Annotated in this window: 116 protein-coding genes and 2 tRNA genes (2 of these 118 cut by a window edge); 69 read left to right on the top strand and 49 right to left on the bottom strand. The window is 70.3% G+C overall.

Annotated features, from left to right (window positions below):
- The 3 genes from ALI22I_RS37695 to ALI22I_RS37685 form a co-directional block, all read right to left on the bottom strand.
- Positions 1–681: the 5' portion of a hypothetical protein gene (locus ALI22I_RS37695; protein ID WP_077010378.1), read on the bottom strand. The gene continues 324 nt to the left of window position 1, outside the view; the window shows 681 of its 1005 coding nt (coding positions 1–681); it begins with the start codon at positions 679–681; its stop codon lies beyond the left edge, outside the window.
- Entirely contained in the window at positions 671–1189 is a 519-nt protein-coding gene (locus tag ALI22I_RS37690; RefSeq protein ID WP_238598761.1) for a SigE family RNA polymerase sigma factor, read from the bottom strand. Before ALI22I_RS37690 ends, ALI22I_RS37695 begins: the two co-directional genes overlap by 11 nt.
- Positions 1190–1916: 727 nt before the next feature.
- Complete coding sequence (locus tag ALI22I_RS37685; protein ID WP_077010376.1) at positions 1917–2522, bottom strand: M50 family metallopeptidase; 606 nt, start codon at positions 2520–2522, stop codon at positions 1917–1919.
- Positions 2523–2818: 296 nt separating this feature from the next.
- On the opposite strand from ALI22I_RS37685, the gene ALI22I_RS37680 reads away from it, so the two are divergent.
- Positions 2819–3040, top strand: coding sequence for a type II toxin-antitoxin system HicB family antitoxin (locus tag ALI22I_RS37680; RefSeq protein ID WP_077010375.1), 222 nt, complete (start codon positions 2819–2821; stop codon positions 3038–3040).
- Positions 3041–3082: 42 nt separating this feature from the next.
- Complete coding sequence (locus tag ALI22I_RS37675) at positions 3083–3259, top strand: type II toxin-antitoxin system HicA family toxin (RefSeq protein ID WP_083752303.1); 177 nt, start codon at positions 3083–3085, stop codon at positions 3257–3259.
- Between the two features lie 619 nt (positions 3260–3878).
- Here ALI22I_RS37675 and ALI22I_RS37665 read toward each other — a convergent pair.
- Both ALI22I_RS37665 and ALI22I_RS37660 read right to left on the bottom strand, forming a co-directional pair.
- Positions 3879–3952, bottom strand: a tRNA-Pro gene (locus ALI22I_RS37665).
- Between the two features lie 24 nt (positions 3953–3976).
- Positions 3977–4936: a metallophosphoesterase gene (locus ALI22I_RS37660; RefSeq protein WP_077010373.1), complete on the bottom strand. Its 960-nt coding sequence runs from the start codon at positions 4934–4936 to the stop codon at positions 3977–3979.
- A gap of 64 nt (positions 4937–5000) precedes the next feature.
- Between ALI22I_RS37660 and ALI22I_RS37655 the strand changes: the two genes are divergently transcribed.
- Positions 5001–5468: a GatB/YqeY domain-containing protein gene (locus ALI22I_RS37655; RefSeq protein ID WP_077010372.1), complete on the top strand. Its 468-nt coding sequence runs from the start codon at positions 5001–5003 to the stop codon at positions 5466–5468.
- A 777-nt stretch (positions 5469–6245) separates the two neighbouring features.
- Here ALI22I_RS37655 and ALI22I_RS37650 read toward each other — a convergent pair.
- Complete coding sequence (locus tag ALI22I_RS37650) at positions 6246–8723, bottom strand: penicillin-binding protein (RefSeq protein ID WP_077010371.1); 2478 nt, start codon at positions 8721–8723, stop codon at positions 6246–6248.
- A 255-nt stretch (positions 8724–8978) separates the two neighbouring features.
- Here ALI22I_RS37650 and ALI22I_RS37645 point away from each other — a divergent pair, with 255 nt between their 5' ends.
- Positions 8979–9269, top strand: a complete 291-nt coding sequence (locus tag ALI22I_RS37645; protein ID WP_077010370.1) for a WhiB family transcriptional regulator — start codon at positions 8979–8981, stop codon at positions 9267–9269.
- 16 nt (positions 9270–9285) lie between these two features.
- Here ALI22I_RS37645 and ALI22I_RS37640 read toward each other — a convergent pair whose 3' ends face one another.
- The 4 genes from ALI22I_RS37640 to ALI22I_RS37625 all read right to left on the bottom strand — a co-directional run bounded on the left by ALI22I_RS37640 (position 9286) and on the right by ALI22I_RS37625 (position 12012).
- Complete coding sequence (locus ALI22I_RS37640) at positions 9286–10401, bottom strand: ArsA family ATPase (RefSeq protein ID WP_077010369.1); 1116 nt, start codon at positions 10399–10401, stop codon at positions 9286–9288.
- Entirely contained in the window at positions 10398–11390 is a 993-nt protein-coding gene (locus ALI22I_RS37635) for an ArsA-related P-loop ATPase (RefSeq protein WP_179118493.1), read from the bottom strand. Before ALI22I_RS37635 ends, ALI22I_RS37640 begins: the two co-directional genes overlap by 4 nt.
- 83 nt (positions 11391–11473) lie before the next feature.
- Positions 11474–11725 (bottom strand): hypothetical protein, encoded by a 252-nt coding sequence (locus tag ALI22I_RS37630; protein ID WP_077010367.1) that lies wholly within the window; start codon positions 11723–11725, stop codon positions 11474–11476.
- 32 nt (positions 11726–11757) lie between these two features.
- Positions 11758–12012: a hypothetical protein gene (locus ALI22I_RS37625; RefSeq protein ID WP_077010366.1), complete on the bottom strand. Its 255-nt coding sequence runs from the start codon at positions 12010–12012 to the stop codon at positions 11758–11760.
- Between the two features lie 95 nt (positions 12013–12107).
- Here ALI22I_RS37625 and ALI22I_RS37620 point away from each other — a divergent pair, with 95 nt between their 5' ends.
- From ALI22I_RS37620 to ALI22I_RS37600, 6 genes are read left to right on the top strand one after another with little or no spacing between them, the layout of a single operon-like run.
- The gene (locus tag ALI22I_RS37620) at positions 12108–12965 is read left to right on the top strand and encodes a helix-turn-helix domain-containing protein (RefSeq protein WP_077010365.1); all 858 of its coding nucleotides are present in this window, start codon (positions 12108–12110) and stop codon (positions 12963–12965) included.
- Positions 12962–13144, top strand: a complete 183-nt coding sequence (locus ALI22I_RS37615) for a DUF397 domain-containing protein (RefSeq protein ID WP_077010364.1) — start codon at positions 12962–12964, stop codon at positions 13142–13144. Before ALI22I_RS37620 ends, ALI22I_RS37615 begins: the two co-directional genes overlap by 4 nt.
- A gap of 58 nt (positions 13145–13202) precedes the next feature.
- On the top strand, positions 13203–13358 hold the full coding sequence (locus ALI22I_RS49930; RefSeq protein WP_106616451.1) for a hypothetical protein: 156 nt from the start codon (positions 13203–13205) through the stop codon (positions 13356–13358).
- Complete coding sequence (locus ALI22I_RS37610) at positions 13355–13813, top strand: RidA family protein (RefSeq protein ID WP_077010363.1); 459 nt, start codon at positions 13355–13357, stop codon at positions 13811–13813. Before ALI22I_RS49930 ends, ALI22I_RS37610 begins: the two co-directional genes overlap by 4 nt.
- A 1-nt stretch (position 13814) precedes the next feature.
- A complete protein-coding gene (locus ALI22I_RS37605) occupies positions 13815–14417 on the top strand; it encodes a hypothetical protein (protein ID WP_077010362.1) in 603 nt (200 codons plus the stop codon).
- A gap of 38 nt (positions 14418–14455) precedes the next feature.
- Positions 14456–15835, top strand: coding sequence for a hypothetical protein (locus ALI22I_RS37600; RefSeq protein ID WP_077010361.1), 1380 nt, complete (start codon positions 14456–14458; stop codon positions 15833–15835).
- Here the strand turns inward: ALI22I_RS37600 and ALI22I_RS54890 are convergent.
- From ALI22I_RS54890 to ALI22I_RS37590, 3 genes are read right to left on the bottom strand one after another with little or no spacing between them, the layout of a single operon-like run.
- Positions 15832–15960: a hypothetical protein gene (locus ALI22I_RS54890; RefSeq protein ID WP_274523032.1), complete on the bottom strand. Its 129-nt coding sequence runs from the start codon at positions 15958–15960 to the stop codon at positions 15832–15834. The genes ALI22I_RS37600 and ALI22I_RS54890 overlap by 4 nt on opposite strands.
- Complete coding sequence (locus ALI22I_RS37595) at positions 15957–16856, bottom strand: Gfo/Idh/MocA family protein (RefSeq protein WP_077010360.1); 900 nt, start codon at positions 16854–16856, stop codon at positions 15957–15959. The genes ALI22I_RS54890 and ALI22I_RS37595 overlap by 4 nt, the downstream gene beginning before the upstream one ends.
- Positions 16857–16864: 8 nt before the next feature.
- Positions 16865–17257, bottom strand: coding sequence for a hypothetical protein (locus ALI22I_RS37590; RefSeq protein WP_143532642.1), 393 nt, complete (start codon positions 17255–17257; stop codon positions 16865–16867).
- 30 nt (positions 17258–17287) lie between these two features.
- Here ALI22I_RS37590 and ALI22I_RS37585 point away from each other — a divergent pair, with 30 nt between their 5' ends.
- Positions 17288–18091 (top strand): NUDIX hydrolase, encoded by an 804-nt coding sequence (locus tag ALI22I_RS37585; RefSeq protein WP_077010358.1) that lies wholly within the window; start codon positions 17288–17290, stop codon positions 18089–18091.
- A complete protein-coding gene (locus ALI22I_RS37580; RefSeq protein ID WP_077010357.1) occupies positions 18088–18861 on the top strand; it encodes an MBL fold metallo-hydrolase in 774 nt (257 codons plus the stop codon). The genes ALI22I_RS37585 and ALI22I_RS37580 overlap by 4 nt, the downstream gene beginning before the upstream one ends.
- A gap of 45 nt (positions 18862–18906) precedes the next feature.
- Here ALI22I_RS37580 and dnaN read toward each other — a convergent pair whose 3' ends face one another.
- From dnaN to ALI22I_RS37560, 4 genes are all read right to left on the bottom strand, one after another.
- A complete protein-coding gene (dnaN, locus tag ALI22I_RS37575) occupies positions 18907–20013 on the bottom strand; it encodes a DNA polymerase III subunit beta (protein WP_077010356.1) in 1107 nt (368 codons plus the stop codon).
- A gap of 69 nt (positions 20014–20082) precedes the next feature.
- A complete protein-coding gene (locus tag ALI22I_RS37570; protein ID WP_077010355.1) occupies positions 20083–21321 on the bottom strand; it encodes an MFS transporter in 1239 nt (412 codons plus the stop codon).
- A 494-nt stretch (positions 21322–21815) separates the two neighbouring features.
- Positions 21816–22490: a Crp/Fnr family transcriptional regulator gene (locus ALI22I_RS37565; protein ID WP_033441932.1), complete on the bottom strand. Its 675-nt coding sequence runs from the start codon at positions 22488–22490 to the stop codon at positions 21816–21818.
- Between the two features lie 201 nt (positions 22491–22691).
- Positions 22692–22943: a hypothetical protein gene (locus tag ALI22I_RS37560; RefSeq protein ID WP_015097743.1), complete on the bottom strand. Its 252-nt coding sequence runs from the start codon at positions 22941–22943 to the stop codon at positions 22692–22694.
- A gap of 221 nt (positions 22944–23164) precedes the next feature.
- On the opposite strand from ALI22I_RS37560, the gene nth reads away from it, so the two are divergent.
- The 4 genes from nth to ALI22I_RS37540 are packed head-to-tail and all read left to right on the top strand — an operon-like array spanning position 23165 to position 26395.
- Entirely contained in the window at positions 23165–23932 is a 768-nt protein-coding gene (gene nth / locus ALI22I_RS37555) for an endonuclease III (RefSeq protein WP_077010354.1), read from the top strand.
- Complete coding sequence (locus tag ALI22I_RS37550; protein WP_077010353.1) at positions 23929–24543, top strand: TlpA family protein disulfide reductase; 615 nt, start codon at positions 23929–23931, stop codon at positions 24541–24543. The genes nth and ALI22I_RS37550 overlap by 4 nt, the downstream gene beginning before the upstream one ends.
- Complete coding sequence (locus tag ALI22I_RS37545) at positions 24540–25211, top strand: NUDIX hydrolase (protein ID WP_077010352.1); 672 nt, start codon at positions 24540–24542, stop codon at positions 25209–25211. The genes ALI22I_RS37550 and ALI22I_RS37545 overlap by 4 nt, the downstream gene beginning before the upstream one ends.
- Positions 25208–26395: a MarP family serine protease gene (locus ALI22I_RS37540; protein ID WP_077010351.1), complete on the top strand. Its 1188-nt coding sequence runs from the start codon at positions 25208–25210 to the stop codon at positions 26393–26395. Before ALI22I_RS37545 ends, ALI22I_RS37540 begins: the two co-directional genes overlap by 4 nt.
- A 39-nt stretch (positions 26396–26434) precedes the next feature.
- Here the strand turns inward: ALI22I_RS37540 and ALI22I_RS37535 are convergent, their stop codons facing one another.
- The 5 genes from ALI22I_RS37535 to ALI22I_RS37515 form a co-directional block, all read right to left on the bottom strand.
- Positions 26435–27361 (bottom strand): alpha/beta fold hydrolase, encoded by a 927-nt coding sequence (locus ALI22I_RS37535; RefSeq protein WP_077010350.1) that lies wholly within the window; start codon positions 27359–27361, stop codon positions 26435–26437.
- An 8-nt stretch (positions 27362–27369) separates the two neighbouring features.
- Complete coding sequence (locus ALI22I_RS37530; RefSeq protein ID WP_077010349.1) at positions 27370–27840, bottom strand: phage holin family protein; 471 nt, start codon at positions 27838–27840, stop codon at positions 27370–27372.
- A 69-nt stretch (positions 27841–27909) separates the two neighbouring features.
- Positions 27910–29106, bottom strand: a complete 1197-nt coding sequence (gene nhaA / locus ALI22I_RS37525) for a Na+/H+ antiporter NhaA (RefSeq protein ID WP_083752300.1) — start codon at positions 29104–29106, stop codon at positions 27910–27912.
- Positions 29107–29236: 130 nt separating this feature from the next.
- On the bottom strand, positions 29237–31213 hold the full coding sequence (gene acs, locus ALI22I_RS37520) for an acetate--CoA ligase (protein ID WP_077010347.1): 1977 nt from the start codon (positions 31211–31213) through the stop codon (positions 29237–29239).
- Between the two features lie 204 nt (positions 31214–31417).
- Entirely contained in the window at positions 31418–31987 is a 570-nt protein-coding gene (locus ALI22I_RS37515) for a GNAT family N-acetyltransferase (protein WP_077010346.1), read from the bottom strand.
- A gap of 92 nt (positions 31988–32079) precedes the next feature.
- On the opposite strand from ALI22I_RS37515, the gene ALI22I_RS37510 reads away from it, so the two are divergent.
- Positions 32080–32805 (top strand): oxidoreductase, encoded by a 726-nt coding sequence (locus ALI22I_RS37510; protein WP_077011124.1) that lies wholly within the window; start codon positions 32080–32082, stop codon positions 32803–32805.
- A gap of 237 nt (positions 32806–33042) precedes the next feature.
- Here ALI22I_RS37510 and kynU read toward each other — a convergent pair whose 3' ends face one another.
- Positions 33043–34173, bottom strand: a complete 1131-nt coding sequence (kynU, locus tag ALI22I_RS37505) for a kynureninase (RefSeq protein WP_077010345.1) — start codon at positions 34171–34173, stop codon at positions 33043–33045.
- Positions 34170–34985: a tryptophan 2,3-dioxygenase gene (locus ALI22I_RS37500; protein WP_077010344.1), complete on the bottom strand. Its 816-nt coding sequence runs from the start codon at positions 34983–34985 to the stop codon at positions 34170–34172. Before ALI22I_RS37500 ends, kynU begins: the two co-directional genes overlap by 4 nt.
- Positions 34986–35091: 106 nt before the next feature.
- Between ALI22I_RS37500 and ALI22I_RS37495 the strand changes: the two genes are divergently transcribed.
- Entirely contained in the window at positions 35092–35541 is a 450-nt protein-coding gene (locus ALI22I_RS37495; protein ID WP_201438208.1) for an Lrp/AsnC family transcriptional regulator, read from the top strand.
- Here the strand turns inward: ALI22I_RS37495 and ALI22I_RS37490 are convergent.
- The 6 genes from ALI22I_RS37490 to ALI22I_RS37465 all read right to left on the bottom strand — a co-directional run bounded on the left by ALI22I_RS37490 (position 35510) and on the right by ALI22I_RS37465 (position 43524).
- Positions 35510–36445: an N-acetylmuramic acid 6-phosphate etherase gene (locus ALI22I_RS37490; protein ID WP_077010343.1), complete on the bottom strand. Its 936-nt coding sequence runs from the start codon at positions 36443–36445 to the stop codon at positions 35510–35512. The two genes, ALI22I_RS37495 and ALI22I_RS37490, sit on opposite strands and share 32 nt — an antisense overlap.
- Positions 36442–37359, bottom strand: coding sequence for a MurR/RpiR family transcriptional regulator (locus ALI22I_RS37485; RefSeq protein WP_143532641.1), 918 nt, complete (start codon positions 37357–37359; stop codon positions 36442–36444). The genes ALI22I_RS37490 and ALI22I_RS37485 overlap by 4 nt, the downstream gene beginning before the upstream one ends.
- Before the next feature lie 108 nt (positions 37360–37467).
- On the bottom strand, positions 37468–39123 hold the full coding sequence (locus ALI22I_RS37480) for a serine hydrolase domain-containing protein (protein WP_077010342.1): 1656 nt from the start codon (positions 39121–39123) through the stop codon (positions 37468–37470).
- A 12-nt stretch (positions 39124–39135) separates the two neighbouring features.
- Positions 39136–40389 (bottom strand): exo-beta-N-acetylmuramidase NamZ family protein, encoded by a 1254-nt coding sequence (locus tag ALI22I_RS37475; protein WP_077010341.1) that lies wholly within the window; start codon positions 40387–40389, stop codon positions 39136–39138.
- 4 nt (positions 40390–40393) lie between these two features.
- Positions 40394–42136 carry a glycoside hydrolase family 3 protein gene (locus tag ALI22I_RS37470; RefSeq protein WP_077011121.1) on the bottom strand — a complete coding sequence of 581 codons (1743 nt, stop codon included), beginning with the start codon at positions 42134–42136 and terminating at the stop codon, positions 40394–40396.
- 575 nt (positions 42137–42711) lie between these two features.
- Complete coding sequence (locus ALI22I_RS37465) at positions 42712–43524, bottom strand: HAD-IB family hydrolase (RefSeq protein WP_077010340.1); 813 nt, start codon at positions 43522–43524, stop codon at positions 42712–42714.
- 467 nt (positions 43525–43991) lie between these two features.
- Between ALI22I_RS37465 and ssd the strand changes: the two genes are divergently transcribed.
- From ssd to ALI22I_RS37425, 8 genes are all read left to right on the top strand, one after another.
- Entirely contained in the window at positions 43992–45050 is a 1059-nt protein-coding gene (gene ssd / locus ALI22I_RS37460; RefSeq protein ID WP_077010339.1) for a septum site-determining protein Ssd, read from the top strand.
- Between the two features lie 298 nt (positions 45051–45348).
- On the top strand, positions 45349–46479 hold the full coding sequence (locus tag ALI22I_RS37455; RefSeq protein ID WP_077010338.1) for a TadA family conjugal transfer-associated ATPase: 1131 nt from the start codon (positions 45349–45351) through the stop codon (positions 46477–46479).
- Positions 46476–47243 (top strand): type II secretion system F family protein, encoded by a 768-nt coding sequence (locus ALI22I_RS37450; protein WP_077011120.1) that lies wholly within the window; start codon positions 46476–46478, stop codon positions 47241–47243. The genes ALI22I_RS37455 and ALI22I_RS37450 overlap by 4 nt, the downstream gene beginning before the upstream one ends.
- Entirely contained in the window at positions 47240–47794 is a 555-nt protein-coding gene (locus tag ALI22I_RS37445) for a type II secretion system F family protein (RefSeq protein ID WP_077010337.1), read from the top strand. Before ALI22I_RS37450 ends, ALI22I_RS37445 begins: the two co-directional genes overlap by 4 nt.
- A gap of 27 nt (positions 47795–47821) precedes the next feature.
- Entirely contained in the window at positions 47822–47998 is a 177-nt protein-coding gene (locus tag ALI22I_RS37440; RefSeq protein WP_077010336.1) for a DUF4244 domain-containing protein, read from the top strand.
- The gene (locus tag ALI22I_RS37435) at positions 47995–48354 is read left to right on the top strand and encodes a TadE family type IV pilus minor pilin (protein ID WP_238598760.1); all 360 of its coding nucleotides are present in this window, start codon (positions 47995–47997) and stop codon (positions 48352–48354) included. The genes ALI22I_RS37440 and ALI22I_RS37435 overlap by 4 nt, the downstream gene beginning before the upstream one ends.
- Positions 48347–48679, top strand: coding sequence for an Rv3654c family TadE-like protein (locus ALI22I_RS37430; protein ID WP_077010335.1), 333 nt, complete (start codon positions 48347–48349; stop codon positions 48677–48679). The genes ALI22I_RS37435 and ALI22I_RS37430 overlap by 8 nt, the downstream gene beginning before the upstream one ends.
- Positions 48680–48947: 268 nt before the next feature.
- Positions 48948–49550, top strand: a complete 603-nt coding sequence (locus ALI22I_RS37425) for a bifunctional DNA primase/polymerase (RefSeq protein ID WP_077010334.1) — start codon at positions 48948–48950, stop codon at positions 49548–49550.
- Here the strand turns inward: ALI22I_RS37425 and ALI22I_RS37420 are convergent.
- Positions 49520–51916: a DEAD/DEAH box helicase gene (locus ALI22I_RS37420; protein ID WP_077010333.1), complete on the bottom strand. Its 2397-nt coding sequence runs from the start codon at positions 51914–51916 to the stop codon at positions 49520–49522. The two genes, ALI22I_RS37425 and ALI22I_RS37420, sit on opposite strands and share 31 nt — an antisense overlap.
- Before the next feature lie 225 nt (positions 51917–52141).
- Here ALI22I_RS37420 and ALI22I_RS37415 point away from each other — a divergent pair, with 225 nt between their 5' ends.
- From ALI22I_RS37415 to ALI22I_RS49925, 9 genes are all read left to right on the top strand, one after another.
- Positions 52142–54436, top strand: a complete 2295-nt coding sequence (locus tag ALI22I_RS37415; protein ID WP_077010332.1) for a sodium-translocating pyrophosphatase — start codon at positions 52142–52144, stop codon at positions 54434–54436.
- A gap of 126 nt (positions 54437–54562) precedes the next feature.
- Positions 54563–55144: a hypothetical protein gene (locus ALI22I_RS37410; RefSeq protein WP_077010331.1), complete on the top strand. Its 582-nt coding sequence runs from the start codon at positions 54563–54565 to the stop codon at positions 55142–55144.
- A gap of 39 nt (positions 55145–55183) precedes the next feature.
- The gene (locus tag ALI22I_RS37405) at positions 55184–55810 is read left to right on the top strand and encodes a hypothetical protein (protein WP_077010330.1); all 627 of its coding nucleotides are present in this window, start codon (positions 55184–55186) and stop codon (positions 55808–55810) included.
- A 110-nt stretch (positions 55811–55920) separates the two neighbouring features.
- On the top strand, positions 55921–56502 hold the full coding sequence (locus ALI22I_RS37400) for a hypothetical protein (protein ID WP_077010329.1): 582 nt from the start codon (positions 55921–55923) through the stop codon (positions 56500–56502).
- Positions 56503–56628: 126 nt separating this feature from the next.
- Complete coding sequence (gene topA / locus ALI22I_RS37395) at positions 56629–59391, top strand: type I DNA topoisomerase (RefSeq protein ID WP_077010328.1); 2763 nt, start codon at positions 56629–56631, stop codon at positions 59389–59391.
- Positions 59392–59407: 16 nt separating this feature from the next.
- Positions 59408–59854 (top strand): hypothetical protein, encoded by a 447-nt coding sequence (locus ALI22I_RS37390; protein ID WP_077010327.1) that lies wholly within the window; start codon positions 59408–59410, stop codon positions 59852–59854.
- Between the two features lie 83 nt (positions 59855–59937).
- On the top strand, positions 59938–61974 hold the full coding sequence (locus ALI22I_RS37385; protein WP_077010326.1) for a bifunctional MFS transporter/dTMP kinase: 2037 nt from the start codon (positions 59938–59940) through the stop codon (positions 61972–61974).
- Positions 61975–61994: 20 nt separating this feature from the next.
- Positions 61995–63194, top strand: coding sequence for a DNA polymerase III subunit delta' (locus ALI22I_RS37380; protein ID WP_077011118.1), 1200 nt, complete (start codon positions 61995–61997; stop codon positions 63192–63194).
- 93 nt (positions 63195–63287) lie between these two features.
- On the top strand, positions 63288–63635 hold the full coding sequence (locus ALI22I_RS49925; RefSeq protein WP_077010325.1) for a hypothetical protein: 348 nt from the start codon (positions 63288–63290) through the stop codon (positions 63633–63635).
- Here ALI22I_RS49925 and ALI22I_RS37370 read toward each other — a convergent pair.
- Entirely contained in the window at positions 63598–65190 is a 1593-nt protein-coding gene (locus ALI22I_RS37370; protein ID WP_077010324.1) for a hypothetical protein, read from the bottom strand. The two genes, ALI22I_RS49925 and ALI22I_RS37370, sit on opposite strands and share 38 nt — an antisense overlap.
- 124 nt (positions 65191–65314) lie before the next feature.
- On the opposite strand from ALI22I_RS37370, the gene ALI22I_RS37365 reads away from it, so the two are divergent.
- A tRNA-Thr gene (locus ALI22I_RS37365) sits at positions 65315–65388 on the top strand.
- A gap of 19 nt (positions 65389–65407) precedes the next feature.
- On the opposite strand, the gene ALI22I_RS52570 is transcribed toward ALI22I_RS37365, so the two are convergent.
- The 3 genes from ALI22I_RS52570 to ALI22I_RS37350 form a co-directional block, all read right to left on the bottom strand.
- The gene (locus tag ALI22I_RS52570) at positions 65408–65677 is read right to left on the bottom strand and encodes a hypothetical protein (protein WP_202971157.1); all 270 of its coding nucleotides are present in this window, start codon (positions 65675–65677) and stop codon (positions 65408–65410) included.
- Positions 65678–65780: 103 nt separating this feature from the next.
- On the bottom strand, positions 65781–66944 hold the full coding sequence (locus ALI22I_RS37355; protein ID WP_238598759.1) for a helix-turn-helix domain-containing protein: 1164 nt from the start codon (positions 66942–66944) through the stop codon (positions 65781–65783).
- 111 nt (positions 66945–67055) lie between these two features.
- A complete protein-coding gene (locus ALI22I_RS37350) occupies positions 67056–67478 on the bottom strand; it encodes an NUDIX hydrolase (RefSeq protein ID WP_077010322.1) in 423 nt (140 codons plus the stop codon).
- Between the two features lie 161 nt (positions 67479–67639).
- Here ALI22I_RS37350 and ALI22I_RS37345 point away from each other — a divergent pair, with 161 nt between their 5' ends.
- From ALI22I_RS37345 to ALI22I_RS51485, 5 genes are all read left to right on the top strand, one after another.
- Entirely contained in the window at positions 67640–68392 is a 753-nt protein-coding gene (locus tag ALI22I_RS37345; protein WP_077010321.1) for a TauD/TfdA family dioxygenase, read from the top strand.
- Positions 68389–68733 carry a hypothetical protein gene (locus ALI22I_RS37340; protein ID WP_077010320.1) on the top strand — a complete coding sequence of 115 codons (345 nt, stop codon included), beginning with the start codon at positions 68389–68391 and terminating at the stop codon, positions 68731–68733. The genes ALI22I_RS37345 and ALI22I_RS37340 overlap by 4 nt, the downstream gene beginning before the upstream one ends.
- Positions 68734–68991: 258 nt before the next feature.
- Positions 68992–70023 (top strand): radical SAM protein, encoded by a 1032-nt coding sequence (locus ALI22I_RS37335; RefSeq protein ID WP_238598758.1) that lies wholly within the window; start codon positions 68992–68994, stop codon positions 70021–70023.
- On the top strand, positions 70013–70612 hold the full coding sequence (locus ALI22I_RS37330; RefSeq protein WP_083752295.1) for a class IV adenylate cyclase: 600 nt from the start codon (positions 70013–70015) through the stop codon (positions 70610–70612). Before ALI22I_RS37335 ends, ALI22I_RS37330 begins: the two co-directional genes overlap by 11 nt.
- A gap of 411 nt (positions 70613–71023) precedes the next feature.
- On the top strand, positions 71024–71194 hold the full coding sequence (locus tag ALI22I_RS51485; RefSeq protein WP_179118492.1) for a hypothetical protein: 171 nt from the start codon (positions 71024–71026) through the stop codon (positions 71192–71194).
- Here ALI22I_RS51485 and ALI22I_RS37320 read toward each other — a convergent pair.
- Together ALI22I_RS37320 and ALI22I_RS37315 are read right to left on the bottom strand one after the other, a co-directional pair.
- Positions 71181–72131, bottom strand: a complete 951-nt coding sequence (locus ALI22I_RS37320; protein WP_083752294.1) for a TIGR03617 family F420-dependent LLM class oxidoreductase — start codon at positions 72129–72131, stop codon at positions 71181–71183. The two genes, ALI22I_RS51485 and ALI22I_RS37320, sit on opposite strands and share 14 nt — an antisense overlap.
- Before the next feature lie 68 nt (positions 72132–72199).
- On the bottom strand, positions 72200–72652 hold the full coding sequence (locus tag ALI22I_RS37315; protein WP_077010316.1) for a DUF4442 domain-containing protein: 453 nt from the start codon (positions 72650–72652) through the stop codon (positions 72200–72202).
- Between the two features lie 129 nt (positions 72653–72781).
- Here ALI22I_RS37315 and ALI22I_RS37310 point away from each other — a divergent pair, with 129 nt between their 5' ends.
- Positions 72782–73300, top strand: a complete 519-nt coding sequence (locus ALI22I_RS37310) for a MarR family winged helix-turn-helix transcriptional regulator (RefSeq protein ID WP_077010315.1) — start codon at positions 72782–72784, stop codon at positions 73298–73300.
- Positions 73300–74973: an MDR family MFS transporter gene (locus ALI22I_RS37305; RefSeq protein WP_077010314.1), complete on the top strand. Its 1674-nt coding sequence runs from the start codon at positions 73300–73302 to the stop codon at positions 74971–74973. The genes ALI22I_RS37310 and ALI22I_RS37305 overlap by 1 nt, the downstream gene beginning before the upstream one ends.
- Before the next feature lie 90 nt (positions 74974–75063).
- Here the strand turns inward: ALI22I_RS37305 and ALI22I_RS37300 are convergent, their stop codons facing one another.
- The gene (locus tag ALI22I_RS37300; RefSeq protein WP_077010313.1) at positions 75064–75567 is read right to left on the bottom strand and encodes an inorganic diphosphatase; all 504 of its coding nucleotides are present in this window, start codon (positions 75565–75567) and stop codon (positions 75064–75066) included.
- Between the two features lie 115 nt (positions 75568–75682).
- On the opposite strand from ALI22I_RS37300, the gene dacB reads away from it, so the two are divergent.
- The 4 genes from dacB to hpt all read left to right on the top strand — a co-directional run bounded on the left by dacB (position 75683) and on the right by hpt (position 80058).
- A complete protein-coding gene (gene dacB, locus ALI22I_RS37295) occupies positions 75683–77308 on the top strand; it encodes a D-alanyl-D-alanine carboxypeptidase/D-alanyl-D-alanine endopeptidase (protein ID WP_077010312.1) in 1626 nt (541 codons plus the stop codon).
- Positions 77309–77511: 203 nt separating this feature from the next.
- Positions 77512–78525, top strand: coding sequence for a zinc-dependent metalloprotease (locus ALI22I_RS37290; RefSeq protein ID WP_077010311.1), 1014 nt, complete (start codon positions 77512–77514; stop codon positions 78523–78525).
- 52 nt (positions 78526–78577) lie between these two features.
- Positions 78578–79489, top strand: a complete 912-nt coding sequence (gene tilS / locus ALI22I_RS37285; protein ID WP_077010310.1) for a tRNA lysidine(34) synthetase TilS — start codon at positions 78578–78580, stop codon at positions 79487–79489.
- 17 nt (positions 79490–79506) lie between these two features.
- Positions 79507–80058 (top strand): hypoxanthine phosphoribosyltransferase, encoded by a 552-nt coding sequence (hpt, locus tag ALI22I_RS37280; RefSeq protein ID WP_077010309.1) that lies wholly within the window; start codon positions 79507–79509, stop codon positions 80056–80058.
- Between the two features lie 169 nt (positions 80059–80227).
- Here hpt and ALI22I_RS37275 read toward each other — a convergent pair whose 3' ends face one another.
- Positions 80228–81928, bottom strand: a complete 1701-nt coding sequence (locus tag ALI22I_RS37275; protein WP_077010308.1) for a substrate-binding and VWA domain-containing protein — start codon at positions 81926–81928, stop codon at positions 80228–80230.
- 420 nt (positions 81929–82348) lie between these two features.
- Between ALI22I_RS37275 and ftsH the strand changes: the two genes are divergently transcribed.
- From ftsH to ALI22I_RS37230, 9 genes are all read left to right on the top strand, one after another.
- A complete protein-coding gene (gene ftsH, locus ALI22I_RS37270; RefSeq protein ID WP_077010307.1) occupies positions 82349–84604 on the top strand; it encodes an ATP-dependent zinc metalloprotease FtsH in 2256 nt (751 codons plus the stop codon).
- Positions 84601–85245, top strand: coding sequence for a GTP cyclohydrolase I FolE (folE, locus tag ALI22I_RS37265; RefSeq protein WP_077010306.1), 645 nt, complete (start codon positions 84601–84603; stop codon positions 85243–85245). The genes ftsH and folE overlap by 4 nt, the downstream gene beginning before the upstream one ends.
- A gap of 29 nt (positions 85246–85274) precedes the next feature.
- Complete coding sequence (gene folP, locus ALI22I_RS37260; protein ID WP_077011115.1) at positions 85275–86063, top strand: dihydropteroate synthase; 789 nt, start codon at positions 85275–85277, stop codon at positions 86061–86063.
- A gap of 55 nt (positions 86064–86118) precedes the next feature.
- On the top strand, positions 86119–86481 hold the full coding sequence (gene folB / locus ALI22I_RS37255; RefSeq protein ID WP_077011114.1) for a dihydroneopterin aldolase: 363 nt from the start codon (positions 86119–86121) through the stop codon (positions 86479–86481).
- Entirely contained in the window at positions 86474–86959 is a 486-nt protein-coding gene (gene folK, locus ALI22I_RS37250) for a 2-amino-4-hydroxy-6-hydroxymethyldihydropteridine diphosphokinase (RefSeq protein WP_077010305.1), read from the top strand. Before folB ends, folK begins: the two co-directional genes overlap by 8 nt.
- Positions 86953–87198, top strand: a complete 246-nt coding sequence (locus ALI22I_RS37245) for a hypothetical protein (protein WP_179118491.1) — start codon at positions 86953–86955, stop codon at positions 87196–87198. Before folK ends, ALI22I_RS37245 begins: the two co-directional genes overlap by 7 nt.
- A gap of 237 nt (positions 87199–87435) precedes the next feature.
- On the top strand, positions 87436–88092 hold the full coding sequence (locus ALI22I_RS37240; RefSeq protein ID WP_077010303.1) for a maleylpyruvate isomerase family mycothiol-dependent enzyme: 657 nt from the start codon (positions 87436–87438) through the stop codon (positions 88090–88092).
- 17 nt (positions 88093–88109) lie between these two features.
- Positions 88110–88562 carry a DUF3180 domain-containing protein gene (locus tag ALI22I_RS37235; RefSeq protein WP_077010302.1) on the top strand — a complete coding sequence of 151 codons (453 nt, stop codon included), beginning with the start codon at positions 88110–88112 and terminating at the stop codon, positions 88560–88562.
- 50 nt (positions 88563–88612) lie between these two features.
- A complete protein-coding gene (locus tag ALI22I_RS37230) occupies positions 88613–90367 on the top strand; it encodes a DUF6779 domain-containing protein (RefSeq protein ID WP_143532640.1) in 1755 nt (584 codons plus the stop codon).
- 12 nt (positions 90368–90379) lie between these two features.
- On the opposite strand, the gene ALI22I_RS37225 is transcribed toward ALI22I_RS37230, so the two are convergent.
- The 3 genes from ALI22I_RS37225 to ALI22I_RS37215 all read right to left on the bottom strand — a co-directional run bounded on the left by ALI22I_RS37225 (position 90380) and on the right by ALI22I_RS37215 (position 92973).
- Positions 90380–91444 carry an NADH-quinone oxidoreductase subunit D gene (locus tag ALI22I_RS37225; protein ID WP_077010300.1) on the bottom strand — a complete coding sequence of 355 codons (1065 nt, stop codon included), beginning with the start codon at positions 91442–91444 and terminating at the stop codon, positions 90380–90382.
- 32 nt (positions 91445–91476) lie between these two features.
- Positions 91477–91923, bottom strand: coding sequence for a DUF1203 domain-containing protein (locus ALI22I_RS37220; protein ID WP_179118490.1), 447 nt, complete (start codon positions 91921–91923; stop codon positions 91477–91479).
- Positions 91924–91986: 63 nt separating this feature from the next.
- Positions 91987–92973: an SAM-dependent methyltransferase gene (locus tag ALI22I_RS37215; RefSeq protein WP_077010298.1), complete on the bottom strand. Its 987-nt coding sequence runs from the start codon at positions 92971–92973 to the stop codon at positions 91987–91989.
- A gap of 30 nt (positions 92974–93003) precedes the next feature.
- Here ALI22I_RS37215 and ALI22I_RS37210 point away from each other — a divergent pair, with 30 nt between their 5' ends.
- The 5 genes from ALI22I_RS37210 (at position 93004) to ALI22I_RS37190 (ending at position 97372) form a co-directional block, all read left to right on the top strand.
- The gene (locus tag ALI22I_RS37210) at positions 93004–94176 is read left to right on the top strand and encodes a PrsW family intramembrane metalloprotease (protein WP_077010297.1); all 1173 of its coding nucleotides are present in this window, start codon (positions 93004–93006) and stop codon (positions 94174–94176) included.
- A 91-nt stretch (positions 94177–94267) separates the two neighbouring features.
- Positions 94268–95158 carry a Rossmann-like and DUF2520 domain-containing protein gene (locus ALI22I_RS37205; RefSeq protein WP_077010296.1) on the top strand — a complete coding sequence of 297 codons (891 nt, stop codon included), beginning with the start codon at positions 94268–94270 and terminating at the stop codon, positions 95156–95158.
- On the top strand, positions 95155–96045 hold the full coding sequence (gene panC, locus ALI22I_RS37200) for a pantoate--beta-alanine ligase (RefSeq protein ID WP_077010295.1): 891 nt from the start codon (positions 95155–95157) through the stop codon (positions 96043–96045). Before ALI22I_RS37205 ends, panC begins: the two co-directional genes overlap by 4 nt.
- Before the next feature lie 19 nt (positions 96046–96064).
- Positions 96065–96559, top strand: coding sequence for an aspartate 1-decarboxylase (panD, locus tag ALI22I_RS37195; RefSeq protein ID WP_077010294.1), 495 nt, complete (start codon positions 96065–96067; stop codon positions 96557–96559).
- 27 nt (positions 96560–96586) lie between these two features.
- Complete coding sequence (locus tag ALI22I_RS37190) at positions 96587–97372, top strand: type III pantothenate kinase (protein ID WP_077010293.1); 786 nt, start codon at positions 96587–96589, stop codon at positions 97370–97372.
- A gap of 90 nt (positions 97373–97462) precedes the next feature.
- On the opposite strand, the gene ALI22I_RS37185 is transcribed toward ALI22I_RS37190, so the two are convergent.
- A complete protein-coding gene (locus tag ALI22I_RS37185) occupies positions 97463–98224 on the bottom strand; it encodes a class I SAM-dependent methyltransferase (RefSeq protein WP_202971156.1) in 762 nt (253 codons plus the stop codon).
- Positions 98225–98286: 62 nt separating this feature from the next.
- Here ALI22I_RS37185 and lysS point away from each other — a divergent pair, with 62 nt between their 5' ends.
- The 5 genes from lysS (at position 98287) to ALI22I_RS37160 (ending at position 103401) form a co-directional block, all read left to right on the top strand.
- On the top strand, positions 98287–99798 hold the full coding sequence (lysS, locus tag ALI22I_RS37180) for a lysine--tRNA ligase (protein WP_077010291.1): 1512 nt from the start codon (positions 98287–98289) through the stop codon (positions 99796–99798).
- A gap of 114 nt (positions 99799–99912) precedes the next feature.
- Positions 99913–100260, top strand: coding sequence for a histone-like nucleoid-structuring protein Lsr2 (locus ALI22I_RS37175; RefSeq protein ID WP_077010290.1), 348 nt, complete (start codon positions 99913–99915; stop codon positions 100258–100260).
- Positions 100261–100556: 296 nt separating this feature from the next.
- Positions 100557–101534: a FecCD family ABC transporter permease gene (locus ALI22I_RS37170; protein ID WP_077010289.1), complete on the top strand. Its 978-nt coding sequence runs from the start codon at positions 100557–100559 to the stop codon at positions 101532–101534.
- Positions 101531–102610, top strand: a complete 1080-nt coding sequence (locus ALI22I_RS37165; RefSeq protein ID WP_077010288.1) for a FecCD family ABC transporter permease — start codon at positions 101531–101533, stop codon at positions 102608–102610. Before ALI22I_RS37170 ends, ALI22I_RS37165 begins: the two co-directional genes overlap by 4 nt.
- The gene (locus ALI22I_RS37160; protein ID WP_077010287.1) at positions 102607–103401 is read left to right on the top strand and encodes an ABC transporter ATP-binding protein; all 795 of its coding nucleotides are present in this window, start codon (positions 102607–102609) and stop codon (positions 103399–103401) included. The genes ALI22I_RS37165 and ALI22I_RS37160 overlap by 4 nt, the downstream gene beginning before the upstream one ends.
- Before the next feature lie 115 nt (positions 103402–103516).
- Here ALI22I_RS37160 and ALI22I_RS37155 read toward each other — a convergent pair whose 3' ends face one another.
- A complete protein-coding gene (locus ALI22I_RS37155) occupies positions 103517–104320 on the bottom strand; it encodes a (2Fe-2S)-binding protein (protein ID WP_083752291.1) in 804 nt (267 codons plus the stop codon).
- Between the two features lie 341 nt (positions 104321–104661).
- Here ALI22I_RS37155 and ALI22I_RS37150 point away from each other — a divergent pair, with 341 nt between their 5' ends.
- Positions 104662–107220, top strand: coding sequence for an ATP-dependent Clp protease ATP-binding subunit (locus ALI22I_RS37150; protein ID WP_077010286.1), 2559 nt, complete (start codon positions 104662–104664; stop codon positions 107218–107220).
- A gap of 107 nt (positions 107221–107327) precedes the next feature.
- Positions 107328–108299, top strand: a complete 972-nt coding sequence (locus tag ALI22I_RS37145) for an endonuclease/exonuclease/phosphatase family protein (protein WP_077010285.1) — start codon at positions 107328–107330, stop codon at positions 108297–108299.
- Here the strand turns inward: ALI22I_RS37145 and ALI22I_RS37140 are convergent.
- The 3 genes from ALI22I_RS37140 to ALI22I_RS37130 are packed head-to-tail and all read right to left on the bottom strand — an operon-like array spanning position 108271 to position 110892.
- Positions 108271–109068 (bottom strand): SIR2 family NAD-dependent protein deacylase, encoded by a 798-nt coding sequence (locus tag ALI22I_RS37140; protein WP_077010284.1) that lies wholly within the window; start codon positions 109066–109068, stop codon positions 108271–108273. The two genes, ALI22I_RS37145 and ALI22I_RS37140, sit on opposite strands and share 29 nt — an antisense overlap.
- A 10-nt stretch (positions 109069–109078) precedes the next feature.
- The gene (locus ALI22I_RS37135) at positions 109079–109387 is read right to left on the bottom strand and encodes an antibiotic biosynthesis monooxygenase family protein (RefSeq protein ID WP_077010283.1); all 309 of its coding nucleotides are present in this window, start codon (positions 109385–109387) and stop codon (positions 109079–109081) included.
- Positions 109388–109416: 29 nt separating this feature from the next.
- Positions 109417–110892 carry a M1 family metallopeptidase gene (locus tag ALI22I_RS37130; RefSeq protein WP_077010282.1) on the bottom strand — a complete coding sequence of 492 codons (1476 nt, stop codon included), beginning with the start codon at positions 110890–110892 and terminating at the stop codon, positions 109417–109419.
- Positions 110893–110909: 17 nt separating this feature from the next.
- On the opposite strand from ALI22I_RS37130, the gene ALI22I_RS37125 reads away from it, so the two are divergent.
- Positions 110910–111656: an alpha/beta fold hydrolase gene (locus ALI22I_RS37125; RefSeq protein ID WP_077010281.1), complete on the top strand. Its 747-nt coding sequence runs from the start codon at positions 110910–110912 to the stop codon at positions 111654–111656.
- Here ALI22I_RS37125 and ALI22I_RS37120 read toward each other — a convergent pair.
- Both ALI22I_RS37120 and ALI22I_RS37115 read right to left on the bottom strand, forming a co-directional pair.
- Positions 111605–112102, bottom strand: a complete 498-nt coding sequence (locus ALI22I_RS37120) for a 2'-5' RNA ligase family protein (RefSeq protein WP_077010280.1) — start codon at positions 112100–112102, stop codon at positions 111605–111607. The genes ALI22I_RS37125 and ALI22I_RS37120 overlap by 52 nt on opposite strands.
- Position 112103: 1 nt before the next feature.
- Position 112104: a 1-nt sliver of an A/G-specific adenine glycosylase gene (locus ALI22I_RS37115; protein WP_077010279.1), read on the bottom strand. Its footprint extends 869 nt past the window's final position; a 1-nt sliver of its 870-nt coding sequence is all that appears in the window; its start codon lies off the right edge, out of view — the gene reads right to left on this strand; the stop codon is cut by the window's right edge — 1 of its three bases falls inside, at position 112104.

Genomic DNA, 112104 nt, shown 5'->3' with positions numbered 1-112104 from the left:
GGTGAACCGGCCGAAGGTGAGCATCACGCTGCCGATGCCCTCGGCGTCGGACACGTCGGCGGTGTAGATGAACGCGTCGCGAGTGTTCGGCCTGGTGGACGGCACCTTCTTCTCGCCCAGGAGGCCGCCGACCACCCTCACGCCATCGGGCGCCGCCACCGGAACGCTGCTCGGCCCCTGGACCGACACCGTACTGGGCCAGACCCACGGCCCCTTCACCGCGGCCAGGGCCTGCAAGACCCGTTCTTGCAGCGCCGACAGGTCGGCGCGGACGCTGTCCAGGTCGCGGCCGGTGATGTCGGGGATCTCGCACCTGGGCACTGGCTCGGTCGGCCAGCCGGCCGGTGGTCGTGCGGTCGGCGCCGGAGTCCATGTGGTGTGTGGGGAGTGCGTCGGCAGGTCGGCCCGCGGCCACGGCGCTCCGGTCGGGGACGTCCCGGTCGGGGACGTCCCGGTCGCGGCGACGTCCTGACCGCCGGAAAGCAGGGCTCCCGCGCTGACGACCCCCGTGGCCACCCCGGCGACTGCGGCCACCGCCGCCAGCGCAGCGCCGAACTGCTGGCGCCGACGCCGACGCCGGCCACGAGCGACCGCGTCGACCAGCCCGCCGCGGGGCCTTGGCGGGGTCCGTTGCGCCAGTTCGGCCCGCAACGCGGCCCCGAGGTCATCCTCATCCCACATCTTGCACACTCCGCTCCGGTGCGTCGGCGTCGCGGTACGCCGCCCGCAACGCCTGCATCCCTCGTGACAGTTGACTTTTGACAGTGCCCGCCGAGCACCGCAGCACCTGCGCGACCTGCTCGACGGGCAGGTCGTGGACGATGCGCAGCACGAGCGTGGCCCGCTGCCTCGGTGGCACGTCCTGTAGCGCCGCCAGCAGCGACTGCCGCTCGTCGACGCGCGCCAGGTCCCTCGAGTGCTCCGGCCGCTCGGGTGTCTCGGCGACCAGGAGTTCCTTCGCGCGGCCCCGCCGCCTGGTGTCGAGGAAGAGCCGGACGAGGGTGGTGCGCAGATAGCCGTCCGCGTTGCCGCCGGCCACGCGTGGCCACTTCGCGTACAGCCGGACGAAGCTTCCCTGGGCCAGCTCCTCCGCCTCGACCCAGTCGCCGCACAGCGCGTACGCGGTGCGCCGCGCCCCGTCAAACCGCGCCGAGTAGAACTCGGCGAAGTCTTCATCTGAACCGGCCACCGGCATCCTTCCGCAGATCTTGGACGGGATAAGAACGCAGTCGGCCCCTGGCAGGTTGCACGCGCGAGCGACATCCCCGGTCAGTAGCGGCAGACGTACGCGTCGACGCAAGCACGCGCGCGTTGGACAGCCGGATCCACTTTCGCCGACCACCGGCAGCAACCTCCGCCGGAACTAACGACTGTGGAATTCGCGACTGTGGAATTCGCGACTGTGCCAGTACGTTGTCGGCCGCCAGCGACCAACCAAAGAGCAATCGGGCCTGGACGTAGCTGGCTCCCAGGTCTAGGCAGGGTGGCCGCCACGAAACCACGAAACCACGAAAGTCGACCCAGTGACGAGGTTGTGGACGCCGGTGGACCGTTGACCGGGGGAACAACCGTCCACGTTGGACTTACAGCAACCGCTCAAGATCGCGCCACGATTAGCCACGAAATGCCACGTAAGTCCGTGACCTGCGCGTACTCGGTAGTGCGACGCTGCCACGACAGCCGCTGTCCGACCGCCACGGTCGGTCCGTGTGCCCCACACTTCCTTGCTCGGCTGACCGATCATGAGGGATGTCCGCTTGGCTGGTGCCTACTACCTGCGAAAACGCCGCGCAGACTGGCTCGGAGCTGCCAACGTGGACGAAGAGGGCACGGGTTGACGAGGGACGGGCTTTTCGTGGTTTCGTGGTTTTCGTGACTTCGCTTGGGACGCTGGGGGCCTGCGTCCGGCCCGGGGATCAGGGCCAGAGCAGCGGGACCGCACTCCACAGTGCCCACCCGACAAGCGCCGTCCATCCCGCGATCCACACCACGGCGGGGATGCCGGTGATGTCCGCCAAGCTGTCGGCGTCGTCGGTTTCCCCGCTGCCTTGAATACGCCCGACTACCAGCGCGGACACTCCGGTGATCTCGCTGAACAGCAGCAGCCACGTCTCGGTGTAGGCGATCCAGTGTTGTACCCACTCGGATCCCCAGTACAACGCCAACGACGCCGCGAGGCCTACCGTCACGACGCTGACCAGCGTGATCAGGTCCCTGGTCACGACGAGGATCAGGATCATGGCCGCGATCGTGAGCGCCAGCAGCATCGGGGCGTGCCCCCTGGCGAGGAGTGAGGCAGCCCCGAGCCCGGCCAGCGGAGGCATCGCATGACCGGCAGCCGCGGTGACGAAGGACGAGAAGCGTGAGTAGTGCCAGGTGTGGGCTATGCCGGAGTGCGGGCTGTGCACCTGGATGAGGTGCACGACGCCGCCGGTCACGACGCCGCCGGCGGCATGTCCGAACTCGTGCGTGATGGTCCATGTACTACTACTGCTCTTCCCCTTCTCAGGATCAGAAAACAAACCCGCAAACCCGCAAGAGACGGACGGGGTGGGCTCTGACCTGCGCTGATGGGCTGCGGGTTTGTCCGCGGGTTTGCCCCGGCCTCAAACCCGCGCCATGTAACCGCAGGTCACAGCACGACCTCTGTCCAATCGGCGGGTTTGCGGGTTTGGCACCCCGGCCCCGCACCCACACAGCACATGCCGCACACCGGTTCGACCGCTGCGCCGAAGGGACCACTCGCCATACCTGCCACTGATCGACCAGCCAAGCCCGGCACCTGCCCTCACCCGCTCCCCGGTGGGACACTGCCCTCATGAGCCAGCCGCACACCTTCACCGCCGCCGTCCACCAGGAAGAGGACTGGTACGTGGCCCAATGCCTGGAGGTGGACGTTGCCAGCCAGGGGCAGACAATCGACGAGGCGTTGAGCAACCTGGCCGAGGCCGTGGCGCTCTACCTCGAACACGCCCCGGCGCCCACCATCACACCGGCCCCGTTGGTGACCCACTTCCACGTGCCCGGCAGTGCCGCGTGAGCCCTGCCCTGGCCGACCTGCCCGTGCGGAAGGGTCGAACGCGTGTTGAAGTCCCTCGGGTTCGAGCACGTACGCACCAAAGGCAGCCACGCCGTATGGCGGCACCACGACGGCCCCACGGTCATCCTGCCGATGCACGGCACCATCAAGCGGGGCACGCTGGCGTCGGTAGTGCGCCAGGCCGGTCTGACAGCCACGGAGTTCCTGGCCCTGCTGTAGCCACCGGGGTTGGTACAAAAGCGGACGTGACCGGAGCGCATGACGATGCGCCCGCCGCCCGAGGGTAGAGCGGTTAGGGGCTACCTGTTTCCGTGGTGTACGTCGTATCGCGCGCGGAAGGCACCGTCGCCGGCGCGCCCGGTCCCGATCATCGGCACCCGTGGCCCGGGATACCGGTACGGGGACGGAACGCTGCGGGGCGGGTTGACGCGTGCTGGCTGCCGATCGCCAAAGGGCTGACGCCCCACGGGCCTACGGCACACGCACAGGACGCTCCTGGTGGAGCTGGGAGTGCCGACGAAGCTGATTGACGAACGCATCGGGCACGAGGACGGCTCTGTGCAGGGGTCGGTACACCCACGTGACGGCACTCATGCGAGAACGACTCATGGAGGACCTGACGGGGCTGTGGGAGGCAGCTCTGGACGCTGGGCTGGAGATGTGCCCGACTTCGCCCGTCCAAGCCCTGGACTGGCTGCTCCGGCCGACCTAGGAGGGGTAGTCGGCCGGAGGCGGAACCCGTGATCGTCTCCCAGATTTCTCCCCGAGACGTGCCGCAACACGAATCAGGCCCCGTCCATGTCTACTTTGGACGGGGCCTGATCTGCACTTACCGGTGTCGGGGTGACAGGATTTGAACCTGCGACCTCTTCGTCCCGAACGAAGCGCGCTACCAAACTGCGCCACACCCCGGCTTGCGATCGAACGAGGAGAACTCTACCTGACGTTCCCACCCACTCCGAACCGGGTATCCCTTTCCGTGTCGGAGTGGGTCTGACCTGCGTCGACGGGGCGTGCGACCAGGGTGAGCAGGCTTGCCTCCGGTGGGCAGGCGAAGCGCACCGGGGCGTAGGGGGACGTGCCGAGGCCGGCCGAAACGTTCAGCCACATGTGTGAACCCCAGCGGGAGATGCCGCGGGCGCGGGAGCGGTCCAGTTCGCAGTTCGTCACGATCGCGCCGTAGCCGGGGATGCGCAGCTGGCCGCCGTGCGTGTGGCCCGCCAGCACCAGGTCGTAGCCCTCGGCGGCGAACGGGTCGAGGACGCGCGGCTCGGGGGAGTGGGTCACGCCCAGGCGCAGCGGGACGTCCGGGATCGGGCCGCTGATCTCGTCGAACCGGTCGCGCTTGAGGTGCGGGTCGTCCAGGCCCGCGGCGAAGACCTCCAGGCCGTTCACCTCGAACCGGTGGCGGGTGTGGGTCAGGTCCAGCCAGCCACGTTCGATCATCGCCGCACGCAGGTCCCGCCACGGCAGCGGGATGCCGTGGATGCGCTTGGTCTTCGCCGACGGCAGCAGGTAGCGGGCCGGGTTCTTCGGACGGGGCGCGTAGTAGTCGTTGCTGCCGAACACGAACACACCGGGACGGTTCAGCAACGGCCCCAGGGCGCGGACGACGGCGGGCACGGCCTGCTTGTGCGCCAGGTTGTCGCCGGTGTTCACCACCAGGTCCGGCTCCAACTCGTCCAGCGCCGCGACCCAGCGCTGCTTGGACTTCTGACCCGGCATCATGTGCAGGTCGGACAGGTGCAGCACCCGCAGCGGCGACGAGCCGGGCGCGAGCACCGGCATCGTCGCCTCGCGCAACGTCCACCGCCTGCGCTCGATACCCGCCGCGTAGGCGAGCGTGGCGGTACCCAGGGCGGTCGTGGCGAGCAGCGTTCGGCCGAGCTTGTTCACGTAGTGGAGGGTAGGGGGTTAACCGATTCGAGGTGCTACGGGCCGCCCGGTACCGTTCCGGCTCATGGCGGAGTTGAAGGCGCGGTTGCAGGCGGATCTGACAGTGGCGATCAAGAACCGGGAGACGGTTCGGGCCGGCGCGCTGCGGATGACGCTGGCTGCCCTGACCACCGAAGAGGTCTCCGGCAAGACCGCTCGTGAGCTGAGCGACGACGAGGTGCTGAAGGTCATCACCCGTGAGGTGAAGAAGCGCAAGGAGGCCGCTGAGGCGTTCTCCGGCGCCGGGCGGACCGAGCAGGCGGAGCTGGAGCAGGCCGAGTCCAAGGTGCTGGAGGCCTACCTCCCGGCGCAGCTCGGTGACGACGAACTGGCCACCCTGGTCGACGCCGCGATTGCCCAGGTGGCGGAGCAGATCGGCGAGCAGCCGGGGCAGCGCCAGATGGGCCAGGTCATGAAGGCCGTCAACGCGCAGGTCGCGGGACGTGCCGAGGGCGGCCGGGTGGCGGCGGCGGTCAAGGCCAAGCTGGTCTGACGGCGGCGGGGCAGGGCGGGTCGGGGTTTGGTGCGGGTAACGCGGCTCAAGGCGGTCGGAACAGACACGATCGGGTGATCATCGCCCGAAAATGTACGGAAACACTGTTCTCGTACCTCGGTTGAAAACCAGCGGAAACCCGAAACCACCCCCCGACCGCCCACCACCCCCCGACCGCCCACCACCCCCCGACCGCCCACCACCCCCCGACCGCCCACCACCCCCCGACCGCCCACCACGACCCCACCGCCCGAACCACCAACGACCCCGACCCACCCACCAGCCTGACCCACGCCCCAACCACCACGACCACGACCACGCCAGCCCAACTGCCAGCCCGACCAACGCGCCCCCGAGCAACGGCCCCGCCCGGGACCGGACCGTCGCCACTCGGGACCGCCCAGCTGCGGATCTTGGCCGGGCCCGTGGCCCGGACGGCGGCCGAGATGCACCGTCGCCGCCCGCCACCAGCCCCATCGGAACTCGCCGCCCGATGCGGAGGCCTGGACCTGGTGCCGGGTATGGCGGCCTGTGTGCCGGCCGCCCGGCCGCCGCCGAACCGCGGCCTGAACCGGCGGCGCGGAACAGCCGCCGAGCAGCGCACTGGCGCCAACCGCCACCCGAGGAGCCGCTGCCACCCAAGCCAGCGACCGGCAACAGCCGCAGCTGGCGATACGAGTGGGCACCAGGCCGGCCACGTCGGGCCGGCGCGGACCCACGGCGCGGACCCACGGCGGGGCTGGCGGCGCGGGGCGGCGGTGTGAGCCGGCGGGTGGGTTAGCGGCGGGGTGGGTTGGTGGGGATGGTGATTACCGGGGGGTTGCCGCCTGGGCGGCCCGGTGGGACTGGTTGGCCGGGTGGGTTGGGTTGGCCTGGGGAGGGTGGTTCGGTGGTGGTGGTCGGGTCGGTTGGTTGGGGTGGGGGGACGTAGCCGGTGGACACCAGGAGGGTGACCACGGTGCCGCGTAGTGCGCTGCCGCGTGGTGTCTGGCTGACGACCTGGCCCTTTGGCTGGTCGGAATTGCGGTTTTGGGCGGACACCTTGTAGCCGGCCTGTTCGAGGATGCGGGTCGCGTCGTTCACGTTGCGGCCGACCACGTCCGGGATGCGGATCTCGGCGCCGCCCTTGAGGTAGCGCTCCTCCACGGGCGGCATGCCGCGGACCGGTAGTCCTTCGTGGACCTTCGTCATCGTCTCGAACCAAGTGCGCGCGGGCACGGTGCCGCCGTAGATGTCGCCCTTGCCGCACAATTTGGGCGGGCCGGCGTTGACGCAGATGCCGCGCGGTTCGACGCCGTCGTTGAACGTCTGCACGGCGCCGGCGAAGTCCGGTGTGGCGCCGATGAACGCGGCCGACTTGTAGTCCTCCGTCGTCCCCGTCTTGCCCAGCATCGGGCGCGTCCACTTGAACTGCTGCGCCGCCCTCGCCGCGGTGCCGGTGCCCTGGTCGTCCTTGGACATACCGACCGCCAAGCCGTTCGCCAACGGCTCCGCGACGGCCTGCTCGCACGGCGCCTCGTTGACCGTCACCGGCTGGCCGTTGCGGTCCAGGATCCGGCCGATCGGGGACGGTGGGCACCACACGCCGCCGCTCATGATCGTCGCGGCCACGTTCGCCAGCTCCAGCGTGCTCACCGGCGCCGGGCTCAACGTGAAGGAAGCGTTGCCACCGTTGGACTTGTAGAACTCCGTCTGCGAGATCCGCAGGTCCTTGTTCTTCGACTTCGAGTCCGGCCGCATGCCCGCGATGTTCGTCGCCATCGTCTCGCGCATCCCCAACCGGGACGCCATGTCCACCACCGGGTCCATGCCCAGCTGCTCTTCCAGGATCACGAACCCCGTGTTCGGCGAGGTCTGCAACGCCGTCTGCAACGACATCTGCGGCGGGTAGCCGGCCGAAGCGTTGCCCAGGCAGTACCACCGCGTGTCCGGCTCACCGGTGGGCGGGCAGCTCTTCCCGCCACCCTTGAACACCCGCGACACGTACGAGTTCGGCGTGGCGATCGTGTTCTCGATGCCCATGCCCTTCTCCAACGCCGCCGCCGCCGTGAACACCTTGTAGACCGACCCGGCGCCGAACTTGTTCTCCACCCCGGACGGCAGGTCGAACTGGGTCTGGAACTGGTCGGCCTTCAACCCGTAGTCCCGGTTCGCCACCAGCGCCACGACCTCGTGCCGCTCCTTGCCCGGCCGCACGACCGCCATCGTGTTCGCGATCCCGTCGGTGGACTTCGCGACCTGCGCCTCCGCCGCGCGCTTGGCGTTGGAGGTGATGGTCCGGTCCAAAGTGGTCCGAATGGTGTAACCGCCGGTCTTCAGCTGCTCGATGCTGAAACCGTTGCGCTCCAAGTAGTTCACCACGTACGAGCAGAAGAACCCGTTCTCCGGCCCCGCGCCGACACACCCGTTGGGCGGCGTCCGCACCGGCGTCGCCAACCCCAGCGGCTCCTGCTTGGCGGCCTCGGCGGCGTCGCGGGACAGCTTGTCGTTCTCGACCATCTTGTCGATGACCTGGTTGCGCCGCTCCAACGCCTTCTCCGGGAACACCTCCGGGTTCAACGCCGACGGGCTGTTCACCATGCCCGCGAGCATCGCCGACTGCGCCACGGTCAGCTTGTCCGGCGTGGTGTTGAAGTACGCCTGGGACGCCGCCGCGATGCCGTAGATCGTCGAGCCGAACGGCACCACGTTCAGGTAGCGGGCGAGGATTTCCTCCTTGCCCAGTTGGCGTTCCAGTTGCAAGGAGATGCGCCATTCACGGGCTTTTCGCGCAACAGTCTGCTCTTGTGCCTTTTGCTGTTCCACCTGGTTGTTCCGCGCGACCACGTGCACGAGGTAGTTCTTCACGTATTGCTGCGTGAGCGTGGAGGCACCCTGCGTCACAGAGCCGCTGAACTGGTTGGTCAACCCGGCGCGGATCGTGCCCCGCCAGTCCACGCCCTGGTGCTCGTAGAACCTGCGGTCCTCCACCGAGACCAGCGCGGCCTTCATGGTGGGCGAGATCTTCTCGGGTGGGACCAGCACCCGGTACTGGTCGTACAGGTACGCGATCGGCTCGCCGTCCTTGTCCGTGATCGTGGAGATCAACGGCGGGTCGGTGGCGACCAGGTCGGCGGAGATGCTGTCCACCGTGTCGCCGGCTCTGTTCGACACCAGCCCCAGCGAGCCGACGACAGGGAACAACATGCCTGCCAGCAGCACTCCGGCTAGCAGACACAGGCCGAGCAGTTTCAGCACGCCGTTCCTGGCTCGCATGCAGGTCAGCGTACGCGGCACCCGAAGAGGTGATCGAGATCGCGCACAGTTGATTACGCAGAATGAGTACTCGTACTCAAGACAGGTAACAGGTGGGCAACCCAGGCTTGGAGGTGGAACCAGAAGGCTCTACAGTCCGTCACTGTCCAAGACAGCAGCCGAAGGACGACCACTCGTTGGTGAGCCTACGGCATCCGCGGCAGGGGTGTGGCGGATTTAGGAAGTCTGGGCACTGTGTGAACTGAGGTGGGGGCTATGCAGCAGGGGGATTGGCGTATCAAGGCTTCTTGCCGTGACGAGGAGCCGGATCAGCTCTTCGTCCGCGGGGCGGAGCAACGCAAAGCCAAGGTGGTGTGCCTGGGATGCCCGGTACGCACCGAGTGCCTTGCCGAGGCCCTGGACAACCGGATCGAGTTCGGTGTCTGGGGCGGCATGACGGAGCGTGAACGGCGGGCGTTGCTTCGGCGTCGCCCGGATGTCACCTCCTGGCTCGAACTCCTGGACACAGCACGCCAGGAGCACCACGAGGAGTCCAGGGTCGGTTAGGCCGGTAGGTCTACCCCTACTCGCCCGCCAGCCGCCGACCGATCTCGTGCAGGCCGTCCAGGTCGTGCACGTCGGTCGGCAAGGCGGGCACACCGATCAGTGGAACACCAGGGTGCGCACGGGTGAATCGCGCGAGCAGTCGCTTCTCCCGATCGGCGACGGCCACGCGATCCGCGTGCACCCGCAACACCGCGGCAGCCAGCGGGGCGTCTCCAGTGCGCTCCAACCGGTCCGCCGCCGCCAACGCACCGGGTGCCGGCAAGGGGGCCAGCACCGGGTGCGTCCGGTTCGCCACCAGACCGGTCAACGGCATCCGTTCCGCGCTCAACCGCTCGACGAAGTAGCTGGCCTCGCGCAACGCGTCCGGTTCGGCCGCCGCGACCACCAGGAAGCCCGTGCCCGGTGATCGCAGCAGCTCGTAGGTGGCCTGGGCGCGTTGCCGGAAGCCGCCGAACATGCTGTCGAACGCCTGCACGAACGTCGAGGCGTCGTGCAGGAGTTGGCCGCCCACGATGGTCGACACGGCTTTGGTGAACAGGCCGAAGCCCGCGCCGACGATCTTGCGGATGCCGCGTCCGCCCGCACGGGCGGGCGCCGACAGCATGCGGATCAGTCGGCCGTCCAGCACCGTCGAGAGCCGTTGCGGCGCGTCCAGGAAGTCCAGCGCCGAGCGGCTCGGCGGCGTGTCCACGACCACCAGGTCCCACTCGTCGCGCTCCACCAGTTGGCCCAGCTTCTCCATCGCCATGTACTCCTGCGTGCCGGAGAACGACGTGGAAATGGTCTGGTAGAACGGGTTGGCCAGGATCTGCTCGGCCCGTTCGCGGCCGGCGTGCTGCCACACCATGTCGTCGAACGTGCGGCGCATGTCCAGCATCATCGCGTGCAGCTCGCCCTTGACCCCCTCGACGTCGACGCGTCGTGGCTGGTTGTCGAGCTCGCCCAACCCCAGCGACTGCGCGAGCCTGCGCGCCGGGTCGATGGTCAGCACGACGGCCCGCCGGCCGCGTTCGGCGGCGCGGATGGCCAGTGCCGCCGCCGTGGTGGTCTTGCCGACGCCACCCGAGCCGCAGCACACCAGCACCCGCGTCTCCGGGTTGTCCAGCAACGCGTCCACGTCCAGCCGGTTCACCGCACACCTCGCCCGACCAGCACCTCGGCCAGTTCGTAGAGCGCGGCCACGTCCACCCCGTCGGTCAGTTCCGGAAGCTCCACAGTGGGCAGATCGGATTCGGCCAGCTTCTCCTTGGCCCGTTGCTCCATTCGGATGCGCAAGGCGTGCTCCACGGTCTGCTCGACCAGCCCGTCCAGCACGTCTTCATCCACGTCGAGGCCCGCCGATGCCAACCCGGCGCGAATCCGGTTGGCGTCGACCCGACCTTCCGACGCCGACGCGACCGATCGCGCGGGCAGCCGTGGCGGGCTGACCCGGTTCACGAACACCGCGCCCGGCCTCAGGTCCGCCGCGTCCAGCTCGGCGACCGCGTCCAACGTCTCGCGCACCGGCATCTCCTCCAGCAGCGCCACCAGGTGCACCGCCGTGTCACCGGAGTGCAGCAGGTTCACCACGCCGTCGCTCTGGCCCTTGATCGGCCCGACCTTGGCCAGATCGGCCATGGCCCTGGTGACGTCCAGGAACCGGACCACGCGGCCGGTCGGCGGCGCGTCGAGCACGACGGCGTCGTACTCGTGCCGCCCGGTCTTGCCCGCCCGGCGCACGCACTCCTTGACCTTGCCGGTGAGCAGCACGTCCCGCAGGCCGGGGGCGAGGGTGGTGGCGAACTCGATCGCGCCCATCTTCTTCAACGTCCGGCCGGCGAAGCCGAGGTTGTAGAACATGTCGAGGTATTCGAGCAACGCCGCCTCGGGGTCCACGGCCAGCGCGCGCACCTCCCCGCCGCCGGGCGCGGACGCGATCCGCTCCTCGGAGTACGGCAGCGGCGGGCGGTCGAACAGCTGCGCGATGCCCTGCCGGTTCTCCACCTCCACCAGCAGCACGCGCCGTCCGCCGGTGGCCAGCGCCAGCGCGAGCGCCGCGGCGACCGTGGTCTTGCCGGTCCCGCCCTTGCCCGTCACCACGTGCAGTCGCGCGCGGGTGAGTTCGTCGGTCCAGCCGTTCACCAGATCAGCCTATGCGCGCCGCCCTGAGAACTGCCCTGGGAATCGCCGGCAACGCCGCGCGCCCCGGCCGATCCGAGCACGGGTCAGTCCATCATGGTGACGAACACCACCGCGATGGCCGTCGCCGCGACGATGCCCCACGCCACCACCGACGGCAGCACGTACGCGATGAGCACCGCGACCACCGCGACCATCACCGCCCCGATCAGGAACGCGCGCATCACGTCGGCATGTCTGGCTCCCTTGCGATCCCGCGCCTGCGCCATCCCGACCAGGATCATCACCAGCCCGCCCAGCAGGAACGAGCTGGTGGCGACGATCCGCCACGTTTCCACGTGATCAACGCTAGCCCCGGGTGACCGCGCAGTCACGTCTTGACGTCGTGGTTCACCGCACTTTCCACCCACACGAGGCGGGCCTCGGCCGTCTTGTCGATGGTGAAGTACCAGAGCGCCCGCTCCGCGCTCGTGGTCGTGATCCGCAGACCGCCGTCCCTCCGGGTCACCTCCGTCGATCCGTCGCCGAAATCCAGTCCCCACGCGGCCACCCACCCGTCGCAGGCGTCCTCTTGGACGATCGCGAACAGCCGGGGCGCCTCCGCGATCACTTCAACATCATCCATGGTTGAACGCTATCATTCGAGCTGTTCAAATCACCGAAATCGAATGGGTGAAGTCATGGTGACCGGGTACTACGCGGAGTGGCTAGGGTGATCGAATGGCTATCGGCTCGACGCGGGGCAAGCGCCGCCTCGGACGGCACCTCCGCCCGATCCTGGAGAGGTCCGGCCTCAAGGTGGACGACGTCGTCAAGCAGTCCCGGGTCTCGCGTCCGACGATCACCCGAATGCTGTCCGGTGAGGCACTGGCGCGCTGGCCCGCGCTGTCGATGGTGCTCGACGTCATCGGGGCGACCCCGGAGGAGAAGACCCGGGCGCTGCAACTCTGGGAAGTGGCCGACGTCGACCCCTCGGCCGTCGAGCACGCCCGTGACCTGCCCGCGAACTACAAACGCCTCCGGATGGACGAGTTGGAGGCGGTGCGGGAGCGCACTCTCGACTCGGCCCTCGTCCCCGGTCTGCTCCAGACCGCCGGGTACGCCGAAGCCCTCGCGCGCGCCGCACGCCGCCGGATCGTCGGCGACAGTTGGGACTCCCAGGCAGCCGCCGAACGATCCGACCGACAAGGCGCCCTGACGCGCGAGAACCCGATCGAGTACCACGCGCTGATCGACGAAGCCGCACTTCGCCGACTGGTCGGTGGCGCGGACGTCATGCGAGAGCAGTTGGACCACCTCGTGGCCATGACCAAGCGGCCGAACGTGACGATCCAGGTCCTGCCGTACGCGGTCGGCGCTTACGGCGCGCAGTCCGGAGCCATGTTCCTGCTCGACTTCGACCAGTCGGACGAACCGCAGGCGGCCTATGTGGAAGCTCTGACCGGGATGGTCCCCGTAGAAGATGAGGCGGTGGAGGTGTTGTCGGCGGTCTGGGACGACGCGGCGCACCTCGCGCTCACGGCGAAGGGCTCCGTGAGCCTCATCAAGGCAGTACGGGACACCCTAGGAGACACATGATCGACCAGACCTGGCGCAAGAGCAGCAGGAGCGGTTCTGACGCGCAGTGTGTCGAGTTGGCCGTGACCGAGCGCGTCGCCGGTGTGCGGGACACGAAAAACCGGGATGGCGGGACGTTGGTGTTCGGCGTGCGGGCCTTCTCCGCGTTCCTGACCGAGGTGAAGAACACTCGCGTATGACCCGAACGGGGGTACTCGGTCGGGTGCCCCCGTTCGATCTCCCGCTAGGCTGCGGCTCATGCAGAAGTGGGAGTACGCCACCGTCCCGCTGTTGATCCACGCCACCAAGGCGATCCTGGATCAGTGGGGCGACGACGGCTGGGAACTGGTGACCGTCCTGCCGAACCCGAGCGGTGAGCAGCACGTCGCCTACCTGAAGCGACCCAAGGCATGAGCTGGACGGCGCGTCTGGCCGAGCTGAATGTCGAACTGCCCGAGGTCGCGGCTCCGGTCGCGGCCTACGTGCCCGCCGTGCGCACCGGGCAGCTGGTGTTCACGTCCGGGCAACTGCCGTTCGTCAAGGGCACGCTCGCGGCCACCGGCAAGGTCGGCGGCGACATCAGTCCGGAGGAGGCCAAGGCGCACGCCCGCACCTGCGCGCTGAACGCGTTGGCCGCCGTGGACGCGCTGGTGGGCTTGGACTCGGTCGTCCGCGTCGTCAAACTGGTCGGGTTCGTCGCCTCCGCCGAGGGCTTCACCGGCCAACCCGCCGTGATCAACGGCGCGTCGGACCTCCTGGGCGAGGTCTTCGGCGAGGCCGGACGGCACGCGCGGGCCGCGGTCGGCGTGTCCGAGTTGCCGTTGGGCGCGCCGGTCGAGGTGGAACTGATCGTCGAGATCGGGGAGTGAGATGTCGGACACGTGCCACGAGCTGTTGCTGAGGCTGGCCGGGCGGCTGCCTGACGACGTCCTGTGGAGGTTCCGCGACTGGGCCGCCACGGACGCCATCACGGTGCTCGCACGCGCCCTTCCGCGCACGTTGCTGCACGACAGGATCGGTCTGACGGACTACGAGCAGCGGCTCCTCGCGGACGCCCTCGTGCCGCATGGGGCCGACCGGTCCACGATCAGTTCGGTCAAAGGGCTGGACGAACTGCCCGAATCCGGCTACACCTTCTCCCCGGAATCACCCGAACGGGTGGCGATGGGTGATTCCGCGACCGTGGTGCTCGGAGCGACCTTGCGGGGACGCCTAGGGGTCGGCGAAGTCCGGTCCTCGTGGCGGCTCGGCAGGGGCGAACCCAGGAGGCTGATCCTGGTCACCACCACGACCGGGGAGCCCCGGTTGACCGGTGAACTCCAGCGGGTGCTGCGGGCGCTCGGCGAGCACGACCCGTGTGTCGAGGTCTTGCCCGCCGGACTGGACCTGCCGCCCTACCACCGGGCGGCGTTGGCGGCTTCGGAGCTGGTGTGCACCGGCGCCGACGCCGACGGGCACCTGGTGCCCGTATAGAGCTCGGCGCTCCCGCGCGGGCCGGAAGGAGAACAGGCGTGACGAACGACGGAGTGGGACTCCCCGTCCGTTTACACGACCTCCTGTTGGCGCTGGCCGGACGTGTCGACGACGACGCGTTGACCCAGGCTCGGGAGCTGCTGGCGGTCGCAGAGCTGGACAGAGCCGTGGAGCTCGTCGTCGGCTGCCTGCTGGCCGGGCGCATCCCGGTGTCGCCGGAGGAGCGCCACGAGATCGGCTGGTTGCTCGGCGAGGTCCGCTCGGACCGCACGCTGGCCGACCGGCTGTTCGCGGTCGAGCAGGTGCCGGTGGTCAAGCACCGGTTCAGCGTCGAGTCCGACCCGGCCGACGGCCTCGGTGACGTGCTGGGCAAGACCGTGTCGGTGCTGCCGGACGTGCGCGGTGTGCGCGCGACCTGGCGGTCCAGCCCGGCCGGTGCGACGCCCGGACCGCTGCCGCAGCGGGTCGTCCTGGTGGACATCGGCCCGTCGGGCTTCGCGCCCGCCACCGCCTACCGGGTGGACACCGTGCTGCGCAAGGCCGGTATCCGGGCGGCGGTCGAGGTGCTGACCGTGGGCACGCAGCTCGGCGAGTACCACGCGGCGGCCGTCACCACGGCCCGCGAGGTGTTCTTCTCGTCCGGGTCCACGACCCCACAGCCACCACCGGACTCCGGCGCGTGGTTCGACGGTGAAGTGCGGGGCCAGGCACCGGTGATCGAGCCGGAACCGGTGCCTGTCGAAACCCAGAACGGCTCCAAGTCACGTCGTGCGCGCGTCGAGTCGTACGAGGGGGCGCAGCCGTTTCCGCCCAAGCCGGTGAGGCGGCTGCCGGTGCGCGAACCGGTCGAGGACGTGCGGGCGAACGACGTGCACGTCAACGACGTTCGGGCGAATGACGTCCGGGCGAACGACGTTCGGGCGAACGACGTGCGCGCGAATGACATGCGGGCGAACGGTGTTCGGGCGAATGACATGCGCGTGGACGACGTGCGTGTGGACGAGCCGTACGTGGAGGACGTCCGCGTCGACGAGCCGCGCGTCGAGGACATCCGGGTCGAGGACGTCCCGGAGGCTCCCGTCGAGCCGCCGCCGCCCGTGGTCGAGGAGCCGCCGATGATCATGGGACCGGCGCTGTCGTTCGCGTTCCCGGACGACCACCCGTTGTCGCGGGCCGAGGTGACCACCGAACTCGGGCCGGACGACCTGGCCGCGTTGCAGGCGGCGTTGGCCGAGGGACAGGCTCCCGCGGCCGTGCAGCTGCCGCCGACCGTGGACGCCAAGCTCAGCGACCGGGAACGGGCGTTGTTGCAGCAACTGCACGAGGAGTTGGCGCAGCGCGAGCAGCAGTCGTGGCCGGCCGGGCCGGAGTTCGTCAACGGCATGCCGAAGCCGACGAACGGCAAGTACCCCGGCTAGAGGTCGCGGAGTTTCGTCAACAGCTCGGCCCTGTCGTCCGCGGTGAGCGGGCGGTGGGGCCGAGCTGCTTTCCGGTCCGTGGCGGCTTCGATCCGGCGGCGGACCGGGTCGTCGGCGGGCTTCACGCTTCCGCCTTCCGCCGCGCCAGGTCGATGATCCGCTGGAGGTGCAGGCCGCGGCGGACGTCCAGCGGGTGCTCGGTGGTGCCGCTGTCGACCATGGCCACGAAATCGTCCAGCAGGTTGGTGAAGCACTGCAGGGCGGTCGTGCCGCGGTCGGCGAGCACGCGGTGACCGTGTTCGCCGTAGACGATCACCTCGGCGATGCCCGGGTTCAACGGCAACGTCATGGTCATCGTGGCGGTGCTGGTCGCGCCGCCCTCGTGCTGGAAGACGAGCTGCCACAGGCCGTGCTCGGACCGGTTGGCCGCGATGACGTCGGTGATCGTGCCCAGGGTCGCATCCAGCAGGTCGAACGCGTGCGGGCCGATGTCGTCCAGCGGGCCGCGGTCGTGCCGCCACGGCGAGTTCGAGAACGGGCCGCCGAGCAGCGCGCCGGTCAGCCAGCGGGCGCTGCCGCCGACCCAGCCGCCGGTTTCGCGGAGCTGCTCCAGCTGCTCGCGGGTCTCCGGGGCGAACCTCTTGGTGAGCATGATCAGGGAGGCGACTCCGTTGGCCCGCACGGCGTCGGTGAGGCGTTCGGCCTGCTGGAGGGTGGCCGCGATCGGCTTCTCCAGGATGAGGTGTTTTCCCAGTTCAGCTGCCTTGATCGCGATCTCGGACTGCACCTCGGGCGGCACTGCGAACGCGACCGCGTCGACCTGGTCCAGCAGTTCCTCGGGGGTCTTCGCGGTGGTGGCGCCGTAGGTGTTGGCCAGCTCGGTCGCGACCCCTTCCCGCCGTGCCCAGACCGTGGTCAGGCGGGTGCCCGGGTGATCGGCGAGGCCCGGTGCGTGCACCATGTTCGCCCAGGGGCCGGCACCGATGAGTCCTACGCGCAGCTGTTCGTCCACATGGCCCATCCTGCCTTTCACCGACCGCCGAGGTAACTGGCTGCGGGGACGAAGATCCGGCCGCCGTTGTCGAACCTCAGCTCCACGCCGTCGGCTCGGCGTTCGATCTCGGGGGTGGTGTCCCAGCCGTTCGGGACCTGGACCCGGTGGCCGTAGTCCTCGGTCTGGCCTAGCCAGACCTCGTGGTCGGTGCCGCCGATCAGGGTGGACCGTTGTTTGACGTAGACGTTCGGTGTGCCGTTGTCGGTGCTGGTCGTCGTGACGCTGGGGAGGAAGAGGATCACGGCGGCCGTCGCCGTCAGGCCGGTGCCGACGATCGCTCCGACGACGAAGAGGGCGATGTTGACCAGGCAGCCTTTGCGCATGGCGTTGGTCGTGGGGCTTGTCGTGGGGTCTTCTGGGGTGTCCACGGCGGATCATCCTCGTCGTAGGCTCGGGTTGTGCGTGAACTCCCCGAGGAACTGGTGTTGCCGGCGGGCTCGGTCCCGGAGACCTTCACCGGGCCGCCGGCCGAACCGCGTGACGCCGCGACGGTGGTGTTGGTGCGGGACGGTGCGTCCGGGGTCGAGGCGTTCCTGTTGCGGCGGGTGACCGCGATGGCGTTCGCCGGCGGGATGACGGTGTTCCCCGGCGGTGGGGTCGATCCGCGTGACGCGGACACGTCGGTGGCGTGGAGCGGGCCTTCGCCTTCGTGGTGGGCGGGTCGGTTCGAGTGTTCGGTGGAGCTGGCGACGGCGCTGGTGTGCGCGGCGGTGCGGGAGACGTTCGAGGAGTCGGGGGTGTTGCTGGCCGGGCCCTCGGGTTCGTCGGTGGTGGCGGATACCGCTCGGTTCGCGTCGGCCCGGGCGGCGTTGGTGGCGCGGGAGATGTCGTTGGCGCAGTTCCTGGCGGCGGAGGGGTTGGTGCTGCGGGCGGACCTGCTGCGGCCGTGGACGAACTGGGTGACGCCGGTCGAGGAGCCTCGGCGGTACGACACGCGGTTTTTCGTGGCGGTGCTGCCAGCCGGGCAGAGCGCGGACGGGGTGACCACCGAGGCTTCGGACGCGGCTTGGCAGCGGCCGGCGGACGCGTTGGCGGATTGGAAGGCCGGGCGGCGGGCGTTGTTGCCACCTACTTGGGTGACGTTGGCGGAGTTGGACGAGCTGGGGTCGGTGTCGGCCGTGCTGTCGTCGTCGCGGACGGTGTCGAAGATCATTCCGAAGCTGGTCAGGGAGGGCGGGGTCGTGCGGGTGGTCGTGCCGTGAGTGGGTTGGCTTATGGGGTGTTGCGGCAGGTCACGCCTACGGCGGCGGTGTTGCTGGCGGAGAACCCCGGTGTGATGACGTTGGACGGGACGAACACGTGGGTGCTGCGTGCGCCGGGGTCGTCGTCGTGCGTGGTGGTCGATCCCGGGCCTGCGGACGCCGTGCACCTCGGGCGGATCGCCGCCCAGGCGCCGGTGGAGGTCGTGCTCCTCACGCATGGTCACCCTGATCATTCGGATGGGGCGCGTTCGTTCGGGCGACAGGTGAATGCGCCAGTGCGGTCCGTTGATCCGGCGTTCAGGCTAGGCGGGCAGGGGTTGGCCGAGGGTGAGGTGATCGAGGCGGCCGGCCTGTCGATCCGCGTGCTGCCGACGCCGGGGCACACGGCCGACTCGGTGTGCTTCCAACTCGACGACGCCGTGCTGACCGGCGACACCGTCCTGGGCCGCGGCACGACCGTGGTAGCTCACCCGGACGGGAAGCTGGGCGACTACCTAGCGTCGTTGCGCCTCCTGGCAGCCCTGCCTGTGGGGACGGTCGGCTTGCCCGGCCACGGCCCCGAGCTGCCGGACGTCGTAGCCGCCGCCACCGGCTACCTGGCGCACCGCGAACAGCGGTTGGCGCAGGTCAGAGCCGCGGTGGCGCAGTTGGGCGGCGCCCCGACGCCCCGGGAGGTGGTCGAACTGGTGTACGCCGACGTGGACCGTTCGCTGTGGCCGGCGGCGGAGTGGTCCGTGCGGGCGCAGCTGGAGTACCTACGCGACGCCTGACGGATTGTCGATCACATCGTGTGCCCTGTGCCGTGCCTGGCGCGGTCAGGAGACCGTTCGTAGGGGCACTACCAGGTATGTCAGCTCCATGCCGTCGTCTCCTGCCTGGGACGTCAGCACGGTGGACCGCAGGCCGTCTTGGATTCGCAGCTCTACCCTCCGGCCGCTGAAGGCTCGTAGGGCGTCTGCCAGGTACCTGGCCTGGAAGGTCTTGGTGACCCGGTTGCCGTCGATGGTTGCCTTGATCGACTCTTCCGACTCGCCGTTCTGCGGATCGCTGCCTCGCACCCGCAGCTCTCCGTCGTCCACCTGGAGCGTGACCGAGCCGTGCGGGCCGGCGTACGGGACTGCCCGTCGCACCGCGCCCGCCAGGACGTCCGCTTCCACCAACACCGTGCTGTCGATGACCGCCTCCAACAGCTTCCGTACTCGATCGTCGGGGAACGGGGCCGCCAGCAGCGCCGTGCTCACGCTCCCGCCCGCCCAAGACAGGGCGATGCGGTCGGTGTCGGCGTGCACTGTCACCTCGGCATCGCGGTCCGGCTGCCTGGACGCCTCGGCCAGGACCACTGCCGGGGCCAGGACGTCCAGCTCGCCTGTCGGCACCCACGGTAGCGAAGCGAATGCCATTCGGTAACGATCTGTGGCGATCAACTCTAGTTTGCCGCTCGCCGCGCTGTGGATCCGGACGCCTGTGAAGACGGGCAGGGCGTCGTCCTTGGAGGCCGCGCTGGAGACGGGGACCAACGCCGATGTGAGGGTGCGGGCCGATAGGGAGCCCACCTCGGGCGGGAGCGGGGGAATGCCGGGGTGGGACGCCAGGTCCAGCAGCGGGAGGGCGAAGCGGGCCGTCGATGTGCGAACGGCCAGGCGTGAACCCTCCACGACGAGTCTGACCTGGGGGTCGTCGAGGCTGCGCAGGGTTTCCGCCAGCGGCTTGGCGGGGACTACGACGGCGCCGTCGACGTGGACCGTGGCCGGGCGGGTCAGGCGCACGGCGTGCTCACGATCACTGCCCGCCAGTTCGACCCCGTGCCCGTCGGCGCGCAGCACGAGGCCGGCCAGCACGGGATCGAACACCCTCGTGGGCAGGAGGCGGGCCACGTCGGCGGCAGCGGCGGCCAGGTCGGCTGTGGTGGCGGTCAGGTCCATGTCGGTGACGCTAGACCCGACCACCGACAATTCCGGGGCACGACCGAGGACACTGCGGATACGGCCTGGTCAGCGGCCCACCAGGGTCAGTTCGTCCTGCGTCGGCAGCGGCACGCCGGCCGCCACCGTGCCGCGGAACGCCCACACCAGGATGGCGATCACGAAGCCCGACAACGCCGCCGCGACGAACGCCACACCGGTGCCGTACGACTCGACCAGTTGACCACTCGCCGACTGCCCGATCGCCAACCCCACGGTCACCGCCGTCACCACCCAGCCGAACGCCTCGGTGTCCGTCCCGGCGGGCGCGACCTGCTCGATCGCGGCCGAGTGGGTGGTGGCCTGCGGCGTGATCAAAGTGCCGACCACGAGCAGCGCGGCACCGAGGCCGATCAGACCGGTCGGCACGGCGAGCAGCAGCGACAGCACCGCGAACCCACCGAGCAGCACGGGCAGCCGCAGGTGCATCGCCCGGGGGAACGGCTTCATCGCGTACAGAACACCGAACAGCACCGAGCTCACCGACCACAGGCTCAGCAGCAGCCCACCCATGCCGACGTGACCGGCCTGCGCGGCGGCTGCGGGCACGGCCACCTCGATGAACCCGATCGTCACACCGAAGCCCAACGCCGCCAACGCCACCGTGCGCATCCCCGGCGACGCCAGCGCACCGAGCAAGCTCCGACCCATCGGCGACGGCCGAACGCCGCGCACCGTCGGGTTCAGGGCGAACCACAGAGCACCGACCGCCATCGACACCGCGCCGATCACCACACCGGTACCGGCCCACGGCGCCGCGACCAACAGCCCGGCCAGACCGGGACCGAGGATGAAGAACACCTCCATGCTGATCGCCTCATAGGCGTACCCGGCGAGCCGCACGGACCCGGCCGGCAGCACGTGCGCCCACAACGCGCGGGACGCGGAGCCGACCATCGGTTCGGTGAGCCCGACCAGGAACGCGACCGGCACCAGTACGGCCAGCGTCGCCCCAGCCTCGACCGCGAGGATCGCCAGCGTCACGAACACCGTGAACAACGACACCGCGGTGAGCAGCGGACGCGTCGGCCCGAGCCGGTCCATCAGCCTGCCCTGCACGATCGACCCGACCGCGACACCCACCAGCGACGACGCCGACACCAGACCCGCCGCGGCGAACGAACCGGTCTCGCGCTGCACGTACAGCAGCAGCGAGAGGCCGACCATCGCGATCGGCAGGCGGGCTAGCAGGGAGGCGACCACGGGGCCGCGCATTCCGGGTGTGGTCAGGGCGGTGCGGTAGTCGGAGAGGCGAGCAGAGTGGGACATGTGTACCAGTATGCTCCGACTGGTACGCCCGTACCAGTCAATTGCCGGTGCGATCCATCACCGACCCATCACCGGTCCGGCAGCGTCCGTCATCGGCCTGGCGGCGTTCGGTGGAGTTCACCGCGCGGCCACTTCCGGGCGATCACCCGGTCGTGCACCGTCCACCACCTGGGAGTGGGTTGCAGTTCAGTTACAACACTGGGATGACCGGGTGAAACCATGTGGAGAAACCGCTGAACAGAGGGTCCGCGCGGGTGAACGGGCTTGAGTTGCGGGGTAGGTGGCGTGCGATCGTTGTAGCAGCCACTGCCGGCCCGTTTCGACCGATGTCGTAGCGGGTACCCAAGCCTCCTTCCGGTGCTTCGAGGGTCGGGGCCTGCGAGTACCGGAGGTGTGGAGAGCGCGGTCTGTCGGGGGATGGGTCGCGCAACAACAACAAGACCGGTGCGCCGCGTCGGGGGCGGCGCCCGGTCTTGTTGTCTTCGATCAACGATCTAGCGGGCGCGGCGGGCCAGTCGCTCGGGGTCGAGGATCAGCACGCTCTTGCCCTCCAGCCGGAGCCAACCGCGGTGGGCGAAGTCGGCGAGTGCTTTGTTCACCGTCTCGCGCGAGGCGCCGACGAACTGGGCGATCTCTTCCTGCGTCAGGTCGTGGGTGACCCGCAGCAGACCGGCCTCCTGGCTGCCGAAGCGCTGTGCGAGCTGCAACAACGCCTTCGCCACCCGTCCCGGCACGTCGGTGAAGATCAGGTCGGCCAGCATGGAGTTCGTCCGGCGCAGCCTGCGGGCCAAGGCCCTCAGCAACTGCTCGGCGATCTCCGGCCGGTTGGTGATCCACTGCCGCAGTGCGGGGCGGTCCATGCTGACCGCGCGCACTTCGGTCACCGTGGTCGCGGTGGACGTGCGCGGACCGGGGTCGAAGATCGACAGCTCGCCGAACATGTCCGACGGACCGAAGATCCCCAACAGGTTCTCCCGGCCGTCCGGCGACTTGCGGCCGATCTTCACCTTTCCGGACTGGATGATGTAGAGCCGGTCGCCCGGCTCGCCTTCCGCGAAGATCACGTGGCCACGCGGGAATTCAACAGACTCCAGCGTCTGCGCCAGCGCCTCCGCTGCGGCCTGTTCAACCCCCTGGAAAATGCCCGCGCGGGCCAGGGTCTCGTCCACCTCGTCCCTCCTGTCGAGACGCGGCGGCATGGTTGGGCACGTTCCGCCTTCTGGCGGATCAGCGCCTGCCGCCGATCACTGAGTGCAGTCTAAGGGCTGTGGTGTGGATCGCCTTCCGGCACGCCGCTCCACAATTGCCCGGACAGCCCGATAAGGCCCGCGGGGGGTTGACCCCGTGGGCCTCGCCGGTCCTTGCCCCGCTTAGCGGCGGGTACGCCGCTGACGCAGGTTCCTGGCACGACCGCCCAGCCTGCGCAGCCGGAAAAGTTCCAGCGCGCGGCCGATGCCGTGCCCGTAGAGCGCCCTGACCTCGTCGGGGCGCGCCGACTCCAGGAACTCCTCGACCTCGTCCTCCTGCACTGCGACGTGCCGGAGACGAGCTTCAACGCGCTCCATGAAGAGCGCGAAGAACATGATCACGATCGGAACGGCGATGACGAACCAGGCAGTCATGATGGCTCCGATCCTTGCGCATCCGGTTCGGCGCGCAGTCGAGGGGGGTCACTCCGGCGTGTCGGGTCCGGGGTCGTTCGGCGGGTTGTTCAAAGGACGTGCGCACTGGGCCGGTGGTTGCTTGCCCGACATCGCGCCCAGTCAAACGCCCTTGGGCCGGACGGACGCCGGGACGTCGCCGCGCGACCAGCACCGCGGTGGAACGCAGTAATCTGCGGAGCATGGCGAGAAGCGCGGTGAAGCAGCCGGAGACGCGGCTGGGGCTGGTTCGCCGTGCACGTCGGATGGTGCGGGTCCTCGGTGAGGGCTACCCGGACGCGCACTGCGAACTCGACTTCGAAGATCCGTTGCAGCTCCTGGTCGCCGTCGTGCTTTCCGCCCAGACCACGGATGTCCGTGTGAATCAGGTCACGCCCGCGCTGTTCCGTCGCTACCGCACGGCCGCCGACTACGCGTCCGCCGACCGCGTCGAGCTGGAGGAACTGATCCGGCCGACCGGCTTCTACCGCAACAAGGCGACGTCCCTGATGGGCTTGGGCGCCGCGCTGGTGGAACGGTTCGACGGCGCGGTGCCCGGCAACCTCAAAGACCTGGTGACGTTGCCCGGTGTGGGCCGCAAGACCGCGAACGTGGTGCTGGGCGACGCTTTCGGTGTGCCGGGGATCACCGTGGACACCCACTTCGGCCGGCTCGTCCGCCGCTGGGGCTGGACCGAGGAGGAGGACCCGGTCAAGGTCGAGCACATCGTCGGCGAACTGGTCGAGCGCAAGGAGTGGACCAAGCTCTCGCACCGCACGATCTTCCACGGCCGCCGCGTCTGCCACGCCCGCACTCCGGCGTGTGGCGCGTGCCTGCTGGCGCCGCAGTGCCCGTCCTACGGGATCGGTCAGGTGGACCCGGCCAAGGCGCAGAAGCTGGTCAAGGGCGAGGAAGCGCCGCACCTGATCGAACTGGCCGAACGGGTGCGGGCGGGGGAGAAGCTGGCGTGAGCGCCGGAGCGCGGTGGGCCGTCGTCGTCCTGGTGTTGGCGGTGGCGGGGGTGGTCGCGCTATGGCCGCGCTCACCGGACCCGGTCGAGCAGGGCCAGTCCCCTCCCCCGGTCGTCCAGACCCGGAAGGGGCCGGACCTCGGTGCCGTGCGCGGGCAGGCGGCGTTGCAGCCGTGCCCGCAGAACGCGTCGGCGGAGACGGAAGGGCCGCAGTCGCTGCGCGGCATCACGGTCATGTGCCTCGGTGACGGCCGGCCGGTGAACGTGGCGTCCGCCGTGTCCGGCCGGGCTGTGGTGAACTTCTGGGCTACCTGGTGCGTTCCCTGTCAAGAGGAGCTGAAGGTCCTGGACGCGTACGCGCGGCAGCCGGGCGCGGTGCCGGTGGTGACGGTCCTGGTGGAGAGCAAGGAGGCTGACGGTCTGGAGCTGTTGGCGAAACTCGGTGTGCACCTGCCGTCGGTCTTCGACCCCGCCGACGCGGTGCGCCGAGCCGTGCGCCCACCACCGCGGCTGCCCGTGACCTACGTCGTCGGCGCGGGTGGATCACTGACCGAAGTGACCGACCCACTGGTGTTCACGTCCGTGGACCAGCTGCGCGAGGTGGTCGGATGACTGCCCTGGTGAACCCGGACGACGTGCCGGAGTGGATGAGCGGGCTCGTCAAGGCCACCGCCGAGATCGACGCCCGCGCCTTCACCCGCATCTCGCCGCCGCCCAAGGGCACCGGACGGCCCGCCGCCGTGCTCATGCTGTTCGGCGACGGCAGGGACGGCCCCGATGTGCTGCTGCTGCGCCGTGCCGACACCCTCGGCTCGCACCCCGGCCAGGTCGCCTTCCCCGGCGGCGCGTCCGACCCGACCGACGACGGCCCGGTGGACACCGCGCTGCGCGAGGCGTTCGAGGAAACCGGTGTGCTGCGCGAGGGCGTCCGGCCCGTCGCGACGCTGCCGCAGCTGTACGTGCCGGTGTCCGGGTTCGTCGTCACGCCGGTGCTGGCGCACTGGGACGAGCCGTCCCCGGTCGCGCCGGTCGACCCGGCGGAGACCGCCGCCGTGGCGCGGGTGCCGATCTCGCACCTGGCCGATCCGGCGAACAGGTTCCGCGTGAGCCACCCGTCGGGTTACATCGGTCCGGCTTTCTCCGCACCGGGCATGCTGGTGTGGGGCTTCACCGCCGGTCTGCTCAACGGCCTGCTCGCGTTGGGCGGCTGGGAACGGCCGTGGGACACCGCGGACGTGCGCGATCTCGACCTGGCCTTGCGTGCGACGGAGGTTTCGTGAACTGGGTTGACCTGCTCGTGCTGGCGCTGGCCGCCTTCGCCGCGGTCTCGGGCGCCCGGCAGGGCATGGTCGTGGCGCTGCCCGCGTTCGTCGGCGTGCTCATCGGCCTGGGGCTCGGCACGCAACTCGCGCCGCTGGTGGTCGCCCAGTTCGACAACGTGGTGACCAAGGTCGTGTTCGCGGTCGGCGTCGTGGTGCTGCTGGTGGCGTTGGGCGAGACCCTGGGCGTTTACGTCGGCCGCACCATCAAGCCACGGGTCAACTCCAGTCCGCTGCGCGGCTTGGACAACGCGCTGGGCGCGATCGTGCAGGGCGCCGTGGTGTTCGTGGTGGCGTGGATGATCGCGCTGCCGCTGACCATGGTCGCGGGCCTGCCGTCGCTGGCCAAGGCGCTCAACCAGTCGACGATCCTGTCCACGGTGAACGCCACCATGCCGCAGGCGGCGCGGACGTTGTCCGCCGATCTGCAGAACCTGTTCGACGTGTCCGGTTTCCCGGCCGCGATGGACCCGTTCAACCAGACGCCGTTGCGGGAGGTCGGTCCGCCGGACCCGGCGTTGAGCGCGAACCCGATCGTGCGCAGGCTGCAACCCAGTGTGCTGAAGGTGCGCGGGCGCGCGCCGTCCTGCTCTCGTGCTCTTGAGGGGACGGGATTCGTCATCTCGCCGGAGCGGGTCATGACGAACGCCCACGTCGTCGCCGGCACCACCGATGTGACGGTCGAGGTCGGGCCCGGCGAGTTCGACGCGACGGTCGTGCACTACGACGCGCAGACCGACATCGCGATCCTGGCCGTGCCGGACCTGGAGGCGACGCCGCTGCCGTTCCGCACCGACGAGATCGCGCCGGGCGAGGACGGGATCGTGCTCGGCTACCCGTTGGACGGCCCGTACAAGGCGTCCGAGGCGCGGATACGAGAGCGGATCAAGATGCTGCGCGGACCGGACATCTACGACGCGCAGACCGTGACGCGGGACGTGTACACGGTGCGGGCTCAGGTGCGCAGCGGTAACTCCGGCGGCCCGCTGGTGGACCCGCAGGGCCGGGTGATGGGCGTGGTGTTCGGCGCGGCCGTGGACGACCCGGAGACCGGTTTCGTGCTGACCGCGCAGGAAGTCGCGGAGGAAGTGGCGAAGGCGCCGACCATGGTGCGGCGGGCGTCCACCCAGACCTGCGCGTCGTGAGCCGGACCTGCGCGTCGTGAGCCGGACCTCGGCGGGGGCCTAGACCTTGGCGAGGAAGTCGGTGATGAGCCGGCTCGTCGTGTGCGGCGTCTCCTGGTGCGGGAAGTGCCCCACCTCGGGCAGCACCCGGTACGCCGAGCGCGCGCCCGTCCACATGCCCGAATCGGCCGCCGTCGACTCCAGCATCACCGGGTCGAGCGCGCCGTGGATCTGGAGCACCGGCACCTCCAGCCGGCGGTCGACGGCCTCGGTGAAACGGCGGCCGTCGCTGCGCAGCTGGGAACGCACGGCCCAGCGGTGGTACTCCATCGAGCTGTGCGCGACACCGGGCACCAGGAACGCCTCCCGGTTGCGCCGCACCACCTCGTCGAACTCGGGTGAGACCGTCCACTTCGGACCGCTCCACGCCCGCAGCATGCCGGCCACCGCCACACCGCGGTCCTTGGTCAGCCACCGTTCCGGGCGCATCGGGACCTGGAACCGGAACAGGTGCGCGCTGGCCCGGCCCTGACCGCGCGGGTTGCGCCGGATCGCACGGCGCAGCGCGAGGGGGTGCGGCGCGGCGAGTGCCGTCACCGAGTAGACCAGGCGGGGGTGCATGGCGCCGACCGTCCACGCGAGCATGCCGCCCCAGGCGTGGCCGACGAGGTGCGCGCGCGGTTCGCCGAGCGCCTTGACCAGGCCCGCGACATCGCCGGCCAGGGTGAACCCGTCGTACCCGCGCGGCGGTTTGTCCGAATCGCCGTAACCGCGCAGGTCCACGGCCACCGCCCGGTAGCCCGCCTCGGCGATCGCGACGAGCTGGTGCCGCCACGACCACCAGAACTCCGGGAACCCGTGCAGCAGCAGCACGAGCGGCCCTTCGCCCAGTTCGGCGACGTGCAGCCGGATGCCGTTCGCGGACACGTCGCGGTGCGCCCACGGGCCGGGCACCCGCGCGGTCGACGGGTCCGGTGGCAGCCGCACGGCGCGGCTCAGCGGTCTTCGCCGCGGCCGCGGAGGGCCGCGACGGTGTCCCTGGCCGAGTCGATGGTCCGCTGCGGCGCGCGCAGCTTCTTCATCTTGCGGTAGCCGAGGAGCACGAACACGCCGGCGGTAACCAGCATCAGCCCGAACACGATGGCGAACGCCGCCGCGCGCGGCAGCCACAGGTCGAGCAGTTCCGCGACGAAGAAGAAGAGGAAGAACGAGCTGAACAGCGCCACCGTCAACGCGACGATGAAGTAGACGCTGCCTTTCACACCCTTCTTGATCTCGCCCGCGACCTCGGACTTGGCGAGCTCGACCTCCGCCCTGACCAACGTGGACAGGTGCGACGTCGCGTCGCGCACCAGGCCGCCGATGGACGTTTCCTCCGCGATCTTCGCCGCGCTCTCCGCGGTCAACGGGATCGACGGAACAGGTGGCAGTCCGCTGCCGTTGGTGTTCTCCCGAGCGCTGGTCACCGGGTCATCGTGCCATGCACGCTTCACCGAGGCCGTTCGACTGGCTGATCCCCACCGATCTACGTGTCTCTACGCGTCATCGTCGGCGCGTTGGTGCACCCGACTGCGCCGGACCAGCAGAACCGCGGCCAGCAACGAGGCCGCCAGCGACGCGATGAGCACGGCCGCCTTGGCCTGTTCGGCGGCCGCGCCGTCCAGCGCCAGATCGGAGATCAGCAGGCTCACCGTGAACCCGACACCGCCGAGCATGGCGACCGCGACGATGTCACGCCACCCGGCCCCGCTGGGCCACACCGCGGCCTTGAACAGCACCGCCAACGCGGACGCGCCCACGATGCCGACCAGCTTGCCCACCACCAGACCGAGCATCACGCCCAACGCCAACGGGTCGGAGAACAGCGCGCCCAACGCCTCGCCGTTCACCGGCACACCGGCCGCGAACAGCGCGAACACCGGCACCGCCACCGCCGCCGACCACGGCTGCAACCGGTGCTCCAGCCGCAACGCCGGCGCCTCGTGCTCGTAGCGGTCCTTGCGCACGCGGGTCAGCAGGGCCAGCGCGACGCCCGCGATGGTGGCGTGGACGCCCGCCTCGTGCACGGCGACCCACGTGCCGATCGCGAGCGGCACGTACACCCAGGACGCCGTCACCCGCTTGTGCTGGAGGAACGCGTACAGCGCCAGCAACGCCGCCGCGACCGCCGCCGCCACCAGGTTGAACGACGCGGTGAACAGCACCGCGATCAGCAGGATCGCGCCCAGGTCGTCCACCACGGCCAGGCTGAGCAGGAACAACCGCAGGCTGCTCGGCAAGCCCGAAGCGGTGATCGCCAGCACGCCCAGCGCGAACGCGATGTCCGTGGCCACCGGGATCGCCCACGCCCGCTCGATGCCCGGCTCACCCCAGCCGATGCCGAGCGCGACCACCGCGGGCACGACCATGCCGCCGACTGCGGCCACCACCGGCAGGAGTGCCGCCTTGACGTTGTTCAGCTCGCCGATCACCAGTTCGCGCTTGAGCTCCAGCCCGGCGACGAAGAAGAAGATCGCGAGCAGCCCGTCCTTGGCCCAGTCGCCGACGCTCAGGCTCAGGTGCAGCGACTCCGGGCCGAGGTGGAAGTCCCGCAAGGCCGTGTACGCGCCGGACACGGGCGAGTTCGCCCAGATCAGGGCCACGGCGGTGGCGGCCAGCAGGATCATCCCGCCGACCGTCTCGGTGCGCAGGTAGCGAGCGAACTCGGTGGCGGCGTTGCGGGTGCGGTTCAAGATCGACTCCGGTGGGTCGGCTACGGATCATCCTCGTGCCGACCAGGCTTCCCGGCTCACCGGTACCGACCCTAACCCACGCGGGCGCCTCCCGACGAATGGTCGGGAGGCGCCCTGACGTGCTCCGTCCTCAGTCCTCGGACGCGCCCGACTTCAGGCCGCTGGAGATGAGCTCCATCACCGACGAGTCCGCGAGCGTGGTCACGTCGCCGACCTGACGGTTCTCCGCCACGTCGCGCAGCAGCCGGCGCATGATCTTGCCCGACCGGGTCTTCGGCAGCTCCGGCACGACCATGATCTGCCGCGGCTTCGCGATCGGGCCGATCTCCTTGGCCACGTGGTCGCGCAGCGCCTTGATCGCCTCCGCGCCGTCCGAGCCCTCGGCCACGCCGCCGCGCAGGATCACGAACGCCACGATGCCCTGGCCGGTGGTGGGGTCGGTCGCGCCGACCACCGCCGCCTCGGCCACCGTCGGGTGCGAGACCAGCGCGGACTCGACCTCGGTGGTGGAGATCCGGTGCCCGGACACGTTCATCACGTCGTCCACCCGGCCCAGCAGCCAGATGTCACCGTCCGCGTCGTACTTCGCGCCGTCACCGGCGAAGTAGAAGCCCTGGTCGGCGAACCGCGACCAGTACGTGTCGCGGTAGCGCTCCTCGTCGCCCCAGATGCCGCGCAGCATCCCCGGCCACGGCTGGTCGAGCACCAGGTAGCCGCCGCCGCCCTTGGGGACCTCGTTGCCCTGGTCGTCCACGACCTTCGCGCCGATGCCGGGCAGCGGGCGCTGCGCCGAACCGGGCTTGGTGGACGTCGCGCCGGGCAGCGGCGAGATCATGATCGCGCCGGTCTCGGTCTGCCACCAGGTGTCCACCACGGGCGTCTTGCCCGCGCCGATGGTCTCCCGGTACCAGATCCAGGCCTCCGGGTTGATCGGCTCGCCGACGCTGCCCAGCACGCGCAGCGACGACAGGTCGTACTTGGCCGGGATGTCCGCGCCCCACTTCATGAACGTGCGGATCAGCGTCGGCGCGGTGTAGTAGATCGAGACGCCGTACTTCTGCACGATCTCCCAGTGCCTGCCCTCGTGCGGGGTGTTGGGCGTGCCCTCGTAGACGACCTGGGTGACGCGGTTGGACAGCGGGCCGTACACGATGTAGCTGTGCCCGGTGACCCAGCCGATGTCGGCGGTGCACCAGTAGACGTCGGTGTCCGGCTTGAGGTCGAACACGTTGTAGTGCGTGTACGACGCCTGGGTCAGGTAGCCGCCCGAGGTGTGCAGGATGCCCTTGGGGTTACCCGTCGTGCCGGACGTGTAGAGGATGAACAGCGGGTGCTCGGAGTCGAACGCCTCCGGCGTGTGCTGGTCGGCCTGCCGGTCCACCAGGTCGTGCCACCACAGGTCGCGGCCCTCGGTCCAGTCCACGTCGGAGTTCGTCCGCTTGACCACCAGCACGTGCTCGACGCTCTTGGCGGTGGCCACGGCCTCGTCCACGGCGGGCTTGAGCGCCGCCGGGTTGCCGCGCCGGTACTGGCCGTCGGTGGTGATCACCAGCTTGGCCTGCGAGTCTTCGATGCGGGTGCGCAGCGCCTCGGCGGAGAAGCCGCCGAACACCACGCTGTGCATCGCGCCCACGCGCGCGCACGCGAGCATGGAGAAGATGGCCTCGGGGACCATCGGCATGTAGATGGCGACGCGGTCCTCCGCGCCGACACCCAGTTCGATCAGGGCGTTGGCGGCCTTGGAGACCTCGCGCTGGAGCTCGGCGTAGGTGATGGCGCGGCTGTCGCCGGGCTCGCCCTCCCAGTGGATCGCGACCTGGTCGCCGTGGCCGGACTCGACGTGCCGGTCGACGCAGTTGTAGGCGACGTTGAGCTTGCCGCCGATGAACCACTTGGCGAACGGGGCCTGCGACCAGTCGAGGACCCGGTCCCACTTGGTGTCCCAGGACAGCCGCTCGGCCTGCTTCGCCCAGAACGCCTCGCGGTCGGCACTCGCCTCCTCGTACAGTGCGGCGGTGGCGTTGGCCTGCGCGGCGAATTCCTCGCTGGGCGGGAACGTCCTGTGCTCCGTCGACAGGTTGTCCAGGGCAGCTTGCGGCTCTGTCATGGCGGGCGGACCTCCTGAATCCGTGGGGGTGCGCACTGAACCGTAGTGCGATTCAGCTCACTGCGCACTCAAAAGGTTCAGACCAATTTTGGCCGAGTTCGAAACGCGTGGGTAACTGTGTAACCCCGCCCGTGCCGCTTGACCACTGCGATTCCGCCGAACGACACCTAGGTTGCGACCAGCGGCATCGCGTGGTGACTCATGTCACGTCGTGAGCCTGGCCTTCAAGGCCGGCCACTCAGCTGCCGTCATCGAGTACACCACCGTGTCGCGCAGGGTGCCGTCCGGGCGGACGCGGTGCACCCGCAGGACGCCCTCGCGGGTCGCGCCGAGGCGTTCGATGGCTTTCTGGGACCGCTCGTTGCGCAGGTCGGTGTGCCAGCCGACGCGGTGGGCTCCGAGGTCTTCGAACGCGCGTCGCAGGAGGAGGAACTTGGCGTTGGTGTTCAGGGCGGTGCGCTGCCAGCGCGTGCCGATCCACGTGTGGCCGATGTAGAGGCCGCGGTGCTTCGGGTCGATCTCGTAGTACGACGTGGTGCCGGCGACCTCGTTCGTCCGCGGGTCGATCTGGGCCCAGACCACGCTGGTCGGGTCGGTCAGGCGCCGCTCGATGTACGCGCGGGTGTCCTCGACGGTGGTCGGTTGGCGGGCGCTGAGCCAGGTCCAGACGTCCGGGTCCTTGCCCGCCTCGTGCAGGCCCTCGGCGTGGTCCGGGGTCAGGGGTTCGAGGCGGACGTGGTCGCCGATGAGCGCGGGGCGGTCGTACCAGTTCATGTCCCGGAGGCTAGTTGTCTCAGTGGCTATCTCGAATAGCCATTTCCAGCTTGTTCTTAAGGGCCACTTACTGACGGGTAGTGTGCTCCGGCGTGACCGATCCGCTTGCCCCGTTGCTGGACCTGCCCGGTGTGGCCGACGCCGTCGCCGCGGCGCGTGACGCCGTGTTCCAGGTGCACCGGCACCGGGTGAACCTGCGCGGCTGGGCGACCACCGCGGCCGAGGCGTCCGTGCGCGCCGCCCGTGCGTCGGCGGCCTTGGACGGTGGGCCGACCGCCATCCCGTCCGACGGCTCGGTGTCCGATCCGGTGCTGGCGGGCGCGCTGCGGGTGGCCGAGGCGCTGGGCGTGGTGCTGCCGACGTGGCAGCGGGCGCCGTTGCAGGCGTTGGCCCGGTTGCACGTGCTGGCGGGCGCCGACCTGGGCGGCGAACTGGGCCGTCCACGCCTGACCCCCGGCGTCTCCGAGCGCCTGGACCTGCTGGCCCACCTGATCACCGGCGGCACCTCCGCCCCCGGCCCCCTCCAGGTAGCCGTGGTCCACGGCGAGCTGATGTCGCTGGCACCCTTCGACACCGCCAACGGCGTAGTAGCCCGCGCCGCCTCCCGCCTGGCCTCCATCGCCACCGGCCTGGACCCGAAGTCCTTGGGCGTCCCCGAGGTGATGTGCCTGCGGCGGCAGAACGACTACGCCGCCGCCCTGCACGGCTTCTCCACCGGTGACCCCGAAGGCATCACCCGCTGGATCCTCTTCTGGTGCGAGGCCCTCGAAGCCGGCGCCCGCGAAGCCCGCAGCATCGCCGACGCCGCCACCCCCTAACCCCCGCGTGTCCAACGTTCAGAACGCGCGTGTCGTACCTCCAGAACGCGCGTGTCCAACGTTCGCGTCGCGCGTGTCCTACGTTCAGAACACCCGAGTTGAACGTTCAGAACGACGGCCGATGAACCTGAGTGTTCAACTCGGGGTACCGGAACGTTGGACACGCGCGTTCCCAACGTTGGACACGCGCGTTCGGAGCGTTGGACACGCGCGTTCTGGGTGTTGGACACGCGGGGGTTAGAGGAGTTCTTTCAGGGTGGTGGCGGCGCGGGTGGCGTCGTCGAAGGTGTTGTAGAGGGGGGCGAAGCCGAAGCGGAGGACGTCGGGTGGGCGGTGGTCGCCGATGACCTGGCGTTCGATCAGCTGGTCGATGAGGCGCTCGGCTTCGGGGTGGCGGAGGGAGATCTGGTGGCCGCGCCACTCGTCGGCGGGGGTGATCACTTCGATGCCGGGTAGGTCCTCGACCAGGGTGCGGAAGTGGGACGTCAGGGCCAAGCCCTTCGCCCGCACGTCGTTGAGGTCTACGTGGTCCCAGACGTCGAGGGCGGCGTCCAGCGCGAGCATCGAGATGATGTCCGGTGTGCCGACGCGGGCGCGGGAGACGCCGGGGTCCGGTGTGTACTCCGGCGACATGGCGAACGGCACTTCGTGGCCGGTCCACCCGGTCAGCGGCTGCTCGAACGTCGATTGACCGTTCCTGGGCACGTAGATGAACGCGGGCGAGCCGGGGCCGCCGTTGAGGAACTTGTAGGTGCAGCCCACGGCCAGGTCCACGTTCAAGGCGTCCAGCTCGATCGGCAGCACGCCCGCGCTGTGGCACAGGTCCCAGACGACCTTCGCGCCCACCGCGTGCACCTGCTCGGTCAGCCGGGCCATGTCGAGCAGCCGACCCGTGCGGTAGTCCACGTGGTTCAGCAGCACGACCGCCGTCGTGTCACGCAGGTCCAGCTCCTCCGGCGGAGCCGGGCGCAGAGCCAGGCCGGTCAGCTCCGCGACCGACCGCGCGATGTACCCGTCGGTCGGGAACGTGCCGGCGTCCACGACGATCTCCATGCGGTCGGTGTTGCGCACCGCCGCCATCAGCGCCTTGAACAGGTTCACGCTGGTCGAGTCCGCGACCACGACCTGCCCCGGCTTGGCGCCGATGAGCCGCCCGATCCGGTTGCCGACCCGTTCCGGCGCCTCCCACCAGCCCTCCGACCAGCTCCGGATGAGCCGTCGGCCCCACTGGTTGCGCACCACGTCCTGCACCCGCTCGGCGACGGCCTTCGGCGGCGCACCCAGCGAGTTGCCGTCCAGGTACACCACGTCGTCGTCGAGGTCGAACAGGTCGCGGACGTGCGCCAACGGGTCGGTCATATGCGTCATACGTGACTCCTGGCCGTCCACAGTTCGGGGAAGACAGAGCGTTGCGTGCGCTTCTCCAGCCACGCAACCCCCGCAGAGCCACCGGTTCCGGTTTTCGCGCCCATCGAACGGCGGGTGGCGAGCAGGTGGTCGTAGCGCCAGCGGGCGAACTCCTCGGCGATATCGGTCAGCGCCTCGCCGAGTTCGAGCAGGTCACGGGACCCGTCGCGGTAGATGTCCGCCCACACGGCCTCCACCTCGGTGTTCGGCTGATAGGGCTGGCTGACGTCGCGCTCCAACACCTCGGCCGGGATCGCCAGGCCCTGGCGGTGCAGGGCGGCGAGCACGTCGTCGTACAGGCTGGGCTCGTGCAGCAACGCCTCCAAAGCGTCGTGCTGCTGCGGCACGGCCCGGTGCGGTACGAGCATCGACCGGGACTTCTCCCCGAGCAGGAACTCCACCTCGCGGTACCGGCCGGACTGGAAGCCGGAGCCCTCGCCGAGGGCGTCGCGGAAGGAGTTGAACTCGGCCGGCGTCATCCGGGCGATCGGCCGCCACGCCGCGTTGAGGGCCTGCATGTGCAGGTCGCTGCGGCGCAGGGTGCGCACGGCGCCGCGCAGGTCGTCGGCGCGCAGTTCCTTCTTGGCGTGCCGCCACTCGAAGCACAGCAGCCCGAAGTACAGCTCCATGACCTGCGTGATCACCAGGAACGACATCTCACGCGGGTCTTCGGACCACTGCTGTTGCAGCGAGTGCAGCACGGAAGCGTGCACGTAGTCCTCGTAGGGCGTCGTGCCGCCGAAATCCAGCTTGGGTGCGACGGGGCAAGTCATGTCTTCATCATGACCGGGTGTTCGGGTGATCTGAATGGCCGATGAATGGTGTTCAGCCGGGAAGTTCTCACGATCGGCAAGCATTTCGGGCGGTAGCTTTGTGGTCGTGAGCATCGAGCTGGACGGCGTGGATTGGGCCCTGCTGGAGGCTCTTCAGGAGGACGCGCGGCTGTCGTACAACGAGCTGGCACGGCGCGTGCACGTGTCGCCGCCGACGGTGGCGCAGCGCGTGCGGCGGCTGGAGAACGCGGGCGTCATCACCGGCTACCGCGCGACCGTGGACCCCACGGCGGTGGGGCGGTCGGTGGTCGCCCTCGTGCGGATGAAGTGCTACGGGCCGCGGTGCATCACGGTGCACCCGGAACTGCTGGACGACTGCCCCGAAGTGGTCGAGGTGGTGCGGCTGACCGGCGACATCTGCTCGGTGGTGAAGGTGGTGACCACGTCGATCAGCGAGTTGGAGCGGTTGCTCGTGCGGCTGGGCGGCTACGGCGAGACGTCCAGCGCGATGGTGCTGTCGACGCCTATCCCGTGGCGCCCCGTGCTAGCCGGCTGAGCGCCAGCCGGACGTGCCCCTCGGTGCGTTCCAACGCCTCCGCGGCGCGCGCCGTGGGCACGTCGGCCAGCAGGTGCACCAGGGCCACCTTCATGTCGCCGCCCGCGTCGGCCAACGCGGTCGTGCACTCCTGCTCGCCCAGCCCCGTCGCCTCACGCAGGATGCGCACGGTGCGGCCGCGCAGCTTGGCGTTGGTGGCGCGCATCGACACCATCAGGTTCGAGTACGTGCGGCCGAGCCGGACCATCACGGCGGTGGAGAACGACGTCAGCACCAGCTTCTGCGAGGTGCCCGCCTTCATCCGGGTGGAACCCGCGATCGCCTCCGGGCCGGTGTCGACCGCGATCAGCACGTCCACCTCGACCGGTGTCGGCGCGGTCGGGTTGTTGGACACCAGGACCGTGTGGGCGCCCATCGTGCGGGCCTCTTCCAGCGCGGCCACCACGAACGGCGTGCGGCCGGACGCCGTGACGCCCAGCACCAGGTCGCCCGCCGCGGCGTGCCGGCGGATCTCGGCGGCGCCGTCGGCCCCCTGGTCCTCCACGTCCTCCACCGCGTTGACCAGGGCATCTCGGCCGCCCGCGTGGTGAGCGACGAACCAGTCCGGCGGCGCGTTGAACGTCGGCACCAACTCGGCGGCGTCCAGCGTGGCCAGCCGGCCGGACGTGCCCGCGCCGACGTAGTGCACCCGGCCGCCCGCGCGCAGCGCGCCGACGGCGAGGTCCGCGGCGCGGGCCAGTTCGGGCAGCACGGCGGCGACGGCGTCGGGGACGAGGTGGTCCTCGGCGTTGATCAGGCGGAGCACGTCCAGCGTGGAGAGCCGGTCGATGTCCTCGGTCCGCGGGTTCCTGGCCTCGGTGGGGGATTCCACGCGGACCGAGACATCGTGCCGGGGCGGCGTCATTTAGCGGACTCCCGGCGACGCCTGCCGTCCGGTCTCGCCCCGAGGCGGTGCCCCGACACCGCGTCGTACGTCGCTTCGAGAGCCGTCTTGGCGCTGTCCACGTGCCGCTGCGCGACGCCGATGAACAGGCAGTCGATCACGGTGAGCTGGGCGATCCGGCTGGCCATCGCGCCCGAGCGGAACGTGGTCTCGCGTGCCGCCGTGGTCAGCACGTGGTCGGCGACCTCGGTGATCGGCGAGCGCGGGAAGTTGGTGAGCGCCACCGTGGTCGCGCCGTGCTCCTTGGCCACCCGCAGCGCCTCGACGGTCTCCGAGGTGGAGCCGGTGTGCGATATCCCGACCGCGACGTCGGCCTCGGTGAGCACGGCGGCGGACGTGAGCGCGATGTGGGTGTCGTTCCAGGCGAAGCAGATTCGCCCGATCCGGTGAAGCTTCTGCTGGAGGTCGAACGCGACGAACGCGCTGGCCCCGAACCCGTAGACGTCCACCCGGCCCGCGCCGGCGACCGCCTCGACCACCGCTTCGAGGGTTTCCACGTTCAGCTGCTCGGCGGTCTCCTCGACCGCTCGCGCGTCCGCGAACGCCACCTTGCCCACCACCTGGCGCAGGTCGTCACGGGGGCCGATGTCACCGCCCAGGTCGCGGTCCGTGCGCATGGACGTGCGCGCGGTGTCGGCAGCCAGCGCTATCCGCAGCTCCGGGTAGCCCCCGACGCCGATGGCCTTGCAGAACCGGGTCACCGTGGTCTCGCTGGTGCCCGCGGCCTCGGCGACCTCGGTGATGCTGCGGTGTGCGACAGTCGCCGGGTTGTCCAGCACGACCTTGGCGACCCGTTGTTCGGCGCGGGCCAGGCCCGGCAGAAGTGAACGGATCTTGACCAGGGGGCTGGAGTCGGCGGTACTTTCGGTGGACACGTGGGAAACTTACTAACCGCTCAACGTACGGTCAACGCAGAGTCGGAGTAACTCACCCCAAATGTGACTCAAACTGACCGGTTGGTGGATCTTGCGGTCCGTATGTCACTAACTGTCCGCAGGCAGCCACCCTTCGGGGTGCAGACCCGCTGGTTCCCGCTCCCCGTCGAGTGCCACGCCCCGTTGGTCGGTGACGCGCACGGCGTCCACGTACGCACCGCGTGCGCCGTAGAAGCCCGTGCCCCGGACGTACCGCCAGCGGTACCGCACCGCCGAAGCCGTCTCGACCTCGACCTGCTGCCACCGCCGCTGCCCGTAACCGGCCAACACCTGGACATCGCGCCAAGTGGTCCCGTCGTTAGTCGCCTCGACGACGATCTTGTCGCCGGGGTCCAGGTCGACGAACGCCCGGAACGACAGTTTCTGCTTCTCGGACCGCTGCGGGAGGTCACGGGTGGTCAACGTGCCGCCGTCCGTCTCCGGTGTCCACGCCGTGCCGTGCCGGGGTTTCACCGCCAGCGCCCGCGCCAGGCCGTTGGCCACCACGCGCCGCGCCGGGTTGATCGTGCCCCAGTTGCGGCTGGGGTGCACCCGGTTGGTCAGCAGGATCGCGATCGACCGCGACAACGGGTCCAGCACCAGCGTGGTGCCCGTGTACCCGGTGTGCCCGGCGGCCCTCGGCGAGGTCAGCGCGCCCATGTACCAGCGCTGGTCCAGCTCGAAGCCCAGGCCGTGCGAGTTGCCGGGGAAGGCCTGGTTGAAGTCGGTGAGCATGAGCTGGACGGTGTCCTCGCGCAGGATTCGCCTGCCCGCGTGGGCACCGCCGTTGAGGATGGTCTGGCCGAGGGTGGCGAGCTCGCGTGCGGTGGAGAAGACGCCCGCGTGGCCCGCGACCCCGCCCAGTGACCAGGCGTTTTCGTCGTGCACGGTGCCGCGGATGATGCCCCGGCCGGCCTGGTACTCGGTGGCCGCGATCCGGTCGAGCTTCGACGCCGGTGGGTTGTAGCCGGTGTCCTGGAGGCCCAGCGGGCGGGCGATGTCCTCGCGGACCAGCTCGTCCAGCTTCTTGCCGGACCACTTCTCGGCCAGCACGCCCAGCGTGATCAGGTTCAGGTCCGAGTACAGGTACGTGGCGCCGGGCGCGCTGCGGGGCGTCGTGTCCATCACGGCTTTGATCCGGGACGGGACGTCCGGGTACTGCGACCACAGCGGCAGCCACGCGACCAGGCCTGACGTGTGGGTCAGCAGCTGCCGGACGGTGATCGACTCCTTGCCGTTGACGGCGAACTCCGGCAGGTGCCGCGCCACCGGGTCGTCCAGCCCGAACCGGCCCAGCTCGTGCTGTCGCATCACCACGATCGAGGTGAACAGCTTGGAGATCGACGCCAGGTCGAAGATCGTGTCCTGTGCCATCGGCACCCGTTGCTCTTCGGGCAGCTCGGTGCCCGAGGCGTCGCCGTAGCGGAGCGCCCAGCCTGTCGGCTGGTGCGTGACCACGACGCCGTCGTGCGCGAAGAGCGTGACGGCGCCTGAGAACAGCGGGTGGCCCGTGGAGTCCGGCACGGTGTAGCGCTCGATCTGCGCCAGTGCGGTGTCCAGCGGAGCCGGGTCGAGTCCCACGCGCTCAGGGGTACCCGGTCGGAGCACGCTGTTCGACCAGCCTTCGTGCGGCTGGTCGAAGCGGGCCTCCCGGCGGTCGGCGTGCGCCGGCGAGGTGACGAGCACGACCATGGCGGTCGCGATCAGCAGGGCGGGGATGCGCATCGCTGTCTCCCTCTACCGGTAGCGCAAGTACGGCCGGCGGGTGCGTTCGAACGCGGCCAGCTCCTCCGCCCAGGCGCCGACCACCTCGTCGGTGCCCGCGCCCGCGTCGACCATGCGGCGCAGCCGGTCCGAGCCGGTGAGCTTGTCGATCCAGTTGTCCGGCCGCCACGCGAAGACCTCCGGGTAGCGGGCCTTCGCCGTGACGATCATGGCCACCGCGGTGCGGACCGCGTCGAACCGGCGCGCGTCGGTGAGGTGCAGGGCGACACCGCCGCACAGCTTGTTGGCGAACTTGTTGAAGGTGGGGGTGAAATAGGTTTCGCGGAACCGGACGCCGGGCAGTGCCAGCGCGTTGAGGTCTTCGGCCCATCGCCAGTCCAGGCCGGGCGCGCCGATCGTCTCGAACGGGCGGGTGGTGCCGCGGCCCTCGGAGAACACCAGCCCTTCGAACAGGCAGGTGCCGGGGTAGACGAGCGCGGTGTCGTGCGTGGGCATGTTCGGGCTCGGCGCGATCCACGGGAGGCCGGAGTCCAGGTCGTCCCGCTTCCAGCCCTTCACGTCGACCACTTCGAGGCTGCCGAGCCGGCCGCCGTCGGTGGGCAGGAACTCGCCGTCGAACAGCCGGGCCAGCTCGCCGATGGTCATGCCGTGCTGCTGGACCACGGGTTTGCGGCCGACACCGGTCGCGTAGGCCGGGTCGAGCTGCGGGCCGCGGGCCGTGCCGCCGACCGGGTTGGGGCGGTCGAGCACCACGAACCGCACGCCGGTCGCGGCGGCGGCCTGCATTGCCGTGTACATGGTCCAGATGTAGGTGTAGAAGCGCGCGCCCACGTCCGCGATGTCGAAGACGAGCGTGTCGACGCCCGCCTTGGCGACCATGTCGGCGAGCTTGGTGGCGTTCGCGCCGTACGCGTCGTAGACCGGGATGCCGGTGCGCGGGTCGAGGTAGTCGCCCTCCGAGCCGCCGGCCTGGGCCGAGCCGCGGAAGCCGTGCTCCGGGCCGAACGCGGCCTGCGGCTTCAGGCCGGCGGCTGTCATCGAGTCCACGATGTGGGTCTGGTCGCGCAGCACGCCGGTCGGGTTGGTGACCACGCCGACCTTGAGGCCCGCGAACCGCTGCCACCCGTCCTCGGCCAACTGCTCCGCGCCGGTCTTGACGGCGCGCGGGCGGTTGGAGTTGTCGGCGTTGGCGGTGTTGTCGGCGTTGAGGGCGCCGAGCGCGGGGACGGCGAGGGCGCCCGCGGTGAGGAAGTGCCTGCGGTCCACCGGGTCACCAACCCACGCCGTGGCCGAACGGGTACGGCGTCGGTCCGGGCACCGCGACCGGCAGTGTGCCGACCGGTGAGACCTCACCGGTGATCACCCTGGCCAGCGATTCCATCGAGGCCACCCCGTAGGAGTAGGTGGCCAGCCAGGTCGGCGCGGCGGTGTACGCGACGTCGTACGGGTTCTGCGCTGCGACCGCGACGACCGGCTTGCCGGTGGCGAGGAGCCTGGTCAGCAGGTCCTGCTGGGCCGGTTGGCGGGACAGCGCGTTGGTGAGCACGACGACCAGGTCGGCGTTGGCGGCGGCCTGGACGGCGGCGGTGATCTGCGCTTCCGTCGGCGCGGTGCCGGTGGGCAGCGCGGTGCCGCCGAGTGCGGTGGCCAGGGTGCGGCTCGTCGTCTCGCCCCAGCCGGTGACCAGCGCGGCCGTCGGCTTGGTGGGCCGCGGCAGCACGCCCGCGTCGTTGCGCACGGCGGTGATGGTGCGGTCGGCGATCTGCCGGGCGGCGGCCTTGTGCTCGGGCGTGGCAAGGACGGAATCGACGGTGTCGACGTCGGCCCGCGGGCTGGTGAGCATCCCGCGCAGGAACTTCATCCGCAGCACCCGCAGCACGCTCTCGTCGATGCGCCGCTCGGTCAGCTCACCGTTGCGGACCGCCGCGATGACGCTGTCGAACGCCACCTGGAGGTTCACCGGCATGAGCAGTTGGTCGACGCCCGCCTTCAACGCCAGCACGGGGATCTCCGCGTCGGAGTGCAGCTGTCGCACGCCCGCCATGGCCAGCGAGTCGGTGATGACGACGCCGTCGAAGTCCAGCTCCTCGCGCAGCAGGTCCAGGGAGGGCTTGGACAACGTCGCGGGCTCACCGGAGGGGTCGATCTTCGTCATCTGGATGTGCGCCGTCATGATCGAGTCGATGCCCGCGGCGATGGCGGCCTTGAACGGCGGCGCGTCGACCGCACGCCACTCCTCGACGGTCCGGTCGACCTTCGGCAGGGTGGTGTGGCTGTCCTGGCCGGTGTCGCCGTGGCCGGGGAAGTGCTTGGCGGTCGCGCTCACCGAGTGCTGGGACAGGACGCGGCCCTGGTAGCCGCGCACCTGGGCGGCGGTCAGCTCGGCCGCGAGTGCCGGGTCGCTGGAGTACGAGCGCACGCCGATGACCGGGTTCGCCGGGTTGGAGTTGACGTCCGCGTCCGGCGCGAAGTTCTGGGTGATGCCCATGGCCCGCAGTTCACGGGCGGTGATCCGGGCGGCGAGCTCGGCGTCCTGCGTGCTGCGGCCCGCGCCGAGGGCCATGTTGCCGGGGAACTGGGTGGCGGGCAGGCCGATGCGGGTGACGATGCCCATCTCCTGGTCGGTGGAGATGGCCAGCGGGATGCGGCTCGCCCCCTGGAGGCCGTTGGAGAGGGCGGCGATCTGGCGCGGGGTGTCGATGTTGTCGTAGCTGGTGTTGTTGAAGTAGATGACCCCGCCCGGCTGGAACTTCGCCACCACCTCGGCCGGGGTGGCCACGCCGAAGTCGCGCAGGTTGCCGGGGTGCGCCTCGTTCGACGACTGGCCGTGCACGTAGGTGACGAACAGCTGGCCGACCTTCTGCTCCAGCGACATGCCCTGGACCAGGGCGGTGAGGCTCTGGGCCCCGGTGTTCTGCGTCCCGGTGTTCTGGGCGTCGGCCGGCGCGGCTTGCGCGGACGGCGCCACGACGGAAGCCGCGGCCAAGGCGACGACGACGAGCGGACGGAGCACTGCGGCCTCCCACTGGAAATCTTCCACCACTAAGTGGCGGCAATCGGCAAGTTACCCACGTCACAGAGGCGGGTCAACGGGTTGCGCTCTGTGGGCATTGTGGCGGGGAGCACCGACAGATTCGGGAGGCCCCAGCGTCGCCCGATCGGGCGGTTCGGGGTAAGGGTGGGGCTTTGGACGCAGAAAGACGGTGGGGCCCCTCGTGAGGGGCCCCACCGTCGACAGCGCGGGCTTGCAAGTTACCAAGCGTGCAACTTCTGTCGTATCACCATGGCCTCGGCGTCCAGCGTCCCGGTACGCAGGCCCTAGACGACAAGCCTCCCGCGGCGCGCTGCGCGTGGGTGTCTCGAAGTCCGCGCACGGAGCTCTGTCGGGGTGGGCGACGCTTCTCTTCCGCTTCGTCCCTGGCCGACCCGAGGTCCGCACTTCCTTTGTAATAGCTGTTCGGCGTCACAGCAAGAGCTCGATGGGGTGCACCGGTCAAGCGACGTTCAGTAGCGGAAAGGCTTTGGTGACGGCGGCTTCGCGTCGGTGATCGCGGCCGGTACCGCTGACCGGGGCAAGCCGGGGGTGAATCAGCTCCGGCGTCGCCTGCGCAGGCCGTACCAGGCCACGCCCGCGGCCGTCGCGGCGCCCAAACCGATCGCGGTCACGGCGACCGCGGTGCCCGACGGGCGGGGGATGCGGGCGCGCAGCGACACGGGGTCGGAGAACGTCAGCACCGGCCACCCGCGTTGAGCCGCGATCTTGCGCAGCGCGCGGTCCGGGTTGACCACGGTCGGGTGGCCGACGGCCTCCAGCAGCGGCAGGTCGGTGATCGAGTCGGAGTAGGCGTAGCAGTTGCTCAGGTCGTAGTCGTGCTGCTCGGCGAGCTGCTTGATGGCGATCGCCTTGTTCTCGCCCGCGCAGTAGAAGTCGACCTCACCGGAGTAGCGGCCGGCCGCGACCACCATCCGCGTGCCGACGCTGTGCGTCGCGCCGACCATGGTGGAGATGGGCGCGACCAGCTCCTCACCCGAAGCGGACACGACGACCACGTCGTGGCCCTCGGTCTTGTGGTCGGTGATGAGCTGGGTGGCCTCTTTGTAGACCAGGGGATCGACGATGTCGTGCAGCGTCTCGTCCACGATCGAGCGCACCTGCTCGACGTCCCAGCCCTCGCAGAGCGCGGTGATGTGCGAGCGCATCCGGTCCATCTGGTCGGCGTCGGCGCCGGCCAGCATGAACACGAACTGCGCGTAGGCGCTCTTGAGCACCGCACGCCGGTTGATCAGGCCCTCTTGGAAGAAGGGCCGGCTGAACGCCAGCGTGCTCGACTTGGCGATGACGGTCTTGTCCAGGTCGAAGAACGCGGCGACTCGACTGCCTTCGTTGGCGTGCTCGGTCACCGCTCAAGCTTAAGGCGGACGCGTCGGGACCTACCGCCGGTAGTTGTTCGCTACTTTACGAACTGAGTGTGCGGTCGGCCGAAATTTCCGCGTCCCTCTAACGGAAGACACGCATGACCGTGTCCTGTGGGGATACAGTAGACGGGTCCGGCTCGACCGGACAGGTTCAGTCCGACCCCCCGGGACTGAACCAATGACGACCCCCGTCCCTCCCCCCTGGCGGGGGTCGTCCCATGTCCGGGGTCGGTTTTCCGGGGTGTCGCGCTGGACCTCCGCGCACTTGCACCCCTTCTTGCATCGGCTGTCGATCCTCCGCCGCGTCGACCATGACGACTCATGCATAACCGCTCGCGGCCCGCTCGGTTGTCCACGGTCGGCTCGGTTGTCCACATGTTGATCATGAACCGTTGTGTCCTTCCTCACCGCCCGCCACCGTGGAACCCGTAGATCGACAACGGGGAGGGCGGATGAAGCGACCGGTGGCTCTGGTGGCCGAAGCGGGTCTGGTCGAGGAGGTGCTGCACGCGGCGGCGGTCGTGGGCTGCGAGGTGGAACGCGTGGTCGACGTGACCGCGTTGCGCGGCCGTTGGCACGGCGCACCCGCGGTGGTGCTGGACGAGGAGGCGGTGGTCGCGTGCGCGGCGGCCGGGTTCCCGCGCAGACCGGGTGTCCACGTCGTCGGCGCCGGTCCACCCGATCCGGCGACGTGGCGGCGTGCCCTGGCTCTGGGCGCGGAGCAGGTTTTGGAGCTGCCCGCCGACCAAGACCGCCTGCGGGCGGTGCTGGCCGATGCCGCCGAGGGCGATCCGGTTGGTGACGGCAAGGTTCTGGCCGTCCTGGGCGCCCGTGGAGGCGCGGGCGCGTCTGTCTTGTCGGTGGCGGTGGGGCAGGCCGTGCTGTCCATGGGCGGGCACGGCCTGCTGGTCGACTGCGATCCGTTGGGCGGCGGTCTCGACCTGACGTTGGGCGCGGAACGCCAGGAGGGCCTGCGCTGGCCCACGTTGCAGCTGACCGGCGGCCGCGTGCCCGCAGCGGCACTCCGTTCGGCGCTACCGGGCCGCACCGGCAGGCGCGGCAGCCTCACGGTGTTGTCCTGCGGTCGGACCGGCCCGGGCCCGGAACCGGATGCCGTCGTCGCGGTCATCGAGGCGGGCAGGCGCGCCGGCGGAACGGTCGTGTGCGACGTGCCGCGCCAACTGACCGATGCCGCCTGCGCCGCACTCGACCGGGCCGATCTGGCGGTCTTGGTGGTGCCCGCGGACGTGAAGGCCTGCATGGCCGCGAAGACCCTGGTCGAACAGGCCGGCGAACGCGGCGTGCAGCTGAAGGCGGTAGTCCGGGGCCCAGCCCCGGGTGGCCTGTCCACCGCGCAAGTGGTGGAAGCCGTGGACGTCCCCCTGCTCACCACCATGCGCCCGGAACCAAGGCTGGCAACGGCCCTGGACCACGGCCGCTTCCCGGAAACCACCCGCGGCCCGCTGGCGAAGGCGGCCCGAGAAGTCTTGGAGGCCCTCCATGCCCACTGACCGCACGCACGCCCGGTGTGAGTCGGGGGTGCCTCGTGAGCTGTGATCGCAGGCCGACTGTGAAGCGGCATCCCGGGTTTCGGCCGGTGCCGGTGTTCCGGACTTGTCGTCCGGTGTTGTTGTCGGCGCTTGTTCTCGCCGAGCTGTCCATGCCTCATCCGGTGGCTTCGTCCGCGGGTTGGGAGGGGCAGACGGATGCCGGTCGTCGTGCGTTGGTCGAGGCGGCCCGAGAGGTGTTGGCGGTGCGTGGCGGGGGTCGTTCTTCCGCATTGCACGGCGTTGGTGGGGGAGGTCGGCGGTGAACGATCTGGTTGAACGCGTCCGGCAGCGGCTGGCCAATGGGCGCACCGACCTCACCTCCGCCGCCGTGGCCGCAGCGGTGCGGGGAGAGGCGGGTGGGGTGCTGGGCGACGAGGACGTCCAGCGGGCGCTCACTGTGTTGCGCCAGGAGTTCGTCGGGGCCGGCCTGCTCGAACCGCTCCTGCGTGACCCGGACACGACCGACGTCCTGGTCACCGGGCCGGATCAGGTGTGGGTCGACGGCGTTGCCGGGCTGCGCCGGACGGACGTCGCCTTTCCCGACGAAGCCGCTGTGCGCCGGCTCGCCCAACGGCTCGCGGTGGCGGCCGGGCGGCGGTTGGACGATGCGGCGCCCTACGTCGACGGGTGGCTGCCCGGGTCGGTGCGGTTGCACGCCGTGCTGCCGCCGATCGCGCCGCTCACCTGCCTGTCGTTGCGAATCCTCCGTCCGGCTGTGCACGACCTGGCGGCGCTGCAGGCGTGCGGCACGTTCGACGAGCCGACCGGCGACCTGCTCCGGGCGATCGTGGTGGCCCGCCAGGCGTTCCTCGTGGTCGGTGGCACGGGGTCCGGTAAGACGACGCTCCTTGCCGCCCTGCTCGGCTGCGTGCCGCACCACGAACGCGTGGTGTGCGTGGAGGACGCGGGGGAGTTGCAGCCCGACCACCCGCAGGTCGTTCGGCTGTTGGCGCGCGGTCCCAACGTCGAGGGCGCGGGTGAGGTGACGATGCGGGACCTGGTCCGGCAGGCGTTGCGGATGCGGCCGGATCGGATCGTGGTCGGCGAGGTTCGTGGCGCCGAAGTGTGCGAGTTGTTGTCGTCCCTCAACACCGGGCACGACGGTGGTGCGGGCACGTTGCACGCCAACTCGCCCGCCGAGGTCCCGGCTCGGCTGGAGGCGTTGGCCGCGCTCGGCGGGCTCGATCGGCACGCGTTGCACAGCCAACTCGCCGCGGCGGTGAAGGTCGTGCTGCACATGCGCCGTGCGGGCGACGGCACCCGGTACCTCGCCGAGGTCGGGGTCCTGGCACGGCGGTTCGGCGAGCTGGTGGTCCGGCCGGCCTGGCGGCGTGACGGAGGCCCGCAGGAAGCCGCCGCAGAGCTCCAATCCCTGGTGGGGTGGCCATGAGCCTCCTGCTGCTGGCTGCCGCACTCCTGGTCTTGCCGTCCTCGGCGGCGCGTCGACGCCTGGCCCGGCTTCAGCGCGGACCCAAAGCGCACTGGAAGCCACCGAAACCCAACCATCCGCTCGTCGTCCTGGCGGGCACCGCGCTGGGCATCCCGGTGGGGGTGGGCGGGGCGATCGCGGGCGCGTTGCTGGCCTCGACGGTCTGGCGCACGTACCGGGAGAGCACACGACAACGCGACCACCTGAAGGCGTCCGCCGCCCTCGCCGAGGGGTTGAAGGCGTTCGTCGCCGAGCTGCGTTCGGGTGCCCACCCGGCCAAGGCCGCCGTCGGTGCCGCCGAGGACGCGGAGCCGCCGGCGACGGACGTCCTGCGGGCGATCGCGGCGACGTCGGCACGTGGTGGTGACGTGGAAGCGGCGCTCGCCGACTTCCCGGACGCCCACCAGTTGGCACGGGCGTGGCGGCTGTCGGCGGTGCACGGTGTGCCGTTGGCCGACGTGCTGGACGCGGTCCGTCGAGACCTGGACCGGCGCACCGCGTTCGCCGGACAGGTCCACGCCCGGATGGCAGGCCCACGAGTCAGCGCCGCCGTCCTGGCCGGTCTACCGCTCGCCGGCGTGGTGCTCGGCGAACTCGGCGGCGCGAGCCCGCTGGCCGTCCTGACCGGCACCGCGCCGGGACAGGTGCTGCTGGTCGCCGGAGTGGTCCTGATCTGCGCCGGGCTGCGGTGGAGCGGTCGGCTGACCAGGCAGGTGATCGCGTGAGCCTGCTGCTGCTCGCCCTGGCGCTCCTCGCGTTCCCGCCACCACCGAGGGCCGCGTCGAGGCTGAAACCGAAAACCCGACGGCACCCCAAACCCAAGCCCAGACCGCCTGACCCGTTCGCCCAAGCGGCGACCTGGGACCTCCTCGCGGCCGCGCTACGGGCTGGTCTGCCGGTGGCCAGGGCGGTGCAAGCCGTCGTGGCGGGCGTCCCGCCGGGACCGGCCGAACGCCTCCGCGAGGTGGTCGACCTGCTGACGTTGGGCGCGGACCCGGTGAAGGCGTGGGCCAGAGCCCTCGACCACCCGGACACCGCACCACTGGCGAGAGCGGCACGCCGCACCGCACGTTCCGGCGCGGCCCTGGCCGGTGCCGCGGCGGATCTGGCCGCGGAGGCCCGGGCGATGGTGTCCGACCAGGCCGAAGCCCGCGCACAACGAGCGGCGGTGCTCGTGGCGGGGCCGCTCGCCCTGTGCTTCCTGCCGGCGTTCCTGTGCCTGGGCGTCCTGCCCGTGGTGATCGGGCTCGTCAGCGGCATCAGCGAGAACTGGTGAAAGTCCACAGTAGACGGAGATGGAGAGATGTCGCAAAGCCGGGAAAAGGTGCTGGACGACAGTGGAACGTCCACTGTGGAATATGCGATCGCGTCGATCGCGGCGGCGGGGCTGGCCATGCTCCTGTACTCGCTGTTGACCGGGGATTGGACGCTGAACCACCTCCAAGGCCTGCTGCAACGAGCGTTCACGGTGGACGCGTGAAGCGCGACCGCGCCCCGACGAAGGTGTTCGGGGACGACCGGGGCGGGGTGACGGTCGAAGCGGCGGTGGCGGTGTGCGGGTTGGTCGTCGTCCTGGCGCTCGGGGTCGCCGCCGTGATGGCGGTGGTGGGGCAGCTCCGGTGCACCGACGCGGCACGTGAGGCGGCTCGGCTGGTGGCCCGTGGTGACGCCTCGCGAGCTGACGGCGTGGTCGAGGCGATCGCGCCTCAAGGGGCCCGGTGGGCGGTCCACAAAGAAGGGGACACCGCGTGGGTGGAGGTCAGCGTCTCGCGCCTGGGCGTGGAGTTGCGGGCGCGTGCCTACGCGGTGTTGGAGCCGGGGGTGGCGGATGGATGACCGCGGGGCGGCGTCCGTTGTGGCGGTCGCCGTCGCCGGGGTGTGGTTCGCGCTGGTCGTGGTCGGTGTGCAGGTCGGCGAAGCCGTTGTGACCAGACACCGGTTGAGCGCGGCGGCCGATCTCGCGGCGTTGGCGGCGGCCGGGCAGTTGGTGTCCGGGACGGTCCACGCCTGCGGACGCGCCGAGTGGGTCGTCGAGCGGATGGGCGGTCGGTTGGCCTCGTGCGATGTGGACGGATGGGAGGTCTCGGTGCGGGTGTCCGGCTCTACCTGGGCATTCGGCGCGCTCAGCGCCCACTCCCGTGCAGGTCCGGCTGAACGATGACCCCTACACCCCGCGACGAACGGTCGGCCATCGGCGGTGAGCGGACTCACAGGACCGCAGATTCGCGGTTTGGCGGTGGGTGAACGGTCCCGGTGGCGTTCTGCCGCTCGCCCCCGCACGCCGCGTTCGCCGTGCCACAACGACCAGTTGTCGACTGACGGTTACCAAAACCCCCGGTCATGCCGTTAGTTCAAGTGACGGCACCGACACGGTGTCGAACAAGACCCGACACGGTGTCGTGGATCGCAACACTGGAGGCGAACGAAAGATGGAGTGGTCGGATAGCTGGCGCGGGGCCTTCCGCATCGAGCTGCGCGCAGAGGCGGTCAACCTCGCGTGGCACGGGTGGCCTGTGCTGCCGGGCACCTATCCGGCGGGTGAGCAGTGGGCCGGGCGCAACGGGGTCGAGGACGACGGCCCGGTTCCGGTGCACCGCGACTGGCAGGAGCGCATCGGCACCAAGGCGGAGCAGGTCGCCACCTGGTGGGCGGGCCACTCCTACAGCATCCTGCTGGCGACGGGTCACGGTGTGGACGCCATCGAGGTCGGCGCCGACCTCGGCCGCCGGGCCGCGGTCGAGCTGCGCGCCACCGGCATCCCGGTCCCGATCGTGGCCACTCCGGAAGGCCGCTGGATGTTCCTGGTCGCCTCCGGCGGCCAGGTGGCCACGAGCGAGGACGTCAAGCACTACGGCAAGGGCGAGTACGTTCCGCTGCCGCCGAGCCCGTGCCAGGTCGGCGTCGTGCACTGGCGGGTCAAGCCGCAGATCTGCGCGTGGCAGCTGCCGCACGCGAGCGTGGTCCGGGACGCCCTGTTCCAGGCCGCCAACCCCACCCCCGACTACGGCCTGGTCGCCGCCGACCGGTCCTGATCCAGGTGGCCGTGCCGGATGTCGTGGCGTCTCTCCCCGACCACACCGAGCACGACGTCCAGCACGGCCACCCCGCCCGCCTTGTCCAGCGGATCGTTGCCGTTCCCGCACTTCGGCGACTGCACGCAGGACGGGCATCCGGCCGGACACGCGCAAGCAACGATGGCCTCCCTAGTAGCGACCAACCACGGGACTACCGCGTTGAACCCGCGGTCGGCGAACCCGGCTCCCCCGGGATGACCGTCGTGCACGAACACCGTCGCCTCCCCGGTGTCCTGGTGCAGTGCGGTCGAGACTCCGCCGATGTCCCAACGGTCACAGGTCGCGAAGAGCGGTAGCAGGCCGATCGCCGCGTGTTCGGCGGCATGCAGTGCGCCGGGGACGCGCGCCGGAGCCAGACCGGCGCCCCCCGGCGCACTGCCCAGCAACTCCGGAGACACCGTGTACCAGACCGCCCGCGTCACCAACGTCTGCGCGGGCAGGTCCAACGGCACCGAGTCGATCACCTGCCCAGACGGCAGTTTCCGCAGGTAGCCGACGACCTGCGAGGTCACCTCCACCTCGCCCAGGCACACCGTCACCCCCTCGTACGAGCGCTGCTCCAGCACCCGCACCACCGAGATGTCCTTGGTGTCACGAGCCGTCGTCGACCAGTCCGGCCGCTCCGCGTGCACGAACGCGATGCCGCCGTCCAAGTCGAGGTGGTCCACCACGTACGACTCGCCCTGGTGCAGGTAGACCGCCCCGGAGTGCACCTGCCAGCACGCCGCGCCGGGATCGACCGTGCCGAGCATCCGCCCCGAATCGGCCTCCACCACCACGACCTGCTCGCCACCGGACCCGCGGATGTCCACGTCGGCGTGCGGCCGGTCGTGCGAAGTCCAGTACCAGCCGTTCGGCCGCCGCCGCAGCACCCGCCGCGCCGTCATGTCCTCCACCACGGCCAGCGCCGCGTCACCCCCGAACGAGGCCAGCGAATCTGGTGTCAACGGCAGCTCGGCCGCCGCGCACGCCAAGTGCGGCTCCAGCACGTACGGGTTCGTCGGGTCCAGCACCGTCGCCTCGACCGGTTTGTCCAGCACCGCCGACGGGTTGTGCACCAGGTAGGTGTCCAACGGGTCGTCCCGCGCCACGAACACCACCAGCGCGTCCGTGTCGCCGGTCCGCCCGGCCCGCCCGGCTTGCTGCCAGAACGACGCCAGCGTGCCGGGGAACCCGGCCACCACCACGGCGTCCAACCCGACGATGTCGACGCCCAGCTCCAACGCGTTCGTCGTCGCCACACCCAGCAGCTCACCCGACGACAACGCCCGCTCCAACGCCCGCCGCTCCTCCGGCAGGTACCCGCCGCGATAAGCGGCCACCCGCGCGGCCAACGACGGATCGACCTCCGACAGCACCCGCCGCGCGCCCAACGCGGTCAGCTCGGCCCCCACCCGCGACCGCACGAACGCCAACGACCGCGCGCCCTCCACCACCAGCTCGGCCAGGATTCGCGCCGTCTCCGCACCCGCCGACCGGCGCACCGGCGCACCGTGCTCGCCCTCCAGATCGGCCAACAGCGGCGGCTCCCACAGCGCCACCGTCCGCCCGGCGCGCGGCGACCCGTCCTCCGTCACCGCCGCGACCGGCGCACCGAGCAGCGCCGAGGCCGACGCCGCCGGATCGGCCACCGTCGCCGACGCCAGCACGAACACCGGGTCCGCGCCGTACCGCTGGGCGATCCGCCGCAACCGGCGCAACAACAACGCCACGTGCGAACCGAAAACACCCCGGTACGTGTGACATTCGTCGACCACCACGTACGACAGCCGGCGCAGGAACCGGATCCACCGGGCGTGGTTGGGCAGCACGCCCCGGTGCAGCATGTCGGGGTTGCTGAACACCCAGTTGGCGTGCGCCCGCACCCAATCGCGTTCCGCCATCGGCGTGTCGCCGTCGAACGACGCCGCGCGCACCCCCGCCACGCCCAACGCGTCCACCGATCTCAACTGGTCCGCGCCCAGCGCCTTCGTCGGCGAGAGGTACAGAGCTGTTGCCTTCGGATCAACTGTCAACGCGCTCAGAACCGGCAATTGGTACGCCAGCGATTTGCCGGACGCCGTGCCCGTCGCCACTACGACATGTGACCCTGACCACGCGTGCTCCGCCGCCTCCACCTGGTGCCGCCACGGTTCCACCACACCGCGTTCCACCAGCGCCGACACCACCGGGGACGGCGCCCACGACGGCCACGGGGCGGGCTGCGCCGCACGTGGCGGCAGATCTTCGGTGTGCGTCAGCGGCGATTCACCCGCCGGAACACCGGCGAGGACCCGGTCCAGCAAACGACGCCCCTGGTTCGCCACGGGCGCAGCTTCGCACATCAAGGACCCCCTCACGAGGGATAAGACTCAGCCTGCGCACATAACGGTGTGTGCACGGATCGGGACGCCCCGTTGTGGACTTGCGCGCTATGAATAGACTCCGCCGAATCGCATCCAATGAGGGATGCATCACGTTGTGTCGGGGCTGACAGTCGCGTGAGTGACCCGCCTCACACTAGCGGGGTGTGACCCACGTTGGGTTAGGAAAACTCACCAGGAGGACGGATGTCCCGGCAATTCCTCGCGGAGGGCCTAGAGCTCTCCGGAGGTGATCGCGGCCTCGTGGCCGTGGTCGCCGTGGTCGCCCTGGCTGCCCTGGCCGTGGGCTATGTGCTGCTCCGGGAGGTACTGGCCGCGGGCCAGGGCACCTCCAAGATGCAGGACATCGCCAAGGCGGTCCAAGAGGGCGCAGCGGCCTACCTCAACCGGCAGTTCCGAACGCTCGGCATCTTCGTCGTCATCGTGTTCGTGCTGCTGTTCATGCTTCCCGCCGAGGACACGGGGGAGCGCATCGGCAGGTCGCTGTTCTTCATCGTCGGCGCCGTGTTCTCCGCCATCATCGGCTACCTCGGCATGTGGCTGTCGACCCGCGCGAACGTGCGCGTCGCCGCCGCGGCCAGGGAGACCGGCGGCCGCGAGAAGGCCATGCGGATCGCGTTCCGCACCGGCGGCGTGGTCGGCATGTTCACCGTCGGCCTCGGCCTGTTCGGCGCCGCGCTGGTGGTGTTCGTCTACGTCGGCCAGGCGCCGCGGGTGCTGGAGGGCTTCGGCTTCGGCGCCGCGCTGCTGGCCATGTTCATGCGGGTCGGCGGCGGCATCTTCACCAAGGCCGCCGACGTCGGCGCGGACCTGGTCGGCAAGGTCGAGCAGGGCATCCCCGAGGACGACCCGCGCAACGCCGCGACCATCGCGGACAACGTGGGCGACAACGTCGGCGACTGCGCCGGCATGGCGGCCGACCTGTTCGAGTCCTACGCCGTCACCCTGGTGGCCTCGCTGATCCTCGGCACCGCCGCGTTCGGCGCGCAAGGCCTGCTGTTCCCGCTGATCGTGCCCGCGATCGGCGTGCTCACGGCGGTCATCGGCGTCTACATCACCCGTGCGCGCACCGGTGAGAGCGGCTTGTCGGCGATCAACCGCTCGTTCTACATCTCCGCGGTCATCTCGGCGGTGCTGTGCACGGTGGCGGCGTTCGTCTACCTGCCCAGCTCGTTCGCCGGGCTCAACCTCGCCGGCGCGACCACGGACGCGAGCACCAAGGGCAACCCGGCGATGATCGCCGCCATCGCGGTGATCATCGGCATCGCGCTGGCGGGCGTCATCCTGTGGCTGACCGGCTACTTCACCGGCACCGAGCACAAGCCGGTCAAGGAGGTCGGCCGCACCTCGCTCACCGGCGCGGCGACCGTCATCCTCTCCGGCATCTCGGTCGGCTTCGAGTCGGCGGTCTACACCGCCCTGGTCATCGGCGGCGCGGTCTACGGCGCGTTCCTGCTGTCCGGCTCGGCGATCGTGGCGCTGTTCGCCGTCGCCCTGGCCGGGTGCGGCCTGCTCACCACCGTCGGCGTCATCGTGGCCATGGACACCTTCGGGCCCGTGTCCGACAACGCCCAGGGCATCGCCGAGATGTCCGGCGACGTGGACGGCGAGGGCGCGCAGATCCTCACCGAGCTCGACGCGGTGGGCAACACCACCAAGGCCATCACCAAGGGCATCGCGATCGCCACCGCCGTGCTGGCCGCGACCGCGCTGTTCGGCTCCTACAAGGACGCCATCGAGAAGGCGCTGGCGGACGTGGGCAGCGAGTTCTCGGACGGCGCCTTCGTCGCGTTCGCGCCGAACGTGCTGGTCGGTCTGCTGATCGGCGCGGCCGTGGTGTTCATGTTCTCCGGTCTCGCGGTCAACGCGGTGACCCGTGCGGCGGGCGCGATCGTGTTCGAGGTGCGCCGCCAGTTCCGCGAGAACCCGGGCATCATGGACGGCTCGGTCAAGCCGGAGTACGGCAAGGTCGTCGACATCTGCACGAAGGACTCGCTGCGCGAACTGGCCACTCCCGGTCTGCTCGCGGTGCTGGCGCCGATCGCGGTCGGCTTCGGCCTCGGCGTCGGCCCGCTGGCCGGGTACCTGGCCGGCGCGATCGCCACCGGCACCCTGATGGCGGTGTTCCTGGCCAACTCCGGTGGCGCCTGGGACAACGCGAAGAAGCTGGTCGAGGACGGCAACCACGGCGGCAAGGGCTCCGACGCGCACGCCGCCACCGTCATCGGCGACACCGTCGGTGACCCGTTCAAGGACACCGCCGGTCCGGCCATCAACCCGCTGATCAAGGTGATGAACCTGGTCTCGGTGCTGATCGCGCCCGCCATCGTCGGCTTCTCGGTCGGCGCGGACGCGTCGGCGGGCATCCGGTACACGATCGCGGTCGTGGCGGTCGTGATCATCGTGGCGGCCGTGGTCGTGTCCAAGCGGCGCGGCACGGCCATCGCGGACACGCCGGCGGAGGCCACCACGTCAGCGTGACCACCATCGCGTGAACCTGTGGTGAAGGCGGGGTGCTCCAACCGGGGCACCCCGCCTTCGTTTGGGTGGGATACGCCAGGTGGGGGCACACTGTGGGTGATGCCTAAGACTGTTGGGAGCACCCTGATGAGACTTCTGCCGCTGGTCGCCGCGACCGCCTTGGTCGTGACGCTCGCCGGGTGCGGGTCCGGGGGTGACTCCGCCGCGCCCACGACGTCCACGGTGCCGTCCGACGCGCCGGCGGTGGTGTACATGGACAAGGTCTGCACGGCGATCTCGTCGTACACGGCGGCGCCCAAGACGCCGCCGCCGCTCGAGGGGAGCGACCCGGCGAAGCGCAAGGCCGACATGGCCGTGTACATGGGTCAGATGGCGGACGCGTTCACCCAGACCGCCACCAAGCTGCGCGAGGTCGGGCCGTCGCCGGTGCCCGGCGGTGACGAGCAGGTGGAGAAGATGGCGGCCACGTTCACCGACATCGCGAAGAACTTCTCCGACTCGAAGGCGGCCATCGAGGCGGCGGACGCCAACGACCCGGTGGGCGGGCTGCAGGCCGCCGGCGAGGCCATCAAGCGATTGGATGAATTCATCGAGCCCCTCAAGGCGCTGGAGACGTCGCCGGAGCTCACGGCGGCGGCCGAGAGCGCCCCCGCCTGCCAGGGTATGAAGACGCCGCAGCCGTCCGAGTCGGCGGTACCCACGTCGTAGTAGGTTGCCGCCTCGCCTTCTCCGATCTTTGGGGGCTTTGTGAAGCACCGTGTCGCGCTCGCGGGCGCGCTCGCCGCTGTCCTGGTCACCACCGCGTGCAGTGGTGGCGGGTCGTCGTCCTCGTCGTCCTCGGGCTCGTCCACGACCACGACGACCACCACCGCCACCGCCGCCGCCGGGGCGGGCACCGCCGACCCGATCGAGTGGACCGGCACGTTCTGCGAGGGCATGGAACCCGCGATCGAGGGCGTGCTGGCCCTGCTGAAGACCATGTTCGAGGGTGGAGCGGAGAACCCGGCCGTGCTGAAGGCCGCGCTGCTCGACAACGGCGGCAAGGCGGGCAAGTCGCTGTCCGAGGCGGGCGAGAAGCTGAAGGACCTCGGCGCCCCCTCGCCGGAGAGCCAGGCCCTGCACGACGAAGTGGTCGCCTTCTTCACCGACTGGGGCAAGACGTCGGCCGAGTTCAACACCGAGTTGGCGAAGCTGGACCCGGCCGACCCGGACTTCTTCGCCAAGCTGGAGCAGTTGGGCGGCGACCAGACCGACCCGTCCAAGCTCCAGGAGCAGGTCAAGAAGCTCCAGGCCGATCCGAAGCTCAACGAGGCGTTCAAGCAGGCGCCGCAGTGTGTGCAGATGAACGAGACGCTGAAGAGCCTCGGCAGCTGACTCGCGCCGGAGAGATCCGGTGCCGCTGATACACGTGAGGCCGTTGGGGTTGGTGGTTCAGCCCTTCGGAGACTGGCCGCGGTCGAACGTGTGTTCTACGCTGCCTTTTCGTGGGGCAACTGTCCTTCTTCTCGGCCGAGGCGAGACAGCCTTGCGTCGGTGACCTGGCGGGCCTGCTGTGCGGGCCCGGCCGGGCGCTGGGCTTCGCCCGTGGACGGGCGGCCCGGGTGTCGGTGGGGGTCGACGGCCGGGCCCGTGCCGCCGCCGTCGTGGCGGCGTTGGCCGAGCGCGGCGTGCAGGCCAGGGCCGATCTCGACGAGGACGGGTCAGTGCAGGTCACGACCGCTTTCCGGACCGATCTGGCCGGGCTGGCCGCGCAGTGGCTGGACGGTCACCGCAAGATCGTGCCCGCCGACCTCACCCTGGACGGTGGCGCGCTGCGGCTCTGGGCGCTGGCGTCGGGCCGGTGGGTGGAGTCCGGGTACTTCCTCGGCCTCGACCCCGAAGCACCCGACACGCATGAAGCGTTGCGAAAAGCGTTGGCCACATCGGGCCTGCCCTCGACACTCTTGACGGAGAAAGCCGGAGGGCCGGCGCTGCGTGTCGTCGGCAGACGGCGGCTCGAACGGCTCGCGGAGCTGGTCGGACGTGCGCCGCGGGGCGTCGCCGACCGCACCTGGCCGGCCGCGTAGCGCGTCCTCCTGACGGAAGATCCGGCACAGTTGTGTCACCCTGTCCCGACCAGGGCTGCCCAGCGGCGACGAAGGACAGTGCACACTGGCGGGTCGGGACACAGTGTTCGAAGAGAGCGGGACGGCGTGGCTGGATCGACACGGGCGAGGAAGACAAACGGGGGATCAGCGAGCGGCAACCGGCGGTTGGTGATCGTCGAGTCGCCCGCGAAAGCGCGGAAGATCGCGTCTTACCTCGGGGCCGACTTCGTCGTGGAGTCATCCAAGGGACACATCCGGGATCTGCCCCGGGGTGCCGCCGACGTGCCCGCGAAGTACAAGGGCATGTCGTGGGCCCGGCTCGGGGTCGACGTGGACAACGACTTCGAGCCGCTGTACGTCGTCACGCCGGACAAGAAGTCGACCGTCGCCGAGCTGAAGGAACTGCTCAAGGACGTCGACGAGCTCTACCTGGCGACAGACGGCGACCGCGAGGGCGAGGCCATCGCCTGGCACCTGCTGGACACGCTGAAGCCCAAGGTCCCGGTCCGGCGGATGGTGTTCCACGAGATCACCCAGCCCGCGATCCTCGCCGCCGCCGCCAACCCGCGCGACCTGGACCAGGACCTGGTCGACGCCCAGGAGACCCGCCGCATCCTCGACCGCCTCTACGGCTACGAGGTCAGCCCGGTGCTCTGGAAGAAGGTCATGCCGAAGCTCTCGGCGGGCCGCGTGCAGTCCGTGGCGACCCGGATCGTGGTCGAACGCGAACGCGAACGGATGAAGTTCGTCACCGCCTCCTACTGGGACGTCTCGGCGACCATGGACGCGGGCAAGGACGCCTCGCCGCGCACGTTCGGCGCCCGGCTGATCGCGGTCGACGGCACCCGCCTCGCGGCGGGCCGCGACTTCGGCTCCGACGGCAGGCTCAAGGCCGGCTCCGAGGTCCGCGTGCTGGACGAGGCGCAGGCCAGGGCCATCGCCGCGGGTCTGGCCAAGGCCACCATGACGGTCTCCTCGGTGGAGGAGAAGCCGTACACGCGCAAGCCGTACGCGCCGTTCATGACCTCCACGCTCCAGCAGGAGGCGGGCCGCAAGCTGCGCTTCTCCGCGGACCGCACCATGCGCACCGCGCAGAAGCTGTACGAGAACGGCTACATCACCTACATGCGTACCGACAGCACGACGCTGTCGGAGACCGCGATCACGGCGGCACGGGCGCAGGCCACCGAGCTGTACGGCTCGCAGTTCGTGGCCAAGGAGCCCCGCCAGTACACCCGCAAGGTCAAGAACGCGCAGGAGGCGCACGAGGCCATCCGCCCGGCCGGCGAGGTGTTCCGCACCCCCGGCCAGGTGGCCCGTGAGCTGGAGTCGGACGAGTTCAAGCTGTACGAGCTGATCTGGCAGCGCACGATCGCCTCCCAGATGGCCGACGCCCGCGGCAACACCACCAGCGTCCGCATCTCGGGCACCACGACCGGTGGCGAGCAGGTCACGTTCGCCGCGTCGGGTCGCACGATCACCTTCGCCGGCTTCCTCAAGGCCTACGTGGAGACGGTCGACTCGGAGGCCGGCGGCGAGTCCGACGATGCCGAATCGCGCCTCCCGCAGCTGGTCAAGGACCAGTCGCTGCTGGCCGCCGAACTGTCCGCGGACGGCCACTCGACCTCCCCGCCGCCGCGCTTCACCGAGGCGAGCCTGATCAAGACCATGGAGGAGCTGGGCATCGGCCGCCCCTCCACCTACGCCTCGATCATCAGCACCGTCCAGGACCGCGGCTACGTGTGGAAGAAGGGCTCCGCCCTGGTCCCGTCGTGGGTGGCGTTCGCCGTGGTGGGGCTGCTGGAGCAGCACTTCGGCCGGCTGGTGGACTACGACTTCACCGCCGCGCTGGAGGACGAGCTGGACGGCATCGCCGCCGGCCGCCAGGAGCGCACCACGTGGCTGTCCGGGTTCTACTTCGGCGGCAACGTCGGCCCGGAGTCCTCGGTCGGCCGTTCCGGTGGGCTGAAGAAGCTGGTCGGCTCCAGCGTCGAGGCGATCGACGCCCGCGAGGTCAACTCGATCCCGCTGTTCCCGGACCTGGAGGGCCGCACGGTCTACGTCCGGGTCGGCCGCTACGGGCCGTACCTGGAGCGCGAGGTCGAGGGGCCGGACGGCGAGACCAGCGCGCAGCGGGCGAACCTGCCCGACGACCTGCCGCCGGACGAGCTGAACCGCGAGGCCGCGGAGAAGCTGTTCTCGACGCCGCAGGAAGGCCGCTCGCTGGGCAACGACCCGGTCACCGGGCACGAGATCGTGGCCAAGGAAGGCCGGTTCGGGCCGTACGTGACCGAGGTGCTGCCGGAGGCCCCGGACGGTGCCAAGAAGGCGCCCAAGCCGCGCACCGGCTCGCTGTTCAAGTCGATGTCGTTGGACTCGGTCACGCTGGACGACGCGCTCAAGCTGCTCTCGCTGCCGCGCGTGGTCGGCAAGGACCCGGAGACCGGCGCGGAGATCACCGCGCAGAACGGCCGGTACGGGCCCTACCTGAAGAAGGGCACCGACTCGCGGTCGCTGACCAGCGAGGACCAGCTGTTCACGGTCACCCTCGACGAGGCGCTGAAGATCTACGCCGAGCCGAAGAAGCGGGGCCGGGCGGCCGCCGCGCCGCCGTTGAAGGAGCTGGGCGCGGACCCGGTGTCCGGTAAGCCGATGGTGGTCAAGGAGGGCCGGTTCGGCCCGTACGTGACCGACGGCGAGACCAACGCGTCGCTGCGCAAGTCCGACAGCGTCGAGGGCCTGTCCGACGAGCGGGCGGCCGAGTTGCTGGCCGAGAAGCGGGCCAAGGGGCCGACGACAAAGAAGAAGGCCCCGGCGACCCGCAAGGCGCCGGCGCGCAAGAAGGCTCCGGCGAAGAGCAAGAGCTAGCAGTGGAGGCGGGGCGGTGGACGATTTCGGCGCTGGTCCTTTCGGCAAGGACGGAACGCAGGCTCCACCGCCCCCGCACGTCTTCCCGGACGCGCTCGCGGGGCTGGTGACCGGCGAGCGCTACGAGGCCGACGCCGTGCCGCCGATCGTGGTGCCGGCTCCACTGCCCCCGCCGCAGCCGGGACCGGCGTACGTCCCGCCCCGCCGTTCGGCCCGCGGTCAGGCGCTGCGGCCCGTGCAGCACTCCAGACAGACGCCCAGGCAGGCCTCCGGGCAGCCGGCGGCGCACGTGCCCCACGCGGAGTTGGCCCGTCATCAGCCCAAGCAGACGGCGATCCAGCAGGGGCCGAAGAAGAGCAAGGGTGGGCTGATCGGGTGCCTCGTGGTGCTCGCCGCGCTCAGCGGGCTGCTGTTCAACGTGGTGCGTGAGATCATCGAAGCCGTGATCGACCTGGTGAAGTAACTCGCTTCGGTCACCCGAATGGCGGCTGTGGTCATACGGGTGAATCGGTCCGGCTACCCTTACGGCCTGCATCATCGGCGGGGGTGAGCACCATCCAAGACGGCGGCACAGCGGCTTCGACCAACCACCGGATTCGCAGCGTGTTGGCGATCCGGCCGTTCCGCAGGCTTTGGGGTGTCACCTACCTGTGCAGTGTTGGTGACTGGCTGTCACTGCTGGCGCTGACCGGCCTGGTCCGGCAGATGACCGAGAGCTACCAGTGGCAGAGCTTCTCGCTCAGCCTGGTCGTGCTGACCCAGCTCCTGCCCGGCATCCTGTTCGCCCCGCTCGGCGGCGTGCTGGCCGACCGGTTCGACCGCCGCAAGATCATGATGGTCTGCGACCTGCTGCGCGGCGGGCTGTTCATCTCCATCGCGCTGGTCGGCACCACGTGGTGGCTGTTCATCGCGAACTTCCTGGTCGGCTGCTGCGCGATGCTGTGGATCCCGGCCAAGGACTCGGCCGTGCCGAACCTGCTGCGCCGGCCGGACCAGGTGGAGACGGCCAACCAGCTCGGCCTGGTGATGACCTACGGCATCTCGGTGATCTCCGGCGCGGGCCTGTACTCGATCATCTCCGGCATCCCCGGCTACCTGGGCCTGCAGAGCAGCGACCTCGAATTCCGCATCGCCACCATCGCGGTCATGGTCAACGGCGCGCTGTACGTGACCTCGGCGATCATCGTGGCGACGCGCATCCCGGAGCTGTCCGGCCGGATCGCCACGGTCAAGCACATACGCGAGAACGGCAAGGCGCCCGGCTTCTTCGCCATGCTGCGCGAGGGCATGAAGTACGCGGGCCGGACGCCGCTGGTCCGGGGCCTGGTCATCGGCATGATCGGCGCGTTCGCGGCGGCCGGCGCGGTCATCGGCACCGCGCCGCTGTACGCGGACTCGCTGCTCGGCGGCGAGTCGACGTTCGGCCTGCTGTTCGTGGCCGTGTTCGTCGGTCTGGCGGTCGGCATGGCGACCGCGCCGCGGATGGCCCGGCGGCTGCCGTACGACCGGCTGTTCGGCGTGACGATCCTGGTCGCGGGCCTGAGCCTGCTCGTGGTGGCGTTCGCGCCGCACCTGTGGGTGGCGCTGGTCGCGGTGGCGTTCGTCGGCGCGACGGCGGGCATGGCGTTCCTGACCGGCCTGACCATCGTCGGTTCGCAGGTCGAGGACGCGATGCGCGGCCGGACCGTGGCGCTGCTCCAGTCGTTGCTGAAGATCGTGCTGTTCGCCGCGTCGGCCGCCGCGCCGCTGCTGGTGTCGCTGGTGCAGAAGCGCACGGTGACGATCTTCAACCACCCGATGCAGGTGGACGGCACCCGTCCAGTGCTGTTCGGCGCGGGCGTGATCGCCGCGCTGCTCGGGTTGATCGCCTACCGGCAGATGGACAACCGGCGGTCCGAGCCGATCCTGTCCGACCTGCTGGCGGTGTTGCGCGGTCGGGCGCGGCGCACCGCGGGCCTGCTGATCGCGGTCGAGGGCGACAACCGGCTGGACACGTCCGTGCAGGCCCGGCGGCTGGCCGAGGCGCTGCGCGAGACCGGGCGCGAGGTCGTGCTGGCGTCCGACCCGGATCTGGACGAGCAGCGGTTGCGCAATCTGCTGTCCACCGCCGACCTGGCCGGGGTGCGGGCGCACGCGCTGGTGGCCGCGGCGGTGCGGGCGGACGTGGTCGAGCGCGAGGTGCGGCCGGCGTTGGACAACGGCGCCCTGGTCGTGATGGAGCGGTACGTCGACAGCCCGTTGGCGCACTTCAGCGCGGCGGGCAGCGTGGAGCCGCGCGAGGTGGAGGGCCTGGTCGACTGGGCCACCGGACGGCTGCGGCCGGACATGACCGTGCTGCTGGACCGGACGCCGTCGCAGGTGCGGGAGTCCGGCGGCACGCTGGACACCGTCGAGCACCACTGGCGGGTGCAGAAGCTGCTGACCGACATGGCGTCGGCCGACCCCGAGCGGTACGTCGTGGTCGACGCCGACGGCACCGAGGACGAGGTCGCCGAACGGGTGCGGGTCGCGGTGGTGCCGCTGCTGGCGCGGCGGACCACGATGTCGGTGGCGCGGAGCAAGCCCGTGGCCGGGGCGTCCTGACGGATCGGTACGGTCGCGTGGTGAACCGTGGTGTGTGGGGCGACGTCGTCGGCCAGCCCGAGGCGGTCGCGGTGTTGTCGGCGGCGGCCGAGGCCGCCGCGTCGATCGTGGCGGGCGGGTCGCCGGCTCCGGGAGCGATGACCCACGCCTGGCTGTTCACCGGACCGCCCGGTTCTGGGCGTTCGGGAGCGGCACGGGCGTTCGCCGCCGCACTGGAGTGCATCGCCGTGGACGACCGGCCGGGGTGCGGCTCGTGCGCCGGCTGCCACACGGCGTTGGCCGGCACGCACGCCGACGTGCGGGTGGTCTCCCCCGAAGGGCTGTCGATCTCCGTCGGCGAGATGCGGGCGCTGGTGCAGGTGTCCGCTCGGCGGCCGACGTCCGGGCGGTGGCAGGTGGTGATCATCACCGACGCCGACCGGCTCACCGAGGGCGCGGCGAACGCGCTGCTCAAGGCCGTGGAAGAGCCGCCGGAGCGGACGGTGTTCCTGCTCTGCGCGCCGTCGGACCACCCGGACGACGTCTCGGTGACCATCCGGTCGCGGTGCCGGATCGTGTCGCTGGCGACGCCTCGGGTCGCGGCCATCGCGTCGGCGTTGGAGTACGACGGCGTGGCGCCGGAGGTGGCGTCGTGGGCGGCTTCGGTGTGCGGCGGGCACGTGGGGCGGGCGCGGCGGTTGGCCACGGACGAGCAGGTGCGCGCACGGCGCGAGGCGGTGTTGCGGATTCCTCTCGCGTTGCGGCGTCCGGCGGACATCTTCACCTGTGCCGACCAGCTCGTGTCGGCGGCCGAGGGTGATGCGTTGACCGCCAACGAGGGTCGTGACCTGGCCGAACGTGAGGCTCTGGAGACCGCGATGGGTGGTGGTGGCACCGGCAAGGGGACGGCTGCCGTGACCCGCGGCGCGAAGGGCGCGTTGAAGGACCTGGAGAAGCGGCAGAAGTCGCGGACGACCCGGACCCAGCGCGACTCGTTGGACCAGGCGTTGGTGGACTTGGCCGCGTTCTACCGGGACGTGCTGGTGACGGCGTCCGGTGCGCCGGCCGTGCTGAACCACCCGGACCGGGCCGAGGACGCCCGTGCGGCCGCGTCGTCATGGACGCCGGAGTCGACGTTGCGCCGACTGGAGGCCGTGCTGAACTGCCGGACCGCGCTGGAACGGAACGTGAAGCCGCGCATCGCCGTCGAGGCCATGCTGACCACCCTCCAGCGGGGCTGAGGCCGCAGTCCCGGCCACCACGATGTACCGGCGGACCGGTGATCCGGAGTTCCTGGACGCCGCGCGGCGGATGGCGGACTCGCGCTGGTCGCGTTGACGCCCGACCACGTGCCGGTGTGGGACTACCGGTCGCCGTTGGCCCCGAACGACGTCAAGGACGCCTCCGCGTGCGCGATCCCGGCTTGTGCGCTGCTGGACCTGTCACGCGTGACCGGCGTGGCGCGTTACCGCGATCGCGCGCTACTGATCCTCGACGCCCTGTGCCGCACGTGCCTGACCTCGGCGTCCACCCGGCATGAGGCCGTGCCGGCACGCGGCACGCGCGACCGTCCCGCCGAGATCGGTGTCGAGGTGCCGTTGCCGTACGGGGATTACTACTTCGTGGAGGCGCTGTTGCGCGTGCTCAAACCGCAGGCGGTGGCTCGGGCGATCGGCTTGTGACCTTCGGCGCCGGACGGCGGCGGGTCGGCAGGGCGGCGACGATGATCACGCCGATCAGCAGCAGGGCGGTCCCGGTCCAGAAGATCGGGACCGTCTTGTACGCCGCGTTCGTGTAGGCCAGCGGCTGGTCCTTCTTCGGCGGGGCCGCCTGTCCGCCGCCTCCTGGCGGGGCCTGCGCCGGAGCGCAGACCACACCGCCGTTCGGGGCGGCCGCGCGCACGATCTGCTCACCCAGGGACACCTGCGCCAGCGCCGACGGCAGGTTCGGCAGACCGAGGGCGTCGGTCGGCAGCAGTTGGAGGTCGAGCAAGCGCGCGGTCGCCCCGAGCATGTACCCCTTGATGATCGGGCCGCCCTGCTGGAGGGGGCCGTCGATCACCGTGTCCCGCTGGTTGAGCTGCGCGATCTGGAGCCGCAACACGCCGATGTCGAGCTTGGGCAGGCCTTGGGCGCCGACGCGCGGGAGTTTCTCGCCGGGGGCAACGCCGATCGGGACGTCCAGCTTCGGGTTGGCCGCGTCGAGCGTGCCCAGGTCCTTGCCGCTCTGGGTGACCCGGAGGACCGGTGCGGTGTACGTGATGCCGGACGTCGCCTTGTCGCCGGTGGACAGCGCGACCAGGGTCGGCTGGCTCACCACGTCGATGCGGATCTCCGCCGGGCTGCCGGCCAGGAGCCGGACGCTCGCGGCCTGGAGCGTGGACGTCGACCGCACGGCCTTGTTCGGGCTGCCGGGGAGGTCGACCAGTTCGACGGTGGAGTGGGCGCTGAGGGTGTCCGGGAGGCTGAGCAGCGAGCCGTTCGCGCCGGTGCCGGGGGTGCCGGAGAGCAGGCCGCCGAGGTGGCTGAGCGGGGCGGCGAGCTGTTTGACGTTGTCGATCAGCGACTGCTTGGCGGCGGCGTCGAGCTTCGGCGTGACCTGGGTGAGCAGGCCTGTCAGGTCCAGTGAGCTGGGGAGAGTCGGGATGGCGTTGAGGACGCTGAGGGTCGCCACGGAGGTCTTGGCGTCGGCGAGGGGCTGCACGCACGGGCCCAGCTCGTCGTTCCAGCGGGCGTGCACGCTGCCGTCGAGGAGACCGACCTTGAGCAGGGCGTCGAGCGGGGTGGTGGGCGGCATGAGGCCACCCGTGACGGGGTTCGCGTTGTCCGGTGAGGCGGTCTGCACCAGCGTGCCCGGTGTCTGCGGCGCCCGGCCCCGCACCGCGAAACCCAACGGCGAGGCCTGCGCCACGGCTCTCTCGTAGGACAGGAACGCCTCGGTGTTCGCCTGCGCGGACGCCAGCCCGACCCCGATCTCCGCCGCCGACTGCTCGCCCAGCCGCTCGCCGAAGCCGGGCAGGATCGTGTTGGTCGGCGTGGAGTCCGGCGCCAGCCTGACGACCGCCAACCCGGTCCCCGCGTCCCCGACCGCGTGCGCCCGGATGGCGGGCCCCGCGGACACCGGCGGCTGGTTCGGGTCACGCGGCCCGGGCACCGGCGTGGTCGCCGGCTGGGCGAACGCGGGACCGGCACAGAGCACGACCAACACGGCGGCGGCAGGCAGAGCCATCAGGCGCATGCGGTCCTACCTCCATGACGACGGCGTCATCGTGCGACGCCCGCGTGAGCATCGTCACTCCTCGCCCAACGACCCGGCCCCCGCTCAGGTGACGCAAAAGCTTGAGCTATAGTTGTCGCGTCTCGCCGCCTTAGCTCAGTCGGCCAGAGCGGTTCACTCGTAATGAACAGGTCATCGGTTCGATTCCGATAGGCGGCTCAGCGAGATAAGGACCAGGTCAGTGCTTCTGACCTGGTCCTTCTTCCTTTTCAGGGCCTTGCACCAGGTGAAGCACTGAGCTGACTTGGGCTTGCTGTGTGCCCGAAGTGTGCCCATCGGTACCGGTGGACCGGCGAGGGACGAGGCTGGCGGCTGCCTCGGCAGCCTTTCGGGCGACCTCGGGCAGCACGCTCGTGTAGATGTCCGAGGTGATCGTGATGGACGAGTGGCCGAGCATCTCTTGAACCGTCTTCATGTCCGCGCCCGCCGCCAGCGCTCCCGCGCGCACGAGAGCAGCTCTGACCAGCGGTGGGGGGCGACCCCCTGGCGGTCGTTTCCTCGACCGGTACGTCATAGCAGCTCGCTGTGTGTACGGAACTCCCAGACTTTGGCTAACCGCGAGACGGCGCGAGCTGATCGTTCAGCCGTTGGAGAGCGGCACGGCCATCGGCGCTGATCTCGGCGAGTCCGGCGTCATCGGCCGCTCGGATGGTCCGCTGAATCTGGTGCGGCAGGCGGTGCGTCTCGGAGGCTATCAGCGCTGCCCGAAGTGCATCCGCTGCGCCGTCTCGTTGCCGGGCAGCGAGCAGCACTTGCCCGGCGGTCACGCGTTCGATGATGTGCCACTGCGGTGCGACCGGCACCGCGTTGGGCTGGTCGGTCTGCATGACGCGCACGGCTTCGGCGGCGCGACCGGTCGAGATCAGGCCGCGTAGCTGGATCTCTCGGAAGGTGAACGGGTTGAACAGCATCCCGCGTGCATTCCCGCTGTCGAGAAGATCGCGGTAACCGCTGATCGCGCGATCGAACAGGTCGGGGTTGCCTTGCTCGCCCGCTGCCCGAGCGAGCAGCGCGAACGCAGTTCCTCGGCCTTCCTGGTCGTCGGACGTGGCCACTGCTCGGCCGAGGCGGGCGACGGCCGCGCCGATGTGATCGGCCTTGCGCAGTTCGTTGCCGTGCATTCGCAGTGCGTGCGCCAGGAACGTGGAATCGCCCAGCCGCTCGGCCACTGCCAGCGCCTTTCCGGTCCACCGTGCCGCTGCGGACAAGCGTTCCTCGGGCAGCACGGTCCCCAGGGACACGCCCAGCGCCGCTCTGCCTTGGCCGAGCAGGATCAAGGTGTCGCGTTCGGCGCGGCCTTCGGCGGCGCGCGCCTCCAACCTGGCGACGAGTGGCCACAGCTCGTTGACCGCATCGACGGCCCGCCCTGCCTGGCGGGCGATCTCGGCCAGGCGGATGGTCGAGTCGCCGAACTGGATCATGGCGGCGAAGTCGGCATCGTCGTTGTCGGTCACGCCGAGCACGTGCATCGGCAGGCCGAGCACGCGCGCGATGTGGCGCCGCGTGGCCACATCGCTGATGGTGCGCCGACCGGTCTCGATCATCGACACGTAGGTCTTGTCATAGTCGAGCAGCGTGGCCAGCCGTTCCTGACTGAGCTGGTTCAACCGGCGGTACAGGCGCAGGATCGTCGCCAGGTCACGACTCCGTAGGGCGGTTGCGGCCTCGGGAGCCGACCACAGCCAGACCGCCGGGGTCAGCGGGCGCGCTGGCATGGCGGGCGGTGCGTGACGTGCGCTGGCGTGGCACGTCGGGCAGATGGGCTCGATGGCCAGCCTGCTCAGCTCGGCCCCGCACGCCTCGCATCGTCCACCCGTCATGAGCGCCTACCGGATCAGTTCCCGGTCGGTCTCGCGCAAATACGCGAACCAACTCGCGATCGAGCGCTTGTACCCGTCCGGCATGTTCAGGTCGCGCACATCGGACTCGGTGAACAGACCGACTTCCTTGTGCTCGTGGGAGAGCACGGGCTCAGCGTCACCGTCCGGGTAACAGCCGTAGGTCACGATGAACACGTTCTTCTCCGCCACGTTGATGTAGTACATCCACGTGTCGAGGATCGGGCCGGTGGTCACCTTCCACTGCGTTTCCTCGGTGATCTCCCGCGCCACGCACTCCTCGGGCGTCTCGCCGGGCTCGATCCGGCCTCCCGGTAGCTCCCACTCCTCGCGCTCGTTCTTCAGCAGCAGCACTCTGCCATCGCGCACCACCACGCCCTTGATCGAGACGGCGTAGACGAACTGGTCCATCAGCGATGACCTCCGGAGTGGCGGATGGCTGCTCACCTGCAACGTAGCACCGAGACATACGAATACCGGCGACGCTGTGTTGACAGCTTGTCACTGGACGTTCTGAGTCGAATCGCGCTCCCATGATCCTCACGAGACGACCGTTTCGGGAGGTAGGGACGATGAACGACCCCTTCGCGGGCTGCCGCGTCGCGGCTGACGACGCGCTCGGCCTGGTGGATGTGCTCGCTCGTCGCGGTCTGGTCCTGGTGGATGGTCTCGCCGACTCGGCGGACCTGCTCCGGCTTGCTCGCTCGGTCGCGACCGTGGTGCCGCACAGAGACAGCGCGTCGGACGGTGTGACCACGCTCGTTGACCTGGGTCCTGCCGCGCCCAGTGGGTTCGCCGGGTTCAGCGCGTGCGCGCTTGACCCGCACACCGACCGCTCGGGAGTTGCTCACCCGCCCGCGCTGCTGATGTTGAGCTGCTCGCGACCGGCGACGAGCGGTGGTGAGTGCGTGCTGATCGACGGCCAGTCCGTCTACCTCGATCTTGCCGAAGCTGAACCCGAGGCACTGGCAGCGCTGTGCGCTCCACGGTCGGTCCTGTTCGGTGGAGCATCCGGACACTTGGGAGCGATCTTCTCCGAGGACGCCGAACGACAGGTCACCGTCAGGCTGCGCATGGACGATCTCGCCCAGTTCTCACCGGAGGTGAGCCGATGGCTGCCGACGCTGCGAGCGACGATTGACCGACACGCAATCGAGTTGGACCTGACCGCCGGACAGGGCTACATCCTCGACAACCACCGATGGCTGCACGGCAGAAGGGCTTTCAGCGGGCACCGCGTCGTGCACCGCGTCAACGGGAACCCGCTGCCCCACCTCGGCATCCAGACCGGCATCCCCACCGGAGCGCGGAGCACTGCGGTATGAGCGACGAGGCGGCGGTGCGTGCGTTCCCCGCCTTGGCGGGCCTGGTTGCGATCAGGGACGCGGGATGGCAGTTCGTCCACCGAGACGTAGCTGACGGTGTGCCCACCCAGGTGGACGGCTACCGGCTTTGGTCGGACGGCTGGCACGACGCCATCCGGGTGCGCAACAGCACCGACGCGATGGCGTTGCGCGCGGACGGCAACGAGCCGCCCGGAATCGTGTGGGAACGCGCTGGTTCGTTGTCCGACGTGGTCGAAGGTCTGCTGAGCCTGCCCGCGCCGACCCAGCGGTTCGCCCCTTGCCTGGTGGTCGCGTCCGCGCCCGCGCTGTGGACGCCATAGCTCGACCGGCCAATCCCGATCCGATTCGCGGAGTGTCGCTTCGCAAGACCACCTGACCGCTCCGGTGAGGCAGGGCGGGACCCCTCCCGCACACGGCCACCCCAGTCACCGGAGCACTAGCGCGGCGGGGAACGACGTCCGCCCCGACCGGACAACGTTCCCCGCCGCGCCCAGCCCAACACAACACCCTGAAGGGCACCCAATCTCATGACTCCCCCCGGTGTACCGGTCCACGTCGTCAGAGACTCCACACTGCGCGTGAAGATCCTGGACGCCTGCGGCATGACGTGCACGTTCTGCCACAACGAGGGCACACCGGTCGCGGTGGACAACCGCCGCCGCCCACTCGGCGACTTCACCACCGCCGGTCCCAGCGGGCGCGTGTCGATCTACGCCGCCACCAACGGCGCGGCGTTCCTGCCCGCACCGGTTCCCGCGAACGAGCAGTTAGGGCACGCCCTCGCCGCCTTACGCGACGCGATGCACCTGACCGAAGTGCACTTGACCGGCGGTGAACCGACTCTGCACCCCGCCGTGGCGCGCCTGACGAAGATCGCCACCGAGGCGGGTCTGCGGGTCGGGATGACCTCCAACGGTGAGCACGGAGCGGACGTGCTGCCCGACTGTGCCGCCGCAGGCCTCGACCGGGTGAACTTCTCGATCTTCGGCACGACGGCCGCCGAACTCGCCGAGGTCCAGCACGCCCGCTACCGCGACGCCGATCGCGCGCAACGCAAGATCGACGCCCTGAAACGTTCGATCGCCGCGTGCGAGGCACACGGGGTCAAGGCCAGCGCCAACATCGTGGTACTCGACTACAGCCACGCGCCGCGCGTGCACCGCCTGCTCGATGAGTACTCCCCGCACCTGTCGGTCCGGCTGCTCAACTCGCTGGATCACGGCACCGCGTCGGTGGAAGCCATCGAGCGCATCCTGGCTGAGCGCGGAGCTGTCGCCGAGACGCACTACATCACCGCAGGCGTGTCCGGCTCACGCACCGCCTACCGCCTCCCGGACGGACGGCGGGTGTACTTCAAGCAGATCCGGCGCGTCCGACTGCCCGAGACCTGCGCCGGATGCCGGTTCAACAACGACACCGACTGCCAAGAGGGCTTCTACGGCGTGCGGCTCTACTACGACCGCACCGGCCGCTATCAGGTCGGTGTCTGCATCCAACGCATGGACCTGTGCATGACCCTGGACGACTTCCTCACCGGCCCGGTGCTGGCAGAAGTGCTGGCCCTGCGTGAGGTCGAGTACGACCGACTCACCCGCCGCCATGCGGCATAGCGTCGAGACCATCACCGATCAACCCGGAAGGACGACCGCGAGTGCCATCGAGCACGAAGCGCCCATTGAGTTCGAAGGCAAGATCCTCGACGTAGACCCCGCGCAGATGGAACAGCTCATCCTCGACAAGGGCGGCCAGAAGCTCGCCGAGCGGTTCATGCGCCGCTACGTCTACGACATCACGCCCGGCGACCAGTCCAAGTGGATCAGGCTGCGGGACACGGGCGACGAGGTGACGCTGACCGTCAAGCAGATCACCAGCGACGCCATCGACGGCACCCACGAGACCGAGGTGCGCGTGGACGACTTCGACACGACCAACGCCCTGCTCGGCGTGCTCGGGTTCACCGCGAAGTCCTACCAGGAGACCAAGCGCACGAGCTTCCTCCTCGACGGCGCGCAGGTCGAGATCGACACGTGGCCGCGCATCCCGCCCTACGTCGAGATCGAAGCCGGGTCGAAGGACGAGGTCGTTCGGGTCGCCGCACTGCTGGGGTACGCCGAGGAAGAGCTGACCGGAGAGAACACCATCAAGGTCTACGCCCTCTACGGCATCGACCTGAACACCATCCCTGACCTGCGCTTCTGAACACCAACCGGTGTGCCCGATGTGTGCCCGGACGCCTGATCAGCGAGCGGCAGGGACCGGCCCGGAACGGCAGTCGCCCCGGTCTGACCAGTACGGATCAGACCGGGGCGACACCGCCCGTCAGTGTCCGACTCGATCACTGACGAACTCGTAATGAACAGGTCATCGGTTCGATTCCGATAGGCGGCTCAGCGGGACGAGGGCCGGGTCAGTTGCTGACCCGGCCCTCCTTCTTTTTCCGGCCTGCTGACCGGATCAGCGGTGGTGATCTCCGAGTGGCGGATCGTCGTTCGGCTGCGATGTCGTACCGGCGTAGTCAAACGGAGACGAGGTTGCTCCATCAGGGTGACCTTTTCACCATTGGCGTCAGGTGTGAGTCACCGTGTCGTTGCCACCGTGGAGGTGAGGGCGATGGTCACGATGATCGTGTTTACGGTGCTGGCCCTGCCGTTAGCCGTGCTCGCGGCGCGGGTGGGGCGTCGTCGGTGGGTCCGGCGGCGGACCGTTGCGCGGGTGCGGGCGGAGTTGTTCCGGCATTGGGTGCGTGAGGAGCCGAGCGGGCAGTACCTCATCCGGTTCTGAGGACCGGGGCCGCGATCCTGGTGATCACGTCGCCGTAGCGGTGGGTCAGCTCGGCCTTCGCCTCCGCCGGCGTGCCTACGACAGCGAAGGCGTCCAGGACCTCGTCGGTGACGGCGGCGGCCATGTCGTCCCACAGCTGCCGTCGGGACAGGCGGTGGAGTTCCTCGTGCAGGTCGCCCCAGCCGTGCAGGTCCAGGACCTTGCGGTAGGACGGCGTCGAGCCGTAGAAGGCGATCTGACGCCTGACCTCGACGACGGCCTCCTCGTCGCACGCCACCAGCGACGGACCGCTGATCTCCAAGCCCGCCAACGGTTTACCGGCCTTGGCCCGGCCACGCGCCAACGCGGGCAGCGTCACCTCGCGCAGGTAGCGCTCGGTGGTGAAGTTGTGGCACAGGAACCCGTCCGCCACCTCGCCCGCGACCTCGGTCATCAGCTCGCCGACACCGGCCAGCCACACTTTGGGCGTCCCGTACGGGTTCGGGCCCGGGTCGAAGAACGGTGTCATCAACGTGTGCGTGTAGAACTCGCCGCGGAACCTCAGCCGGTCGCCGGTGGCCCAGCTGTGCCAGATCGCGCGCAACGCCAGGACGAACTCGCGCATCCGCGCGGCCGGCCGCGACCACGGCATGCCGAACCGCTTGGTGACGTGCGGCTCCACCTGCGAGCCGAGGCCCAGGTTGAACCGGCCGCCCGAGAGCAGTTGGAGGTCGTTGGCCTGCACCGCGGTGCTCATCGGGTTGCGCGCGAACGCCACCGCGATCGCCGTGCCCAACTCGACCCGCTCCACCTGCCCGGCCACCCGTCCGAGCGCCAGGAACGGGTCGTGCTTGATCTCCGCCAGCCAGAAACCGTCGCAGCCGTCGGCCTCCGCCGCACGGGCCGCGTCGAGCACGGTCCGCGGGTCGTACGCGATCTCCAGCCGGTCCACCTTCACAGCACCGGAAACTACTCGCACGCCACGCCGGAAATCGGCTTGAGTCTGCGGTGGGTGTCGAGAGCTGATCAGCGGTTCGGGCGGAGGGTCCACACGACGGTCATCTCGCCGGTCGTGACACCCTCCGCGTTGGTGATCGTCACGCCGACCGGGAACTCCGGCCGCGTGCCCGACGCCAACTCCGCCACCACGTCCGCCGCGGGCCGCCCCAGCACGGCCTCGGCACGCAGGGTGCCCATCGCCACCTTCTTGTAGGTGATCTCCGACCGCACCACCAGCGGTGTCGCCTTGTCCGTGTGGTCGGTGAACGCGGCCATCACCACGGCGCCGGACGCGGTCTCCGCGACGCCGAACATCATCGCCGCGTGCGGGCCGCCGACGTGGTTGCGCAGCTCCTCGCGGTCGGGCAGTTCGGCGACCACCCGATCGCCCGCGACCTCGGGGAACTCCACGCCCATCGTCTTCACCCACGGCACGGCCCGCTTCATCGCGTCCGGCACGAACGAGTAGTCAGCGCTCATGACCAGGATGCTACCGGCCGGTAACCCGCGAGACGCGAGTCACCGGGTATTCGATTTGCCAAGATCCCTCTCCGGGTGCATGCTTGTACTCAGCAACTAGTTGGTTGATGCAAGCAAACGGAGTGTGTGATGGCGACCGCGGCGAGTGACGAAGAGCGGGCCGAAGAGCTCGCCAGGGCCGACCGGATCGGCATTGCCCTGGTACGCATCAACAAGATGCACGCCTGCGTCGCCGCGCACATGAGCAAGTCGGGCCTGGACAAGGCCTCCTTCGTGTTGTTGGCCAACCTCAACCAGCTGGGCCCGTCACGGTCCAGCGCCCTGGCTGAGGCGGTGTTCTCCGACCCGTCCACGGTCAGCCGCCAGGTGGCGACGCTGGTCAAGGACGGTCTGGTGGAACGCCGGGCGGACCCGGAGGACGGCCGCGCGAGTGTGCTGGCGGTGACCGAGGCGGGCGCCCGCCTGCTTCAGGAACGCCGTACCCAGCGCAACGTGGTGCTGGCCCGCTTGTTCACGGACTGGTCCACGCAGGAGTGGGACCAGTTCATCGAGTACTTCGAGCGCTTCGTGGGGGACTACGAGAAAGCGCTGCCGGATTTCATCGCTGGGAGCGGACTGGGGCCGCGCTCAGAAGGGAAGACGAACTGATGTCGGAAACGACAACTCGAGCCGACGCGCCGCCACCCGGCGCCGCTCTGCTCACCCACCGGCAGATCCTGACCATCCTGTCGGGCCTGCTGCTCGGGCTGTTCCTGGCCGCACTGGACCAGATGATCGTGGCGACCGCCATGAAGACCATCGCGGACGAGCTGCACGGCCAGACGCTGCAGGCGTGGGCGACCACCGCGTACCTGATCACCGCGACGGTCTCCACGCCGCTGTACGGCAAGTTGTCCGACATCTACGGCCGCAAGCCGATGTACCTGACCGCGATCTCGCTGTTCCTCGCGGGCTCGCTGCTGTCCGGCATCGCCAACTCGATGTACGAGCTGGCCGCGTTCCGCGCGGTGCAGGGTCTCGGCGCCGGTGGTCTGATGTCGCTGGCCATGGCGATCCTGGCGGACATCACGTCGCCGCGTGAGCGCAGCCGCTACACCGGCTACTTCATGGCGGTGTTCGGCATCTCCAGCGTCGCGGGCCCGGTCGTCGGCGGTCTGTTCGCCGGCATGGAGTCGTTCCTGGGCACGGCCGGCTGGCGCTGGGTGTTCCTGATCAACGTGCCGATCGCGCTGGTCGCCCTGGTCGTGGTGGCCAAGGTGCTCAACATCCCGCACCAGCGGGTGAACCACCGGATCGACTTCGTCGGCGCCGGTCTGCTGACCACCGGCCTGGTGCCGCTGCTGATCGTGGCCGAACAGGGCCGCGAGTGGGGCTGGGCGTCGGGCACCTCGATCGCCATGTACGTGGTCGGCGTGCTCGGCCTGATCGGGTTCGTGTTCACCGAGAAGCGCATGGGTGACGAGGCGCTGCTGCCGTTGCGGCTGTTCAAGCGGCAGACGTTCGCGCTGGGCAACGCGATCAACTTCGTGCTCGGCATCGGGATGTTCGGCGCCATGGTCTCGCTGCCGCTGTACCTGCAGATCGTCAGGGGCTACTCGGCCACCGAGGCCGGCCTGATGATGATCCCGCTGACGCTCGGCATCATGATGGCGGCGGGCACGAGCGGCACCATCACCGCGAAGACCGGCCGTTACAAGGTGTTCCCGATCGTCGGGTTCGGGTTGATGACGCTGACGCTGTTCGTCTTCAGCACGGTCGGCACGGACACGCCGATCTTCCAGCCGCTGGTGCTGATGTTCTTCGTGGGCGCCGGCCTGGGCCTGTGCATGCAGACCCTGCTGGTGGCCATCCAGAACGACGCCGAGCCGCGGGACATGGGCGTGGCGACCTCGTCGGCCACGTTCTTCCGCCAGATCGGCGGCACGGTCGGCACCGCGGTGTTCCTGTCGATCCTGTTCAGCACGGTCGGCGACAAGATCGGCAACGCGCTGCGCACGGCGATGGGCACGCCGGACTTCCAGGCGGCGCTGGCCCGTCCGGAGAACGGCGAGTTCGCCCGGTCGTTGCAGAGCGGGACCGGGTTCGACCTGGACAACACCGAGTTCCTGAGGACGCTCGACCCGGTGCTGGCCCGGCCGTTCCTGGACGGCTTCTCCAGCTCGATCGGCCTGGTGTTCCTAGTCGGCGGCCTGGTGACGCTGGTCGGTTTCGCGATCGTGTGGTTCCTGCGCGAGGTGCCGCTGTCCGACCGTTCCGGCCTGGAGCGGGTGCAGGACGAGAACGCCGACCGCGAGGCGCCCGCGCCGATCGCGATGCACTGACGCCGACCTCGTACTGACGCCGTACTGACCCGCTGAACGCGGAAGAGGCCCGCTCCCCGATCGGGGAGCGGGCCTCTTCGTGCGGTCAGCTCAGTGGTCTTCGCCGCGCGCGACGGCGTCCTTCAGGCGCTGGTACGAACGGACGATCTCGGCCTCGGCCTCGGTGCGGCCGACCCAGGTCGCGCCCTCGACGCTCTTGCCCGGCTCCAGGTCCTTGTAGACCTCGAAGAAGTGCTGGATCTCCAGCCGGTAGAACTCGTTGAGGTGGTGGATGTCGCGCAGGTGCTCGGAGCGCGGGTCGTCCGCCGGGACGCAGAGCAGCTTGTCGTCGCCGCCCTTCTCGTCGGTCATCCGGAACATGCCGATCGCGCGGGCCCGGATCAGGCAGCCCGGGAACGTGGGTTCCTGGACCACGACCAGCGCGTCGAGCGGGTCACCGTCCTCACCGAGTGTGTCGTCGACGAACCCGTAGTCCGCCGGGTACTGAGTGGCCGTGAACAGGGTCCGGTCCAGCCGGATGCGCCCCGTCTTGTGGTCCATCTCGTACTTGTTGCGGACCCCCTTGGGGATCTCGATGGTGACGTCGAACTCCACTGCGCGGTCCTCGCTCGTCTTCGCCGTTCGTTACGCCACTAGTGTGGACTACGACGTCTCGTCAACCCCCTGCCGAGGGTGTGACGTTGCCCGTACTCGACCGCGGAGGACTGCGTTGCCCGACGAGCCATCGTGGCCGACCGTTGACGGCGACGAGGTCGACCGCGAGCCGCCGACGGTGCAGGTCAGACGCCCTGAACCGCCGACCATGCGGATGCAGGCGCCGGTTCCGGCCAAGCCCGTGCGGGTGCCGCCGAAGCCCGTCGCGCCGCCTCCGCCGCCCCGACCGGAGCCCGCGACCGAGATCAAGTCGGAACCTGAACCGGTTGCTGAACCGATCACGGAAAGTGAAGAACCGCCGCCACCGCGGGCTCGTCGGCGCAAGCGCCCGTTCGTGCTCGGCGCCGCGGCGCTGCTGGTCGTGGCCCTCGCCGGCACGGCGGTGACCGGCGCCCAGATGGGGTGGTTCGACACCACGCCCGCGCCGACGACCGCCGCGCCCCTGCCACCGGCGCCGGTGGCGCTGTCGATGAAGGGCGTCGGCGCGGACGGCGCGGCGCCGACGGCCGCGGGCGTGCGGGCGATGCTGACCGGTCCGGCGGCGAACGGCTTGCTGAACCCGATAGCGGGTCTCGTGGTGGACCCGGTGACCGGCACGGCGCTGTGGAACCAGGGCGAGACCACGCCGCAGACGCCCGCGTCCACGATCAAGATCCTGACCGCGGCGGCGGCGCTGCTCGCCCTCGACCACACGTCACAGCTGTCGACGCAGGTCGTCCAGGGCGCGCAGCCGGGGACGGTGGTGCTGGTCGGCGGTGGCGATCCGACGCTGTCGTCCCTGCCCGCCGGTGAGAGCACGGTGTACCCCGGCGCGGCGACGATCGACGACCTGGCCGCGCAGGTGCGTGCCGCCGGGCCGGTGACCCAGGTGCAGTACGACGTGTCGCGGTACGCGGGCGCCACGATGGCGCCCGGCTGGGACCCCGCCGACGTGCAGAACGGGTACGTCGCGCCGATCGAGCCGGTGATGCTGGACGGCGGCCGCAACGACCCGAAGGCGTACGACACACCGCGCGCGTCCGCGCCCGCCGCCGAGGCCGCGCGGGTGTTGGCGCAGCGGTTGGGCGTGCCGGCGGTGGCGGCCGGTGTGGCGGCGCCGGGCGCGAAGGTGCTCGGCGAGGTGAAGTCGGCGCCGGTGGACCAGCTGGTCGAGAACCTGATGCAGATCTCGGACAACGTGCTGGCCGAGACGATGGCCCGTGAGGTGGCCAAGGCACGTGGCGCGGAGCTGTCGTTCGCGGGCGCGGCCAAGGCGGTGCGGGACGTGCTGACCGAGAACGGTTTCGACCTGTCGTCGGCCACGATCGTGGACGGCAGCGGGCTGTCGCCCAACGACAAGGTGCCCGCGAAGCTGCTGGCGGACGTGCTCGCCGCGGCGGCCAAGCCGGACGCCTCCGATCCCAAGACCGCGAAGCTGCGGCCCCTGCTCACGGCCCTGCCGGTGGCCGGTGGCAGCGGCACGCTGGCCGGGCGTTACGAGGAGTTCGGCGCGGAGGGCCGCGGCTGGGTCCGCGCCAAGACCGGCACGCTGACCAGTGTGAACTCCCTGGCCGGCGTGGTCCTGACCACCGACGGCCGGCTGCTGGTCTTCACGTTCATGTCGTTGAACCCGGGAAGGGCCGCCGACGTCCGCGGCGCCCTGGACGAGATGGCCGCCGCCCTCCGCACCTGCGGCTGCTAACCCGACCCGAGCGTTGAACTCAGCGGTCCCCAACGATCGACTCTCGCGCCCCGAACGTTCGACTCTCCCGAGAGCCGAACCTTCAGGTCCCGCGTGTCCAACGTTCAGAACGCGCGTGTCCAACGTTCAGAATGGGCGAGTTGAACGCTCGGGACGTGGGCTGGAGTGTTGTTCGGGCGGTCCGCGCAGGTAGCGTCAGAAGGGTGAACCCGGCGACGCAGGACCGCAGTGCCCCGGTCGATTGGGCTCTGGCCGTCACCACGGCGACCAGGCTCGTCCGCCCCGGCCCGATCGTGCCCAGAGCCGAGGCGGACATCGCCGTGCACCGCCTCCGGGAGCTCGCCGTGGACGCCGAGGTGCACGTCCGCGACCTCACCGGCCTCGGTCACGGCCTGCCGCTCAAGCAGGGCGAGGTGGTCGACCGCCCGGGGTGGGTGCGCGCCGCCGTGCAAGGCCTCGCCGCGCTGACCGACGGGGCGTTGCCCAAGCAGTCCGGCGCGTTCAGCGGGGTGATGGCGGGCACGGCCGGCGTCCAGGCGGGCGTCGTGATCGCCTTCCTCAGCGGCCGGGTGCTCGGCCAGTACGACCCGTTCTCCGACGACGGCAGGCTGCTCCTGGTCGCACCGAACATCGTCGGCGCCCAACGGGCCCTCGACGTCTCCGGCGAGGACTTCAGCATGTGGGTCTGCCTGCACGAAGGCACCCACCGCCTCCAGTTCACCGCCGTGCCGTGGCTGGCCGGGCACTTCGCGAGCCTGGTCGCCACCCTGCTCGGCAGCATGGACGAGAGCACCGCGCCGCGCCTGCGCGACCTGCCCAAACGCCTGCGCGAGGCGGACGGCCTGGTGGAACTGCTGCAGAGCCCGGCCCAACGCGAGGTGCTTGATCGGCTCATCGCTTTGTCGACACTGCTGGAAGGCCACGCCGACCACGTGATGGACGCCGTCGGCCCGGACGTGGTGCCGTCCGTGCGCACCATCCGCGAACGCTTCACCGCCCGCCGCCAGGGCGGCGGCGTGCTGGACCGCGTGCTGCGCACCCTCCTCGGCGTCGAGGCCAAGGTCCGCCAGTACGCGGAGGGCGCGGCGTTCACCGGGCACGTGGTCGACGCGGTCGGCATGGACCGCTTCAACACCATCTGGACCAGCCCGGACACCCTCCCCACGCGCGCGGAGATCGCCGACCCGGCCGGCTGGCTGCGTCGCGTCCGACCGTGAGCGCCTGACCGTGAACACCCAGCCGTGAGCACCCAGTCATGAGCACTCGACCGTGAACGGCCCGCTCGCCGACGTGCGCACGGCCGTCAAGCGCTTCCTGCGCGAACACCGGCCGGAGCAGGTCACCGTGGCGGTCAGCGGCGGCGCGGACTCGCTCGCCCTGGCCGCTGTCACGGCCGGCCTCACGGAGGCGTCGGCCGTCGTCGTGGACCACGGCCTGCAACCCGACTCCGCCGAGGTCGCCGAACGCGCCGCGCGCACGTGCCGCGACTTCGGCCTGCCCACCGAGGTGCGCCGAGTCGAGGTCACCGGACCGGGCGGCCCCGAAGCGGCAGCCCGAAGGGTCAGATACGCGGCGCTGAGACCGGAGCGCGGCCTGGTCCTGCTCGGCCACACCCGGGACGACCAGGCCGAAACGGTCCTGCTCGGCCTCGGCCGGGGCTCCGGGCCGCGCAGCATCGCCGGCATGCGCGCGCACGACCCGCCCTGGGGCCGTCCGCTCCTGCGCATCTCCCGCGCCACGACCCGGGCCGCGTGTGACGAACTCGGCCTGACGCCGTGGAGCGACCCGCACAACGAAGACCCCCGCTACACCAGGGTCAGGCTGCGCCGCGAGGTCCTCCCGCTGCTCGAAGAAGTCCTCCAGGGCGGGGTGGCCGACGCCCTCGCCCGCACCGCCGCCCACCTGCGCGAGGACAACGACGCGCTGGACGAACTGGCCGAGGCGTTCGACGGCGACTGCCGCTCGGTGGACGACATCGGACGCCTGCCCACCGCCCTCCGGCGCCGCGTTCTGCGCCGCTGGCTGCTCCGGGAGAACGTGCCCGAGCTGTCCGACTCGCACCTGCGCCGGGTCGACGCACTCGTGAGCGAGTGGCGAGGTCAAGGCGGGGTGTGGTTGCCGGGCGGCTTTGTGGCACGGCGCGCGCATGGCAGGCTGCAAGTGGAACCAGTGCAGTCATGACAAAAGGGGAACCGTCCGTGTACGACGGCGACATCAGTTCCGTGCTCATCACCGAGCAGGAGATCAGCGACAAGGTCACCGAGTTGGCCAACAAGGTCGCGGCTGACTACCCGGCCGACAGCGGGAACGACCTGGTCCTGATCACCGTGCTGAAGGGCGCGGTGATGTTCATGACCGACCTGGCCAGGGCGTTGCCGGTGCCGGTCCAGTTGGAGTTCATGGCGGTGAGCTCCTACGGCTCGTCGACCTCGTCCTCCGGCGTGGTGCGCATCCTCAAGGACCTCGACCGGGACATCGCGGACCGGGACGTGATCATCGTCGAGGACATCATCGACTCCGGCCTGACGCTGTCGTGGCTGCTCAAGAACCTCGCGTCGCGCAAGCCGCGGTCGTTGGAGGTGTGCACGCTGCTGCGCAAGCCGGACGCGGTGAAGGTCGAGGTGCCGGTGAAGTACGTCGGCTTCGAGATCCCGAACGAGTTCGTGGTCGGCTACGGCCTGGACTACGCCGAGCGCTACCGCGACCTGCCCTACATCGGCACGCTCGACCCCAAGGTCTACTCCAGCTGACCCGCGAGGCCGCGTCTGCCTAACCCGTGAGGCCGCGTCGGTCTGTCGTGCCGTGTTTCCGCCGATCACGCTCTTCGATCGGCGGAAACACGGCACGATGGGCCGACTTCCAGGCGGCCGAGCCCGCCGTCTGCGGAGCAGCGGCAATCCAACACCGCGGCAATCCAATTCAGCAGCTGGGCCGGCAGCGCCGTTGCGAGATGGCGTCCAGCAGCACGCCGCGGATGTCCTCCGGCTCCAGGGCCTGGTAAGCCTTGCCGCCGGTGGCGTCGGCGATCTGCCGCAGCGCGTTCATATCGGCCGAGGTGCCCAGGCCGATCATGATCATCGGCACCGGACGGGCCGGGTCGACCTCCGCCTTCAACGCGGCCAGCAGGCCGGGCAGGTCGATGCTGGAGATGTCGTCGTTGCTGCCGTCGGTGAACAGCGTCACCGAATTGATCTTCGACGGCTCGTAGGTCTGCTGCATGTGCCGGAACGCGGCCAGCGCCGTGTCGTTCAACGCGGTGCCGCCGCCGACCAGCGCGGGCAGGCTCCCGGCGCCCTTCTGCAGCTGGGACCGGCGCGTCGCGCCGGCGATCGGCTCGCCCAGCGGCCCGACCGGCACCAGCTCGATCCAGTCGTTCGGCGGCTTCTTGTTCGTGGAGAACGCCCAGAGACCGATCTCCGAGGTGTCGGGCAGCATGGCCAACGCGGTCAGCGCCGCCTCCTTGGCCGCGTCGACCCTGGTCTGACCGTTGCTCATCTTCTCGGCCATCGAGCCGGACACGTCCAGCACCGCCAGCATCCGGGTGTCCAGGCTCACCGCGCCCCACGTGCGCAGCAGCTCGGAGACCTGGTCGGGGTCGGGGGTCTTGAGCACGACGACCTCGTCGCCGCGCACGCCGTCCTTCTCGTTGGTCCAGCCGCCGGGCGCTTTGCCGTCGGGCGTGCGGAAGCCCGCCTCGGCGAACCGCTGGGCGGTCCGGGCGGTGCGCAGGGCCTTCACGAAACCCTCCGCGGCCTCCGCCGTGCCCGTCTGCTCACCCTCCCGGCTGACCCGCACCACCGGGTAGTCGAACGAGATGGTGCCCTCCTTGGGGTAGGAGGCGACGACCCGGCGTGACGCGGCGGCCCGGTTGGCGGCCAGCACGGACTGCTCCGAAGCGGTGAACACCGGCGCGTCCTCGGCACCCTGCACGACCTTGCCGAACGCGTCGCGCACGGACGGCAGCGCGTCCCGGCCGACCCGCAGCAGCGCGCCGATCAGCTCCGGCTTCGGCGTGCCGTCCGGGTTGCCCAGCTGCGCGCGGATGACCGCGAGCGTGGCCAGGCCCTCGGTGGACGTGGTCGGGTCGCTCAGCGTCACGGTCACGTTGGGGTCGACGACCCTCGCCCAGGTCACCGGCGTGACGGGCCAGCCGAGCTTGGTCATCGCCTGCTCCGAGCCCGCGATCACCAGCGGCGAGCTGGCCAGCGAGTCCAGGATGTCCAGCCGCGGCGCCTCGGCGCCCTGGTCACCGGCCTGCCGCTGGGTTTCGGCGGCCCACATGGACGAGTCCGGGACCCACAGCGCGGGCGGGTTGATCTGGGCGGTGGGCAGATCGTTGGACACGTCGGCCGCGCCGCGCGCCTCGACCTGCACCTGCACGCACTTGCCGTCGACGATGGTCTGATTGGCCTGGTAGTCGTCTGCGGCGCCGCGCACGACCTCCTCGATCGCCGGGGTGACCGCGATCTTGAGCGGGAGGGTGCCCTTGCACTCGGGGCCGCTGGTGGCTCGCAGCGCCACCACGGTGACGCCCGCGGCGGCGAGGACGCCGAGCAGGGCACCAACGGGGAGGATGACGCGGCGGAGGCGACCGGGGCCGTCCGGGTTGCGAGCAGTCATGCTTCGTACCTTTGGTCGGTGTTCACCCTTTCGGGTGGGTGAGGAACACTCAGTTGGTTGCCGAGGATGACACGGCTCACTCTTCTGACAAACTCTCGTGCTCTATGTCACCCGAGTGGTCCTCATGTCCTTGCTACCTGCTAGTAACGGAATACCCCTCGTAAGTGTTACGGGGTTGATGCCCACCCGGTTCATGGTCAACTCAGTCGACCGGATGAACCGCGCTGACCTGGTACGCGTGTCCAGGGTCACCCCGGGAACACTGGACGGCTCCCGACCGTTGGTTCGACAAGACGCGACAGGGCCCGTACGCGGAGCGCTCCGCCCGAGCCTCGGGCGGTAGGCTGGTCGGACGGGAGTGCCCGTCTGCGCCCGTCGACAAGTCAGGGAGGGTCGAGGCCGCCCGCCGGCCGTAAGTGCATGGACCGCAAGCGCCTGCTTCGCAACCCGCTGCTGTGGATCGTGGCGGTGTTGTTGCTTTTTTACGCCTTCAGCGTGCTTTTCGACGACAACCGGGGCTATGCCCCGATCAAGACGTCCCAGGCACTGCAACAGATCCGGGACGGCAACGTCAAGGAAGCCACGCTTGAGGACAAGGAGCAACTCCTCAAGCTCACCCTCAACGACGGGGTGACGGTCGACGGCAGCAACCGCGTGCGCGCCCAGTTCCCGGCGAGCTCCACGGACGAGATCTTCACCATCCTCGACCAAGCGGGCAACAAGCCGGTCCTGGAGACCAAGGTCACCCAGGACTCGTTCCTGATGCAGATGCTGCTGTACATGATCCCGTTGGGTCTGTTGCTGCTCCTGCTGATGTGGATGATGAACAACGCCCAGGGCGGCGGCAACCGCGTCCTGAACTTCGGCAAGTCCAAGGCCAAGCAACTGTCCAAGGACATGCCCAAGACGACGTTCGCCGACGTCGCGGGCGCCGAAGAGGCCGTCGAAGAGCTCTACGAGATCAAGGACTTCCTGCAGAACCCGGGCCGCTACCAGGCCCTGGGCGCGAAGATCCCGAAGGGCGTGCTGCTCTACGGCCCGCCCGGCACCGGCAAGACGCTGCTGGCGCGCGCCGTGGCCGGTGAGGCCGGTGTACCGTTCTACTCGATCTCCGGCTCGGACTTCGTGGAGATGTTCGTCGGTGTCGGCGCCTCGCGCGTCCGCGACCTGTTCGAACAGGCCAAGCAGAACGCGCCGTGCATCATCTTCGTCGACGAGATCGACGCGGTCGGCCGCCACCGCGGCGCCGGCATGGGCGGCGGCCACGACGAGCGCGAGCAGACGCTCAACCAGCTGCTGGTCGAGATGGACGGCTTCGACTCGCGCGGCGGGATCATCCTGATCGCGGCCACGAACCGGCCCGACATCCTGGACCCGGCGCTGCTGCGCCCCGGCCGCTTCGACCGGCAGATCCCGGTGTCCGCGCCGGACCTGAAGGGTCGCAAGCAGATCCTGCGCGTGCACTCCAAGGGCAAGCCGTTGCACGAAGAAGCGGACCTCGACGGCCTGGCCAAGCGCACCGTGGGCTTCTCCGGCGCCGACCTGGCCAACGTGGTCAACGAGGCCGCGCTGCTCACCGCGCGCAAGAACGGCACCATCATCACCAGCGTCGAGCTGGAGGAGTCGGTGGACCGCGTGATCGGCGGTCCGGCCCGCAAGAGCCGGATCATCTCCGAGAAGGAGAAGAAGATCACCGCCTACCACGAGGCCGGGCACGCCCTGGCCGCGTGGGCCATGCCGGACATCGACCCGGTCTACAAGGTCACGATCCTGGCCCGCGGCCGGACGGGCGGTCACACCCTGTCCGTGCCCGAGGAGGACAAGGACCTGATGACCAGGTCGGAGATGATCGCCCGGCTGGTGTTCGCGCTGGGTGGCCGCTCCGCCGAGGAGCTGGTCTTCCACGAGCCGACCACGGGCGCGTCCAACGACATCGAGCAGGCGACCAAGATCGCCCGCGCGATGGTCACCGAGTACGGCATGTCCGCCCGGCTCGGCGCGGTCAAGTACGGCCAAGAGCAGGGTGAGCCGTTCCTCGGCCGCAGCATGGGCCGGCAGGCCGACTACTCGCTGGAAGTCGCGCACGAGATCGACGAGGAAGTCCGCGAGCTGATCGAGGCCGCGCACACCGAGGCGTACGAGGTGCTCAACACCTACCGCGACGTGCTCGACGCGTTGACGCTGGAGTTGATCGAGAAGGAGACCCTGCACCAGAAGGACCTGGAGCGGGTCTTCGCCGGCGTCGAGAAGCGCCCGCGGATCACCAAGTTCAACGACTTCGGCAACCGCACCCCGTCGGACAAGCCGCCGGTCAAGACCCCGGCGGAACTGGCCAAGGAGCGCGGCGAGCCGTGGCCGCCCGCGATCGAGGACACCCTCGACCAGGAGCTGCCGCCCGCCCAGGACCCGGTGCCGACGCCGCCCAACGGCAGCAACGGCGTCCAGCCCCAGCCGTACCCGCAGCCCTACCCGCAGGCGCAGGCGCCGCAGCCGCAGGCCTACCAGCCGCAGCCGCAGCACCCGTCGTCCGGCCCGCCGAACTACGGCGCGCCGCCCGGGTGGACCCCGGCCACGGTGCCCGGCGGCGCCCCGCAGCCACCGCAGTGGCAGCCGGAGCCGACGGACGCGGAAGCGGGGAAGCGGTCCTTCGACACGGACCCGGACAACCGCACGTGACCGAGCACGTCACCGAGCACGACCAGACCGGCCTCTCCGGAAACGGGGGGGCCGGTCTCGCGCGCCGACCCTTCGACCAGAAGCGCGCCGAGGCGGCGGTGCGTGAGCTGCTGCTCGCGTGCGGTGAGAATCCGGAGCGCGAAGGCCTGCGGGACACGCCGGCGCGGGTGGCGCGGGCGTACCGGGAACTGTTCGCCGGGCTCTACACCGACCCGGACAGCGTGCTGAGGAAGACGTTCGACGAGAGCCACGAGGAGCTGGTGCTGGTCACCGACATCCCGATGTTCTCGTTCTGCGAGCACCACCTGCTGCCGTTCCACGGTGTCGCGCACGTCGGGTACATCCCGAACGAGCACGGCCGGGTGACCGGGCTGTCGAAGATCGCCCGGCTGGTCGACCTGTACGCCAAGCGGCCGCAGGTGCAGGAGCGGCTGACGTCGCAGGTGGCGGACGCGTTGGTGCGCCGGCTCGAACCGCGCGGCGTGATCGTGGTGGTCGAGGCCGAACACCTGTGCATGGGCATGCGCGGCGTGCGCAAGCCCGGTTCGCGGACCACGACGTCGGCGGTGCGCGGGCAGCTGCGCAGCTCCGCGACATCGCGGGCGGAGGCCATCGAGCTGATCCGGGGACGTCTGCGGTGAGCGTCCCCAGGCCGGGGCACTGCGTGGTGATGGGCGTGTTGAACGTCACCCCGGACTCGTTCTCCGACGGTGGCCGCTACCTCGACCTGGACGACGCCGTCGCGCACGGCGTCGCCATGTTCCGGCGCGGGGCCGACCTGGTGGACGTCGGTGGCGAGTCCACGCGGCCCGGTGCGTCCAGGGTGTCGGCGTCGGTGGAGGCCGCGCGGGTGGCGCCGGTGATCCGGGCGCTGGTCGCCGAGGGCGTGCCGGTCAGCGTGGACACCACGCGGGCCGAGGTGGCGTCGGCCGCCCTGGAGGCGGGCGCGTCGATCGTGAACGACGTGTCCGGCGGGCTGGCCGATCCCGCGATGGCGTCGCTGGTGGCGTCGGCGGGCGTGCCGTACGTGCTGATGCACTGGCGTGGGCACAGCAGGCGGATGGACCAGCTGGCCGTGTACGACGACGTGGTGCGCGACGTGCGCGACGAGCTGTGCCACCAGGTGGACGCCGCCCTGGCCGCGGGCGTGGCGTCGGACGACATCATCCTCGACCCCGGTCTGGGGTTCGCCAAGAACGCCACGCACAACTGGCAGCTGCTGCACGGGTTGGGTTCGCTGCTGGAGCTGGGGTTCCCGGTGCTGGTCGGCGCGTCCCGCAAGCGTTTCCTGGGCAGCCTGCTGGGCGATCGGGCCCCCGACGGCCGGGAGGACGCGACCGCGGCGGTCTCCGCGTTGGCGGCGTTCACCGGCGCGTGGGGGGTGCGGGTGCACGACGTGGACCGGTCTCTGGACGCGGTGGCTGTGGCGCGGGCGTGGAGGCTCGGACATGCCGACTGACATGCCCACTGGTGTAGATGTCTCAGCCGTAAGTGTCTCAGCGGAGGTGGTCGAGATTTCTGACCGGATTTCGCTGCGGGGTCTGCGGGTGCGCGGGTTCCACGGCGTGTTCGAGCACGAGAAGCGGGACGGCCAGGACTTCCTGGTGGACATCACGGCGTGGCTGGACCTGTCCCGCGCGGCGGCGACGGACGACCTGCGCGAGACGCTGCACTACGGGGAGTTGGCCGAACGTGCGGCGGCGATCGTGGCCGGTGGGCCGTACGACCTGATCGAGACGGTGGCGGGCAAGGTCGCCGACGAGGTGATGACCGACCTGCGGGTGCGCGCGACCGAGGTGACGGTGCACAAGCCGTCCGCCCCGATCCCGTTGGCGTTCGGCGACGTGTCGGTGACGATCCGGCGCACGCGTGACTAGGGCGGTGCTGTCGCTCGGCTCCAGCCTGGGCGACCGGCTGGGGTACCTGCGGTTGGCGGTGGACGGGTTCGCCGACGTGCTGGTGGCGGTGTCGCCGGTGTACGAGACGGCGCCGTGGGGCGTGACCGACCAGGACGACTTCCTCAACGCGGTGCTGATCGTGTCCGGTGACGTGGACGAGTGGGGCTGGCTGCGGCGTGGTCAGGCGTTGGAGCAGGCCGCCGGGCGTGTCCGGGAGCGGCGTTGGGGGCCGCGCACGCTGGACGTGGACGTCGTGACGGTGGACGGCGTGCGGTCCTCCGATCCGGAGTTGCTTTTGCCGCATCCGGGGGCGCACGAACGCGCTTCGGTGCTGGTGCCGTGGCTGGACGTCGAGCCGGACGCCGTCGTGCCGGGGCATGGCCCGGTGCGTTCGCTGGTGGCCGGTCTGGACCTGAGCGGGGTCACTCGAAGGGCTGATCTGTCGCTGTGGTGCTGAGGATCTTCCCGTGGGTACGCCACCTGCCGGAGGCGGGCCGCGAGGAGTTCGTGGTCAAGCTCGTCGAGGCCATGCGCTCCACGGCGGAGTTGGACACCAACGTGCCGGTCGCGACGGTCATCGCCGTGTGGAAGAACACCGCCGACATCTATGCCGATCCCGAGTTGCTGGCGATCCTCACCGGACCCACAGAGGGCGACTTCGGCCCGGTGCCCATGCCGGTGGTGGAGGAAGAGTGAGCCCGAGGTGTGGCGATCGGGCCGCACCACCCCCGCGACTTGTCGAATGGGACGTACGTTTCGCGCACAACGACGCGGCCAAGGGGTGGGACGAGTTGAGCAGACAAGCACCGTGTGGATCACTTGGGCGGGTATCGGGCATCCCAAGGCGACCGAGTAGCGGTACGGCGGTGGACCGCCGGCGTGGCACTGCGGTGGGTGCGTGGCGGGGCTAGCGTTGGGTGCGGAGGTGGCGCGATGAGTAACGCGGTCACTTACGACGCCGCGCGGCGGCGGATCATCAGTCTGGTCACCGAGGGGAATCCGGACGCGGCGGTCGGAGCCTGTCCCGGGTGGACGGTGAAGGACGTGGTCGCGCACCTTGCCGGTGGGTTGGGGGATTTCACCGAGCAGCGGTTCGACGGGATCGAGGACGGCTCGTGGGGCGAGCGGCAGGTTGAGGAGCGGCGGGACCGCAGCCTGAGCGAGCTGTTGGTCGAGTGGGAGCGGAACTTCCAGATCGCCGAAGGGCTGTTCGACACGCCGATGGGCGCGGTGCTGATCGCGGAGATCATCTCGCACGAGCACGACATCCGGACGGCGCTGGGGCAGCCGGGGGAGCGGGACAACGTGGCCGTGCGGGCGGCGTTGACGCGGCCGTTGCAGGAGTTGGACAAGAGGATGCGGGCGCGACACCTGCCCGCGTTGCGGATCACGTTGGAGCACGGCGACCGCGTGGTCGGCGAAGGAGAACCGGCGGGCGTGCTGCACACGTCGTCGTTCGAGTTGCTGCGCGTGCTGGGCGGGCGGCGCAACGACGACCAGGTGCGTGCGCTGGACTGGGACACCGATCCGGGGCCGTGGCTGCCCGTGCTGCACGTGTTCGGGAGGCGCGACACCGTCCTGGCCGAGTAGTCGGGGACGATGGAGGGGTGAGGTTCACCAAACCCCGTGACCTGCTCGCCGCCGGACTCGTCGCGGGCCTGCTCGCGCACCTGCTCATCCGGCTCGCCTACGACACATTGCCGCCGCTGCCGACGTTCGCCGGTTTCACCCTCCTCCTGATCGCGGCGGTCAACCTGTGGCTCGCCTTCTCGCTGCGCGCCCGCATCCTCCGCAAGCCCGGTGCGCGGCCCGTGGAGCCGTTGACCGCGGCCCGGGCGGTGGCGTTCGCCAAGGCGTCGTCGTTGCTCGGGGCGATCATGCTCGGCGCGTGGGCCGGTGTGCTCGTCTACGTGCTGCCGGCGCGCGGGGAGTTCGAGGCGGCCGATCACGACGCGGTCAGCGGGATCGTCGGGATCGTCTGTGCCGCACTTCTCATCGGCGCCGCTTTGTGGCTGGAACGCTGCTGCAAAACCCCTGACGACCCGCATCTCGATCAATGAATACAGACGCGGAGGTCTCAATCGGGTAACTGACCGGTACGGTAGACGCCATGACCGGGCGAGGCGCGTCGGAAGATGACGAGCAGCAAGATCACGGTCGTGGCTCCGGGCGGCTACTGCTGGTAGCGGCATTGGCGCTCGCCCTCGGGGCGGCGGCGGTGCTGGTGCTGAGCGACAACGCCCGTTGGCTGCGGTTGGCCGTGGTCGCCGCGCTGTGGGCCGCGCTGGTCGGCGCGTTCCTCGCGGCCCGGTACCGCAAGCAGATCTCCGAGCGCGAGGACGAGGTCGCCGACCTCCAGTCGGTGTACGAGCTGGAGCTGGAACGCGAGGTCGCCGCACGTCGCGAGTACGAACTCGAAGTCGAGGCCGAGACCCGCAAGCGGGTGCAGGAAGAGGCGAAGGACGACCTGGAGGCGCTGCGCGGTGAGCTGCGCACCCTGCGGGAGAACCTGGAAGCCCTGCTCGGCGGCGAGGTGCTGGTCGAACGGGTGGCGTTGCGCGCCGAGTCGACCCGGATGCGCACCCTGTCCGACCAGTCCCGGCTGATGGCCGGGGGCGACAAGCGGATCATCACCGCCGGGGCGGCCGTGCCGGTCGCGAAGAAGGCCCCGGACAAGCCGCAGGCGGACCGCACCGAGTTGATCGAGCGGGTCAACGTCGACAGTTCGCGCAAAGATCAGGTTCGGCGTCCCGAACCGACGCGTCCCGAGCCCTCACGGCGTGAGCCGGCCCAGCCGGTGCGCCGTGAACCGGCCCGCGCCGCCGCCCAGCCCCGCCCGACACCGCCCGTGGTGGTGCGGCGGGAGCCGCCGAAGGCCGATCCGACGGAACGGGTGAGCCGGGACGTGGCGGCGCGGTTGGCGCCTCCCGCTGGGCCTGCCGGTCGGCCGGCCGAGCCCGCCGAGCGGCAGCGGACCGAGCCGTCGAAGACCGAGCACACCGTGCAGCGGCGCAGCCGGGTGGCCGATCGGACCGAGATGATCAGCCGGGACGCGTTGGCCGAGGGGCCGGTGCGTCGTCCGGAGGGTGCCGGTGCGCCGGTGCGGCGGACGCCCGGGCGTCCCGAGATGACCGGCGAGCAGCGGTCGGTGCCGCGCGTGGACTCGACCGGCGAGCAGCGGTCCGTGCCGGGCGAGATCCGTCGCCCGTCGACCGCGCGGGTGGAGTTGACCGGCGAGCACCGGCCGGTGGACGTGCGTCGGCCTGCGGCTCGGGTGGACATGACGGGTGAACAGCGGCCGGTGGGGCGTGCGGAGCCGGCCGCTGAGCCGGTGCGTCGGCCTGCGGCTCGGGTGGACCTGACCGGTGAGCATCGGCCGGTGGGTCGTCCTGACCCGCTCAGCGAGCAGGTGCGCCGGCAGGCTGTGCAGGCGGAGTTGACCGGCGAGCACCTTCCGGTGGGTCGGTCGGAGCCCGTGCGGCGGCCTGCCGAGGATGACGTGCGCCGATCGCGCCGCAGTGCGGCCGAGATGACCGGTGGTCACCGCCCGGTGGTCGATGAGCCGGTGCGAGGTGAGCCGGTTGGCGGACGTTCGGCCGATTCCGCGTCGGCCGCCGTGACGCCGTCGGAGGGCCGTCGTCGGGCGGCGGAGCCTGTGGCCGGCGAGTCGGGGTCGGGTGGTCGGCGTCGGGCCGAGGAGTCGTGGGACAGCTGGGAGGACAGCCCCAAGTCGTCCGGTAGGCGCAGCGCGCCCGAACCGGCCGAGCCCGCCGGGGCGCACGCGGACGGCAAGTCGGTCAGCGAACTGCTCGCCGCGTTCGGCGGTGGCGATTCGCCGCGTCGCCGTCGCCGCCGCGACGACTAGACCCGCGCGCCGTTACTTGTCGATGTCGCCGACGACCACGGCGAACGACCCGAGCACCGCGGGCAGGTCCGCCACCCGGGTGCCCGGCAGCAGCGCGGACAGGGCCTGGACGTTGTTGAACGACGGCGTCCGCAGCTTCAGCCGCCACGGGGTCTTCTCGCCGCGTGACGCCAGGTGGACGCCGGACGTGCCCAACGGCGCCTCGACCCACGTGTAGACCGACCCCTCGGGCGCTTTGATCGCCTTGGGCAGTCGCAGGTTGACCGGGCCGGTCGGCAGCCGGTCCAGGCACTGGTGGGCGAGCGCGATGGAGTGGCGGACCTCGTCCACCATGCAGCGGACCCGGGCGAGCGCGTCGCCCTCGGTCCGGACCACGGGGTGGACGTCCAGGTTCCGGTAGCCCGGCAGCGGGTCGTCGCGGCGCAGGTCGAAGTCCACCCCGGACGCCCGGCCGATCGGCCCGGTGACGCCGAACGCGAGTGCCGCGTCCCGCGTCAACACCCCGATACCGGTCAACCCCTCCGGCGCCTCGCCGGGGTCCACAGTGGACAGTACTTCGCGGACCCGGTCGGTCCAGCCGGCGGGGACGTCCTCGCGCAGGCCGCCGATCCGGTTGAACATGAAGTGGATGCGGCCGCCCGACGCTTCCTCCAGCACGGCCTGCACGGCGTCACGGTCGCGTGCGCCGGTGAGGGGTGTGAGGAACACGAGGTGCGCCATGATCCGGTTGAGCTCGCACAGCAGGGCGCGCAGGGCCTGGGCGCGGAGTGGGACGTCCATGCCGGTCATCCGCTCCACGGCGAGCGCGACGGCGAGTTCGTTGCAGAAGGCGGCGAGCCAGTCGTGCCGATTGGCGAGGGTGAGGACCTGCCGGTAGTCGCGGACCTCGAACAGCTTCTCCGCGCCTCGGTGCAGGTGCCCGACCAGGGGCTCGGCGGCGGTGATGACCTCGTCATCCCGGACCGTCAGCCGCAGTCGGTAGGCGCCGTGCGCCGACGGGTGCAGCGGGCCCAGATCGACCACCCGATCCACCCCGAGGTGCCGCGCCCCGGCGCCAACGCCCACGGTGATCTCCACCTGTTCATGCTCGCACCTCCCGCCCACGGCTCTTAATCGCGGGTGATGGCGAACAGGAAGCAGCCGTGGGAAACGCTTCGCACCTGGATTTCGGCCACTCGGGGATCGTCGAGCACTCTTGTCACCGTTTCGGTGAGGGTTTCCGGCTCGGCGATTTCACCGTCGTGGATGCGGCCGTCGGCGGTGTAGGCGCGGAGGGTTCTGGGTGCGTGGCGGAAGGCTTCCGGGAACTCCGTCGTGCTCGCCGGGCCGTCGCACGGTTCGGCGTGCGCGAACACGGGACCCAGTTCCTCGTACGGTCCGGTGCCCGCAGTGGGGGTGTGGCGGAAAAGGATCAGCGGCTCGCCCGCCTCGGCTTTGCGCAGGCAGCAGCGCAGTGGGGTGCCGGGGAATTCGACGTGCACCTCGTGGTGCTCGTCCGTGCCCGCCAGCTTGCGGGCACGGTCCAGCACATCGGTCGGCAACGCGTGGATTCTCATGCGCATGATCGTTGTCCGCCGAGGGGCGGTGTCGCCGGCGGTCTTCGGCCTTGGAAACGGTCATTACGGCTGCCACGGGGGAAGCGGCGGGAGCAGGGACGACACGGACACGCCCACGCCGTGCAGGAGCCACCCGAACGAGCCCAGCCCACCTTCCGCCCGCAGCTCCGCGATCCGGGACGCCCGTTCGGCCAACGTCAGCCAGTCCGCCGAGCCGGCAGCGCCGACTGAGCCAGCGGAGCCGATTGCGCCCGCCGAGCCAGCCACGCCGACCGCGCCGGCCGAGCCCGCCGTGCCGACCCGGCCGACGAGCCCTAGCGCCGCCAGCGCGTCCCGCTGGGACACCAGCACCCGGTCACCTCCGGCTGCCGCCCCGCACGCGTCCAGCGCCACGTGCGCGGTCAGGTCGCAGGTCCCGTCGAACACCGGCTCCACCCGCCGACCGTCCCGGTAGGCCGCGAACGTCCCCGACGCGTACCGCCCAGCCGCCCGATCGGCCAGCACGTGCCCGTAGTCCACCGCCAACGCCGCCCCGCGCACCCGCGACACCGCGTCCGCCCACGCCGCATCCCGAGGCGCCCCGACCTCCGCCTTCTCCCCCTCCCTCACCGGCCACCACCGATCCAACCAAGGGTGGGATAACGGGCCCGTAACCAACGGACAAGGCACCGCGTCCAGCCATTCGTGCCCCACCAACAACCCGCACACCGACGACGGCAGCGACGAGGCCCACCGCACCCCCGGCACCGCCCGCGAAGGCCCGACGTCCACCGCCGTCACCACCAACCGCGCCGCCAACGACGACCCGGCCGCCAACGACCGCACCGCCGCCGACAGCTCCCCGCCACCGGCACCGACGTCGACGAAATCCAGCCGCGCGGGCCGGCCGAGACAAAAGTCCACCCGATCGAGCAACACGAGGAGCGCTTCGGCCAGCTCAGGGCCTACCAGCGGCGCGGTGCGGAAGTGGTCGGCGGGCACCTCCCCACGCGTGAAGAACCCCGACGGCCCGTACAGCGCCTCCCGCCACAGGGCTTCCGAGTCAACCATCAGTCAAGTGTCCCTTTAAGGTTTCCCCCCGTGACCACTCCCGCCCGCAAGCGCGTCGACCAGCGCCGCTGGACCGTCCTGCTCCCGGTAGTGGGCCTGATCGCGCTGGGCGTGTCCGGGCTGGTGCTGCTCGGCCTCGGTACGAGCAAGATCGGCCTGCTGCCCATCCTGGTCGGCGCGGTGGCCGCGCTGGTGCCAGTCCTGGCGGTGATCGGCGCCTACCTGTGGATCGACCGCTGGGAGCCGGAACCGGCGAAGATCCTGCTGCTCGCCTTCTTCTGGGGCGCGTGCGGCGCGACGATCACCTCGCTGGTGTTCAACCAGACCGCGCACGTGCTCGGCCAGCTGATCGACGGCGGTGACGGCAGCACGTTCGCCGCCGTGATCGGCGCGCCGATCACCGAGGAGGCCGCGAAGGCGGCGTTCATCGTGGTGCTGTTCCTGCGCCGCCGCCAGGAGTTCGACGGCGTGGTGGACGGCGTGGTCTACGCGGGCGTGACGGCCGCCGGCTTCGCGTTCACCGAGAACATCTGGTACTTCGGCCGGGTCTTCTCCGACAGCGGTTTCGGCAACCTCAGCAGCGGCGTGATCGCGCTGTTCATCCTGCGCGGTGTGCTGTCGCCGTTCGCGCACCCGCTGTTCACGTCGATGACCGGCATCGGCATCGGCATCGCGGCGATCACCGCCAGCCCGAAGCTGCGGGTCGTCGCACCGGTCCTCGGCTACCTGGCCGCGGCCGGCCTGCACTCGCTGTGGAACTTCTCCACCACCGTCGGCACCGGCTCCACCTTCATCAACCTGTACTTCCTGATCATGGTGCCGATCTTCGCCGGCATGGTGTTCATGGTGGTCTGGCAGCGCCGCCGTGAGCAGCGGATAGTCGCGGGCCAGCTGCCGGTCATGGCGGCCAACAAGTGGATCGCCTCCAGCGAGGTCACCCTGCTGGCCAGCCTCCAGGGCCGCAGCCGGTGGCGGCGCACGGTCCGGCGCAAGGTCGGCGACGACGCGGCCAAGGCGGTCGCGGGCTACCAGGTGGCGGCCACCGAACTGGCCTTCCTGCGGCACCGCATCGCCAACGGAACCGCGGGTCAGGGCGCCGAGGAACGGCACGAAATGCTGCTGGAGGCGCTCATCGCGGCACGCCAGGCCGCGGTCGACGCGCCGGGTGCGCTGAAGGCCGCGGGTGGCGTTCGTCGCAGTTGAGCGCTGATCGCAACACACCGGATTACGCTCGCGCCCGTCGTCCGGTACCCGCACATCAGGGCCTGGAACGCCGCCTGAAGGAGTACGTCGCATGGACGCGACCCCCCGCCCCGCGCGGCTGGCCGTGGGAGTGATCTCGGCAGGCCGGGTGGGTTCGGTGCTGGGCGCCGCGCTGACCCGCGCGGGCCACGTCGTGAGCGCCGTCTCCGCCGTCTCCCGCGACTCGCTGCGCCGCGCCGAAGACCTGCTGCCGGACGCGCTCGTGCTGCCGCCACCGGAAGTCGCCGCCTCCGCCGACCTGGTGCTGCTCGCCGTGCCGGACGACGAGCTGGCGGGCCTGGTCCGCGGCCTCGTCGCCACCGGTTCGCTGCGGGCCGGGCAGATCGTCGTGCACACCAGCGGCGCGCAGGGCGTGGACGTCCTTCGGCCCGCCACCGAGCTGGGCGCGCTGTGCGTGGCGCTGCACCCGGTCATGACGTTCACCGGCCGCGTCGAGGACGTGCAGCGGATGAACGCCTGCTCGGTCGGCGTCACCGCGGCCGACGACGACGAGATCGCGTGGAACGTGGGCGAGGCGCTGGTGGTGGAGATGTCCGCTGAACCGGTGCGCGTCCCCGAGGCCGCCCGCCCGCTCTACCACGCCGCCCTCGCGCACGGCGCGAACCACCTGATCACCCTGGTTGCCGACTGCGCGGACCTGCTGCGCGGCGCCGGTATCGAGGACGCCGAGCGGATGCTCGGCCCGCTGCTGTCCGCCGCGCTGGACAACGCCCTGCGGCACGGCGACCGCGCCCTCACCGGTCCGGTCGCACGCGGCGACGCGGGCACCGTGGCCAAGCACCTGGCGGTGCTCGCCGACCAGGACACCCTGTCCGCATACCGGGTTCTCGCGCTCCGCACCGCGGCGCGCGCTCAGGCCGCCGGGCTGCTCAAGCCCGAACTGGCGTCCGACGTCCGCACCACTCTTGAGGAACAGGCATGACCAAGCCGCTCACCAAGGACGACTACACGCCGAACGACGTGACGGTGCACCGCGACCCGGCACGGCTGCACCGCGTCACCAGGGCGTTGAAGGCGGCCGGTCGCAACATCGCCCTGGTGCCGACCATGGGCGCGCTGCACGCGGGTCACCGCAAGCTGATCCGCGAAGCGCAGGTCATGCAGAACACCGTGGTCGTCGTCTCCATCTTCGTGAACCCGACGCAGTTCGGCCCGAACGAGGACTTCGACCGCTACCCGCGCAGCTTCGAGTCCGATGTGGACATCTGCCGCGAGGAGCGCGTCGGCCTGGTGTTCGCGCCGTCCGTGGACGACATGTACCTGCCCGGCGGCACCGTCACGGTGGACCCCGGCCCGCTCGGCGACGAGCTGGAGGGCAAGACCAGGCCCGGCCACTTCACCGGCGTGCTGTCCGTGGTCGCCAAGCTGTTCAACATCGTGCAGCCCACCTACGCGGTGTTCGGCGAGAAGGACTACCAGCAGCTCACGCTGATCCACCGGATGGCGCGCGACCTGAACTTCCCGCTGGACGTGGTCGGCGTGCCGACCGTGCGCGAGCCGGACGGCCTGGCGCTGTCCTCGCGCAACCGCTACCTGTCCGCCGACGAGCGCTCCGCCGCGACCACGTTGTCCGCCGCCCTGGTGGCGGGCGCGTACGTCAGCGGACAGGGCGCGGACGCCGTGCTCAAGGCCGCGCGCGACACCCTCGCCGCGGTGCCCGGCATCGAGCTGGACTACCTGGAGCTGCGGGCGCCCGACCTCGGCCCGGCCCCGGAGAACGGCGACGCCCGCCTGCTGGTGGCCGCCCGCGTCGGCTCCACCCGACTGATCGACAACGCCGCCGTGCTGCTCGGCAGCGGCGACGAGTAGCACGAGTAAGGGGACCGCGATGTTGCGCACCATGCTCAAGTCGAAGATCCACCGGGCCACCGTCACCCAGGCCGACCTGCACTACGTCGGCTCGGTCACGGTGGACGAGGACCTGATGGACGCCGCCGACCTGCTGGCCGGCGAGCAGGTCGCGATCGTGGACGTCACCAACGGCGCGCGCCTGGAGACCTACGTCATCCCCGGCGAGCGGGGCACCGGCGTGATCGGCATCAACGGCGCGGCGGCGCACCTGGTGAAGCCGGGCGACCTGGTGATCCTCATCGCCTACGGGCAGATGGACGACGCCGAGGCACGGGTGTACGAACCGAAGGTGGTCTTCGTCGACGCCGACAACAAGGTGGTCGACCTGGGCGCCGACCCGGCGCGCGCTCCGGAGGGTTCCGGACTGGTCAACGGGTCGACGACCGCGCAGAGACCGGCCCAGGCGGAGCCGGTGTCGGCGGAGACCGAGGACGCGGCGGCGCTGGACGCGTTGATCCAGGCCGAGGACTAGTAGGCCGAAACCAGGGGGAGACCCGCTGTGCTGCTCGCCATCGATGTCGGCAACACCAACATCGTCCTGGGCCTCTACGACGGCACGGGCGATTCCGCCGCGCTCGTCCGCGACTGGCGGATGCGCACCGACGCCCGGATGACCGCCGACGAGCTGGCGTTGACCATGCGCGGTCTGCTCGGCGAGTACGCCGACAAGATCACCGGCATCTCGGCGCTGTCCACCGTGCCCGCGGTGCTGCGTGAACTGCGGGTGATGCTCGGCCGGTACTACTCGACCGTGCCGAAGGTGCTGGTCGAGCCGGGCGTGCGGACCGGCGTGCCGCTGCTGGTGGACAACCCCAAGGAGGTGGGCTCCGACCGGGTGATCAACACGTTGGCCGCGCACCACCTGCACAGCACGGCGTGCGTGGTGGTCGACTTCGGCACGTCCACGAACCTCGACGTGATCTCGGCCAAGGGCGAGTTCCTGGGCGGCGCGCTGGCGCCCGGCATCGAGATCTCCGTGGACGCCCTCGCGGCACGCGCCGCGCAGCTGCGCAAGGTCGAGCTGGTGCGGCCCCGGTCGGTGATCGGCAAGAACACCGTGGAATGCCTGCAGTCCGGCATCGTCTACGGCTTCGTCGGCCAAGTGGACGGCCTGGTGAGACGGATCGTGGACGAACTCCAGCTCAGCGAGCCGGGCCCGGTCACGGTCATCGCCACCGGCGGTCTCGCGCCCCTGGTGGTGACCGAGTCGGCCACCATCCAGGCGCACGTGCCGGATCTGACGTTGCTGGGCCTGCGGCTGGTTTTCGAGCGCAACATGAAATAGGGGATCACGTCGTGTTGATGGCCGCTGCTCCGCAGACGGCGGGCGAGGTCGCCTGGGGAGTCGACCTCGCGGTGAGGTCACGCGGTGAGATCATGCGGTCTTGGTGCACACCATGCGCTTCACCAGGGTCATCAACGGGTAGTCGAACTCGCCCTCGGCGGTTTCCGGACGGGACTTGAGGAACGCGAGCATCCGCGCGTTCAGCTCGTCCCGTTCGTCCTCCGAGATCACCAGGACGTGCGAGTGCGTGTTGATGGTGGCCACCAGCGACTCGGCGGTGCGCCGGTGGGTGTGCTTGAACAGCCGCTCGGTGGGCACGGTGAACAGCTCGTGCGTCGGCATCCAGTCGCCGTGCAGGTCCTTCACGCTGACGCTGGACGTGCTCACCTCGCCGAACTCGGCGACCCACGGCACCGTGACGTCGTCGCCGTTCCACATCGCGGCCACCACACCGCCGGGCCGCAGCACGCGGGCGATCTCCGGCAGCGCCCGCTCGGGGTCGAACCAGTGGAACGCCTGCCCGACCAGCACCGCGTCCACGGTGCCGTCCGGCACCGGGATGCGCTCCGCGCTGCCGGGCAGCGCGCGCGCCGGACCGTGCCGGCGCACCAGTTCCGACAGCATCCCCTCGTCCGGCTCGACGGCCGTCACCTGGTGGCCCTCGGCGAGCAGGCCGCCGGTCAGCTTGCCGGTACCCGCGGCGAGGTCCACCACGTGGTGCGGCCCCTCGCCCAGTGGCTCCAGGGCCCATCTGATGGCCTCGATCGGGTAGTCCGGTCGGTGTTCCGCGTAAGCCGAGGCGTGCGCTCCGAAGGAGTGCGCGCGCCGGGCCCGCAAGTCATCTCCCGTCACCACGCACAGCCTAGTGAGATCCGGTTCGTTTTCCCGAGCGGTCTTTCCGTACCCTTCCCCTTGTGAGTGAGCAGCCAGCGACCGGTTCCGCGACCAGCGACGACGATCTCCCCGAGCAGCTGAGGGTGCGCCGGGAGAAGCGGGCGCGACTGCTGGAACGCGGTGTCGATCCCTATCCGGTCGAAGTACCGCGCACGCACACGTTGCGCGAGGTCCGCGAAGCACATCAGGGACTGGAGCCGGACACCGCGACCGGTGAAGTCGTCGGTGTGACCGGCCGGGTCATGTTCATCCGCAACACCGGCAAGTTGTGCTTCGCGACACTGCGTGAAGGCGACGGCACCGAACTGCAGGCCATGCTGAGCCTGGCCGGTGTGGGCGAGCAGGCGCTGGGCGAATGGAAGTCCGACGTCGACTTGGGCGACCACGTATTCGTGCACGGCGAGGTCATCACGTCCCGCCGCGGCGAACTGTCGGTGATGGCGGACCGGTGGGCGATCACGGCGAAGGCGTTGCGCCCGTTGCCGGTCGCGCACAAGGAACTCGCCGAGGAAACCCGCATTCGCCAGCGGTACGTGGATCTGATCCTGCGTGAGCAGGCGCGGAACACGGTGCGCAACCGGGCGACCGTGGTGCGCTCGTTGCGGGAGTCGTTCCACCGGCGCGGTTTCATCGAAGTCGAGACGCCGATGTTGCAGACGTTGCAGGGCGGTGCGACCGCCCGGCCGTTCGTCACCCGCTCGAACGCGCTCGACATCGACCTGTTCCTGCGGATCGCGCCGGAGCTGTACCTCAAGCGGTGTGTGGTAGGCGGTATCGAGAAGGTCTTCGAGATCAACCGCAACTTCCGCAACGAGGGCATGGACTCGTCGCATTCGCCCGAGTTCTCCATGTTGGAGTACTACGAGGCGTACGCCACCTACGACACGAACGCGGTGCTGACCCGGGAGCTGATCCAGGAGGCCGCGCTGGCCGTCGCCGGTTCGCACGTGGTGACGCTGGTCGACGGTTCCGAGTACGACCTCGGTGGCGAGTGGACCACGTTGAGCATGTACGACTCGTTGTCCGACGCGGTCGGTGAAGAGGTCACGCCCGAAACTTCTCCGGAGCGGCTGCGCAAGCTCGCGGACAAGCACGGCCTGGAGACCGACCCCAAGCTCGGTCACGGCAAGCTGGTCGAGGAGCTGTGGGAGCACCTGGTCGGGGACACCCTGCACGCGCCCACGTTTGTGCGCGATTTCCCGGTGGAGACCTCGCCGCTCACCCGTCAGCACCGCAGCCGGCCGGGGGTCGCCGAAAAGTGGGACCTCTACGTGCGCGGTTTCGAGTTGGCCACGGGATACTCGGAACTGGTGGACCCGGTGGTCGAGCGGGAGCGGTTGGAAGCCCAGGCACGCCTTGGTGCGACCGGTGACGTCGAGGCGATGCCGGTCGATGAAGACTTTCTGCGATCACTGGAGTACGGAATGCCACCGAGCGGTGGTGTGGGAATGGGCATCGACCGGCTGCTGATGGCGCTCACCGGTCTCGGTATCCGGGAGACGATCCTGTTCCCCCTCGTTCGCCCTGAATGAGTAACACCTCGGACTCGGGGGGCGCATTCAGGGAGTTGTGCGCTAACCTGCACTCGCCAATGCTTTAAGGTCGCGGTCGGGGAACACCGCGCATTCGAGTCCAGGAGGATACGCATGGCGCAGAAGGTCACCGTGACCCTGGTCGATGACCTGGACGGCGGGAAGGCCGAGGAGACGGTCGGCTTCGGATTGGACGGTGTGTCCTACGAGATCGACCTTTCTGCGAGCAATGCGGACAGGCTCCGTGACGCTCTCGCCGACTTCGTCGCCAGTGCCCGCAAGGCGGGTGGCCGCAAGCGCGGTCCGGGTCGTCCGGCCGGTGTGAAGGCGGCTCGTCCGGCTTCGGCGGATCGCGAGCAGAACCAGGCCATTCGGGAGTGGGCGCGCAAGCAGGGGATGAAGGTCTCCGATCGCGGGCGCATCCCGGCCGAGGTGCTGGAGGCTTACCACCAGCAGGGCTGACGGGAGTGATTGACGTGGCGCAGGCCACGGCAATTACGTCAATCGACGAAGGGGCACCGGATTCGTCCGGTGCCCCTCGGTTGTATTTGTGAACCCGCGGCTACCGCCCTCCGCGAAACGATGATCTTTTCCGCGCACCGTTCCGGGCGTTCCGGGTGCCGTTCGGCGATCTTCCGCTCGACCGTTCGGTGGCACGGAGCGTGTCCGCCAATCATCGCAACGCATTCGGTTAGGCTTGCCTCACCGAACTCGGCCGGCGCGGGAGGAGCAGCACTTTGGCCCTCCGCAGCACCCGCATGTTCCTGCTCCTCGGGCTTCTCGGGCTTCTCGTGCTGGTCGCTCTCGCCAGCGTCGCCATCGGTGCCAAGGACATCCCGCTCGGCGACGTCTGGCACGCGTTGACCGCCCCGGTGGGGCTGGAGAACGACCTCGTCGTCCGCGAATTGCGGGTACCGCGCACGCTGCTCGGCGTCGCCGTGGGCATCGCGCTGGGCGTCGGTGGGGCGTTGATGCAGGGGCACACCCGCAACCCGCTGGCCGATCCGGGCATCCTGGGCGTGACGCAGGGGGCGGCGTTCGCCGTCGTGCTGTCGATCTTCACGCTGGGTGTGACCAGTCTCTACGGGTACGTGTGGTTCGCGTTCGCGGGCGCGTTGGTGGCCAGCGTCGTGGTGTTCCTGCTCGGTTCCGGGCGGTCGGGGCCGACTCCGGTGACGTTGGCGCTCGCCGGGGCGGCGGTGAGCGCGTTGATGCAGGGTCTGGTGGCGGCGCTGGTGCTGCTGGACCGGCAGAGCCTCGACGCGTTCCGGTTCTGGCAGGTCGGCGGGATCGCCGGGCGTGACCTCGCGGTGCTGTGGCAGGTGCTGCCGTTCCTGGTGCTGGGGCTGCTGCTGGCGGCGTTCAACGCGGTCGGGTTGAACGCGCTGGCCCTCGGTGACGACGTGGCGCGGTCGCTGGGGCAGCGGGTGGCGTTGACGCGGGTCGTGGGCGTGGTCGCGACCACGTTGCTCGTGGGCGGCGCGGTGGCGGTGTGCGGGCCGATCGGGTTCCTCGGTCTGGTCGTGCCGCACGCGGCGCGGGCGTTGACCGGGCCGGACTACCGGTGGCTGCTGCCGTTCTCGGGGGTGATCGGCGCGATCGTGCTGCTGGTCGCGGACGTCATCGGACGGGTGGTGACCAGGCCGGGCGAGCTGGAGGTCGGTGTGGTGATGGCCCTGGTCGGCGCGCCGTTCTTCGTCGCCTTGGTGCGGCGGCGGAAGCTGGTGAAGCTGTGACGGGGTCGCCGGCGAAGGGGCTGCCGGCCAAGGGGTTCCGGATCGGACCGGTGTCCGGGCCGCTGCGGTGGCGGCCGTTCGTCGTGGTGGTCGTCGGGCTGGGGCTGATGGTGCTCGCGGCGGCGGTCAGCGTGGCGCGGGGTGACTTCCCGATCCCACTGGGTCAGGTGTTCGACGTGCTCATGGGCGGAGGGCCGCGGGGGCAGCGGTTCATCGTGCTCGACCTGCGCCTGCCCAGGGCGTTGACCGGCCTGTTCGTCGGCGCGGCGCTCGGTGTCGCGGGGGCGGTCTTCCAGACGATCGCGCGCAACGCGTTGGCGAGCCCGGACATCCTGGGCGTCACGTGGGGTGCGGGGGCCGGTGCGGTCAGCGTGATCACGTTCGCCGGGTCGCTCGGCGCGGTCGACGGGACGTTGTCGCGGGTCGGGGTGCCGTTGGCGAGCCTCGCCGGCGGGCTGCTGGCCGGGCTCTTGGTCTACGGGCTGGCGTGGCGGCAGGGGATCGAGGGGTTCCGGCTGGTGCTCGTGGGCATCGGTGTGTCGGCGGTGGCGGGCAACTTCACCCACTACCTGCTGACGGTCGGTGACGTGACGGACGCGTCGCGGGCGATCGTGTGGATCACCGGCAGCCTCAACGGGCGCGGGTGGGAGCACGTCGTGCCGGTCGGGCTGGCGCTGGCGCTGCTGATTCCGGCGGCTCTGATCGGGGCCCGGCTGCTGGGTGCGCTCCAGTTCGACGACGACACCGTGCGCGGGCTCGGGGTGCGGCTCAACGGCGCGCGCAGCGTGATGCTGTTGCTGGCCGTCGTGCTGGCCGCCGTGGCCACGGCCGCTGCCGGTCCGGTGGCTTTCGTGGCGCTGGCGTCACCTCAGATCGCGTTGCGGCTGGCCGGCACCGCCACGCCGCCGCTGCTCGGGTCGGCCGTCGTCGGCGGGCTGCTGGTCGTGGTGTCGGACCTGGTCGCGCGGCTGGCGTTCGGCGGGTTCGAACTGCCGGTCGGCGTGGTGACCGCGGTGCTCGGCGCGCCCTATCTGATGTACCTGCTCGTCCGCAGCCGCCGGGAGGCACGGGTATGACCGCTGTTCGGCTCCAGGCCCAGTCGCTGTCCGTCGGGTACGGGGAGCGGCTGGTGGTGTCCGACCTCGATCTGGACGTGCTGTCCGGTTCGGTGACGGCGGTGATCGGGCCCAACGGGTGCGGCAAGTCGACGTTGCTGCGGGCCCTGGGACGGCTGCTGCCCGCCCGGGCGGGCGCGGTGGTGCTGGACGGCAAGCGCATCGACCGCACGCCCACGCGTGAGGTGGCGAAGGTGCTGGCGATGCTGCCGCAGTCGCCGCAGGCGCCCGAGGGGCTGACCGTGGCCGAGCTCGTGGCGCGCGGCAGGCACCCGCACCAGGCCTGGTACCGGCAGTGGTCGCCGGACGACGAGGCGGCCGTGACGGAGGCCCTGGAGATGACGGCCATGGCGGACTTGGCCGACCGGACCGTGGACGAGCTGTCCGGCGGGCAACGGCAGCGGGCGTGGATCTCCATGGCGCTGGCCCAGGGCACCGACCTGCTCCTGCTGGACGAGCCGACGACCTACCTGGACCTGGCCCACCAGATCGACGTGCTCGACCTCGTGCAACGCCTGCACCGCGAGCACGCGCGGACCGTCGTCATGGTCCTCCACGACCTCAACCTCGCCGCCCGCTACGCCGACCGCCTGGTCGCCATGAAAGACGGCCGCATCATCGTGGAGGGCTCCCCCTCCGACGTCCTGACCGAATCCAACCTCCTGGAGGTCTTCGGCCTTGACGCCCGAGTCGTCACCGACCCAGTAGCCGGCACCCCCCTCGTAGTCCCCATCGGCCACCGCCACCGCTAACCCGACGTGAACGTTCGACTCTCGCGCGTGTCCTACGTTCGGAACGCGCGTGTCCTACGTTGGGAACGCGCGTGTCCTACGTTGGGAACGGGTGAGTTGAGCGTTCAGAACGTGGTCAGCAGACGCGGGGGCAGGTGGCGCAGGCTTCGGCGTTCGGCAGGACGAAGTGGAAGCAGCAGCTCTCGCGGCGCCTGGTCCAGCCGGTTTCGGTGGCCTTCAGGGTGGACGCGGAGGTGAACGGGTCGAGCTTGGCCGGCAGCAGCAGCGCCGCGTCCATCACGCCCGCGGTCTCGTCGCCGGTCAGCTGACCCGCGGTCCACGCCGCGCTGTCCAGGGCGTCCGTGGCCGCCGCCCACAGCATCCGACGCCCCAGCCGCACGGTCGACCCGAACGAGCCCACGAACTGCGCGCTGTGCGCCGCGAAACGGGCCCTCAGCAGCGCCGCCAACGCGGTCTCGTCGGCCACCACCGTCGCCGCCGGGTGGTTGCCCGCCGGGTCGTCGGGCAGGCACGCGAAGTCGTCCGTCAGCAACGCCGCACCGACCGCGTGCGGCCGCCCCTCGGGCGCCAGCCGGAACGCCACGTCGGAGGGCCGCAGCGACGGCACCCGCCGCGCGGTGTGGAACAGCAGCCCGCCCAGCATGCCGACCACGTTGAGGTACCAGCTCATGACGTACCCGGCGGTGGCGCGGTCGGGCGACTCGCCGTACTGCTCGCGCATCCACTCGGCCAGCTGCTTGCGCCACACGTCGAACCGCTCGGGTTCGCCGACGAACTCCGAGCAGACGACCCAGCCACCACGGTCAGCCGGCAGGCCGAACCGCACCTCGAAGCCCTGCGACAGCGCGGCGACCCGCCGGACGGACTCCGCGACAGGCGTTGTCACGTCGCACGCGGTCACCCTCACGGGTACGGTCATGGCCAGAAGGTCCTCGTCGGTTCGGTAGGTCTGAGGCTTGCCTAACCTTACCGAGGTTCACCTAACCTGCGCCACAGCGGTGACGTCGGTCACCCCGGCGTCGCCGAACGGTTGAATGTTCGCGTTGAGCGGACAACAGCCGTTCCGTGGAATCTGCCTGGCAGATCACGCGTTGATACCGATGACAGAGATCCCCGAACGCGACTGCCTGCTAACGGGAACTGAGAGTGTCGGGGCTTGACGACTACAGTGGTCCCACGGTGCCGCGCTCTCCACGGTCAGCCAGACGGTGGGCCAGGGGTGAGCCCGAGGACCGCCGGCGCAGCAGTCAGGGAGTGCGAATGTTCGAAAGGTTCACCGACCGCGCGAGGCGGGTGGTTGTCCTGGCCCAAGAAGAGGCCCGGATGCTCAACCACAACTACATCGGCACCGAACACATCCTCCTGGGGTTGATCCACGAGGGTGAAGGTGTCGCCGCCAAGGCGCTGGAGTCGTTGGGGATCGCGCTGGAGGGCGTCCGCCAGCAGGTCGAAGAGATCATCGGCCAGGGCCAGCAGGCTCCATCCGGCCACATCCCCTTCACCCCGCGCGCCAAGAAGGTGCTCGAGCTGTCACTGCGCGAAGCGCTGCAGCTCGGACACAACTACATCGGCACGGAACACATCTTGCTGGGCCTGATCCGCGAGGGCGAGGGCGTCGCCGCGCAGGTGCTGGTCAAGCTGGGTGCTGACCTCAACCGGGTGCGCCAGCAGGTGCTCCAGCTGCTGTCGGGCTACTCCGGCGGCAAGGAGCCGGCCGAGTCCGGTGGCCGCGGTGAGGGCACCCCGTCCTCGTCCCTGGTCCTGGACCAGTTCGGGCGCAACCTGACCGCCAGTGCGCGGGAGGGCAAGCTCGACCCGGTGATCGGGCGCACCAAGGAGATCGAGCGGGTCATGCAGGTGCTGTCCCGCCGCACCAAGAACAACCCGGTCCTGATCGGCGAGCCCGGCGTGGGCAAGACCGCCGTGGTCGAGGGCTTGGCCCAGATGGTGGTCAAGGGCGAGGTGCCCGAGACGCTGAAGGACAAGCAGCTCTACACGCTGGACCTGGGTTCGCTGGTCGCGGGCTCGCGCTACCGCGGTGACTTCGAAGAGCGCCTGAAGAAGGTGCTCAAGGAGATCCGCACGCGCGGCGACATCATCCTGTTCATCGACGAGATCCACACCCTCGTGGGTGCGGGCGCGGCCGAGGGCGCGATCGACGCCGCGTCGATCCTCAAGCCCATGCTGGCCCGGGGTGAGCTCCAGACCATCGGCGCGACCACGCTCGACGAGTACCGCAAGTACGTCGAGAAGGACCCCGCCCTGGAGCGCCGGTTCCAGCCGATCCAGGTCGGCGAGCCGTCGCTGGAGCACACGATCGAGATCCTCAAGGGTCTGCGCGACCGGTACGAGGCGCACCACCGCGTCTCGATCACCGACTCGGCGCTGGTCGCCGCCGCCACCCTGGCCGACCGGTACATCAACGACCGGTTCCTGCCGGACAAGGCGATCGACCTGATCGACGAGGCGGGCGCGCGGATGCGCATCCGCCGGATGACCGCGCCGCCGGACCTGCGCGAGTTCGACGAGAAGATCGCCGACGTGCGCCGGGACAAGGAGTCCGCGATCGACGCGCAGGACTTCGAGCGCGCCGCGAAGCTCCGTGACGCGGAGAAGCAGCTGCTGGGCCAGAAGGCCGAGCGGGAGAAGCAGTGGAAGGACGGCGACCTCGACGTCGTCGCCGAGGTGGACGACGAGCAGATCGCCGAGGTGCTGGCGAACTGGACCGGCATCCCCGTGTTCAAGCTCACCGAGGAGGAGACCAGCCGTCTGCTCCGCATGGAGGACGAGCTGCACAAGCGGATCATCGGCCAGGTCGACGCCGTCAGGGCGGTCAGCCAGGCGATCCGCCGCACGCGGGCGGGTCTGAAGGACCCGAAGCGCCCGTCGGGCTCGTTCATCTTCGCCGGCCCGTCCGGTGTGGGTAAGACCGAGCTGTCCAAGGCGCTGGCGAACTTCCTGTTCGGCGAGGACGACGCCCTGATCCAGATCGACATGGGCGAGTTCCACGACCGGTACACGGCGTCGCGCCTGTTCGGTGCCCCTCCCGGCTACGTCGGCTACGAAGAGGGCGGCCAGCTCACCGAGAAGGTGCGCCGCAAGCCGTTCTCCGTGGTGCTGTTCGACGAGATCGAGAAGGCGCACCAGGAGGTCTACAACACGCTGCTCCAGGTGTTGGAGGACGGCCGCCTGACCGACGGTCAGGGCCGGACGGTGGACTTCAAGAACACCGTCATCATCTTCACGTCCAACCTCGGCACGTCGGACATCAGCAAGGCCGTCGGCCTCGGCTTCACCTCGGGTCAGGACACCGCGTCCAACTACGAGCGGATGAAGAACAAGGTCAACGACGAGCTGAAGAAGCACTTCCGGCCCGAGTTCCTCAACCGCATCGACGACATCATCGTCTTCCACCAGCTCACGCAGGACGAGATCATCAAGATGGTGGACCTGATGATCGCCCGGGTCGAGACGCAGTTGAAGAACAAGGACATGGCGATCGAGCTCACGGATCGCGCGAAGATGCTGCTGGCCAAGCGCGGGTTCGACCCGGTGCTCGGTGCCCGGCCGCTGCGTCGCACGATCCAGCGTGAGATCGAGGACCAGCTGTCGGAGAAGATCCTGTTCGGGGAGATCCAGCCCGGGCACATCATCATCACCGACGTCGAGGGCTGGGACGGCGAGTCCGAGGCCGACGACAAGGCGCACTTCGTGTTCCGCGGTGAGCCCAAGCCGCTGCGGGTGCCGGACGCCCCGCCGGTCGACCTCGCGTCGTCCGGTGGCGACTCCGGTGGCGAGTCGGACTCCGAGTCCGCCTGACGCCTGACGGCTGAACGCGCCAGAGTCGAAGCGCCCCCCGGGATTCCGGGGGGCGCTTCGGCGTTGTCGGCGTCGGCCGTACCTCCGTTTCGGGCAGACTGGATCTCGTGGTCGACATCGAGGAACGCCGCACCAGGCGTGGGGGGACGACGTTCCTGCTGGTGGTGGCCGCTATCGCGTTCGTGCTCGCCGGCGTCACCCGGCTGCTGGGGATCGACGGCAGCCGCCACATGCTCGCCACGACCGCCCTCACGCCGTACGTCACGGCGGCGGGCGTGGTCCTGGGCGCACTCGCGCTGCTCTTGAGGCGTTGGGTGGTCGGCCTCGTCACATTGTTGGTCGCGGTCGTGCTGGTGGCGGCGGTCGCGCCGCGGGCGTTCCCCGACTCACGGCCGGTCGGCGTCGGCCAGGACGTCACGGTGATGGCGGCGAACCTGCTGGTCGGCAGGGCCGACGCGGAAGCGGTGGTGGCGGCCGTCAAGGCGCACGACGTCGACGTGCTGGCCCTCCAGGAGCTGACGCCGGACATGGTCCGCGATTTCGAACGCGCCGGGCTGGCGCGGGTGCTGCCCTACCGGCACTTCCTGGACGAACCGGGCGGCTCCGGGTCGGGCATCGCGTCCCGCTACCCGCTGTTCCCCCGCACCCTCACGCCGCCCAGCTCGTTGCGCCAGGCCGGCGCGCTGGTCGACCTGCCCGGTGACGACATGGAGGTGCTGTCCGTGCACCCGATGCCGCCGGTGATCGACGCCGGGCCGGAGCGGTGGCAGCGGGACATGGCGGGCCTGCCGACCCGGGAGATCAACGGTCCGGTGCGTGTGCTGGCGGGCGATTTCAACGCCACCCTCGACCACGTCGGCCTGCGCCGACTGCTCGGCGACGGTTACGTGGACGCGGCCGACCAGGTCGGCGAGGGCCTGAACCCGACGTGGCCGTCCGGCGCGCTGTGGCCGCCGCCGGTGACCATCGACCACGTGCTGGTGGACAGCCGGTGCCCGGTGGACACGTTCCGCGTGGTCGACATCCCCGGCACGGACCACCGGGCCGTGGTCACCCGATTCGTCGTGCCAGCCCGGTGATCGCTTCGAGCGCGCCCATGGGCAGCGACACCCCGCGCCCGTGCCGGACCTCCGGCTCACGCGGGTTGATCCTGATCAGCGCGCCGGAGGCGGCACTGGCCAGTTCGGCCTGACGGCGCACGGTCGGCACCGCGACACCCGCGCCGATCTCGATCACGGCGAGGTTCCGGTGCGCGCGCCGCCACTGCACCAACCCGTCCAACGCCTTCTGCGACGGCCCTCCGACCCACGACCAGTCGCCGAACATGAGGATGTTCGGCCGGGCCAGGCCACCGCAGTTGCGGCACGACGGCAGCGGCCCGGTCGCGCGCATCGACACCGGGTCCACGTCCACCACGAGGTCGTCGGCGGGCCACACGTCGTCCGTGCACGGTTCCACGCACTGGAGGTGGTGGATCGAGCCGTGCACCTCGGCCACCTCGGTGAACCCGGCCCGCTGGAACTGGCCGTCCACGTTCGACGTGAACACCCGCGCGTCCCAGTCCCGCAGCACGCGGAAGCCGTCGTGCGGCACGGTGCGCCGGTACAGGTCGAGCCGGTGCCCGTAGAAGCCCCACGCGAGCGTGGGGTCCTCCACGAAGTGCACCGGGTCGGCCAGTTCCTCGAAGCGCAGCCCCAGCCGCTCGTAGGGTGGGTACGCCTGCCAGAAGCCGGTGGCGCCGCGGAAGTCCGGCAGGCCGGAGTCGACGCCCATCCCGGCTCCCGCGCACACCAGCAGCGCGTCGGCGCCCTTGATCAGCTCCGCCGCGCGGTCGAGCGCCTCGGTCAACCCCGGATCGTCAGCTCTTGGGCTGGGAGCTGAGCACGACCTCGAACTCCAGCAGGTCCGACCCGGTGCCCACCGGCTTGGCCCGCTCGCCCGCGTGCGCCTCCTTGGCCCGGCCGCCCATCCAGTTCTGGAAGGCCTCCTCGGTCTCCCACTGGGTGACCACGAAGTACCGGTCGTCGCCCTTGACCGGCCGCAGGAGCTGGAAGCCGAGGAAACCGGGTTCGGAGTCGACCGCGCCCAGTCGCGCGGCGAACCGCTTCTCCAACTCCGGGCCAGAGCCGTCGGGCACGTGGATCGCATTGATCTTCACAACCGCCATGCCTCGACGTTACCGCAGGACGGGCCGCGCTAACGGCGCAGCGAGCCGGGGTAGAGGTACTCGTCGGCGGGGACCTCGTCGCCCCGGAACCACGCGGCGAAGAACGCGTCCAGGTCCTGCCCCGAGACCTGCTCCACGTGCGCCTCGAACTCGGGCCACGACGCGTTGCTGTCCCGGTGCGTGGCCGTCCAGCCCTTCAGGACCTGGTCGAACGCCTGGTCGCCGACCTGGCGGCGCAACGCGTGCAGCGCGAGCTGGCCCTTGTCGTAGACGCCGCGGAATTCGTTGCCGCGGCCCATGTCGTAGAGCTTGCGGCCCCAGTACGCGTCGCGGTCGCCGGTCCGCTCGATCTCGGCGCGGTACCGGGCGTCGAGGTCCTCGCCGCCCTTCGCCTCGTCCCACAGCCACTGGGCGTAGCTGGCGAAGCACTCGTTGAGGCAGATGTCGGCCCAGTTCTCCAAGGTCACCGAGTCGCCGAACCACTGGTGCGCGTTCTCGTGCACCACGGTGTCCAGGTCGGCCCACCCGGCGTAGATGGGCCGGGTCTGGGTCTCCAGCGAGAAGCCGATGTTGTCGGCCAGGAAGATCCCGCCCGCCGATTCGAACGGGTAGGGGCCGAACTTCTCCGACAGGAACGCGAGCACCTCCGGCAGCCGTTCCTGGTGCTGCCGGCCGTTCTGCGCGCCCGGCGCGTAGGCGTCCACGACCGGGGTGCCGTCGGGCAGGGTGGACCGCTCGATCGTCCACCGGTCGATCGCGACCGTGGTCAGGTAGGTGGCCATCGGCTGCTCCGCGACCCAGCGGAACGTCGTCCAGCCGTCCGCGCTGGCCGAGCCCTCTTCGACGCCGTTGGAGACCACCGACCAGCCCTGCGGCACCCGCGCGGTCAACGCGAACGTCGCCTTGTCGCGCGGGGTGTCGTTGGCCGGGAACCAGGTGGTCGCCGAGTGCGGCTCACCGGCCGCGAACGCGCCACCGGTCGAGGAGATCTGCCAACCGCTGCGGCCCAGCGCCCGGTCCTCCACCACGGTCGGCTGCCCGCCGTACGCGACGGTGGTGGTGAACTCCTCGCCGTTGCGCAGCGCGCGTTCGGGCACGACGACCAGCTCGTGGTCGCCTTCCCGCTCGAAGCTCGTGGCCTTCGTCCCGCCCACGTCGACGTTCGAGACCTCCAGCTCGTACAGGTCGAGGTTGAACCGGGACAGGTCGGCGGTCGCCTTGGCGGTGATCTTCGCGACGCCGTCCAGCCGCTTGGTGGTCGGGTCGTAGCTGATCGACACGTCGTAGGCGCTGACGTCGTAGCCGGTGTTGCCGTCCTGCGGGTAGTACGCGTCACCCGCGCCGTCGCCGCCCTCGGCGTTCACCACCGGCGGGGTCGTCACGCCGGTCGTGGTCGGTGCCGCGGTCGGCTGGTCCTGCGGCAGTCTGGCCACCACGATCCCGGCAGCCACCAGCACCAGGACGAGGACGAACAGGTACGGGCGTGCCTTCGGGCTGATGGCCATGCCGACATGATGCACGTATGAGCGTTGCCGAGTTCGGGGGATCGGGGCAGGGCATCCTGCTGCTCCACGGCCTGATGAGCCGGGCGAGCACGTGGTGGACAGTCGCGCGGTGGCTTGAGCCGTACGGGCGGGTGGTCGCGCCGGACGCGCGCGGGCACGGCCGCAACCCGGTGCGGGGGCCGTTCCGGACCGAGGACTTCGTCGCCGACGCGGCGGCCGTGATCGAGCGGTTCGACCTCGCGCCGGCGGTGGTGATCGGGCACTCCATGGGCGGGCTGCACGCGTGGGCGCTCGCCGCGACCCGGCCCGATCTGGTGCGCGCGGTCGTGGTCGAGGACGTGGTGCCGGACAACCGGGGCCGCACGATCGACGACTGGAAGTGGTACTTCGACGCGTGGCCGGTGCCGTTCCGGTCTTTGGCGCACGTGCGATCGGTGGTGAACGTGCCGCGGGTGGAGGAGATGTTCGAGGAGCGCGAGGACGGTTGGCACCTCATCGCGCACCTGCCCGACCTGTACGAGATCGCCGCCGAGTGGGGCGAGCGGGCGTACTGGGACTTCGTGGACGCGATCCGGTGCCCGATGCTCGTGATCGAGGCCGGGCGGGGCGGGTTGCGAGCCGGGCAGATGGCCGAGGTGGCGCGGCGGACCGGTGGACAGCACCTCGTGGTGCCGGAATCCGGGCACGTGGTGCACGACGAGGCGCCGGAGGTCTACCGGGGTGCGGTGGAGGCGTTCCTGAGCGGGTCGATCGCGCCGGTCTGAGTGTCCACGATCGCCATCTCCTCGGCTTTGGCGCGGATCGGCGTGATCGGGTGCAGTTCGGCGAAGGCGGTCTTCACCTCGGCGTCCTCGCCGTTGAGCAGCGTGCAGTGCGGGACCCAGTTGCCCGGCAGGTGCTGGGCGTTGGGGTGCTTCACCCGGCCCGCGAGCACGTCGTGCACGGCCGAGTGCACGGCCAGCAGCTCGCTGTCCACGATGGCGCCGAGCTGGAGGGTGTTCTCGGTGGCGCTGAGCGTGTGCAGCCACACGTCGGGCAGCCAGAGCCGGGACAGGTCCTCGCGCAGTTCGGCGCGCACCTTCGGCCCGATCGTGCCCGCCGCCGCGTACGTCAGGTGCGGGGGCAGCTCGGACCGCGTGCCGATCCGCCGCCACAGGCCGCGCACCGCGTTGTCCGCCTCGGCGTCGAAGAACACCACGAGCGCGTGCACGT

Origin of the sequence: Saccharothrix sp. ALI-22-I (genome assembly GCF_001984175.1) — a bacterium.
Classification (GTDB): domain Bacteria; phylum Actinomycetota; class Actinomycetes; order Mycobacteriales; family Pseudonocardiaceae; genus Actinosynnema.
Note: the sequence above shows the minus strand (reverse complement) of the source record. Positions and strands in the feature narration are given on the sequence as shown.

Coding starts and splice junctions, on each gene's coding strand:
- ALI22I_RS37220 (WP_179118490.1), bottom strand. CDS start 91,923: ATGAGAATCCACGCGTTGCCGACCGATGTGCTGGACCGTGCCCGCAAG.
- ALI22I_RS37130 (WP_077010282.1), bottom strand. CDS start 110,892: ATGGCCATCAGCCCGAAGGCACGCCCGTACCTGTTCGTCCTCGTCCTG.
- ALI22I_RS51485 (WP_179118492.1), top strand. CDS start 71,024: ATGGTCACGATGATCGTGTTTACGGTGCTGGCCCTGCCGTTAGCCGTG.
- ALI22I_RS37610 (WP_077010363.1), top strand. CDS start 13,355: ATGAGCTGGACGGCGCGTCTGGCCGAGCTGAATGTCGAACTGCCCGAG.
- ALI22I_RS37615 (WP_077010364.1), top strand. CDS start 12,962: ATGATCGACCAGACCTGGCGCAAGAGCAGCAGGAGCGGTTCTGACGCG.
- ALI22I_RS37125 (WP_077010281.1), top strand. CDS start 110,910: ATGAGCGTTGCCGAGTTCGGGGGATCGGGGCAGGGCATCCTGCTGCTC.
- ALI22I_RS37215 (WP_077010298.1), bottom strand. CDS start 92,973: ATGGTTGACTCGGAAGCCCTGTGGCGGGAGGCGCTGTACGGGCCGTCG.
- ALI22I_RS37625 (WP_077010366.1), bottom strand. CDS start 12,012: ATGGATGATGTTGAAGTGATCGCGGAGGCGCCCCGGCTGTTCGCGATC.
- ALI22I_RS37370 (WP_077010324.1), bottom strand. CDS start 65,190: ATGCGCCTGATGGCTCTGCCTGCCGCCGCCGTGTTGGTCGTGCTCTGT.
- ALI22I_RS37410 (WP_077010331.1), top strand. CDS start 54,563: ATGAGACTTCTGCCGCTGGTCGCCGCGACCGCCTTGGTCGTGACGCTC.
- ALI22I_RS37655 (WP_077010372.1), top strand. CDS start 5,001: ATGGCGGAGTTGAAGGCGCGGTTGCAGGCGGATCTGACAGTGGCGATC.
- folP (WP_077011115.1), top strand. CDS start 85,275: ATGGGCGTGTTGAACGTCACCCCGGACTCGTTCTCCGACGGTGGCCGC.
- ALI22I_RS37150 (WP_077010286.1), top strand. CDS start 104,662: ATGTTCGAAAGGTTCACCGACCGCGCGAGGCGGGTGGTTGTCCTGGCC.
- ALI22I_RS37135 (WP_077010283.1), bottom strand. CDS start 109,387: ATGGCGGTTGTGAAGATCAATGCGATCCACGTGCCCGACGGCTCTGGC.
- ALI22I_RS37205 (WP_077010296.1), top strand. CDS start 94,268: ATGGACGCGACCCCCCGCCCCGCGCGGCTGGCCGTGGGAGTGATCTCG.
- ALI22I_RS37305 (WP_077010314.1), top strand. CDS start 73,300: ATGTCGGAAACGACAACTCGAGCCGACGCGCCGCCACCCGGCGCCGCT.
- kynU (WP_077010345.1), bottom strand. CDS start 34,173: ATGACGCATATGACCGACCCGTTGGCGCACGTCCGCGACCTGTTCGAC.
- ALI22I_RS37605 (WP_077010362.1), top strand. CDS start 13,815: ATGTCGGACACGTGCCACGAGCTGTTGCTGAGGCTGGCCGGGCGGCTG.
- ALI22I_RS37240 (WP_077010303.1), top strand. CDS start 87,436: ATGAGTAACGCGGTCACTTACGACGCCGCGCGGCGGCGGATCATCAGT.
- ALI22I_RS37620 (WP_077010365.1), top strand. CDS start 12,108: ATGGCTATCGGCTCGACGCGGGGCAAGCGCCGCCTCGGACGGCACCTC.
- ALI22I_RS37355 (WP_238598759.1), bottom strand. CDS start 66,944: ATGCCAGCGCGCCCGCTGACCCCGGCGGTCTGGCTGTGGTCGGCTCCC.
- ALI22I_RS37425 (WP_077010334.1), top strand. CDS start 48,948: ATGGAGTGGTCGGATAGCTGGCGCGGGGCCTTCCGCATCGAGCTGCGC.
- ftsH (WP_077010307.1), top strand. CDS start 82,349: ATGGACCGCAAGCGCCTGCTTCGCAACCCGCTGCTGTGGATCGTGGCG.
- ALI22I_RS37330 (WP_083752295.1), top strand. CDS start 70,013: ATGCGGCATAGCGTCGAGACCATCACCGATCAACCCGGAAGGACGACC.
- ALI22I_RS37275 (WP_077010308.1), bottom strand. CDS start 81,928: ATGACTGCTCGCAACCCGGACGGCCCCGGTCGCCTCCGCCGCGTCATC.
- ALI22I_RS37480 (WP_077010342.1), bottom strand. CDS start 39,123: ATGCGCATCCCCGCCCTGCTGATCGCGACCGCCATGGTCGTGCTCGTC.
- ALI22I_RS37645 (WP_077010370.1), top strand. CDS start 8,979: ATGCAGCAGGGGGATTGGCGTATCAAGGCTTCTTGCCGTGACGAGGAG.
- panC (WP_077010295.1), top strand. CDS start 95,155: ATGACCAAGCCGCTCACCAAGGACGACTACACGCCGAACGACGTGACG.
- ALI22I_RS37175 (WP_077010290.1), top strand. CDS start 99,913: ATGGCGCAGAAGGTCACCGTGACCCTGGTCGATGACCTGGACGGCGGG.
- ssd (WP_077010339.1), top strand. CDS start 43,992: ATGAAGCGACCGGTGGCTCTGGTGGCCGAAGCGGGTCTGGTCGAGGAG.
- acs (WP_077010347.1), bottom strand. CDS start 31,213: ATGACAGAGCCGCAAGCTGCCCTGGACAACCTGTCGACGGAGCACAGG.
- ALI22I_RS37450 (WP_077011120.1), top strand. CDS start 46,476: ATGAGCCTCCTGCTGCTGGCTGCCGCACTCCTGGTCTTGCCGTCCTCG.
- ALI22I_RS37515 (WP_077010346.1), bottom strand. CDS start 31,987: ATGAACTGGTACGACCGCCCCGCGCTCATCGGCGACCACGTCCGCCTC.
- ALI22I_RS37315 (WP_077010316.1), bottom strand. CDS start 72,652: ATGAGCGCTGACTACTCGTTCGTGCCGGACGCGATGAAGCGGGCCGTG.
- panD (WP_077010294.1), top strand. CDS start 96,065: ATGTTGCGCACCATGCTCAAGTCGAAGATCCACCGGGCCACCGTCACC.
- ALI22I_RS37155 (WP_083752291.1), bottom strand. CDS start 104,320: ATGACCGTACCCGTGAGGGTGACCGCGTGCGACGTGACAACGCCTGTC.
- ALI22I_RS37680 (WP_077010375.1), top strand. CDS start 2,819: ATGAGCCAGCCGCACACCTTCACCGCCGCCGTCCACCAGGAAGAGGAC.
- ALI22I_RS37415 (WP_077010332.1), top strand. CDS start 52,142: ATGTCCCGGCAATTCCTCGCGGAGGGCCTAGAGCTCTCCGGAGGTGAT.
- ALI22I_RS37160 (WP_077010287.1), top strand. CDS start 102,607: ATGACCGCTGTTCGGCTCCAGGCCCAGTCGCTGTCCGTCGGGTACGGG.
- ALI22I_RS49930 (WP_106616451.1), top strand. CDS start 13,203: ATGCAGAAGTGGGAGTACGCCACCGTCCCGCTGTTGATCCACGCCACC.
- ALI22I_RS37230 (WP_143532640.1), top strand. CDS start 88,613: ATGACCGGGCGAGGCGCGTCGGAAGATGACGAGCAGCAAGATCACGGT.
- ALI22I_RS37490 (WP_077010343.1), bottom strand. CDS start 36,445: ATGACGCCGCCCCGGCACGATGTCTCGGTCCGCGTGGAATCCCCCACC.
- ALI22I_RS37545 (WP_077010352.1), top strand. CDS start 24,540: ATGACTGCCCTGGTGAACCCGGACGACGTGCCGGAGTGGATGAGCGGG.
- nth (WP_077010354.1), top strand. CDS start 23,165: ATGGCGAGAAGCGCGGTGAAGCAGCCGGAGACGCGGCTGGGGCTGGTT.
- ALI22I_RS37500 (WP_077010344.1), bottom strand. CDS start 34,985: ATGACTTGCCCCGTCGCACCCAAGCTGGATTTCGGCGGCACGACGCCC.
- ALI22I_RS37595 (WP_077010360.1), bottom strand. CDS start 16,856: ATGGGCCATGTGGACGAACAGCTGCGCGTAGGACTCATCGGTGCCGGC.
- ALI22I_RS37345 (WP_077010321.1), top strand. CDS start 67,640: ATGAACGACCCCTTCGCGGGCTGCCGCGTCGCGGCTGACGACGCGCTC.
- ALI22I_RS37570 (WP_077010355.1), bottom strand. CDS start 21,321: ATGTCCCACTCTGCTCGCCTCTCCGACTACCGCACCGCCCTGACCACA.
- ALI22I_RS37340 (WP_077010320.1), top strand. CDS start 68,389: ATGAGCGACGAGGCGGCGGTGCGTGCGTTCCCCGCCTTGGCGGGCCTG.
- ALI22I_RS37430 (WP_077010335.1), top strand. CDS start 48,347: ATGGATGACCGCGGGGCGGCGTCCGTTGTGGCGGTCGCCGTCGCCGGG.
- ALI22I_RS37420 (WP_077010333.1), bottom strand. CDS start 51,916: ATGTGCGAAGCTGCGCCCGTGGCGAACCAGGGGCGTCGTTTGCTGGAC.
- ALI22I_RS37650 (WP_077010371.1), bottom strand. CDS start 8,723: ATGCGAGCCAGGAACGGCGTGCTGAAACTGCTCGGCCTGTGTCTGCTA.
- ALI22I_RS37440 (WP_077010336.1), top strand. CDS start 47,822: ATGTCGCAAAGCCGGGAAAAGGTGCTGGACGACAGTGGAACGTCCACT.
- ALI22I_RS37170 (WP_077010289.1), top strand. CDS start 100,557: ATGTTCCTGCTCCTCGGGCTTCTCGGGCTTCTCGTGCTGGTCGCTCTC.
- ALI22I_RS37310 (WP_077010315.1), top strand. CDS start 72,782: ATGGCGACCGCGGCGAGTGACGAAGAGCGGGCCGAAGAGCTCGCCAGG.
- ALI22I_RS37560 (WP_015097743.1), bottom strand. CDS start 22,943: ATGACTGCCTGGTTCGTCATCGCCGTTCCGATCGTGATCATGTTCTTC.
- dnaN (WP_077010356.1), bottom strand. CDS start 20,013: ATGGACCTGACCGCCACCACAGCCGACCTGGCCGCCGCTGCCGCCGAC.
- ALI22I_RS37350 (WP_077010322.1), bottom strand. CDS start 67,478: ATGGACCAGTTCGTCTACGCCGTCTCGATCAAGGGCGTGGTGGTGCGC.